Origin of the sequence: Bradyrhizobium manausense, from assembly GCF_018131105.1 — a bacterium.
Classification (GTDB): Bacteria; Pseudomonadota; Alphaproteobacteria; order Rhizobiales; family Xanthobacteraceae; genus Bradyrhizobium; species Bradyrhizobium manausense_B.
On sequence record NZ_JAFCJI010000001.1, the window covers coordinates 1474479 to 1584679 of the forward strand.

Genomic DNA, 110201 nt, shown 5'->3' on the forward strand with positions numbered 1-110201 from the left:
TCTCGGCGCTGCATAAGTCTGTGCGCGGCTCCGATCCGGACGCTGCGCTGTATTATCTCGCGCGCATGCTCGATGCCGGCGAGGACCCGCTGTTCCTGGCGCGTCGCGTCGTGCGCATGGCGGTGGAGGACATCGGCCTTGCGGACCCGCAGGCGCTCGTCATTGCCAATGCCGCGAAAGACGCGTTTGATTTCCTCGGCCACCCCGAAGGCGAGCTCGCCATCGCGCAGGCCGTGGTCTATCTCGCCACCGCACCGAAATCGAACGCGGTCTACACGGCGTTCAAGGCCGCGATGCAGACGGCAAAGCATGCCGGCTCGCTGCTCCCGCCAAAGCACATCCTGAATTCGCCGACCCAACTGATGAAGTCGGAAGGCTACGGTGCCGCCTACGAATACGACCACGACACGCCCGATGCCTTCTCGGGCCAGGACTACTTCCCGGAAGCCTTGGGCCGCCAGACGTTCTACGACCCGCCCGAGCGGGGTTTCGAGCGCGAGATCCGCAAGCGGCTGGATTACTGGGCCAAGCTGCGCAAGGAGCGGGGTGGCTCACGCTAAATCGGCCATTTCGTCGTGACGAAAGGCCGCTTTTAGGGTAGGCAGGCAAGCATGAGCCGCCGCATCAAAAGAACCAACCAAGAGCCCCGTTCGCGCGATGAGCGCAAGGAATCGCGTCCGTTCAAGGCGAGCAGCGCGAAGAAGGCTGGACCGCGTCCGGGAGGCAAGCCCGGCAGCAAGCCACCGCGCTTTGCGGCCGAACGCGCCGAGCGGCGTCCGCCCAGGGTTGCGCTAAAAAAGCCTGAGCCTGAAAGGGCCGCGCCGGCAAAGCCGGTCGAGGCGCTGCTGCCGACCAAGGTGCAGACCGTCAAGGTGACGGCCGACGAGAACAACATGCGCGTCGATCGCTTTCTCGAGGCGCGCTTTCCCGGCCTGTCATTCTCCCACATCCAGCGTGTCGTCCGCAAAGGCGAGTTGCGCGTCGACGGCAAGCGCGTCGACAGCAAGGATCGTCTCGAGGAGGGGCAGAGCGTCCGGATTCCGCCGCTGAAGCTCGACACGCCGAAGGCCGTGGGCGAACTCTCGGAGGGCGCGCAAAAGACGCTTGCCGCGCTGAAGGAGATGACGATCTACGAGGATGACGACGTCCTCGTGCTGAACAAGCCCGCCGGCCTCGCCGTGCAGGGCGGCTCGGGCATGACGCGGCACGTCGACCAGATGCTGGAGGTGATGCGCGATTCCAAGGGCCAGAAGCCGCGCCTCGTCCACCGCATCGACAGGGAGACGTCGGGCTGTCTCCTGATCGCGAAGACGCGCTTCGCCGCCTCGCATCTGACCGGCGCGTTCCGTTCACGTTCCGCGCGAAAGACCTATTGGGCGCTGGTGCCGGGCTTGCCGAAGCCGAAGCAGGGCCGCATCTCGACCTTCCTTGCAAAGGAGGAGAGCGAGGACGACACCATCATGCGCATCGCCCAGCATGGCGACGAGGGCGCGAGCCACGCGGTGACCTATTACGCGGTGGTCGAGACGGCCGGCAACAAGCTGACCTGGGTGTCGCTGAAGCCGGTGACGGGACGCACCCATCAGCTGCGCGCGCACATGGAGCATATCGGCCATCCCATCGTCGGCGATCCCAAATATTTCAACATCGAGAACTGGCAGTTGCCGGGCGGCTTGCAGAACCGGCTGCATCTGCTGGCGCGCCGCATCGTCATCCCCCATCCACGCGGCGGCTTTATCGACGCCACCGCGCCGCTGCCGCAACATATGCAGCAGTCGTGGAATCTGCTCGGGCTGGATGCGAGCCGATTTGACCCGATCGAGAACGCGCCGGAGGAGTAGTCGCCGAATGGGGCAGGCGATGTTTGCCCCGTTCACGACATTCGTCGAGTTCCCCCACGCCCGTCGCTCGATTTATCGGCTGCCGATCTTATCTTAAAGCGTAGCACTCAGTGACCGGGACCGAAAACTCACATGCGCGAATTGTTCGAAGAAGCGGCCAGCCAGCCCCCGCAGGATCCCACGGAGTCGGCGCGCGCGTCCGCACGCACCCCGCTGCGCAAGCGCTTCTACAAGGAGGCCGGCGTCGCCGACGCCGAAGGCGGCTTTGCCATTACCCTCGACGGCAAGCCGATCCGGACGCCGTCCGGCCGTCAGGTGGTGATCCCGGCACGCGCGCTCGCCGATGCCGTGGCCGCGGAATGGGCCGCCCAAAGCGAGGCGATCGATCCCGTGACGATGCCGCTGACGCGGATCGCCAACAGCGTGGTCGAGGGCGTGATCGACCGCATCGAACTCGTCAGTGACGACCTCGCCAAATACTTCGAGACCGACCTGCTGTTCTATCGCGCCGGCCACCCCGAGGGGCTGGTCGCCCGCGAGGCCGCGCATTGGGACCCTGTGCTGTTCTGGGCCGCGGAGGCGCTGGGGGCGCATTTCATCCTCTCCGAGGGCATCATGCACGTGAAGCAGCCGGACGAGGCGCTGCGGGCGGCCCGTGACGCGCTGCCGGGTGATGCCTGGTCAGTCGCGGCGCTCCATGTGGTGACGACCCTGACCGGCTCGGCGCTGCTGGCGCTGGCGCTCGCCCATGGCGTGCGGGATGCCGATCAGGTCTGGGCTGCCGCCCATGTCGATGAGGACTGGAACATCGACCAATGGGGCGTGGACGAGGAGGCGGCCGCCCGCCGGGCCACGCGTCTGCGGGACTTCCAGGCCGCCGTGGCGGTGTTGATGGCCGTGAACTCGCCCGCGGCCCAAGGTCCTTAACGAGAGGTTTACGAGGGGGCCTTAGGGTGGGGCCAGCGTTCCACGGGCCCTTGAGATGCCGACGCCGATAAGCTCGATCATTCCCGTCAGTGCCGCCAGCCCCGTGGCTGATGCGGCGACACCTGATCTTGTGCTTCAGGCCGGCAGCGTGGTCGATGCAAGGGTCGTCAGCGTGCTCGCCGACAACCTGGTGCGGATCGCGATCGCCAATCTCTCGATGGACGTGATGTCCGAGGTGTCGCTGACCCCAGGGCAAAATCTCCAGCTCGCGGTCTCGCAGAACGACGGCACTATCAGGCTTGCTGTCGTCAATGGTGCAGGCGAGGCGAGTGCCGATCAGGTCACACTGACGCCGACGGCAGCCTCGCTGATCGACAGCCCGTCGCTTGCACCATCCGCAACCGCGGCCCGCAATCCGCTGACGCCGGCCGAGCAGGTCGCGGTCACTCTCGCATCGGCCGAGGCCGTGACCAAACAAGGCAGCCAGGCGCCGCTGTTCGCCAATCTGGCATCGCTCGTCACCGGCAGCGATCTTCCCGAGGGACTGAAGCAGGCCGTGCTGGATGTGCTGGCGCAACAGACGCCGCTCAACTCCGCGCTCGATGGCGGCGATATCGAATCCGCCTTCCAGAAGTCGGGCCTGTTTCTCGAGGCCTCGCTGGCGGCGGGCGCGACGCCGACGTCAGGCGCTGTGCCGGACCTGAAGGCAGCGCTGCTGGTGCTGCGCCAGACGCTCGCGGCGACCTCGGGCACGCTCGAGCCCGCCGCGCCACAGATAGCAGTGCCAAGCGCCGCGCTTCCGCCGAACGCCGCGGCTCCGCAGATCGCAGCTTCGGCGTTGCGAGTGGCGGGCGAGGCCGCGCAAACGGTGCTGCCAACGCCCGACGCTGAGGTTGCCCAACCGGTCCAATTGCCGCGCGACGCTGCGCTTGCGACTGCCGTGCTGAAAGACATGGCCGGCGAAACGCAGCAGGCGGGTCTGCCACGGACCATCTCTGCAGGTCTTGCCGCGACCCTGCTGCAAGAGGTCACGCAAAACCTGCCGCGCATGACCGGCAATGTGCCGGGCACGAACAAGGCCATGCCCGATAGCCATGTCTTCGAAGCGGCCGCGCGGACGTCGACGCCACCGCCATTTCGCGGCGCGCTGCCGTCGCCGCAGGCCGTTGCCGCACCGTCGCTCGCGCCCAACACTCCGCTAGCGGCGACCGTGCATCGCCTGCTCGACGACACGGATGCCGCGATCGCACGCCAGACGCTGTTGCAGGTGGCCTCGCTCCCGGATCGTACCGATGCCGGCGGCCACCGCATCGATCCGACCGTGCCGCAGTGGAATTTCGAGATTCCGTTTGTGACCCCGCAGGGCACCGCGATGGCGCAGTTCGAGATCTCGCGCGATGGCGGCAACGAAACGCCCGATCCCGCCAAGCGCGCCTGGCGCGCGCGCTTCACGCTCAATGTCGAACCGGCCGGTCCCGTGCATGCGCTGGTCACGCTCAACGGCGACAAAACCTTTGTGCGGATGTGGGCCGAGCGGCCTGCGACTGCGCAGCAACTCCGTGCCGGCATCGGCGAACTCAATCAGGCGCTGACCAGGGCCGAGCTCACGCCCGGTGACATCGTGGTGCGTGACGGCACGCCGCCGCAGCCGGCACCCGCGCGCGCCGGGCATTTTCTGGACCGCGCCACATGAGCGAGGAATCCAAGCTCGCGATTGCGCTGCATTACGAGAAGGGCAGCGGCGCGCCTGTCGTCGTCGCCAAGGGCAAGGGCACGATCGGCGCCAAGATCGTCGAGATCGCCAAGGCCAACGACATCCCGATCGAAGAAAACGAGATTCTGGCCGGTGCGCTCTCCAAGGTCGAGCTCGGCGAGGAAATCCCGCCTGATCTCTACAAGGCCGTCGCCGAGGTCCTCGTGTTCGTGCTGCGCCTCTCCGGCCGTGCGCGCTAGCGCACAGCGCTGATCGGACTCGGCAACGACGGAGCATGCGGCGCCGACGTTGGCTCCCAGATACTCCTCATGGTGAGGAGCCGGCGTCTCACGCCTTGTCGGCGGGCTTCTTGACCGTCAGCGCCTGGTCGATGGCGAAGCCGCCGATTTCGCTCATCGCCTGTGAAATCACATCGCCCTTCCGCGCAAAGCCGCTGGAGAGATGGTCGAACTGCGTCCGCGCCAGCCGCAGCACCTCGATCGGTACCGAGATGACGGTCTCATTGAAAGCGTCGACTGAGGTCCGCAACGTCTCAAGTTCGGTGGTGAGCTTGCCGATGTGGCTTTCCGCGTCCCGCATCAGGCCGAGCAGCCTGCCGCGCTCGGTGTCGAATGCGGTCCGCTCGGCAGCCGCCGCCGCGGTCACCTCGGCCAACTGAGTCCGCAGCGCGGCGATCTGGCTGACCATCGCGTCGGACGCGAGTGCAGTGACCTTGCGCAGCTCCTCCAGGCGCTTGTTCTCTTCCTGCTGTTCGTGAAACAGCCGTTCGGCCGACATTGCCCGCTGTGTGAGCGATCCAATCAGCGCGGCCGCGCGCAGCAGCATCTCGCCGTTCCGCCCCGACACCATGCTGGCCATCCGCCGCAGGAAATCGGTCGTCTCGGACGCGCTGTTCGGAGGCAGGGGAACGACCGTGGCGGACATGGGGTGATGCTTGCAGCCGGACGTGATGACCGCCGCCGTACCGACTGAGCTCACGCAACATTCGGCGCCTGATCGTAAGCCCCGAGCAAGCCTGAATCGCCGGGCCGGGTCAACCGATCAGCGCGGGCAAATCGCGCTCATCCCGCCGCGCGTGCAGTGGGGGTCAAGCGCTTTTCTGCCGGCCGATCCGCCCCAGATGGGTGAAGCCAAACCCGGCTGAATATTTCAGGCCGTAGCCCAGCGCCCGGTCGATGCCGATATGGGCGAGCCAGATCAAGGCGATGGACAGGGTGAGGGGCGAGGCGAGCCCGAAACCCAGCGTCATCAGCGTCACCGGCGCCAGGTAGCTGTGGGCAGCGTTGTAGACCAGTGCGCCGAATTTGGCGTCCGACAGATAGGCCAGAAAGCTCAGATCGGGCACAAAGAAGAGCAGGGCGAACACCAGCCAGGAGCCGCCCCAGGCGGCGTAGAGCATCACCATGCCTGCGAACAGGGTCAGTCCCTCGAGCCGTAGCAGGATGTTGACGCCGCCGGTTGCAGCCCCGGTCTCGGCAGATCTCTCGTCCATCGTCCCCTCCAGGCAAAACTTTGTAATTCCTTGCGCTTTCACGCTGCGGCAAGGCAGCCTTGCGGCACCGAAAGCCGCTTCCCGGCCCGCAAAATGCCGTGTTAGAACCCCCGGCAATCGCATTTAGGCTAAGAACTGGCGGGAGCAAATGAAACATATCCTGGACGCCCTTGAAGACCGTCGTGCCGGCGCAAAGCTCGGCGGCGGGGAGAAGCGGATCGAGGCGCAGCATGCCCGCGGCAAGCTGACCGCGCGCGAGCGCATCGAGCTGCTGCTCGACAAGGGATCGTTCGAGGAGTTCGACATGTTCGTCGAGCACCGCTCCACCGAGTTCGGCATGGAGAAGAACAAGGTGCCCGGCGACGGCGTCGTCACCGGCTGGGGTACCGTCAACGGCCGCAAGACGTTCGTGTTCGCCAAAGACTTCACCGTGTTCGGCGGCTCGCTCTCCGAAACGCATGCGCTGAAAATTACAAAACTTCAGGACATGGCGATGAAGGCGCGCGCGCCCATCATCGGCCTCTACGACGCGGGCGGCGCCCGCATCCAGGAGGGCGTCGCCGCGCTCGCCGGCTATTCCTACGTCTTCCGCCGCAACGTGCTCGCCTCGGGCGTGATCCCGCAGATCTCCGTCATCATGGGTCCCTGCGCCGGCGGCGACGTCTATTCGCCCGCGATGACTGACTTCATCTTCATGGTGAAGAACACCAGCTACATGTTCGTCACCGGTCCTGACGTGGTGAAGACGGTCACCAACGAGGTCGTGACCGCCGAAGAGCTCGGCGGCGCGTCGGTGCACGCCACGCGCTCCTCGATCGCCGACGGCGCCTTCGAGAACGATGTCGAGACGCTGCTGCAGATGCGTCGCCTGATCGACTTCCTGCCGTCGAACAACACTGACGGCGTGCCGGAATGGCCGAGCTTCGACGACACGGCTCGCATCGACATGTCCCTGGACACGCTGATCCCCGACAATCCGAACAAGCCCTACGACATGAAGGAGCTGATCCTGAAGGTCGTGGACGAGGGCGACTTCTTCGAGATCGCCGACATGTTCGCCAAGAACATCGTCACCGGTTTCGGCCGCATCGCCGGCCGCACCGTCGGCTTCGTCGCCAACCAGCCGATGGTGCTGGCCGGCGTGCTCGACAGCGACGCCTCACGCAAGGCCGCGCGCTTCGTCCGTTTTTGCGATGCCTTCAACATCCCGATCGTCACCTTCGTCGACGTGCCGGGCTTCCTGCCGGGCACCGCGCAGGAATATGGCGGCCTCATCAAGCACGGCGCGAAACTCCTGTTCGCCTACTCGCAGTGCACCGTGCCGCTGGTGACCATCATCACCCGCAAGGCCTATGGCGGCGCCTTCGACGTCATGGCGTCGAAGGAAATCGGCGCCGACATGAACTACGCCTGGCCGACCGCCCAGATCGCCGTGATGGGCGCCAAGGGCGCGGTCGAGATCATCTTCCGCAGCGACATCGGTGATCCCGACAAGATCGCCGCCCGCACCAAGGAATACGAAGACCGCTTCCTGTCACCGTTCATCGCCGCCGAGCGCGGCTACATCGACGACGTCATCATGCCGCACTCGACGAGAAGGCGGATCGCGCGGGCGCTGTCGATGCTGAAGGACAAGAAGGTGGAAACGCCGGCGAAGAAGCACGACAATTTGCCGTTGTGAGGGAAGTGTAGGCGGGTGGCGAAAGCGTAACCCGCCAACTCATCTGAATGCGGCGGATTACGGCTGCGCCTAATCCGCCCTACAATCGGGATCCGGCAGCCGCAATCCCATGACCGAAGACGATCCGACCGACGAAATCTCCGACATCGAGGATCGGATCGAGCGGCTCGCCGAGATCGCGGAGCGTTGCCGGAAGTACATCCTGGCGTCCAAGATCGCGATCGGCAGCGGTGCTGCGCTGCTTCTGGTCACGATCCTCGGGCTGTTCGGATTTGGTCAGACCGCCGCGCTCGGCTCGATCGCGCTGGTGCTCGGCGGCATCGTCTCGCTCGGCTCGAACATCAGCACGTTGCGGCAGACGGACGATGCGATCGGGGCTGCGGAGGCGCGCCGCTCGGCGTTGATCGGCAGCATCGATCTGCGCGTGGTCGCTGATACGCCGATGAAGCTAGTGTGAGACGTTGCCTCACGCGGCAGTCTCGACGGCCAGCGTCCGCATCTCCGCACGACATTCCGCGGCGAACGCCTGAAGCCGTTCCGCGGTTTGCTGGTCGAGGATCGCCTTAGCCAGACGCTCGGCGCGGGCTACTTGCTCTCTGAGATAGTCGATACGGGCCATGTGTCACCTTCCGCCGGGACAATTTGAAGCAAATTGCTTCGTTCCTGTGGCCGTGAACCTATGGCTAACCGCGGGTTAATGATGTGCGGTGGGTCTCACCCCGCGCGCCTTGTCCCCCGCAGCGAAATGCGCCATCTGGTCGTCCCGCGCTTTGGCAAATGCAGGGCGGCCCGTGGCGCGCGCGACGTAGGCGCGGCAGGCAGAGCTGTCGGCGAGACCGCCAAAACGTTCGGCGACGCGCAGCACGTCCGCCATCAGGATATCGGCGACGGAGAACGCACCAGCCAGCCATTCGCGGTCGGCCAGCACCATCTCCATGTGCTTGAGGCGAAGCGTGAGGAAGTCGTCGAAGAATTTCGATCCCGGCTGCCCCATGAACTTCAGCATCGTCCACGGCAGGCTCGCCATCTCCACCGAATTGAGCGCGCCGAACACCCATTCCGTCACGTCGCTGCGGCTGCGCGGATCCGACGGCATGAGCTTGGTGCTGAGCCCGCCGAGATGCAGCAGGATGGCGCCGGTCTCGAAGATCGAGAGATCGCCGTCGGTCAGCCACGGCGCCTGGGCGAACGGCTGGTGCGCCAGATGCGCGGGGCCGCGGTCAGCGAACGGCGTGCTGGCGACGCGATAGGGCAAGCCAGCCTCTTCGAGTGCCCAGCGCACCCTGAGGTCGCGGACATACCCGCGCGGCGGCGGGGGAACCCAGTCGTAGGTGTACAGGGTGAGGTCGGCCATGGGGTGTCTCCGTGCTGTCTCGGGCAAAGGACGGACGAGGGGCGCCCGTTCCGACATGGGGCGTGAAATTTTGTACGTTCGTGGGGTGGATTAGCCGAAGGCGTAATCCACCAGCGCCTGTCCCGTCGAATAGAAAGGCGGCGGATTACGCTTTGCTAATCCGCCCGGCGAAGCGCTGCTGATTGGCATCACTGCCCGAGCTTCGCCAGCTTGCCTTGCTTCGCGGCTTCCACCGCGCGCTCCGCATCTTCCGGCAGGAGCGTCCGCTCCGCGACCTGCCGCGTCGCCTCGCGCTTCACCGCGGCGACATAGGCGCCGTCGTCGGCATAGCGCTCCGCAATCGACAGCCTGGGATCGTGTACTTCCTTGCGCGCCGCTTCCGTCGGTGCGAACGGCACGACCGCGCCCTGCAGCGGATAGAGCGCCGTCGGCCCAAATCCCTGCGCACGCGGGTTCCAGGCGGTATAGGTCGCGCGTGGTACGGCCAGCGCAAGCTGGCGAATGCCCGCGATGGCCATGCCGTCATCGTCGGCCTTCGGCACGAACACGGGATAGCGGCCGATTTCCCTGGGCGGCAGCACGCTCTGGTCGGAGAAGGCAGCGAGCGTGTGGATGCCGGCATAGGGCAGGCCGGGAATGTCGGTCGGCACCGCGCCTTGCGCTGCCACCAGCGTGCCATGGGCGCGCATGGGGATGCGGCTTGCGGGCGGCCTCGTGCCGTCGCTGATCCAGGCGTTGAGGTCGGTGAGCAGAGCGCGCATCGGCATGCCAGCATGCATCGGGTTCTGCGGCAGCGACATCGCCGGCACGCCCTTCTTCATCACGTCGGTCGGCTCCGCGAAATGCGGTGTGCCCGCGATCATGTAGGCGCGGACGTTGTCGGGCAGGTCGAGATGATTGCCGGCCAGGTCAGTGACGAGCAGCGAGGCGTGCGAGGCCCACCATTCGTGCTCGCTGTCGGTCTGCATCACCTTCGGGCACGTCGCCGAGAGCGAGCAGCGGCGGAGCAGGCCATCGGTCTTGCCTGAATAGGGATCGCTGAGGCTCGCATAGGTGAAGGGGAACAGATCGGCCTGCCATGCCGGATCCTGCATGTGGCGCGGGTTGCGGCCGGGCAGGCCGAAGCGGACATTGGTCGCCATGCGCCGCGTGCCCGCAACATGCGGCATCAAGCCGTCGAATACTGTGCGGCCCCGGAGATCCTCGTTGAAGCCGAGATAGAGGAAGTCGCGCAGGAAGCGGCCGGATTGCGAGACGCCGAAACCGATGGCGCGGCTGACCGAAGGATGCAGGCCGTCGAGCAATGGGTTCGCCTGCGTCTCGTCGTGGCGGAGGAAGCTGACGACATCGCGCACGGCCGCAAACCCCATGCCGAGCGGCACCGGATCGCGCGCAGTGTAGGTGATCTCGTAGAGCGCACCGGCGTCAAAGCCGTCGGGCCGGGTGATCTCCACGGTGTTGGGATCGATCAGCTTTGCCGAGAGGCCGGGTGGTGTTTGCCGCGCATCGGCCCAGGCCGCGCGTACGGTGACGTTGAGATTGGCGGGATCGGTGGCGGGCCAGGTCAGCGTCGCGCGCGCCGGATTGGTGGTGTTGTCGAACACGACCTCTTCGCGCGCGGGCCCGGTGATGTTTTTGATCGCCGGCGCAGCCATCGCGAGTTGTCCCGGCTTCGAGGGAATGTCGCCCTGCCAGCCGACCCAGACCATCGTAAAGCCCTGGCGATGCAGGAAGCCGATGCCGGCATCCTCGGCCTTGTCGGCATTGTTGGCGCCGGGCTGGGCAGAATCGTCGAACAATTGCGGTGCGAGCTTGCGGCCACGATTGGGCACGTCCAGCAGCAGCGTGCCGTTGCCGTGGGTGGGATCGGAGGGCCTGAGGATCACGACATCGGCGGTGGCCTCGACCTTGCCGTCGGCGTTGCGCGGCGCCAGCGCGAGATCGGTGATAACGGCGTTGCGCTCGTCGGCCGGATTGAGCGCGAAGGTCGCACGCGCGGTGATGCGCTCATAGGGGCCGACATTGCCGAAGTTGCGCCCGGCAAAGGCCGGCACGCGCTCCGTGATGTCGAAGCGCACGATCTCGGCGCGCAAGGTGACGGGCCACAGCGAAGCGATCGCAACGAGCCCCGTGATGATCCTGCGCATGGCCGGTTTCCTTCCCTGATGTCGCGCGATCGTCATGTTCCGTCGCGCGGGTTTTTGTTGCCGGCACCATATCAAGCTATGCTGCGGCCGAACAACAGGAGGAAATCCGATGCCAGCCGCCTACTTTGTCGTCCGCGCCATCGTCACCGATGCCAGCAAGCGCGCCGCTTTCGACAGATGGTACGAGACCGAGCACGTGCCGGACGCAGTGAAGGCCTTCGGCGTAGCCAAGGCCTGGCGGTTCTGGAGCCTGGACGATCCTTCGCTGCATCAGGCGATGTATCAATTCGATGACGAGGAGAAGCTGGCCGCGATGCTGAAGGGCGATGCGCTGAAGCAGCTGGTCGCCGATTTCAACCGCGACTGGCCCGAGGTGAAACGCTCGCGGGAGACGCTGGTGCTGGCCCAAGAGTTTGCGAAATAGCGAGTTTGCGAAATAGCGCGTCTTCCTGACATCCGTGCAATGAACCTGAACGCGCGATTCAGCGGCAGTTCATGTCGCCGCCGCGACACTTCCTCTGCATCACTTGATCGATGAAGCAGAGGATATCTCATGGAGCGCCGGAACTTTTTGAAACTCGCATTCGGTGTCGCGGCGGGAGCCGCCGCGTTCACGGCGGCCGCAGAGGCCGCGCCATTGGCGCCGCAGGTGCTCGGCAATGGCGGCATGCCATCAGAAAATCCGGACGCTCATCCCGCCGTCACCAGCAGCGAGGAAGCAGCCCAACTCAAGCCCGAGCAGGTGCATTGGCGCGGTCATGGCCACTGGCATCGCCGTCACTGGGGCTGGCGTCATCGCCACTGGCATCGTCGCTGGCGCCGCCGGCACTGGCGTCACTGGTAGCGGTCGGCCCGGACTGAAAAAGGGGATCGCGATTGCGATCCCCTTTTTGCTATGCGCGCACCGATAGAAAGGAAATGGCCGCGCAAACTGATTCGCGCGGCCATTTCGCAAACGCGAGAGATCAGTACGGGCGGCAGCGGCCGGCGTACCAGCGGAAGCCATAGGGGCACACGCGCGGACGCACCACGACGACCGGCGGGGCAACCACGACCGGAGCGGGGGCGACGACAACGGGACCACCACGCATCGGACGGCAGCCGCCATAGGCGCCGCGGTACCAGCCGGGCCCGCAACCATTGGCGGCGCTGGCCGCCTCGCTGAAGCCGACGACCGCGCTGGCGAGCATCACGGCGGCGAACAGATATTTCATTTGATCTTCCTTCTCGTCCTTGGGGCAAGTCTCTGGGGGGATAGAGTCTCGGGAGCTTGGCGCTTGCGGCGCACAATGAATCAAACCATACGATTCGACATGTTAATTTTTGCGACACGTCGGCACGTTGCGATCCAAATCTGCCAATCATGACCTGAATGCGGCATGAACATTCCTTGCGTACGGTCCTGCGCGACATGGATGACGCGAGAGCCCGTTCCGATGAATCGAAACGGAGCGCTCGAGTTTTGTTCTGACGCGTTCTCCTCGGTGCGAACCGATAACCCCCTTCGCTCGAATACGCTTCAGTGGCCGAGAAAGCCCAGCACCAATTCCTTGTACTTCTCCGGCGCCTCGAGGAAGACGAGGTGGCCGGTCTCCGGAATGACTTCAGCCCGTGCACTCGGCATCTTGCTCGCCAGCGCTTTTGCCAGTTCCGCGTTCTGGCCCATCTTGCCGCGCAGTGCCTCCGGTGCGTTCGGCCGGCCTGGCGCGTTGTGGTCGTCGGCGCCCATGATGAACAGCGTCGGCTCGGTGATCTCGGGAATCTCATGCGCGACCGGCTCGCGATAGATCATCTGGCCGGAAGAGACGAAGGCACGCAGCCAGCGTGGATAGTCAGCGCTGCCCTTGATGTTGAAGCGGGCGTCGATGAACGGCGTGATGGCCTCCGGCGGCAGCTTGATCGCGTAATTGGTCTGGAGCTGCTTGCGATAGCCGTCCGCGGTGAGCTTGTCCTCGGTCTCGATGATCTTCTCGGTCGGCGTCGGCGGCACATAGATGCGGTAGTCCTCAAGCCCGATCGGCGCAGTCAGCACGAGATGGTTGACGCGATCGGGATAGGCGCGGGCGATGCGGACGCCGAGCATGCCGCCGAGTGAATGCGCGACGACATCCGCCTTGTCGATCTTGAGGTGATCGAGCAGCGCAATGGTGTTGCGTGCCAGATTGTCGAAATGCAATTCGCCGATGGGCTTGGAGGATTTGCCGAATCCGATCTGGTCCGGCACCACGACGCGGTAACCGGCCTCGTTCAGAAACTTGATGACGGGGGCCCAATAGCTCGACGGAAAATTGCGCCCGTGCAGCAGCACCACGGTGCGGCCGTTCGGCTGCGCAGGTGCGACATCCATATAGGCCATGCGGAGCTGCTCGCCGTCATTGACGACAGGCAACAGGCGCACGGGATAGGGATAGGCAAAGCCTTCGAGCGCGATGCCGTAGGGCTCGCGTTGGGGCGTGTCGGCGGCGTGGGCGATGAGTGGGGAAGCGAGCAGGGCAGCAGCGAGGGCCGCGGGAAAGATGCGGATCATAGGGGTCTCCGTCATGCCCGGCGAAAGCGCGAAGCGTGTCTTCGCGCAGATGTCCCGGGCATCCACGTGCGAGCCGCAATAAAGGCGTGGATGGCCGGGTCAAGCCCGGCCATGACGAGAGGGAGAGTTCACACGTGATTGTGTGCCGTTATGCGGCTGGCGTGATCAGTCCTTGCCGTTCCCGAACAGCGCCGCGAACTGCTTCTCGCCGGTGCGGGTGAAATTCACCACGCGGCTGCCGGGCGTGGCGTCGCGTGCCGCCCATTTCAACTCGGCAAAGCGTTGCATCATCGCGGCGCCCAGCGTGCCGGCGAGATGGTGACGCCGCTCGCTCCAGTCGAGGCAGGCCTTGCAGACCGGCCGGCGCGGATGGCTGAGCATGTCCGACGAGATCTGCAAATGCCTGGCGAGGAAGCGCTCGCCCTCTGTCGTCAGTTCGATCTCCTGCTTCCTCTGCCTGATCAGATTTCGCGTGCGCAGCGAGTCAAGCATCTGCACGCCGAGATCGCCGGCGAGGTGGTCGTAGCAGATCCGCGCGCGGCGCAGCGCCGGATCCTTCGGCCCGGTGCGCACGCGCATGTGGCCGGTGCGTGCAGCAAGTCCGGCAAGGCCTTCGAGCACGCCGGCGACGTCGTCGTCGGTGAGCCGATAGTAACGGTGGCGACCCTGCTTCTCCGGCTCGACCAGCCCGCCGGCCTCGAGCTTGGCCAGATGCGAGCTCGCGGTCTGCGGGGTGATGCCGGCTTCCTGCGCGAGCTCGCTCGCGGTGAGCGCGCGTCCGTTCATCAGCGCCGTGAGCATGTTGGCGCGGGCGGGGTCGCCGACCAGCGCGGCGACCATGGCAATGTCGGGTCCTGATTTCATGCTTCGATGGTAGCCGAAGCATTGTGGTCGGGCAAGGGCGTAGCTTTCACCACGCCGTCATTGTGAGGCGCTTAATCCAGACTGTCCCCGCGGGGGATTCCTGGATTGCTTCGCTGCGCCCGCAATGACGGAAGAAACAGGAGAGCCCATCATGTCCGTCACCGTCTTCATCCGCTACCAGCTCGATCCCTTCAAGCGCGCCCAGTTCGAGGAATATTCGAAGCGCTGGCTCACCATCATTCCGAAATGCGGCGGCGACCTGATCGGTTACTTCATGCCGCACGAGGGCACCAACAATATCGCCTTCGCGCTGGTCACCTTCGAGAGCCTGGCCGCCTATGAGGCCTATCGCGCGCGGCTGCGGCAGGACGCGGACAGCATGGCGAATTTCCATTTCGCCGAGGACAACAAATTCATCCTCGCGGAAGAGCGCACGTTTTTGCGCAAGGTGGTAGTGTAGGCCATCAACGATGAGGAGACGCCCATGATCGCCGTAATTTTCGAGGTCTGGCCCAAGCCGGAACACAGCCAGACTTACTTCGAGCTCGCGGCCGACCTGAAGCCGATCCTGCAGACCATCGACGGCTTCATCTCGGTCGAGCGCTTCGAGAGCCTGACCGAGAAAGGCAAGATCCTGTCGCTGTCGTTCTGGCGCGATGAGGCCGCGGTGCAAGCCTGGCGCAACACGATGGAGCACCGGCGCACCCAGGCCAAGGGCAGGACGAAGATCTTTGCCGACTATCATCTGCGCATCGCCAGCGTCGTCCGGGACTACGGCATGACCGATCGCGAGCAGGCGCCAAAGGACAGCCGCGCGGTTCACGACGCGCACTAGCGCTTAGATTTGCGCGTGCCTATGTCTCCGCGGCCAACAAGGGAGAGAAACATGCATGTGACAACTGCTGACAAGCGCGCGACCTTCAGGAAGATGCACGAGAGCGGCTGCTTCATCCTGCCCAATCCGGTCGATGTCGGCAGCGCCAAGGCGTTGCAGCATCTCGGTTTCAAGGCGATCGCGTCATCGAGCGCAGGCTTCGCCTGGACCATCGGCAAGGCTGACAACCGCGTCACCGTGGAGGACGTCTGTCAGCACCTGGCAGCATTGAGCTCGTCCGTCGACATTCCCGTGAATGCGGATTTCGAGGGCGGCTTTGCGGTCGAGCCGGACAAGGTCGCGGAAAATGTCGAGCGTGGCGTGCGCACCGGCGTCGCGGGCCTGTCGATCGAGGATTCCACCGGCGACAAGGACAAGCCGATCTACGAGCGTGCGCTCGCGGTCGAGCGCATCAAGGCCTCTCGCAAGGCGATCGGCGACAGCGGCACGCTGCTGGTCGGCCGCTGCGAGGCATATCTGTGGGGCGTGACTGATCTCAAGCTCGTCATCGACCGGCTTGCGGCCTATGCGGACGCCGGCGCGGATTGTCTCTACGCGCCGGGCCTGAAGACGCGCGAGGACATCGCCGCGGTGGTGAAGGCGGTTGCGCCAAAACCCTTCAATCTCCTGATCGGTGCATCCGGCCTGTCGTTGAGGGAGGCCGAAGATCTCGGCGTGCGCCGCATCAGCGTCGGCGGCTCGCTCGCCCGCGCCGCCTGGGGCGGTTTCATGCGCGCCGCGAAGGAGATGGCGGAGAAGGGGACTTTTGGCGAACTCGCGAGCGGTTATCCCGGCGGCGAGCTCAACAAGATGTTCAGCTAGATCCAGGCAACAGCGGCGGGACCTTTCGATCCCGCCGCTGTTGCATAGTGTTGCAAATCGTTACTTCGCGCCGTCAGACGGGGTCTGCGTATCCGGCGCCGGCTTGGCCGCAGGCGTATCGGCCGGCTTGCTCGGCGCGGCGCCCGTGGTCACGCCCGGCGCGGTGTTGTTGCGCGGCGTCACGTCACGCATGCCGGGAGGTGCGGCCGGATTGGCCGGAGCCGTCTGCTGCGCAGTCTGCGTTGCAGGCGTGGTGCTGGCCTGGTTGCTCGTGCTGGTGTTGTTCAAACCATAGAACACGGCGCCCAGAACCAGGGCTATTGCCACAGCGAACAGTGCGACCTTGCCGCTGGAGGCGGGGCCTTCACCCAGCTCGGGATCGGCCTGAAGGTCGGCATCCCGGCGCGCCGCGCGAAGGTACTCATCGTCGGCGAGGTTCGGGCGATACGGATCGTTGGGAAAACGGTCGTCAGCCATCGATTTGGTCTCCTCGTTGATTGCGCCTTGACAACCCTTAGCTGCGAGATTCTGTTCCGCGCTCCCTTATGCTTTCGTCGCATGTTGCCCTCGCGCGAGGAATCGGGAACCTGTTCATCTGGAACCTGCATGACGGTTCCATCGAGGAGCAAGGGAACACGGCGATGTGGAGCCTGCCGCCAAGCGATAGCGTGCTGCATTTCCTCTCCTTGGTTGCGGTGGCCGCGCAGGGCATGACGGCCGCGCTCGCCGCGGGGCGCCGCAGCATGGATTGGCTGGGCGTCTGCTTCCTCGGCTGCATCACCGCGCTCGGTGGCGGCACGCTGCGCGATCTCTTCCTCGGACACTATCCCTTGGCCTGGGTGCAAAACCCTGTGTATCTCGCGCTCGCCGGCGGCGCCGCCTTCCTTACCATCGTGTTCGCGCGGCTCGTGCACCGGCTGAAGGTCGCCTTCATCGTGCTCGATGCGATCGGGCTCGTGGTCTTCACCATGACCGGCTGCGATGTCGCGTGGCAGATGGATGCCTCGCTGCCGATCGTGATCGTCTCCGGCATGGTGACAGGCTGCGCGGGCGGCGTGCTTCGCGACGTGCTCTGCAACGACGTGCCGCTCCTGTTTCGCTCCGAGCTCTACGCCAGCGTCTCCGTGGTGACGGGGTTGTTCTACGCCACCGCGTTCGGCTTGAAGCTGAATGCCGAACTCTGGACCGTCCTGACCTTCGCCCTCGGCATCAGCCTCCGCCTGCTCGCGGTGCGCTACAAATGGGAGATGCCGAAGTTCGTATTCACCGGGGATGAGGAGAAGTAGAGCTGACTTCGCCTCGCTCTATCGACGTCGTCATTGTTTCGCTGCGCTCGCAATGACGGAAAGAGGGCCCGCTACGGCTCTTGCCCACGCGCCTTCACGACTTGTGCCGGCGTCACCAGCGGGCCGGCATTGCCCCAGGAATTGCGGATGTAGTTCGTCACCGCGGCGATTTGTTCGTCGGACAGTTGCTTGGCATAGGCCGGCATCTCCCCGGTGTTCGGAGCGCGCGGCGTCGTCACGGTGTGGGCGCCATCGAGGATGATGCGCAAGGTCGAGGACGGGTTGATCGATTGCAGCAGCGCATTGGCCGGCAGCGGCGGGTAGATGCGCGGCGCGCCGGAGCCGTCGGCCTCATGGCAGGCGATGCAGAACTTTGCGTAGACCGCCTGGCCCGCTTTCATCTCGGTCTCCTCGGGCGGCGTCGGGATGGTCTCGCGGCGCACTGGCGGCAGGCTCTTGAGGTAAACCGCCATCGCGCGCACATCCGCATCGCTCATTTTCGAGGTCGAATTGACGATCACCTCGGCCATGGGACCGCCGGCATGGCTTTTGGTGTTGCGGCCGCTCTGCAGATATTCGGTGATGTCGTCCGCGCTCCACGACTGCAATCCGGTGCGCGCGGCGCCATCAAGTCGCGGCGCATACCAACCGCCGAGTTCGCTGCCGGTCAGCGCCTGCGCGCCCTTGTCTGCGCCAAAATAGTTCTTGGGCGTGTGGCAAGCGCCGCAATGGCCTGGTCCGGTGACGAGATAGCCACCCCTGTTCCACGCACTGCTCTTGGTCTGGTCGGGCTCGAACAGGCCGGGCTTGAAAAACAGCAAGTTCCAGGCCCGCATCAGGCCGCGATAGCCGAACGGCCAGCGCAGCTCGGGTTGCTTGTTGCGGCTCGTGACCGGTGCGAGCGTGCCGAGATAGGCGCGGATCGCCAGCGTGTCGTCCTTGGTCATCCGGGTGAAGTAGGGATAAGGAAAAGCCGGGTAGTAAAGCGAGCCGTCCGGCGCGGTGCCATACCGCAGCGCGCGCGTGAAATCGGCGTCGTTCCAGGCGCCGATCCCGGTGTCACGATCCGGCGTCAGGTTCGGCGCATAGATCGCACCGAACGGCGTGTCGATACGCTTGCCGCCGGCGAACGGCTTTGCCGGGTCGGCGGTGTGGCAGCCCGCGCAGTCGCCGGCCTCGACCAGCGTCTTGCCGTAGGCGATCAGCTCGGGCGACGGCTCGGCGGCGATTGCCGCACGCGCAATCGCACTGCACAAGACCAGGCCCGCCAGAATCCCCCGCATCCTCGACCCTTCTTGCTGCGACTCAACAGCCCGTTCGCATGATACGGGCCTCACGTCATTTCGCGACGCCGGGCTATGGTGACACAAATTGAAAATCGCCCATGCCTTTCCGGCCACGAAATTGCGTTTTTTTGCCGTCGTCCCGGAAGGTCCAGATTTGTGATGCGCCGCGTTAAATATCCGACATAGAGTGGCGAAGGTGGTCGGCGCGCCCTAGCTAAAAACGACGGGCAGGCAACGGCTTAAGCAGACGCAAAGCGGCAAAGACCTGAACAGGGCGGTAAGAGGACAGCATGGGCATCAACCAGGGTCCGATCAGTCTCGATCAAAAATACACCCAGGACACCGGCCATATTTTCACGACGGGCATCCAGGCGCTGGTCCGTCTGCCTATGGCCCAGATTCGCCGCGACCGCGCCGCTGGCCTGAACACCGCGGGCTTCATCTCTGGGTATCGCGGCTCGCCGCTCGGCGGTTATGACCAGCAGCTCTTCGCCGCGCGAAAACATCTCGAACAGTACAACATCAAATTCCAGCCCGGCGTGAACGAGGATCTGGCGGCGACCGCGGTCTGGGGCTCGCAGCAGCTCAACCTCTCGCCCGGCGCCAAATATGACGGCGTGGTCGGCATCTGGTACGGCAAGGGGCCGGGCGTTGATCGCTGCGGCGACGTATTCCGCCACGGCAATGCCGCCGGCTCGGCCAAGAACGGCGGCGTCTTGTGCCTCGCCGGTGACGACCACGGCGCAAAATCCTCCACCGTGCCGCATCAGTCCGACCACGCCTTCATGTCGGCTCTGATGCCTTATCTCTATCCGTCGAGCGTCCACGAGATGATCGAGATGGGCCTGCTCGGCATCGCGATGTCGCGCTATTCGGGCTGCTGGGTCGGCATGAAAGTGATCACGGAGACGGTGGAGACCACCGCCGAGATCGACCTGACCGACGAGATGACGCCGTTCGTGATCCCCACCGATTTCGAGATGCCCGAAGGTGGCCTCAACCTGCGCTGGCCCGACGACCGCTTTGCCCAGGACCGCCGCCTCCAGGACTACAAGGGCTTTGCCGCGATCGCCTTTGCGCGCGCCAACAAGGTCAACCGCATCACCATGGATTCGCCGAATGCCCGCTACGGCATCATGGCGTCCGGCAAGAGCTACGAGGATATCCGGCAGGCGTTGCGCGAACTCGGCATCACCCCCGAGGTCGCCGCCAAGATCGGCCTGCGACTTTACAAGATCGGCATGCCCTGGCCGCTGGAACCGGAAGGCGTGCGGCAGTTCGCCGTAGGCCTCGAGGAGATCTTCATCATCGAAGAGCGCCGCGAGATCGTCGAGAACCAGGTCAAGCAGGAGCTGTTCAACTGGCGCGACGATGTCCGTCCCCGCATCATCGGCAAGATGGACGATCACGACAAGCGCTTCCTCCCGTTTGCCGAAGAGCTCAGCGTCGCCTCACTGGCCAGCTCTCTGACCGAGCGCCTGCTTCGACTCGATCTCAATCCCGAAATTGCCAGCATGCTGCGCGCCAAGGCCGACTGGTTCAACGGTCGTCAGGCCACGCAAATGCAGGCGACTGCGCCTGTCTCCCGCACGCCGTATTTCTGCTCGGGCTGCCCGCACAATACCTCGACCAAGGTGCCCGAGGGCAGCCGCGCCTTTGCCGGCATCGGCTGCCACTTCATGGCGCTGTGGATGGATCGCTCCACCGAGACCTTCACCCATATGGGCGGCGAGGGCGTGCCCTGGGTCGGCGTTGCTCCCTTCACCAAGGAAGAGCACGTGTTCGCCAATCTCGGCGATGGCACCTATTTCCACTCCGGCAGCCTCGCGATCCGCCAGGCGGTCGCCTCCGGCGCCAACATCACCTACAAGATCCTCTATAACGACGCGACCGCGATGACCGGCGGCCAGCATGTCGATGGCGAATTGTCGCCGCAGCAGATCACCTTCCAGCTCCACAGCGAAGGCATCCGCGAGATTTATCTCGTTTCCGAAAACCCCGACGCCTATCCGGCCAGCGAGATCGCACCCGGCGTCAAGACCGCGCATCGCGATGAACTCGATACGGTCCAGAAAACGCTTCGTCAGGTCAAGGGTGCGTCCGCAATCGTGTTCGTGCAGACCTGTGCGGCTGAAAAGCGCCGCCGCCGCAAGCGCGGCACGCTGGAGGATCCGGCGCGCCGGGTGCTCATCAATCCCGCGGTGTGCGAAGGCTGCGGTGATTGCTCGGTGCAATCGAACTGCATTTCCGTCGAGCCGCTGGAAACGGCGATGGGGCGCAAGCGTGCCATCAACCAGTCGACCTGCAACAAGGACTATTCCTGCGTGAAGGGCTTTTGCCCGTCCTTCGTCACCATCGATGGCGGCAAAATGCGCAAGCGTGCGCCGGCGGGCGTTGGCGATATCGGCGATCTGCCCGAGCCCGCCTCGCGTCCGACGCTGGACAAGCCTTACAACATCGCGGTCGGCGGCGTCGGCGGCACCGGTGTACTGACCATCGGCGCGCTGCTCGGCATGGCTGCGCACATCGAGGGCAAGGCCTCGATGATTCTCGACATGTCCGGCCTGGCGCAAAAGGGCGGCGCGGTGCTGAGCCACGTCCGCCTGTCGGATCATCCGGCCGAGGTGACGTGCTCGCGCATTGTCACCGGTACGGCGGATGTCGTGCTCGCCGCCGACGAGGTGGTCGCGGTTGCCAAGGACACGATCTCGCTTTGCGAGAGCAGCCGCACTCACGGCATCATCAACAGCCACGTCATTCCCACCGCCGACTTCGTCCTCAACCGCGACTTCAACTTCCAGACCCGCAAGCTGAGCGGGTTGCTGGAGACGGCGCTGCACAAGGACTCCGTGTTCTTCGATTTCACCAAGCCGGCCGAGCAGCTGCTCGGCGACAGCATCGCCACCAACATGATGATGATGGGTTACGCCTATCAGAAGGGCTTGCTGCCCTTGTCGGCGGAATCGATCGAGCAGGCGATCGAGGTCAACGGTGTCTCGATCAAGATGAACAAGGAAGCCTTCCGTCTCGGCCGCCTCGCGGTCGCGGACCCTGCGCGCCTTGCGGAGATGCTGAAGGGGACGGACGAGGTAGCCGCGCCGAAGACGCTCGACGCCATGACGCTCGACGAAGTCATCGAGCATCGCAGCAAGCATCTCACCGCCTATCAGAACGGCCGCCTCGCCAAGCGTTACCGCAAGCTTGTCGACCAGGTCCGCGAGGCCGCGGTCAAGGGCAACTATGGTGATACGCTGCCGCGCGCGGTCGCGATCAACTACGCAAAACTGCTCGCCTACAAGGACGAGTACGAAGTCGCGCGCCTCTTCACCGACGGTGCCTTTGCGCAGCAGCTGCGTGACCAGTTCGAGGGCGATTTCAAGTTCAGCTTCAACCTGGCACCGCCGATCCTGGCATCCGGCGTCGATGCGCTCGGCCGCCCGAAGAAGCGCGCCTTTGGCCCGTGGATGCTGAAGGTGTTCGGTGTCCTCGCAAAGCTCAAATTCCTGCGCGGCACCCCGCTTGACATCTTCGGCCGCAGCGCCGACCGCAAGCTCGAACGCGACCTGATCGTCGGCTACGAGAAGGACGTCGCCACCGTGCTCGGCCTGCTGTCGCCGGTCACCGTCGACATCGCGGTGGAGATCTTGTCGCTGCCCGACCGCATCCGGGGCTACGGCCCGGTCAAGGAGAAGGCCGTCGCCGACGCCAAGGCCCGCTACGCCCAGCTCGCCGCCGATCTGGCCAACCCGCCGCCCGCGCCAAGGCAGATCGCAGCCGAGTAGGGCAGTCTTGCAGGGTGGGCAAAGGCGTAAAGCGCCTTGCCCACCATCTCGCCGGGACGCCCGCATTTTCTGTTTGAAATCAACCACCGCACTACTGTGCATGGGGTTGTTTTCGACCAAGTGGGCCTCTTCCGATAAACAGAAAAACTGCTTGCGCCGTCGGGCAAAACACCTTTAGGATTTTGGCTGTGGTGTCCGTCATTGCAACGACGGTGAGGAGGCGGAAGGCGCTCCGCATCGTCGCACTTGCGCCAACCCGCTACGCTCTCGCCCGACGGAATATTTCCGCGCTTGCCAATCAGGCCAGTGCGGTTCAGAAAAACGGGGCAATAAGAAACGCGAGCGGAGACCTCTGTTTTGACCATCAAGGGCAAAGCCTACATTGCCGGGATCTACGAACACCCCACCCGGCATGCGCCGGACAAATCCACCGCCCAGCTTCACGCCGAGGTCGCCAAGGGCGCTATCGAGGATGCCGGGATCAGCAAGGACGATGTCGACGGCTATTTCTGCGCGGGCGATGCGCCCGGCGGGGCCTGGCCGATGGTCGACTATCTCGGCCTGAACACCAAGAAGCTCCGCCATGTCGATTCCACCGAGACCGGCGGTTGTTCGTACATCATCCATCTCGGCCATGCCGCGGAGGCGATCGCGGCGGGCAAGTGCTCGATTGCTCTGATCACGCTCGCCGGCAAGCCGCGCACAGGTGTGATGCCGCCGCGTGCCGCCGGCGCGGAGCTCGATTTCGAATCCGCTTACGGTGCGACCACGCACAATGCCTATGGCATGTGTGCCATGCGCCATATGCACGACTATGGTACCACGAGCGAACAGCTCGCCTGGATCAAGGTCGCGGCCTCGCATCATGCGCAATACAACCCGCATGCGATGCTCAAGGACGTCGTCACCGTCGAGGACGTGTTGAATTCGCCGATGATCTCCGATCCCCTGCATCGCATGGATTGCTGCGTCGTCTCCGACGGCGGCGGCGCGCTGATCGTGACGACGCCCGAGATCGCCAAGAGCCTGAAGAAGCCGCTGGTCAAGCTGATCGGCCACGGCGAGGCGATGAAGGGTCCGCGCGGCGGCAAGGATCTCGATCTCACGTATTCCGCCGGCATCTGGTCCGGCCCGCGTGCGTTCGCGGAAGCCGGCATCACGCCGAAGGACATCAAATACGCCTCGATCTATGACAGCTTCACCATCACCGTGCTGATGCAGCTCGAGGACCTCGGCTTCTGCAAGAAGGGCGAGGGCGGCAAGTTCGTGGCCGACGGCAATCTGATCTCGGGTGTCGGCAAGCTGCCGTTCAACACCGACGGCGGCGGTCTCTGCAGCAACCATCCCGTCAACCGCGGCGGCATGACCAAGATCATCGAGGCCGTCAGGCAGTTGCGCGGCGAGGCGCATCCGAAGGTGCAGGTGAAGAATTGCGATCTCGCCATCGCCCACGGCACCGGCGGCCTTCTGGGTGTTCGCCACGCCGCCTCGACGGCCATTCTGGAGCGCGTGTGATGAGCGAAGCAAAGAAGTATCCGGCCCCGGTCACCAATCCGGAGACCGCAGCGTTCTGGGATGCCGCCAAGCAGGGCAAGTTCATGATCAAGCGCTGCACAGCTTGCGGCGAGGCGCATTACTTCCCGCGCTCGATCTGCCCGTTCTGCTACTCCGACAAGACGGTGTGGGAAGAGGCTTCGGGCGAGGGCACGATCTACACGTACAGCCTGATGCGGAAGTCGCCGACCGGTCCTTACGCCATCGGCTACGTCACGTTGAAGGAGGGGCCGTCGGTGCAGACCAACTTCGTCGACTGCGATCTGGAGAAGCTGAAGATCGGCCAGAAGGTAAAGGTGGTGTTCAAGCCAACCGATGGCGCGCCATTGCCGTTCTTCACGCCGGCCTGACGTTTCCCTTCTCCCCCTGTGGGAGAAGGTGGCGCGAGGCGCCGGATGAGGGGTAACTCTCCGCGGAGAGATTGTTCGATGCGGAGGCAACCCCTCACCCAAACGAGTTTGCCGCACGGCCATCGCGGCCCTCTCCCACAAGGGGAGAGGGCACATTAATGAGCGCCGCTGCTCGCTGAGAGAAATGCCGGGAGGAAATCAGAAAATGTCCGCCAGATACGAAGAACTCAAAGGCCTGAAAAACCTCGGCCAGAAATATGCCTACAGCGATCGCGAAGTCATGCTGTACGCCTACGGCATCGGCCTCGGCGCCGATCCCATGGATGAGAAAGAGCTCGCGTTCGTCAACGAAGGCACGTTTACGCCGCGGCCGCTGAAGGTGGTGCCGACGTTTGCATCCGTCGCAGCCTGGGGCTCGGGCCCTGGCGAGATGAACCTCAACCGCGTGATGGTGGTCGATGGCGAGCGCGACATCACCTTCCATCAGCCGTTGCCGGTGGCTGCGAACATTACGGCCGATTCCTCCGTCGTCGAGGTCTACGACAAGGGCAAGGACAAGGGCGTCGTCATCGCGCATCAGACGGTGCTGAAGAACGAGAAGGGCGAGAAGCTCGCAACGCTGGTTGCTTCGCGCTTCGCCCGCGGCGACGGCGGCTTTGGCGGGCCGAACCTGACCCAGCCCGATCCGCACAAGATTCCTTCGCGCGCGCCCGACAAGACCATCGACATCGTCACGCGCCCGGATCAGGCGCTGGTCTATCGCCTCTGCGGCGATCGCAACCCGCTGCACTCCGATCCCGAGTTCGCCAAGAAGGCCGGCTTCCCGCGTCCGATCCTGCACGGCATGTGCACCTACGGCATCACCTGCCGTGGCGTGCTCCAGACCTTTGCCGACTACGACGCGTCAGCCTTCCGCCAGCACGTCGCGCGGTTCTCCTCGCCTGTTTATCCCGGCGAGACCATGACCATGGACCTCTGGAAGGACGGCAACACGATCTCGTTTGAAGCCAAGGTGAACTCACGTGGCGTCACCGTGATCAAGAACGGCAAGACGGTGCTGGGTTAGGCGGGCATCGGCGAATGTAGAAACAAAAAGCAGGGAGAAGCCACCATGGGACTACTCGACGGCAAGGTTGCGCTGATCACCGGCGCGGGCGGGGGGCTCGGTGAAGCCTACGCCAAGCTGTTCGCGCGGGAAGGGGCCTCGGTCGTGGTCAACGACCTCGGCGGCCCCCGCGACGGCTCCGGCGCGGACAAGTCGATGGCGCAGCTTGTGGTGGACGCGATCAAGGCGGAGGGCGGCAAGGCGGTCGCCAACGGCGCCGACATCTCGACCATGGAAGGCGGCCAGTCGGTGTTCGACGACGCCATCAAGCATTTCGGCCGCGCCGACATCCTGGTCAACAACGCCGGCATCCTGCGCGACCAGACCTTCTCGAAGGCCTCCGAATCCGACTGGGACAAGGTGATCAAGGTGCATCTGAAGGGCACCTTTTGTTGCACCATGCCGGTCTTTCGCTGGATGCGGGAAAACGGCGGCGGCGTCATCGTCAACACCTCCTCGACCTCGGGGCTCATCGGCAATTTCGGCCAGACCAATTACGGCGCGGCCAAGGGCGGCATCTGGGGCCTGTCGAACGTGCTGGCGATCGAGGGCCGCAAGTACAACATCCGGATCTGGACGCTCGCGCCGGGGGCGCTGACCCGCATGACCGCAGACCTGCCCCGCTATAAGGAGAACCCAGGTGCGGCGCTGGGGCCGGACGGCATCGCGCCGGCCGTGCTATACATGGTCAGCGATTTGTCGGGCGACCAGACCGGCAAGGTGCTGGGCGTGTCCGGGCCCCGCGGCGTGCGCGAAATGCGGATGATGGAGATGGAAGGCTGGAAACCGCCGCACACGGGCTGGAACGCCCGGGACATCGCGGATCATGCCAAGGAGATCTTTTTCTCCGAGGAGCAGATCAAGATGGGCGCGCGACGGTTTTAGTCAAAACTGTCATTCCGGGGCGTGACGAGGTCGCGTGCCCGGAATGATGATAGAAAGAGACGAGGACGAGATGAAGCTCACCGCCGACGCCAAGGGCACCTTCGCAATCGCGCCGACGCCGTTCCACGATGACGGAAGGATCGACGAGCGCTCGATCGACCGCCTGACCGATTTCTACGAGGAGGTCGGCTGCGACGGCGTCACGGTGCTGGGTATCCTCGGTGAGGCTCCGAAGCTCGATGCCGCCGAGGCCGAGCAGGTCGCGGTGCGTTACGTCAAGCGCGCCAAGAAGATGCAGGTGATCGTCGGCGTCTCCGCACCGGGCTTTGCCACCATGCGCTCGCTGGCGAAGGCCTCGATGGACGCAGGCGCTGCCGGCGTCATGATCGCGCCGCCGCCCTCGCTCCGCACCGACGACCAGATCACTGGTTATTTCAAGCAGGCCGCCGAGGCGATCGGCCCTGATGTGCCCTGGGTGCTGCAGGATTATCCGCTGACGCTCTCGGTGATCTTCACCCCCGCGGTGATCCGCAAGATCGTCATGGACAATCCGAACTGCGTGATGCTCAAGCACGAGGATTGGCCGGGCCTGGAGAAGATCACGACGTTGCGCGGCTTCCAGAAGGACGGCTCACTCCGTCCGCTCTCGATCCTTTGCGGCAATGGCGGCACGTTCCTCGATTTCGAGATGGAGCGCGGCGCCGACGGCGCCATGACCGGCTATGCGTTCCCCGAACTTCTGATCGACGTTGTGAACCTGTCCAAGGCCGGCAAGCGCGATGCCGCGCATGACCTGTTCGACGCGCATCTGCCGCTGATCCGCTACGAGCAGCAGCCCGGCGTCGGCCTGACCGTGCGCAAATACGTGCTGCAGAAGCGCGGCATCATCGCCTCCAGCGCTCAGCGCAAGCCCGGTGCGATCATCACGCCGGCGGCGAAGGCGGAGGTCGATTACCTGCTGTCGCGCGTCGCCCGCGTCGACAAGCGCGCCCATCTCGGGCCGCAATCGAGCGCGGCGGGTTAGTTGAATGCCCGAGACATCAGCATCGCGTCCCGCCTCGACGATCCTCCTGCTCCGTGACGGAGCAAAGGCCGACGGCAAGAGCCGCGGCGAGGTCGAGATCTTCATGATGGTTCGCCATCATCAGATCGAGTTCAACTCGGGCGCGCTGGTATTTCCCGGCGGCAGTGTCGATGCCGGTGATCAGGAGATCGTCAAGCGGTCCGATCTGTATTCGGGTGGCGAGGGCCTTAGTGAAGCGGACCGCGGTTTTCGGATCGCCGCGATCCGTGAAACTTTTGAGGAGAGCGGCATCCTGCTGGCGCGTTCGAGAGGATCGAACACACCTGTCGATGCCAAACGCGCCGGGGAGATCGCCGACGCGCACCGCGTCGCGCTCAACGAGCACAAGGTCAGCTTCCTGAACATTCTGGCTGACAACAATCTCCAGCTCGCGCTCGACACCCTCGTGCCCTACGCGCACTGGATCACGCCCGAGGGCATGCCCAAGCGCTTCGACACCTGGTTCTTCCTCGCGGCCGCGCCGCCCGACCAGCTCGGCGCGCATGACGGTCGCGAGTCCACCGACTCGATCTGGCTCTCGGCGCGCGAAGCGGTGGAGGGCGGTGAGAGCGGTCGCTTCAAGCTGCCGTTCCCGACCACGCGCAATCTGATCCGGCTGGCGAAGCAGCCAAGCGTGAGCGCCGCGCTCGACCACGCCAAGGGGATGTCGATCGTCACGGTGATGCCGGTCATGACCAAGACCGAGAGTGGTCGCCAGCTCCGCATTCCCCGCGAAGCCGGCTACGACGGCGAGGTGTTCGAGGTCGGTGCGGTCGGCTAGGATACTTCGATACCCAGCGAAGTATTAGCGATCGCGCATGCGCTAGGTTCCGTCCCTGACAACGGGACGGGACGGAACACGCGCCATGGACCACAGGCAGGACACCAGCATCGCCGCCGAACTGGCGCTGCTGGTCGCGCTCGCCACGCTCTGGGGCGGCTCCTACACCTTCATCAAGCTCGGCGTCGCCACCATCCCGCCGGTGACGCTGATCGCCGCACGTACGACGGTCGCGGGCCTGTTGCTGCTGTGGGTCATGTGGGTGAGGGGCATCAAGATGCCCACGGACGCCACGACCTGGCAGCGCTTCGCGTTCCAGGCCGTGCTCAACAGCGTGATCCCCTGGACCTTGATCGCCTGGGGCGAACGCTATGTCGATGCCGCGCTTGCCACCATCCTCAATTCGGCCGGGCCGATATTCACCTTCCTGCTGACGGCATTGGTCACCCGCCACGAGACGACCAGCCCTCGAAAACTGTTCGGCGTGGTAGCCGGCATGGCCGGCATTCTGCTCATCGTCGGCGTCGACGCCTTCCACGACAGCGGCCTCGTTGCGGAAGCCGCCATCGTCGCCGCCACCATCTGCTACGCCTGCGCCGCGATCTTCGGCCGGAGCTTCAGGGGCCTCGATCCCATGGCGCCTGCCGCGGGCTCGCTGCTGGCCGGCGCGGCCGTGCTGATCCCTGTCGCGCTCGCGCTCGAGCAACCCTGGATGCTGTCGCCGTCGCTGAACTCGGTCCTGGCGCTGCTGGCGCTCGCGGTGTTCTCGACCGCAGCGGCCTTCGCGATCTATTTCCGCCTGATCCAGACCCTGGGGTCGGTCGGCACCACCGCCCAGGCTTACTTGCGTGTCCCCATCGGGGTCGCCATCAGCGTCGCCTTCCTCGGTGAAACGCTGAGCCGGACGGCCTGGATCGGGCTAGCCTGCGTCGTCCTCGGCGTCGCCGCCATGACCATCCCGGCCCGAAACCCGGTCGTCGCTAAACCATCATGAAAAACAGCCCCTTCCGCCCCTCGGAGGCATGTTCCCCCGGAGGGGCGATACAGCGTATATTGGGAGCGTATGGAGTCCGGTCCCGCCCCAATGCTCGTCGAAACGCCACCGAATCCGCCGCCGAAGCGATCGTTTTCGCTGTCGATCGGCCAGATGACGTTCGGCAGCTTCATCCTGGTTCTGGCGGTGATCATCGTCACATCGACCGCCAGCGTGATTGCGATCCGGCATATCGACGCCACCTTCGCAGAGCTCCAGCGACTGCAAAGCGTCGGCGACCTGGCTGAAGACATCGATCGCCGCATGAACGATTTGCGGCTCGCCGCGCGTGACTTCGTCACCGACCCCGGCGCGGGCATCCAGTTCAAGCAGGTCGGCGAGGCCGCCTCGACCCTGAGCGACATCCTCAAGAAGACCCGCATCGAGCTTGCCCCCGAGCAGCAGGACATGATCGACGGCGTCTCCGAGCGGCTTGCGACGTACCGCAGCGGGCTGGATCGGATCTCGACCCTGATCGATCGCCGCGCGCAATTGCTTGCCGGGCTGCCGCCGCTGCGCGACCAGTTCGACGCCGCGGTCTCCGAAAGCGGGGACCGCGATCTCGCCGCGCGCCTGTCGGAAGCCCAGAGCCGGATCGCGCTCGGGCTGCTCGCGCGCAATCCCTCGGCTGCCGAGCAGGCCGCGCGGGGCATGCGGACGATGGACATCGCCGATGGCAAATTGAAGTCGGCGGTCAACAACTACGCCGATGCCATCATCGCGGTCGCCGTCCGTGAACGGCAGATCGCGGATATCGACCGCGAGGTGCTGGGAACCGAGGGCCGGCTGATCGGCCGTGTCACCGAACTGCTCCGTGACGTCAGCGACCGCCGCGGCCATGTGCTGTCGCGCGACTTCGCCCGGACGCTTGCGGAGGCGCGCTGGCAGAGCATCGTGCTCGGCAGCATGGGTGTGCTGATCGGCATCCTCGCCGCCGGCTTCGTGGTGCGGCGGACGGTGCGGCCGCTGGCCCAGATCGCACGCTCCATTCGCGCCCTCGCGGCAGGCGAGAAGAGGACCTCGATCCCCTCGGCCGACCTGAACAACGAGATCGGCGACATCGCGCGCGCCGCAGAAGTGTTCCGCCGCGCGCTGGAGGAGGCCGACACGGCGCGCGAGGCCGCGGTGCGCGCGCTCACCGAGCAGCGGTTGGCGGAGGAGAGCTATCGCAAGCTGTTCGAGGGCTCGGTTGACGGCATCTACGTGACGACGCCATCAGGCGATCTGCTCAACGCCAATCCGGCGCTGGCGCGGATGATGGGCTATGACAGCCCGCAGCACCTGATCGACAGCATCAACGACATCGCCCACACCATCTACGTCCATCCCGAGGCGCGTGAGGAGTACCAGCGGCTGATGCACCGTGACGGCATGGTGCGCGAGTTCGAGTATCAGGTACGCCAGCGCAGCGGCAACGTCCTCTGGCTCTCCGACAGCGCCACAGGGGTGCGGGACGAGCAGGGCACGATTGTCCGGTACGAGGGCACGCTTCGCGACATTACCGACCAGAAGCGCGCGGAAGATGCCATCGCCGAAGGCCGGCGCCTGCTCCAGCAGGTCATCGACACGGTGCCAGCCGTCATCAACGTCAAGGACCGTGACCTCCGCTACGTGCTGATGAACCGCTACATGGCCGGCATCTTCGGCATTGAGCCCGGCGACGCGCTCGGCCGTACCACCGCGGACCTGATGTCGCGCTATGGCGCGGCCAAGACCGACGAGAACGACAAGCGCGTGCTCAGCCTGCGCAAGGGGCTCGGCTTCTACGAGGAGGAGTACAAGGACTCCTCAGGCAATATGCGCCAATGGCTCGTCAACAAGCTGCCGCTGCTCGACGTCGAGGGCGAGATCGAGCGGATCGTCACCGTGGCGCTCGATATCGGCGAGCGCAAGCGCGGCGAACAGGAGATGCGGAAGGCCAAGGATTCCGCGGAAACCGCGCTGCGCAATCTGCGCGAGACCCAGGCCTCGCTGATCGAGGCGGAGAAGCTCGCGGCGCTCGGGCGCCTGGTCGCCGGTGTCGCTCACGAGGTCAACAATCCCGTCGGCATCAGTCTCACGGTCGCCTCGGCCCTCGAACGCAAGACGGCGATGTTCAGCGCCGAGGTCGAGCGCGGCGAACTGCGCCGCTCGACGCTCAACGACTATCTCAACACCAGCCGCGATGCGTCCTCGCAGCTCGTCTCCAATCTCAATCGCGCAGCCGAGCTGATCCAGTCGTTCAAGCAGGTCGCGGCCGACCGCAACTATTCGGACCAGCGCAGCTTCGACCTCGCTGATCTCACCGAGCAGGTGGTGATGAGCCTGCGTCCGGGCCTGCGCAAACAGAATCTGACGCTCAACGTCGAGTGCCAGCCCAATCTGACCATGAACAGCTATCCCGGCCCGTACGGCCAGGTGCTGACCAATCTGTTCCTGAATGCGGTGGCCCATGCCTTCCCGGACGGCCGGCCTGGCATCATCGACATCCAGGTGCGCGAGTCCGGCAAGGACAATGTCGAGATCATCGTCGCCGACAACGGCTGCGGCATGTCGCTCGACGTGCGCCGCCGTGCCTTCGATCCGTTTTTCACGACGCGCCGCGACCAGGGTGGTACCGGCCTCGGACTGCACATCGTCTACAGCATCGTCACCAACCGGCTCGGTGGGCGGCTCGACCTCGATTCCGAGCCGGGTGGCGGCACGCGCATCCAGATGATTCTGCCGCGCACGGCGCCGCTGGAGCAGGCCGCCGAATAGCTTCTAGTGCTTGAGCACGATCTTTTCGGAAGACCGCTGCACACTTTTCCGGATGATGCTCTAGTCGGCCTCTGCGAGCTTGTGCAGGGTGGCGCCGAAAATCAGGCTGGCTTTGCCGACCAGCGCCGTGCCGGTCATTTCCGCGCGGGTGTCGGTGTAGGTGCCGCTGACGCCGATACCGACGGGGGCAGGGCCGCCGAACAGCGGATTGTCATCGCCGCGCGGCGAGGTGTGCCGTTGCACCAGCACCTCGCCTTTGAAGGTGTGGTCGTCCTTCACCACGTAGCTGCCGGTGTAATAGAGGTAGGCATCGCCGCCAAGGATCCTGCCGTCGCGAAACAAAATCACGCCGCTGCCCTTGCCGGCTCGACCATCGAGCAGGTTCACGTGGATCGAATAGAGGCCGTTCTTCATTACGTCCCGTCGGCCGGCCGCCATCGCCCAATGGCGTAACCGGTGAAGCTTTTATGCCAAAGCAGAACCTCTCGCGCAACGCGGCAGTTTTGCCGGCGGGCGCTGCCGACCAAAAGTGTCTGTGACACTGAGATGACGGGCGAGACCTTCGGCCAAGAAGGCCAAGAAGATCAGGTGTACTTCTTGTCGCGCTCCAGCAACTCGATGGAGATACCTTCGGGGCCGCGGAGGAAGCAAATGCGGACGCCGGGCCGGATCGTGGTCGGCTCGCGCGTGAACGTCACGCCCTTGGCCTTGAGCTCGGCGGCGACGGCGTCGATGTCCTTCACCGTGAGCCCGAAATGGTCGAGGCCCTGATGGGGGTGCGGGGGCGGCGGGCTGACGGCATTGTCGCCCTCCAGCGGCGCAATGAAGATCTTTGCGCCGCCGAGATTCACGTCGATCCGTCCCGGTGCGTGCACGATCTCGCCGCCGAGGATATCGCGCAGCCAGGCCGCGGTCGCTTCCGGATCGGGGCTGCGCAGATGGACATGATCCCAGGTGACGACAACCGGCATTTCAATTCCTCCCGATAGGGTCTTGGCGATATTGCAGCGCATGTTAGCGATCCCCATCGACGATCGCTACCATGGCTCCTATTCGAGATTCGGACGGTTGGGGAACTTTAGTTCGTCTCACGGATTGAAGGAGAAGCGAGTAGCGCACGCATGAAATCAGGGTTTGGCCGGATCGGACTGGGAGGCATCGTCGGAAACGGCGAGGAGCCGCCGCGGTCCCAGCCGGCCACACGCGTTTGGCTCAAGCGAGGCGTGTTGTGGCTGCTGGCTGCTGGCGTGGCCGGCAGTGCCGTCTGGTTGTCGATGCCGCCTTCGGAAGTCAATGCCGCGCAAGCCGAGCCGGTGCAATTGGCGGCGGCAAGCGTCGATCCCGCTTCCCCAACGTCGGCCTCAGATACCTCCGCTGCAGAGGCGGCCGGGCTCGAGCGGATGAGGATCTCGTCGCAGACTTGGCATCGCGGCGGCCTCGGCTCGAAAGCGCTCGTGACCTTCACCGTGCGAAATGACAATGATTATGCCGTAAAGGATGTCGAGATCGTCTGCGCCTTTACGCGGCGCGACGGCAGCCATCTGACCGACCGCAGCCGCGTGCTGGCCGACGTCGTCGGCATGAAGAGCCGCAAGACTTTTGCGCGCGTCTCCGTCGGATTCGTCAACGTGAACGCCGACCAGGCAAAGTGCTCGCTTGTGACGGCCCGGCGCGTCTAAACGGCCGCCTACCGGGCTAGCGGAAAAGTTACCGTGCGTGCCCTTGGCCGGAAATCTTGACGTTGCCATTTGAACCAAAGGCTGGGCGCAGGAACCAATTAAAGGATCGCCGGTTAAGGCGAAGAGCCCACGCGGGGATGCGGGGGGCGGAGCGCGATCAATGCCCATCTTTCGGTATTTCTTGTTCGTCGGTGGAGCGTTGCTCGCACTGTTGTTCGCAGCTGATTTCGCTTGGCCGACGTCGCCGGCTGTGCAGAGCGTTGCAGCTGCAAGTTACGACCAGCCGCTGATCCGGATTAGATCCGACCGTCATCTGCCTGAACGCGTCGTGCTCGACACCAACCAGCCGACCATTGCCGCGCCGGCCGTGCAGACGGCGGCTGTTTCAGCGCCGCAGCCGAGCGCGCAGGCTGATCCATTGGCCGACCTGTCGGCGAAGGTGCGGGTGCGCGAGACATTCGCCCAACTCACCCCGAAGGCCGATGCCAAGCCGCAGGCTCCTGTTCAACCCAGGCGCAAGGTCGCGCGGGCCCATCCGGCACCGCAACGCGGTCAGCCGATGATGCTCGTGGCACAGCAGCCCCGCTTCGGCCTGTTCAACACGACCTGGTAACAGCGCCTCTGCCTCGCGGCGTTCGAGGCAGGAAGGGCTTTTTATTGTCTGACCTCTCTGCTAATTCGAACCGATCCGAACGTTTTAGGTCAGCTGGCCTGCCAGCAGATGACCTCGGCGCTTCGGTCGTGGCCCAATGTCCGGGGGCCAGTGCGCTCGTAGCTCAGCTGGATAGAGCATCGGATTTCGATTCCGAGGGTCGGAGGTTCGAATCCTTCCGAGCGCGCCATTTGTCAGCCCAACGCTTTCAAGGCTGTTATCAATTCGCCGAAAGACCGGTTTGCCGCGCCCGCGCCAGCGTGTCCGAGGGCGCTTCGTGGAAGGTCGCGATGATCCGGCAGGCCGGCAGGTTCACGATCGCTCGCGACGCGGCGAAATTGGCGACATCGAAATGAAATCGGCCGTCGGCACAGAATGACGGCCCAGCAAGTTTCAGCTTTTGATCTAAATCAGTTTGGCCCCAGGCTGACGGATGGCGGTGGCTCGCTATCTCGCAGAAGCGAAGGGGCCCCGAGGGCCCCTTCAAGATCTCACCAGCGGCGATAGCCATAATAGCGCGGGCGATAATATCGCGGGGCGTAATAGCGTGGCGGTCCATAATATCGGCCCCCATAACCGTAGCCGTAATAGACGTTCGGCTGCCACCAGCAGCGTCCCCAGGCGTCGCAGACCGTGCGGACCTGCTCGACGTTTGAGACCTGCGGCGTCGCAGGTGCCGGCGCAACGGGCATGGCCGACGCCGTCGACGATGCCGCGAGGGCACCAAACAGTGACGCGGCGACAAGGCCGATCCTAAGCTTCATGATGTCTTCCTCCGCTGACGCGATACAGATATCGAAGTTGTTCTGATCAAATTGTGGCGGGCCCAAAATGTAATGCTGATGAACGAGTCTTCAGTCAGCCCACCGTAGTCCCGATCAAGCATCGTCACGCTATCCTAGCTCAGCGCCGCCGAGACCTCGGCAAGGACTTCGCCAAGCTGCCGACTGCGAGATTAGGAAGCAGTTGCAGGGCTTCCAGCCGGGAGAGGGATGCCGCGACGCCTTCAGTAGCAGGGGTGCCGCCGGCGGTCCTGGCCAACATAAGCGGCCGCGCTCTGGTAGCAATGGTTGGTCGACGGGCCGTCGTAGAACGCGAAGGTACCGGGGGTGATGCCCGGCCCGTAATTGTGCAGATAGCTGATCTGGTAGGGCAGCGGATTGGCGTAGTAGCGGTGATGCCGGTAATGCACCCGCGCCTCCGCCAGGCCAGGGGCTAGGATTGCCGCCGACAGGGCAGCAACCGCGGCTACAAGCGTCAACTTGCTCATCTCGATTCTCCGGAACCCGCGCAAATAGGTTTGCCATCTATAGCCATTTCGGGCCGCCGGGGCACCCATCTGAAGCCCCAAAATGGGGGCAAATCCCGCAGATTCCCGGGTGAGTGTGACAGAATTGCCGGGACCGGGTCAAAGCCTGCCCATTTTTGGCCTTTTCGGGATGCTTAACGAATTCCCCACACAAGTGTGGCCAAAGAGAATCCGGTCAAAGATTCCTCCTGCCGGCTCCTTTGGGGATTTTCATCGGGGTGCTCTTCGGGGCCGGTACATTCCTGCAAGGTTTTCGCCGTCAAGCTGCCATGCGCATCACGCTCCTCAGCCTGCTGTTGCTCCTCGTCGCTGCCGCTGCACCCGCGCGGGCGCAGCTGCACATCACCCGCGACCACGGCGGCTATGTCGAGGAGTACAAGGCCAAGTACAAGCGTGTCCGCGACAAGGGCGAGCGCGTGATCATCGACGGGATCTGCAATTCGGCCTGCACGCTGGTGCTCGGCATCGTGCCGCTGAACAAGATCTGCGTGACGCCCAAGGCGAGCCTCGGCTTCCACCAGGCCTATTACGACAAGGCCTTCACCTTTGGCATCAAGGTCACCAGCGCCGAGGGGACATCCGACCTGATGTCCTATTATCCCGATACGGTGAAAGACTGGATCCGCCGCAATGGCGGGCTCACCACCGACATGAAGAAGATCAAGAACGGGGTCGAGCTCTGGAAGATCATCGATCCCTGTCCGGAAGAATGGTGATCGGCTGATCGGGGCCGCCGCGTTCGTCGCAGCGCAGCATCGGAAATTCGCATTGCCGCACCGCCCTCGCTCGGGCAATGAGGGCGGCAATGAATCCTGATCGAGATCAACTTGCCGCGCGGGCGGCGCCGGTGCTGTTCGTGCTGCTCTGGAGCACCGGCTTCATCGGCACCAAATACGTCATCAACAATGCCGAGCCCTTGACCTATCTCGCCATCCGCATGGCGGTGGTGGTTGGCCTGATGACGATCATCGCGGCGATCGCGCGGCCGAAATGGCCGGACCGCATCGGCATCGCGCACAGCGCGGTCGCCGGCATTCTCGTCCACGGTTTCTATCTCGGCGGCACCGCGATTGCGATCGCGCACTCCATCCCGGCGGGACTTTCCGCACTCATTCCGGGCCTGCAGCCGATCCTGACCTCGACGATTGCCAACCGCTGGCTCGGCGAGAAGGTGACGCCGGTGCAATGGGGCGGCTTGCTGCTGGGACTCGGCGGCGTGGCGCTGATCCTGCATAATCGCCCAATGACGGGCGAGGCCGGGATTGGCTGGCTCGCCTCGGTGGTCTCGCTGATCAGCATCACGCTGGGCACGCTGTATCAGCGGCGCTATTGCAACCACATCGACTGGCGCGCCGGTAATCTCGTGCAATATGTCGCGGTCACCATCTTCTTCACCCTCGGCGCCTTTCTGTTCGAGGACCGGGTCGTGCACTGGACGCGCGAGTTCGTGCTTGCACTCGGCTGGCTGGCGGTCGCGCTCTCGATCGGTTCGATCGGGCTGTTGTATTGGTTGATTCGCCATGCAGCGGCGACGTCGGTCGCGAGCCTGTTCTACCTGGTGCCTGCGGTGACCGCGCTGATGGCCTATCTGCTGTTCGGGGAAAAGCTCGATGCGCTCGCGATTGGCGGCATGACGATGTGCGCGGCCGCGGTGTTCGTGGTCAACAGGCGCTTCGGGACGTAGTTGGGGCTCGCCGGAATACATCCCTGACGTGCGGAGGACACCGTGATAGGCTGACGGTATTTCTGCGGCCCTTTCACACGGTGATTTGCATGAAGAAGGCGAAGCGCGCACTGCTCGGCAGGTCCATGAAGCCGGTCCGGATCGCCTGCATCAACTACGCCAGGCAATCGATCAGCGACCGCGACATGAGCCGGCTCACTGCGGCGCTCCAGAAGTGTTACGACAGGCACTTCCTGCCGGTGTGGGGCTATCCGGTCGACCTCTATGTCACGCGCAAGCCGAAGGCCACCGATTGGCAATTGGTCTATTTCGACGATGCTTTGCAGAAGAACCTGCTCGGGCGCCACGAACTGACCCGTCGGGGCCAGCCGATTTCGAAGGTTTTCGTCAAGGCGCTGGGTGAGGAGCCGATCAGCGTGGCGGCCTCGCACGAGCTGTTCGAGATGGTGCTCGACCCGATGGCCAATCTGTGGGCCGACAAGAATCCCAACACCCAATACGCCTATGAGGTCTGCGACGCCGTCGAAGAGGACTCCTTCGACGTCGACGGCCTGCCGATGTCGAACTTCGTCTATCCGTCCTGGTTCGAGCCGTTCAAGCATCGCCGTGGTACCAAATTCGACCACAAGGGAACGCTGAAGGCGCCGTTCTCGATGACCGAGGGCGGCTACGTCATCAAGAAGGTCAACGGCAGGAAGGTGATCAAGGCGTTCGGCTCACCGGCGAAGCGGCGGCGTTTCAACGCCGAAGACCGGCGCGGGCATCGCAGCGAGTTTCGCGATCCAAAGGGACAGCACCATCCGGGTCGGCGCGCGGCGAAGTGGCGCGGGTAGGGAGAGAAGTCTTCGGGCGCGCTGGCACCCGAAGACATGTCTCGAGCTGCGATCAGCGCTTGGCCTTCCTGGTCTTCTTTTTCGACTTGGCAGCCTTCTTCGCCGTTTTCTTGGCGGCTTTCTTCCCGGACTTCTTCGCAGCTTTCTTCGCTGACTTCTTCGCGGCCTTCTTGGCCTTCTTCTTGGAAGCCTTCTTTGCCTTCTTCGGCGCGACTTTCTTCGCGACCTTCTTGGCCGCCTTCTTTACCTTCTTCACGGCTGCGACAGCGGCGTCCTTGGTCGCTTCCACGGCGGTGGTGATCGTCTCCATCGCCTGCTCGGTGATCGGCTTGTCGTCGTCCATATCGTGTCCCCCACGGTTTGCATGGAGCGACGACGATAGCGGGTTTCATAATTGTGTCAAAGCAACGCTCAACCTTTGCGGAGCTTTGCGTAAGCGGCGAGCGCGCGCTCGCGTCCCTTGGCGTGATCGACGATCGGATGCGGATAGGTCTTGCCGAGCGTCACGCCCGCACTTGCAAGCTCGATCGGCGTCGCCTGCCATGGCTGGTGGATCAGTTTCGCCGGCATGTCTTTCAGCTCAGGCACCCAGCGCCGGACGTAGATTCCATCGGGGTCGAACTTCTCGCCCTGGAGAGTTGGGTTGAACACGCGGAAGTAGGGTGCGGCGTCGGCGCCGCAGCCGGCGACCCATTGCCAGTTGGCCGGGTTGCTGCCGGCGTCCGCATCGACCAGCGTGTCCCAGAACCAGGCTTCGCCATCGCGCCAGTCGATCAGCACGTGCTTGACCAGGAACGAAGCGACCACCATCCGGACGCGGTTGTGCATCACACCGGTGTGCCAGAGCTCGCGCATGCCGGCATCGACGATGGGATATCCGGTGCGGCCGCGCTGCCAGGCGGCGAGGGCCTTCTTGTCCGACTTCCAGGGAAAGTCGTCGAAGCTGGTTTGCAGGTTCTCGGTGGCCAGCTTCGGGTGATCATGGAGCAGGTGGCGGCAGAACTCGCGCCAGCCCAGTTCGCTCAGGAACTTGTCGACGCCGAAGCTGATCGCCGGATTTTCGGCCGCAGCGAAGCGTGCGGCGTAAAAGACCTGACGTGGGCTGAGTTCGCCGAACCGCAAATGTGGCGACAAGCCAGAGGTACCCTCGCGATCGGGGCGGTCGCGGTCGCCGACATAGCCGCGCGCGGTCTGCTTGAGAAAGTCGCGCAGGCGGGCGCGAGCGGAGGCTTCGCCCGGCGTCCAGCTCTCGCGCAGGCCGCCGGCCCAGTCGGGCTTGCTCGGCTCGAGCATCCAGCTCTCGAGCGGGTCGCTGGCGAGCTTCGACGCCGGGCGAAGCTCCTTTGGTGCGGCCAGCGGCTTTGGCGGATCGCCGAGCAACAGCACGCGCCGCCAGAACGGCGTGAAGACACGCAAGCCGCGGCCTTCCTTGTTGCGGATCGCCGAGGGCGGGACCAGCAGATCGCCGGGAAAACTTTGCGAGTCGACGCCGAGCTTTGCCAAGTCCGCTTCGAGCTGTTTCTCGACCGCCTGATGCGGGGCTTGAGCGATCCCGTTCCAGTAGACCGCATCGGCACCGCTCTCGCGCGCCGCCTGAGGGATCACTTTGCTCGCCGGCCCCTTGCGCAGGATGAGCGAGCCGCCACGCGCGGCGATATCGGCGCCGAGCGCGCGGAGCGACTGTGCCAGCCACCAGCGCGCCGCACCGCCGGGCGCCCGTCCGGCGGTATCGTCCAGCACGTAAAGGCAGATCACCGGCGCGCCGGTCTTGGCGGCGGCATGCAGGGCCGGGTGATCGGACAGGCGGAGATCGTCGCGAAACCAGACGATCACAGGCGGGGGGCTTGGCGGGGGCAGGGTGTCCTCGTTTACGATTTGGAAAGCATGCCGTGCGCGGTGCTGTGAACCATCGTTAATGGGGTCGTAAGCGGATTGCATGAATATGCAGAAATTCCGGGGGTAGTTCCATTCATGACCAATCTATTAACGTCGAAGTTCTTGCCGCAGTTCAAGCTGGGCACCAAGGCGGTCCTGTGTGCGGTCCTGCTGATCGCGATGAACACGGCACTGGTGGTCGGCGCCGGCTATTGGTCGCTCACCTCCGCCTTCAACGATCGTGCGCTGCGCGACATTGAGGTCAGTCTGCGTACGCTGGCGCTGGCCTTCGCCGAGGTCGTTCCTGACGCGAAGATCACGATGCGGGATGGCACGGTGGTGCGCGCCGAGATCCCCAAGATGCCGGACTTCAAGGATCACGCCATCGTCGATCGCGCGATATCCTATGTCGGCGGCAATGCGACCCTGTTCGTGTTTGACGATGCGAGCGGGCAGTTCGTCCGCCGCTCGACCAATGTGAAGAAGGAGAACGGCGACCGCGCCGTCGGCACCCAGCTCGCCGCCGACCATCCTGGACAGGCCGCACTGCGCCGCGGCGAGGCCTACAAGGGCCAGGCGACCCTGTTCGGCAAATCCTTCATGACGGCCTATTTCCCGGTGCTGGATGCGGCCGGGAAGGTCGTCGGCATTCTCTATGTCGGCCTTCCCATGGCGCAGTTCGAGAACATGCTGAGCCAGGCGATTTCGAGCATGGCCGCCGCCGCAGGTCTGGCCGCACTGCTGGTTCTGGTCCTGACCTTGCTGGTCGTCCGCCGCATCACCCGACCGCTCACCTCGGTCACCCGCTCGCTGACGGCGCTCGCCAACGGCGAGAGCAACGTCGCGATCGATTGCGAGGACCGGGCCGACGAGATCGGCGAGATCGCCCGGACGGTCGCGGTGTTCAAGAGCAATTCGCTGGAGCGGGCGCGGCTGCGCAGCGAGCAGGCGGAAACTGCGGCTGCCGCCGTCGAACAGCGCAAGGCCGACCTTCGCAACTTCGTTGCCGAATTCCGCAGCGGCGTCGGCGGCATCCTCGACAAGGTCCTGAACTCCTCCGGCGAGTTCGAGCGCGTGGCGCGGCAATTGACCGATACCGCGCGTTCCACCGCGGACCTGTCGGCGAAATCCGCCGGTGCGTCCGAGCAGGCTTCCGATCATGTCCGCGCGGCGGCGTCAGCCTCCGACGAACTGTCGCAGTCGATCTCCGAGATCACTCGAAAGGTGCAGGAATCCAACGCAATCTCCGCCGAGGCCGTGCAGCAGGCCGAAGCCACCGACCAGCGTATCGCGCAGCTCTCGGAAGCCGGCGCGCGCATCGGCGACGTCGTCAAGTTGATCACCTCGATCGCCGAGCAGACCAATTTGCTGGCGCTGAATGCCACCATCGAAGCCGCGCGCGCGGGCGATGCGGGCCGCGGTTTTGCGGTGGTGGCCCAGGAGGTCAAGACGCTCGCCGGGCAGACCGCCAAGGCGACCGACGAGATTTCGACCCAGATCGCAAGCATGCAGCTTGCAACCCAGGAGTCGGTGGCCGCGATCAAGGCAATCACGGAGACCATCGAACGCATCAGCGGCATCGCGGGCTCGATCTCGGCTGCGGTCGAGCAGCAACGCAGCGCGACCCACAACATCGCCGCCAGCGTTCGCGCCGCGGCCTCGGGCACCGCCGACGTCGCCGTCAACGTCCGCCACGCGGCCGAAGGCGCCAGCGAAACCGGCGAAACCTCGAGCCGGATGTTCGCCTCGGCCCAGGCGCTGTCAGGCGAGAGCCTGCATCTGAAGGCCGAGGTCGACGGTTTCCTCGATCGTGTTCAAGCGGCTTGATCCCGGATATGCGGACTGAAACCATCTGATAGCCGTGGCGTAACTGACGGCATGATGACTGCCCGCCACACCTGCGGGCAGGGAGGCCGCCAGTGAACCGCATCGCCGTGCTTTATGTCGCAACCCTCGTTGTCTTGACCGGGCTGGACTTCCTGTTCCTCGGGCTGATCGCCAAAGGCTTCTTCACCGCGGAAGTTGGCGACATGCTGGGCGAGTTGAAGCCCTTTCCGGCAATCCTGTTCTATCTGCTCTATGTCGCCGGCGTTCTGACCTTCGTCAGCGGCACGACGGATGCGACCTGGCAGTCGACGCTGCTCTATGGCGCGCTGTTCGGGCTGTTTTGTTATGCGACGTTCGATCTCACCGCGCTCGCGCTCTTGAAGCACTGGAGCTGGTCCGTCGCATTTCTCGACGTCGGCTGGGGCGCGGTCGTGACCGCGGTCTCGTCGACCGCGGGTCTGTTGGTGGCGGAACGTGCGACCGGATAGTGCGCCTTATTTGGGCTGCGGCACGATGCGGATATAGGGCTTCGGCTCTTTCCAGCCCTGCGGGTAGATGGTCTTGGCCTCGTCGTTCGACACCGAGCCCGAGATGATGACGTCCTCGCCCTGCTTCCAGTCGGCCGGGGTCGCGACACGATGCTTGGCGGTGAGCTGGAGCGAGTCGATCACGCGCAGGATCTCGTGGAAGTTCCGGCCCGTGGTCATCGGATAGACCAGCACCAGCTTGATCTTCTTGTCCGGCCCGATGATGAAGACGTTGCGGACGGTCTGGTTGTCGGCGGCGGTGCGGGTGAGGGGATCGCCCGAGATCGCGGCCGGCAGCATGCCGTACAGCTTCGAGACGTTGTAATCGGTGTCGCCGATCATCGGGTAGTTCGGGGCGGCGCCTTGCGTCTCCTTGATGTCCTCCGACCATTTCGAATGGCGGTCGACCGGGTCGACCGAGAGGCCCATCAGCTTGACGCCGCGCTTGTCGAATTCCGGCTTCAACTTGGCGAGAGCGCCGAGCTCGGTCGTGCAGACCGGTGTGAAATCCTTGGGGTGCGAGAACAGCAGCGCCCAGCTATTGCCGATCCAATCGTGGAACTTGATCTTCCCTTCGGTGGTCTCGGCTTCGAAGTCGGGGGCGGTGGCGCCGATCGGAAGTGTCATGGTTTGACCTCATCGCGTTGAAATGGCTAGGGAAATGCTGGCTGGCCGTCATGCCCAGTATAGGGGCTTGGCTGCCTCATGTGAACGGCAACTGAACTGCTTGAAGTAAAATGTGAATTCCTCCTCCGAAGGGCCGATTTCCGAGCACGTTTTTGTTACGGCGGCGCCTGCGGCGAAACATCTCCACCGGGGCTTCACGGGTATCGATTGCCCCGATAATGCCTTTTATGACCCCCATCACGCCCCCCGACGCTCTCCAGAACCGAAACGGTCCTCATAGCGACTAATCGGCAACCATTGAGAAAAGTCGCGATCCCCATATCGAATCATTAACCACCCCTTTACGCCAGCATGAAAATGCTGGCCGATCAGAAGAAATCTGGAAGTGAACTATGTCCGCCGCACTGCCGAAGTCCGTTGAGTCGTCGTCGCCCCTCGAACCGTCCTGCCGCGATACCGCAGCCCATGCCCTTACCGTCGTGCGCGACGGCGTGATCACGGGCGAAGGCCCGACCACCAAGGGCCGGGTGCACTTTTCCCGCTCCATCGATGCCGATGACACCGCCTGGTGCGCGCGCATCCTGACCGCCGCAGCGGTCAACGACCAGCCGGTCAGCCGCGCCGAAGCCGAGACGCTGTTCGAGATCAACGAGGCCGCAACCGAGCGCGCCGATGGCGGCCGGTTCGACGATTTGCTCGCCAAGGCTGTCGCCCATTACGCCGCGAGCGCTTCGGGCCTGAAGGTTCCCTCGCGCAGCGTTGCGCTGGCGCAGGACACCGACATCGAGAGCTGGGCGCCGTCCTATGCCTCGAAGGTCAAGAGCGAAATGCTGGAGTGGATTGCCGGCCAGATGCGCGGCAAGCGCCAGAACAATCGTCGCCTGATGGCGTTGGTGGCGACTTTCCTCGGCGCCACCGCGCTGCCTCTGGCGGGCCAATTGCCGAACGTGTTCGATATTGGAATGTAGGCGTTCGACGAGATCAGTCGCGCCCCTTGCGGGGCGCGAGAGAGCGGCGGGGTTATTTCCCCGCCGTTTTTTGTTTGCCGGCTTCCGGCTCGAGGCCCAGCGTGCGGCCGGGGAAGCCGGCGGCGTCGAAATAGCGCTGGCTGCCGACGCGCTGGACATTGAGCACGGTCTCGAGACCGTTCTCCGATTTCTTCTTCGACTTCTCCACGGTCTTGAACGCCTTCGGCACGACGCCGTTGGGCAGGGCTTCTGACATCACCCGGCCGACCAAGCCGCCATTCTGCGAACCGCGCAGGCCAAGAAGCTGAGCCGCGGTCATGCCGACGTCGGCATTGCTGACGGGGAGTTCATCGACGAACCCGGCTTTGAAGTCCGGACCGATCGCAGCCATGAAGTTGTAGGTGTCGCCGCGGCTGAAGCTGCCGTGCATACCCTGACCCTGGCGCAGCACGGTGTCAGCTACCTGCACCGAGCAATTGGTCGGTGCCTCGCCGCACGCGCTGGCATAGGAACGGAAGTTGACCACGATCGCCGGCGTCGGCGTTGCCGCCTTGCCCCGCAGATTGATGCTCGACAGCGGCAGCGTGCCGGGGAAATGGCCCAGCGAGTCGTCCACGAACAGGCCGGAGATGTAGTCCTGCTCCATCAGCGCCTTGATGGTCCTGGCCGCCAGCTTCTTGTTTTTGTTCGGCAGGTAGATCAGGTCCGAGCCGCCATTGGTGGCGACGACGAGATCGGGCTTGGTCGGGTCCTTGCCGAGCACGCCGTTGCCGGCCTTCGGATGGGCGTTGCCGGTGACGACCGCGTTCTTGTCGTTGGGGTCGAACAGCGGCAGGTCGAGTGCCTTGGCAAGGTCGATCGCCAGGAAGCCCATCGGCAAGAAGTCCTTCGGCGTGTCGTCATAGCTGATCTTGGCCGAGGGGCTGGTCTTGCTCTCCTTCGAGATGGTCGAGAAGCCGTGGTCGGCCTGGATCATGATGTTGGTGTTGGCGGCGAGCCCGAGATCGTCCAGTGCCTTGCGGATCTGGGCAAGGTTGTTGTCGACGTTCCTGATGCTCGCCATCGTGCTCGGGCCGTTGATGCCCGGCAGGATCTGGTTGAGGCTGTCGCCCTGGTTATGCTGGGTGCCGTCAGGATCGCGCGACCAGAACACCAGCACGAACGGCTTGTTGCGCGCCTTGAACATCGGCAGCACGACCTTCGCTGCAACGTCGGCGAAATAGGCCTGCTGCGCAACATTGGCCGTCGTGGTGCCGGGCGTCTTGGCATCGCCCGCCTTGCCGTTGTCGCCGCGGCCGGGGGTGGTGAGGGGGAGGCCGGCCTTGGTCAGCGCGTTCTTCATCTCGTCCGACAGTGCGACGCCGGCCTTGCCGCCAGTTGCATCGTCAACGATGATCGAGTGCGTGCCCGTCTTCTCGGGATGATCGGTGTGGTCCCACTGATAGGTGGGGCCGACCTTGCCGATCGCCGCGGTGCTCAGGCCCTTGTCGCGGGCCATCTTCAACACGGTGTCTTCGTTGAGATAGTCGCCCTTGAAATGTTCGTCGATGTCGCCGAGCACGGCGTCGTTCTCGATGAAGGGGACCACGGTGTCGCCGGCGGGGACCGAGGTGTAATTGGTCCAGATCGTGTTGGAGAACACACCGGTGTCGCCGAGGTAGTGACCGGTCGACATCGCCGAGCCGTTGGCCATCGTGAAGGTCGGGAACAGCGAATGCGAGTTCTTGAAGTTGACACCCTTGTCGCGGACCTCGGCCATCGCAGGCGCGGTCTCGGGAGTGATCTTCAGCGCGCGCATCCCGTCGGGAATAAACAGGATCAGGTTGCGGGGCGTGTTGTTCTCGGCGGATGCAAATCCCGTGGACAGCACTGTCAGTCCGGCTGACAGCAACACCAGTGAACGGCGCATCAAAATCTCCTAAGCGATGAGGCGGCTTGGCCGCCGAACCGCGGCCCCCGGCCATCGTTTAGTTTTGCTGCATGACGGTTTTGTTACAGGAGCGGATCGGCATGCAGAAGTGACGGGGCGGCGAGCCGGACATCCACGGATTCGTCATTGCGAGGTGGCGACTCCCGTGTCCCGGGCGCGCTGCAACGTTCTAGCGCCGCTCCGCGCCGCGCTGTGTCCGAGGTACAAGAAAGAATTACGGCGCACGGTTGCATCAATGTCGTCATTGCGAGCGGAGCGAAGCAACACCGACGCAGGCTCCATTGCTTCGTCGCATGAGCTTCCCGTAATGACGAAGCGTGGGTGGGGCTCTCTTGAGTGGACGCAGCGGTCCGGGATTTCGCTGCCCTTCATCCGGGCTGCGGAGACCGAAGATTCCGGGCGTTCTGCCGCATCCGGTTCCCTGTTAATCCCGTGCTTTAACCAACAATTAATTATACGTTTGCGGGCGGGCGACAGAGCGGCCTAGCGTGCGGTGGGGAGCCGTTATTCGCGAAGCCAAACGAGTTGGTGCGTATCATGATGTCCAGATCATTTGGGGCGTTGCTCGCCTCGCTTAGCGCAGCCGCGCTGCTCCTTAGCGTCAGTGACAGTTCTGCGCGACCGGGCGGCGCTGCCCCGCATGGCGTGGTGACCGCTGCCGCGGCACGTCCGCCGATCGCGCCGGGCGCGCGATTCCGCGGCCGCGGCAATCGCTTCAATAATCCCTGGGTCTACTGGCCCGGTGGCGGCGGGTTCTTCTATGACGGCGCGAGCCACAGCGAGCCTTTCGTTGACGCCGGTCAGCCTGTCACCAACGACATTCGCTATACCTACACCTACGACGTTCCCTGGGACTGGACGCATCGCTTCCCGCCGAACGTCGTGCCGTCCGACAGGCCCTATGTGTCGAGCTGCCCGACGGAGCAGGTGACGGTGCCCGGCCGTGGTGGCGCAGAGCACACCGTCAACATCACGCGCTGCTACTAGCAGCGCACGGCGTTTCACGGCTCGCTACAGCATGCCTGCCGCGGCCGCCTGGTCGCGGTCGGACTGTTTGCGCCTGACATTCGCAAGCTCGCGGCTGCAAGCCACGAACGCGTTCGTTCCCGGGCGCAGCCCGAGTTGACCGCAGACGTCCCGATCCTCATCGGCAATGACGCGCACGAGCTCCGCCTGTGCAGCCTCCCGGGTCGCTGGCGCCGAGACAAGCGTGTGAAGCCCAAGGGCCGTCACGACGGCGAGCACCAGCGCAGCTCCGATCCCGAGGCGCTGTGTTTCGTCGGCCGTGGGCTGAGAGGGGCGGGCCTTGGATCTCGCTTCGGTCATGAAATCCTCGCGACTGAAATTTCGATGATCGGAAAATGACGTTCGAGGCGGCCGGCAATTTCGGCGGATCGAACACCAATACACGCTGCGTCGCAGCGGGCACGTGAAACAGATTACAAATTTCGAGCAGTGCAGGCCGAATTCAAAATCGGGACTAGCCTAGTTCAAAACTGGTTACGCCGAACACGCGGTCGAGCCGCAGTGACGCGATCGGTCCAGTGTACATTCGAGCCGTTTCAAACGTCGGCTTCAGGCTAAGGCATTCCGCAATCGCTATAGCATCGCGGTTCATAGCGGGGATGTCGAGCACAATCTCGTTGCTTCCGGGACTCGCCAGCAAGGCCTCGAGCACGGCCTCGGCGGCGGCGCGGTCATCGGCTACCAGCGGGCCGATCTTGCGGCCCGTCCGGCAGGGGCGGATCACGCCCCACGCGGCAAGCTTGCCGTTGCGCAGCAGTGCGCGGCCAACGTGTCCCGGTGAGTTGATCCAGGCACGCAAGAAGGCCTCGCGCGGCGCAGGGAAGACCGTGGCGTCGTCGGCCTGCACAAGCGCAAATGGGATCGTGCCGAGCGCAACAACTTCGGCGGGCGGCTTCAGCGGCGGGGCAACAATGCCGCTGTAGCGGATATTGGCGTAAGCCAGCTGGAAGCCGGACTGCTTGTAATTGTCCTGCTGCGCCACGACGCCGTCGAGCCCGATCACGCGCGCGCCTGCATGCGCGATCGCGGCATTCCAGATGCGCAGGCCGTGGCCTCTACCGCGAAAGCCAGGGCGCACGATGTAGAAGCCGAGGAAGGCGAAGTGCTCGCCGTAGGTGACGCAGGAGACGGTTGCGACCGGTTCGCCGTCGATCTCGCCGACGAAGAAGCCGCGGGTATCTGGGATCGCGAAGCAGGCGGCATCGGCAAGTCCGGGATTCCAGCCCTCCGTCGCGGCCCAGTCGATCGCGATCGAGATCTCGTCGGGCCGCAAGTTGCGGATCTGCAAATCGCTCATGTCGCGTCGCCTCGTGGCAATGGACCTGTTCGCAAGTCTGGTTTGCGGGCAAGTCTGGCGGTAGAAGGCCTGATGACAGGTCGAGCCATCGCAGACTGAACCTTCGGCTCGCCTCAACGCTATCACAGGGATATCTGGTCATGGCAGCAGAGAAAGTCGCACTCGTCACTGCAGGCGGCAGCGGCATGGGGGCAGGGGCAGCGCGCCGGCTCGCAGCCGATGGCTTTCGCGTCGCGATCCTGTCGTCCTCCGGCAAGGGCGAGGCGCTCGCAACAGAGCTCGGCGGAATCGGCGTGACCGGCTCGAACAAGTCGAATGAGGATTTGAAGCGCCTCGTCGACGGGGCGCTGGCGAAGTGGGGACGCATCGACGTGCTCGTCAACAGCGCCGGCCATGGCCCGCGCGCGGCGATCACCGAGATTACGGACGAGCAATGGCATCTCGGCCTCGATACGTATTTGCTCAACGTGATCCGTCCGACCCGGCTGGTAACGCCGGTGATGCAGGCACAGAGGGGCGGCGCCATCATCAATATTTCGACCGCCTGGGCGTTCGAGCCGAGTTCTATGTTTCCGACCTCGGCGGTGTTCCGCGCGGGCCTTGCGGCCTTCACAAAAATCTTCACCGACACCCATGCAGCCGAGAACATCCGCATGAACAACGTGCTGCCCGGCTGGATCGACAGCCTGCCGCAGACGGATGCGCGTCGCGACAGCGTGCCGCTGAAGCGCTACGGCAAGGTGGAGGAGATCGCGGCGACGGTCGCGTTCCTCGCCTCCGACGGCGCCGCCTACATCACCGGGCAGAATATCCGCGTCGACGGCGGGCTGACGCGCTCGGTCTAGGGCGCACCAAGTCGAGCGGCCTTCTGGCGTCCTTGTTGTGATGCGACACAGTCCTGCATCGTGCGTCGCCGATGCGCGATGATGCGTGGCCTCTCAGTCACACTCATCATCCGTTCGCACGATGACGTGCGCACACTACGTCACAGTCCCTGCGAACTTCGCCGCAGCCCAAGACGCTGAGCGATGCGCCGCCTATGCCTAGCCCGTGCCGGATACACCCGGTCGATGAATGTGAGACGCGCGTTTCGATCGCGTGGGGCAAGGAGACTGCAATGAGAAGGTTTTTGCTGGCGGCTGCCATCGCGGCGTTGGGCACCGCGTCCGTGCAGGCCGCGGACCTCGCGGCGCACTACGCCAAGGCGCCGATGATGGCGACGGCCTATAGCTGGACCGGCTTTTACGTCGGCGGCAACGTTGGCGGGCAGTGGGGCAGTGCCAATGCCGCCACCACCACCCTGGACCCACCGCTGACGTATTTCGCAACGTCGAGCGTGCCTGTCATTGCGGCGGTCGGCGCGCAGCGCATCAACTCCTCCAGCGTGACCGGAGGCTTCACTGCCGGCTACAATTGGCAGGTCAGCAACGCAGTGTTCGGTCTCGAAGGCGACATCAATTATTTCGGCTTCAAGGGCGGTGCGTCGGGCTCGGCGATTTATCCGTGCTGCGCGCCGACCAGTTTCACCATCAACTCGCAGGTCTCGGCCGACTGGCTCGCCACGATCCGCGGCCGCATCGGCTTCCTCGCAACGCCCAGCTGGCTGATTTATGCCACTGGCGGTGTGGCGATCGCCGACGTGAAGGGCAATTTCAACTTCACCGACACGTTCGCGGCCGCGACCGAATCCGGCGCGATCCGCGACACGCGGGTCGGATGGACCGCGGGTGTCGGCGGCGAATACGCTGTCGGCAACGGCTGGTCGCTGAAGGCCGAATATCTCTATGTCGATCTCGGCCGGGTCGGCATGACCAGCAACAATCTCTTTGCAGGAATTGCGCGTCCGACCCAGACCTTCAACCACTCGTTCGACATCACGTCCAACATCGTGCGTGTCGGCGTGAACTACAAGTTCGGCGGACCTGTTGTCGCCAGATACTGAGCGATATCCCGTTCCGATGTGGCGAAGAAAGCCCCGGCCTGGCCGGAGCTTTCTGTTTTGCTCAGCCGTGCGCGGTCAGCAGCCGGGCCAGCGCCGGCAAAATCTTGTAGCGAGCGATCTCGTGCGGATAGTCGCCACGATTGGCGAGCATCACGATGCCGATCCGTCGTGCGGGCACCAGGCCGATATAGCCGGAGGCGTTGTTGAGACCACCCGGCTTGTCGACGATAGTGACGTCGGGCAGGTGCACGGTCTCCCAGGCCATCGCTTGCCCGAAGGTAGCTTGGCCGAACTTTTGGTCGACGTGGAAGGCTTCGCGCTGTGTCATCCGCAGCGCCTCGCGCAGATGCGGATCGATCGAGCGGCCATCGGCACAGGCTGCGACGAATGTCGCAAGATCGCGCGCGGATGAAAACATCTGGCCGGTGCCGGGGAAGTCGAAATAGCTCTGCTGGTTGCCAACCGGACCGATCGCGCTGCCTTGGTCGGAATAGCCCTGGACAACGCGCCGTCGCGTGGCCTCGTCCATGATCGCGCGGTCATCGGGTCCACGCTCGGGAATGGACGTGGCGTGCATGCCGAGCGGCGCGAGGATACGGCTCTCGACCAGCCTTGAGATCGGTGTGCGATAGCGGCGCTCCAGCACGAGCTGAAGCAGCACGTATCCGGCATGACTGTAGATGCGCTGCTTGCCGGGCGCGACGCCCGCCGGCGGTGTCCAGGCATTGAGCATGGCGACGAATTGCGCCTGCGTGTAGGAGTCGTTCGGCCAGGGCGGGTGATCGGTCGGCAGCAACAGCCCCGAAGTGTGCGTCGCGAGCTGGCCGACGGTGACCTTGCGGATATAGTCACCGTTCAGCGCCGGCAGATATTTCGGCAGGGGATCGTCGAGCCGCAACTCGCCGCGGAGCGTGCCTGATGCCACCAGCGTGGCCTCGAACGGCTTCCGCAAGGAGGCGAGGTTGAACAGCGTGTCCGGCGTCACCGGCCGCCTGGTGGCGTCGTCGGCGAAGCCGTAGCTGAAGAATTCGACATGATTGCCGGCATGGAGCGCGACGGCGAGGCCGCCCGGATGATCCGGCGTTACGGTGGGAGCGAGCTCGGCGGCAACGATATCGCGCATTTGCGCGATCATGTCCGAATCCGCCGAAGCGCGGCGCGACCCGGCCAGCGCAAGCGCAAGCGGAGCAAGCGCGGCGCGGGCGAGGGATCGCCTTGTGATTTGTGGTGGGATGACAACAGGCGGCACGTGCTTCTGACTGATGATGCGGTGCGCCCCCATTCACTGTTTAGCGGGGCGGGGACGGCCTCCCAATTCACGATTGCGCGTTTGGGTTCCTCATCGACGGTCGCAAAAAATAGTTAGCCCAAGAGCTAACAATCATTGACGGCGGGGCGTGGCAGGCCTATAGTTAGCTTCATGGCTAACCAATTGACCCAGCTTGACCAGGTTTTCGCAGCGCTCGCCGATCCCACGCGGCGGGCCATCGTGATGCGGCTCTGCGCCGGCGAGGCTTCGGTCGGCGAGCTCGCCGGGCCCTTCGAGATGGCGCTGCCGAGTTTCATGAAACACATCCACGTGCTCGAGCTGAGCGGGCTCGTGGAGTCCGAGAAATCCGGCCGGGTGCGCACATGTCGTCTCAGTCCCGAGGCGCTCGTCGGCGCGGAAGACTGGTTCCAGCACCAGCGGGCGATCTGGGAGGCGCGGCTCGACCGCTTCGAGGCCTATGTGATGAAGCTCAAGAAGGAGAGGGCGGCCGCAAGGCAGCCGTCCAAGACGACCGAGAAGACAACCAACAAGCCTAGCAAACGGAAAGGTACTGAGTCATGACGAACGCTGCCCTGTCGCAATGGTCGATCGACCGCGAGATCGTGATGTCGCGCGTGATCGACGCGCCGCGTGATCTGGTGTTCGAGGCGTGGTCCGATCCGAAGCATCTGCCACAATGGTTCGGGCCGAAGGGTTTCAAGATCGAGACCTTCGAGATCGACGTGCGCGTCGGCGGCGTCTGGCGTTTCAACATGACCGGTCCCGACGGCACGGTCTATCCGAATCGCATGCGCTTCCTCCGCATCGAGCGGCCGTCCTTCATGGAGATGGATCACGGCGGCGACCAGGACGATGATCCCGGCATGTTCCGCTTCACGATCACCTTCGCCGAGCAGGCCAACGGCAAGACCGTGTTGATGATGCGGCAGCTTGCAGCAAGCACCGAGCAGCGCGACGGCATGATCGGTTTCGGCGCCGTCGAATACGGGTACCAGACGCTGGACAAGCTCGCGGCCTATGTGGGCGGGCTGAAGAAATAAGCTCCCCGCACGATCCCGGGGGCCTCGAAGAGTGCCCCCGGAATCAACTTTGAAACGGGCGGTGAGAACTGTCGCGATCGCGATTATGACAGCGCGCAGGCGAATTATGACAGTGTCGTCACGCAGATTTTTGTCGCGTCGAACGACGGATATATGACAGAATTACTACCGTTGGATGTCGAGATGACTACAGCGGAGTGATTCATGTTGCAGTGGCAGGACCGGTCAAATCCCCTCGCGTGGTGGTGGGGGTCTCTGACGCTTGTCAGTGCGGCGAACATCTTCGTCTGGTTGATGCTGTATCGCGAGTTCTATCCGACCGTGGCCGGCAGTGTCGGCGGCGGCTCGGATATCGGGCTGATGTTCCTGTTGTGCGCGGGCTATGTGTTCGGCTGCGCCTTCCGCTCCGTGCTGCCGCGCGCCGATGTGCAGCGCATCTGCCTGTTCGATACCTGGCTCTCCAGCGTGTTCATCGGCCGCACGGTCGCGACCGTGGCCGAGCTCTGCTTCGCCGCGCAATGGGCGATCATCCTACATCAGCTCGGCAAGATGACCGGCGCGGAGACCGCGGTGAACATCGCGCTGGTGATCGTGCCTGTTATCATCATCGCGGAGTGTTTCTCCTGGTACGCGGTCGTCACCACCAACTTCCTCTTCAACGCGATCGAGAACTCGCTGTGGGCGGTGACCTTCTTCCTCGCCGGCATCGCGCTGTGTCGCTTGATGCCGGAATTCCAGGGCGTGGTGCGCTGGGCGCTGATGTCAGGCATCATCGGCATCGCCTGCTTCCTTGCCTTCCTCGTCACCGTCGACGTGCCGATGTATCTCGGCCGCTGGCGGGCAGGGCATGCGGAGGGCGGCAGGTTCCTCGGCTTCCTCGAGGGCCTGCACGACGTCTCGACGCGATGGGTGGTGACCCACGACATCGGACATTGGAAGGGCGAGCTGACCTGGATGTTCCTGTATTTCAGCGCCGCCGTCTGGTCGAGCCTCGCGCTCTGCGCGCTCTACGCCATGGAAGGGTATCTCACGCGCTATCTGGCCTGAGCTTTTTTGACGCGTTTTCTTGACGCGAACCGGTATCCACTTCGCTTGAAAACGCTTTGTTATTTGCCGACCAGGCTGCACTTGCTGCGGTCGAGCGGGCGGAAGGCCTGGTCGGGCGGGATGGTCGCGACCAGCTTGACGAAGTCCCACGGTCCCTTCGACTCCTCGGGCGTCTTGACCTGCACGAGATAGAGATCGTGCACCATCCGCTGATCCTCGCGGATGTGGCCGTTGGGCGTGTAGGCATCAGACACCGGCGTCGCCTTCATCCTGGCCATCACGGTGGCGCTGTCGTCGGAGTCGGTGTCCTTCACGGCTTGCAGGTAGTGACGCACGGCGGAATAGACGCCGGCCTGGATCTGTGAAGGCATCGCCTTGCGACGCGCATAGAACGCATCCGAGAATTTTCGGGCGGCCGGCGAGACGTCTTCGAAAAACGAGGTGACGATGAGATCGCCGCGCGTGGCCTTGAGGCCAACGGCTTCGATATCGACGTTCTGGAACGACATCGGCACGATCTTCATGCCCTGTTCGGCGAGGCCGAATTCCTCGGCCTGCTTGATCACGGTGGCGTTGTCGCCGGCGACGTTGATCGCCAGGATCTTCGCGCCCGAGGACTGCGCCTGGAGCAGGAAGGACGAGTAATCGGGCGTGCCGAGCTGCGCCTTGACGCTGCCGGCGACCTTGCCGCCGAGCGCTGTGATGCGATCCCGCGCAGTCGTCTCGATCGAATGGCCGAAGGCATAGTCGCCGGTGATGAAGAACCAAGGCTCCTTGCTGGCCTGCATGACGCCGGAGACGACTGCGGTGGCGGTCGAATAGGCGTCCTGGGTCCACTGCACGCTGCTGGGCGCGCAGGCGTCATCGGTGAGCTGGTTGGCGCCGGCGCCGGACACCAGGAATATCTTTCCGTTGCTGCGCACCAGCTCCTGCACCGCAAGTGCCGCGCCGGAGCTGCCGCCATCCGCGATCGCCTGCACGCCGTCGCTGAACCATTTTCGGGCGAGCGAGGCGGCGAGGTCCGGCTTGTTCTGGTGATCGGCCTGCAGGATCTCGATCTGCTTGCCGTTGACCTTGCCGCCGAACTCCTCCGCCGCCATCCGCGCCGCCTCGACTGAGCCCGGGCCCATCGCGGTTGCAAAAATGCCGTTCATGTCGGTGAGGACGCCGATGCGGATGGCGTCGCCCTTGATCTCGGCGCGCGCAGAGCCAGCGAGCGCCAGCGTGACCAGCAGGATGGCAGATGTCGTGCGGAGGGTGGGCATGGCGCGTTTCCTTACTTTTCGTTGATCGGTTGGCTCTGACGGGTCAGGCCGCCTCGGCGATGACCTTGTTTCGGAGCGTTCCGATGCCGGAGATTTCGACCTCGACGGTATCGCCGGGGCGCATCCACAAGGGTGGCGTGCGCTTGGCGCCGACGCCGCCCGGCGTGCCCGTGACGATGACGTCGCCGGGAACGAGCGGGCAGATCGTTGAGATGTAGGCGATGAGTTCGGGGATGCCTGTGATCAGCAGATCGGTGGTGGTGTCCTGCACGACGGTGCCGTTGAGGCGCGTCTGCAGGGTCAGCTTCGACGGATCAGGGATCTCGTCTGCGGTCACCAGCCACGGACCGAAGCTGCCGCTCTCGGCAAACGTCTTACCGGAGAGGAACTGGCTGGTGTGGCGTTGCCAGTCGCGGATGCTGCCCTCGTTGTAGCAGGCATAGCCGGCGATATGGTCGAGCGCGCGGCTGGCTCGAATGTGGCGGCCCTGCTTGCCGATGACCAGAGCGAGCTCGCCCTCATAGTCGAAATCGTCGCTCACCATGGGCTTCACGATCGGCTGGAGATGGCCGACCTGGCTGCAGGGAAAACGGACAAACAGGGCCGGCTTCTCGGTGACGGTGCGGCCGGTCTCGGCGACGTGGTCACGGTAGTTGAGGCCGACGCAGATGATCTTGCCGGGATCGGGGATCACAGGCGCGAAGCTGATGCTGTCGAGCGGATGATCGGGCGCCGTGGATGCGACCAGCCTTGTCGCCTCGGCCCCGCGACCCGTTTCGAGCAACTGCCGCAGCGTGGTGCAGGGCGCCATGCGCGTGCCGAGATCGACGACGCCATTGTCCTTGACGGCCCCGAAGGAGGCGCGGCCGTCGGCGATAAAAGAGAGCAGCTTCATGAGATTTCCTTGGACGATGGTCGGTCAGGCCGCGGACGGCACGTGGGTGGGAGGCGCAATGACGGCGATGAGCCGGTCGAGCTCGGCATCGTTACGGGCGATGCCGCGGATGTAGCGGTCGGGGCGGATGAGCGCGGCGGTCAGGCCGTGCTCGCGCAGCCACGGTCCGACGCCGTCGGCATCGTCGCTGGTCAGGATACTGATGCCCGTTTGCGAGAGAGCGGGGTGGACCGCGTTCTCGACGAGCAGCACATGGCTGTAGCCGATCCGGTCGTCGCCCCGGCTGCCGTCCTTCAGCATGAATTGCGGAGCAAGATGTCCCGCGAGGGTCGGGTCGCCGAGCACCAGCCCGGAGCCGAGCAGGGGCTTCTTCACCTCGAGCTTGACCGGCGCGTTCTCGCGCGCTTCTCCGGTCGCGAGACCCGCCTCGATCGCCTTGGTGTTGATGAGGCCGCCGAGACGAATGGCGAGCTCGATGAATTCTCGAACATGCGGCTGTCGCTCGCTCTGATAGGTATCGAGCAGATCGGGCGCGGCGCCGTCGCGGATGACGCTCGCGAGCTTCCAGGCAAGGTTGGCGGCATCACGGATGCCGGCGCACATGCCCTGGCCGAGGAAAGGCGGGGTCTGATGCGCGGAATCGCCCGCGAGCAGCAGCCGGCGGCTCCGCCATTGCTGCGCGATGACGGAATGAAAGGTATAGACTGCCGCGCGCTCGAGTTCGGCATCCTCAGGCGTGATCCAGCGCGACAGCAGCTCCCAGACTCTGGCCGGCTGCGCGATGTCGTTCGAATCCTCGTCGGGGAGGATCGTGATCTCCCAGCGCCGTCGCGTGCCGGTGCCGCGCACATAGGTGGCCGGCCGCCTGACATCGCAATGCTGGAGGCTGTAGTCGCCGAGATCGTCGCGCGCGCGCTTGAGCAGCACGTCGACCACCAGCCAGCGCTCGTGGAAGCCGAGATCGTCCATGCCGGAACCGATGAAGCGGCGAACGATGGACCGCGCGCCGTCGCAACCGATCACATAGCCGGCGCGGACTTCGGTGAGTTTGCCGTTGGAGAGGTCTTCGTAGCGGACGCGCACGCCGCTCTCGTCCTGATCGAGCGCGAACACGTCGCAGCGGTTGCGCAAGGTGACGTGCGGCCAGCGCGCGAGGCCGCCGATCAGCACGTCTTCCAGGTTGGGCTGGTGGAAGCGGTAGCTGAGATTCCAGCCCATTGGCGTCAGCGTCAGCGGCCGCGACCAGTCCAGCAGCATCTTGCCGTCGGCGTCGAGGAACAGCATGCCGGGGCTGAGGATGACGTGCGGCAGGATCGCCTCGGCAAGGCCGATGGTCTGGAACACGCGCATGCATTCGTCGTCGAAATGCAGAGCGCGCGGCAAATGATAGGTCCGCGCCTCACGCTCCAGCACCAGCGTCCGTACGCCGCACAGGCCGAGCAGATTGGCAAGCGTCGCGCCGACCGGGCCGCGGCCGACGATCACGACGTCGAAATCTTCGGGGACGGATTGATCTTGCATGGGGCTATCTCTTCCCCATCAGGTGCCACCGCTTCAACGGCGCTGCGCCAAGTGTCCACCCAGCGGACGGCCCTACACCTCGACTGGAATGGCCGCGGCCGTCTCCTGAAGCTGGCTGACGAACTGCGCCATCGCTTCCTCGATCCCGAGCGCCGAGCGAATCCAGATGATGGAGATGCAGCCGTAGACGGCACCGTTGCGGACGATCGGCACGGCAATCGATGCCGTCTTGGGATTGTATTCGCCCTCGCTGCGGGTCGCGTAACCCCGCGCAGCGGTCTCGGCGATCATGCGGTCGAGGCGGCCCTGGTCGAGAAAGGGGCGGTCGTCGGCCTCATCGATGCGGCGCAGATGACTGACGATGAGATCGCGCTCGCGCGCGGGACAGGCGGCGAGATAGGCGCGGCCCGCGGACGTCCGCAGCATCGGCAAGCGCTTGCCGATCATGCCGCGGTCGATCGAGAGCGGGCTGCGTGAATGCGTGGTCTCCTGCACCACCATCGCGGCGTTCTCGTAAGTGGAGAGATCGACAGGCCAGACCAGGGCTTTGCTCAGCTCGGCGAGATAAGGCGCGGCCGCCTGGCAGATCACCACGCCGGGGTCGTAACCATCGCCAAGGCTGAGTGCGAGCCGGGTGACGCGAAAACGGTCGTCGCTGGCGCTGCGGGCGACATAGCCGAGTTCCTCCAGCGTTTCGAGCAGGCGGTAGACGGTCGGGCGGGGCAAGTCGAGCGCGCGGGCGACGTCGCCGGCGCGGATGCCGCCGGAGCGGTTGATCTCCTGCAGCACGTCCAGCCCGCGCTTGAAGGCGCGGACGCCCTCGGACTGCCGCGGCTGGCCGCTCCGCGTCCGCTCCTTGGACACTTCGTATTTCCTCCCTTGTGGTCGCCAGTCTCGCGTTTATCGTCCTTACGAACGCAAAGCGACCACCGGGCGCCACCGTAGGAGCGCGCGCGGCAGGTATCAAGTTCGCCGCACTGCGGCGAATGCGATGCTCTCGGGAGAACGTCAAATGGAAATCACCGCGCTCGGCTATATCGGGATCAACTCGTCGCAGCTCGACCAATGGGGGCAGATGGCGACCGGCCTGCTCGGCATGCAGCAGGTCGATCGCGGTGGCAAGATGCGCGCGTTTCGCATGGACGATCGCAAGCAGCGCCTGATCGTCGACGGCAGCAGCGATGCCGGCCTTGCAGTGATGGGATGGGAAGTTCCCTCGACCGTTGAGCTAGACCAGCTTGCAGCGCGGCTGGAGAGCCACGGTGTCAAGGTCACACGTGGCTCCCGCACGTTGGCTGACGAGCGGCATGTCGGCGAGCTGATCGCGTTCGCCGATCCCGCCGGAAACCGGCTGGAGGCCTTTTGCAAGCCGGAGATTGCGAGCGAGCCCTTCAAGCCGAGCCGCCCGATCTCGGGCTTTCGCACCGGCGCACTGGGCATGGGGCATGTCGTGCTCAATGTCGAGGATGTCGAGCCGCTGGTGCCGTTCTATCGCGATGTGCTCGGCTTTCACGTCTCCGATTTCGGGCTGAAGCCTTACGGACTCTATTTCTTCCACGTCAACGGCCGCCACCACTCCTTCGCGATGGTCGGTTCGGGGCGCAAGGCGCTGCATCATTTCATGGTCGAGCTCGGCAGCCTCGACGATGTCGGGCAGGGCTACGATCTCGCGCAGCTCGAAGATGGCCGCGTCGTCTACACGCTGGGCCGGCACACCAACGATCACATGACCTCGTTCTATGTGAACACGCCGTCCGGCTTCTTCATCGAATACGGCTGGGGCGGACGCATCATCGATCCCGAGACGTGGCAGCCGCACGAGACCTTTGACGGTCCGTCGCTGTGGGGCCACGAGCGGCTCTACATGCCGGACGAGCAGCGCAAGCGCCTGCGCGACATGCGGCTTGATGCAGCGGCGCGCGGAGTCCGCGTTCCCGATCCGCGCGTGCCTGCGCTGAACTGTGCGTGGCTGGATCAGGTGGTCGCGCGAGAATGAGCGGCGGCCCAGGCGATCAGGCATCGCCGAGATCGAGCTGCGTCAAGATTCCCTGGCGCAGCGCCAACCGGACCAGCTCGATGTCGGAGCCGACGCCGAGCTTGTCCTTGATCAGCGAGTGCAAATTCGCCACCGTCTTCGGGCTGACATGCAGCGTCTCGGCGATCTCTTCCGTCGTGTTCTCGGCGAGCAGCAGGCGCATCACCTCGAATTCGCGCGGCGTGAGCACGTCGGCGGCCGAGCTTTCGCCGCTGATCCGGCTCAGCGCCAGCTCGTGGTCGATGTCGGGGCTGATGGCGATCTTGCCGGCGAGCACGTCCATCACCGCGCGCACCAGCGTTTCGGGCGGGCTGGTCTTGGTGACGTAGCCTCTCGCGCCGGCGCGGATCGCCTGCACGGCGAAGCCGGCATTCTCGTGCATGGTGAAGACGAGGATCTTTGCGGCCTTGTCCCATTGCCTGATCCGCCTGACAGCCTCGACGCCGCCGATGCCGGGCATGCTGAGATCCATGATGACGAGATCGGGTGTCTCCGACTTGAACAGGCGATAGGCCTCCGCGCCGTCGCCGGCTTCGGCGACAACGCGCAAGCCCGGTTGCTTCTCGAGCACGGAGCGATACCCTTCGCGAACGACCGAATGGTCGTCGACCAGCAGGATCGTTGCGGTCATGCCGCGTGCTCCAGCGCCTGCGGACCTGCGGACGCGAGCGGAATGACGACGCGCAGCGCGGAGCCGCCGGTGGCGCCGGCCTCAAAGCTCAGTCGGCCGCGCAGCGCCGCAACGCGCTCGCGCATGCCGAGCAGGCCCATGCCGGATTTCGACGCGGGGTCGGTCGAGCGGCCGTCATCGTCGATGGCGAGCGTGATCTCGTCGGCTTGCATCGACAGTTCGAGGCTGACCTTGGTGGCGCCGGCGTGCTTGGCGGCGTTGGTCAGCGCTTCCTGCACGATACGGTAGAGATTGGCGCTGATCGTGGCCGGCAGGGTCTCGAACGTGCCGTCGAAGCGGATCGCAAAGCGCGTCTCGCCGCGGCTGCGTCCGTTCCAGCCGGCAACGAGACCCTCGAGGCTGGCGACGAGCCCGAGCTCCTCGACATCGGGCGGACGCAGGCGGAACAGCTGCCCGCGCAAGGTCTCCATCATGCCTGACGCAGTTCGCGCGATGCCGTCGCACTCGCCGAGCAAGGCGGGGCAATCCTGCGCGGCGGTCTGGCGGGCGGAGGAGGCGAGCGCGCGGATCGCAGCCAGCGATTGGCCGAATTCGTCATGCAGCTCCCGGGCGAGATGCCGGCGTTCCTCGTCCTGGAGGGCGATCAGTTTCCGGGTCAGCTCGGCGCGTTCGGCCAGCGCCGTGTCGAGGCTTTCAGCGAGATGATTGAAGACGTCGCGGACTGCGGAGAGCTCGGCGAGATCGAACGGCGGCAGCCGCGTGGTGAGGTCGTTGGCCGCGATCCGCTCGAGGCCGGCGCGGATCATGCGGGTAGGGCTCAGGGCGCGGGCCAGCGCCGCGTAGACCAGCACGCATAACAGCGGCAGTGCAATCGCGAGCGCCAGCATCAGGCGGCCGGCCTCGTGCCAGGCCTCCGCCGTCTGCACGGCTGGATCGACCGAGACCACTGCGTCGCCGAGCTTCGTTCCGCGCAGGATCACGGGCCGCGCCGCCTCGCGGCCGGGGTCGAATAGGCTGTGATAGAACGCCGTGAAGATCTGCGGCGGCGGATCCTCGGGGATCGGCGCGCCGCTACAGAAGCGCTGGAGCATTTCGCCGCTGGTGCCACGGAAGGCAAGGCACAAGCCGGGCGTCATGACATAGGCCGAGACGGGATCGAGGTTGGGGAAGTCCGAGCGCGGGTTCGCTGCCCACAGCACCTTGCCCTGTTGCAGCTCCAGCGTCTTCGCGACGATGGCGGCGATGCCGTCGATGCGGGCATGAGCGGTGCGATCGGCCGTGATCAGGAAATAGGCCGATATCGCGGCGAAACAGGCGGCCGATATGGCGGCCACGCGCAAGGTCAGGCGGACCTTGAGATCGAATCTCGGGCGGTTCCACATCGGCGGGCACCTGGCGCGAACGGAATTGTCGCCTCCGCATTAAACGGCAGAAACGTTGGCCGCGCAAAGCGGCACCCTTACCGCGGTGCAACGCCGTGAAATTTTCCCGGAACTGGTCGGGACGGCCACGGCTGCAGTGCGTGAAAAGCCCGCCTAGCTTGCGGCCTTTCCATCCTGCGAGGCCCGCGATGCGCCATATCCTGTCGTTGCTGTCTTTCCTTGTTCTGTTCGTTGTCGGGCTGGATGGCCGGGCCGTCGCCGCGGAGGCTACGATCGCGCTCGACGATTTCAGCTACACCGATACCTCGGCCGAGCCTGTCGACCAGAGCGCCGCCCACGAGCGGCGGCTCCAGGCGTTCATGGTCGCGCTCCGGCGCGACATCGCCGCCGACCCGCGCTACCGGCTGGCACCGTCGGCGCAGGAGGGGGCGGCGTTCAAGGTGATCGGCGGCATCCAGAAGACGAGCACCCTGGTGCAATGGGCCAAGGTCGCGGTAATCGACGTCGGCGCCAGGAAGGTCGTCATGGACAAGCTCTACACCTTCCGCGGCGACAACGACGAGTCCTGGGAGCGTGCCGAGATCTTCGTATCCCGCGAGGTCATGGCCGCGCTCGCCACACCCGCGCCGATCGCGCTGGCCGTGTTCGATTTCGAGCTCGAAGATACGACCGCCGCCTCCGCAGGGGCGTCCGCCGCGTCGGATGCGTCGTACCTCGCAGAAGTCACCGCCAGCGTGCGCGAGGCTCTGGGGCAATCCGGCCGCTACCGGATCGTCGAGGTTGGCGGCGAGGCGGCAAAGGTGCGGGCCTTGCACGACTGCGATGGCTGCGAAGCGGCGATCGCGCAAAGAATCGGCGCGGACCAGTCGCTGATCGGTGTGGTGCGGCGGGTCAGCCGCACGGAATACACGCTCGGCTTCCAGGTCCGCGATGCCAAGACCGGCGCGGTGCTGGCGCGTGGCGACAGCGGCCTGCGTATGGGCGCGGACTATTCGTGGAAGCGCGGCGCCGTTCGCCTTGTGAGCGAACGGCTGGTCGAGAACCACTAGATCAGAACGTCAGCTGCACCTTCATCGACTGCGAGCGGTCGCTGGCGAGCTCGAACGCGGCGACCGCGTTCTCGAACGGCATGGTCGCGGTGATCAGCGGCTTGACGTCGATCAGGCCTTCGCCCATCAGCCGCACCGCCAGCTCGAACTCGGGATCGAAGCGGAAGGTGCCGCGGAGCTGCAATTCCTTGGCGACGATGGAATTGATCGGCAGCGTCATCTCGCCGCCGAGGCCGAGCTGCACCAGCGTGGCGCCCGGCCTGAGCACGTCGAGCGCGGCGCGCAGTGCAGCCTGGTTGCCGGAGGCTTCGAACAGCGTATCGAACACGCCCTTGCCGGCGCGCCAGGGATCGAGCGCGGTGGCGTTGGTCGCGACATTGATCGCATTCGTGGCACCGAGCTTTTTGGCGACCCCGAGTGGCGCATCAGCCACGTCGGTCACCACGATCTCGGACGCGCCGCCGAAGCGCGAGACCAGAATCATCAGCGCGCCGATCGGGCCGCAACCGGTGATCAGCACACGCTTGCCGAGGAGGGGGCCGGCCTGCTTGCCGGCATGCAGGCACACCGCGAGCGGTTCGGCCACGGCAGCTTCTGCCAGCGACAGCTTGTCGGAAATCGGCACCGCCTGCGTGGCATCGACCGTGATGAACTCGCGAAATCCGCCCTGTACGTGAGGAAAGCGCATCGCGCTGCCGAGGAAGCGCATGTCGAGGCACTGGTTGCGCATGCCTTCCTGGCAATGCAGGCACTGGCCGCAGGGCTTGCTTGGGTTGACCGCCACGCGTGTGCCTGATTTCACGCTGGTCACGCCGTCGCCGACGGCTGCGACCACGCCCGCGATCTCATGCCCGAGCGCCATCGGTTGCTGGATGCGAACGACGCCGAAGCCGCCATGGTGGTAATAGTGCAGGTCGGAGCCGCAGATGCCGCCATTGGCGATCTTGACACGGACCTCGCCGGGGCCGGGCTCCGTGTCAGGGTAGCTGTCGATCCGCAGGTCCTTCGGGGCGTGAATGACGACGGCGCGCATGGTCTCGTTCCTTGTTTTCGCGATTACATCGCGGCGATCATGCCGCCATCGACATAGATGATCTGGCCGTTGACGTAAGTGGAGGCATCGGACGCGAGGAAGATCGCGGCGCCCACCAGCTCGTCGGGCTTGCCCCAGCGCTTGGAGGGGATGCGGCCCATCAGCCAGGTGTTGAAGTCGGTGTTGTTGACCAACGCCTCGTTCATGTCGGTGAGCATGTAGCCGGGGCCGATCGCATTGGCCTGGATGCCGTGCTGGGCCCATTCCACCGCCATAGAGCGGGTCAAATTCTTGATGCCGCCCTTCGCGGCGGTATAGGGCGCAATGGTCGGGCGCGCCAACTCGCTGCCGAGCGAGCCGATGTTGATGATCTTGCCGTGCTTGCGCGGGATCATGCGCTTGGCGGCCTCGCGGCCGATCACGAAGGCGCTGGTGAGGTTGGTCTCGATCACCTTGCGCCATTCGTCGGTGGTGAACTCCACCAGCGGCTTGCGGTGCTGGATGCCGGCATTGTTGACGACGATGTCGACCGCAATTCCCTTTCTGTCGAAATCGTTGAAAGCCGCAACGATCGCGGGCTCGTCGGTGACGTTGAACGCGGCGCCCTCGGCCTGGTGGCCGGCGGCACGAAATTCGGCGACGGCCTGCTCGACGCGCTTGGGATCGACGCCGTTGACGATGATCCTTGCGCCGGCCCTGGCCATGCCTTCGGCAATCGCCCGACCGAGGCCCCGAGAGGAGCCGGTCACGAGCGCGGTGCGGCCGGAAAGATCGAAGAGGGCGGTGCTCATCTCAAAAAATCCTCAGACGTTGGAACGGCGCACGATCAGATCAGAGCGATCGAATACGGCGGGCAGAAGGTCGACGCCAAGGCCGGGGCCTTCCATCGGGAAGACATAGCCGTCCTTGATCACAGGCATCGTGGTGACGAGCTCATTGTACCAGCCCTTGTAGAAGGCGCGTACCGATTCCTGGATCAGCGTGTTGGGCTGGCTGAAGGACATGTGGATGGCGGCGATGAAGCCGATCGGGCCGATGCAGTCGTGCGGGGCGAAGGGACGGTGATAGGTCTCGGCCATGGCCGCGATCTTGCGGCCCTCGGTGAGGCCGCCGGTCCAGCACAGATCCGCCATCACCACGTGCATGGCGTCGCGGTCGAGCATGTCCTTGTAGGGAAAGCGCGAGCCCAGCGTCTCGCTGGCGCAAACCCAGACGTCGGTCGAGCGCGCATATTCGGCGAGCGCCTGCGGTGAGTTCATGCGGATCGGATCTTCGTACCAGGTCGGCTTGTAGGGCTCGAGCGCGCGCGCGATCTGCTTCGCGGTCGGCAGATTCCACAGCGAGTGCAGCTCGACCATGATCTCCATCTTGTCGCCGACGGCTTTGCGGATCTTCTCGAACGGCTCGATCGCCTGTTTCATCTGGGCGGCCGTAATATAGAGGCCCTTGTTCTCCTGCGCGGCAGGATCGAACGGCCAGATCTTCATCGCGGAGATGCCGCTTTCCAAAAGGTTTTCGGCGAGCGCATCGGCGCGGTTCATGAAGCCGTCGAGATCTTCGTAGGGACCCTTGTTGGCTCCGAGATTCCAGTTCGCGACCGGGCTGATATTGGTGGAGCGTACATATTGCGTGCCGGCGCAGGTGTTGTAGATCCGCTGCTTGTCGCGGCAGAGGCCGCCGAGCATCTGGTGCACCGGCTGATTGCAGACTTTGCCGAAGAGATCCCAAAGCGCGATGTCGATCGCCGAAGCCGCGCGGTATTCGACGCCGGTCGAGGACTGCGCCATCGGCAGGTTCAGCATGTCGCGATGGATCGCCTCGATGCGCAGGGGATTACGGCCGAGCAGGCGTCCAGCAAAGGTGTCGTGGATCTGCGCTTCGACGGCGCCCGCACCGTAAAAGGTTTCGCCGAGACCGATCACGCCCGTGTCGGTGTGGACGCGCACCCAGATGACGTTGGAGAATTCCTCGGTGCGCAGCGTTTCGATCGACGTGATCTTCACGGCCATTGTCCTCCCGTCACAGGCGCCTCGCGCCGGTCTTGTTCATTTCGCACCGCAGCACGCCGCGGGCTGGCGAGTCTTACGCCGGCTTGTAATATATCACAACATGTTTTAAGGGTGCCACAAACAAGGCGTCGCCTGCGACAGCGCAGGCGGACGGGGAGGGAGACATGGCAAGGCGCAAGCGCGCGCTCGAGGTGGTGAGATCAGGGGACGACGGCGAGGGCAGGCCCTCACGTCGCAACCGTCTGAATTTCTTCGAGCTGGCCTATCAGAAGATCGAAGAGCTGCTCGTTCATTGCGAGCTCAAGCCGGGCCAGTTCATGACCATGCTGGAATTGCAGCAGATCACCGGCTTCGGGCGCACGCCGGTTCATCACGCAGTCAACCGTCTCTCCGCCGACACGCTCATCATCATCCGTCCACGCCACGGCCTGCACATCGCGCCGATCGATCTTGCGCGCGAGCGCATGCTGCTGGCCCTGCGCCGCGACATGGAGCGTTTTGTGATCCGCCTCGCGGCCGATCGCGCCAGTCTCTCGCACCGCAATCAGGCGCTGCACATCGAGCGCGTGCTGCGCGAGCGCCGCGCCACCCTGACACTGGACGAGTTCAACAGCATCGACCGCCGCATCGACGCGCTGGTGCTGGAAGCCGCGGGCGAGCCTTTCCTGGTGCATACGCTGCGGCCGCTGCACACGCTGTATCGCCGCATCGGCTACATCCACCACCGCTTCATGCCGGGACAGGCCGATCTATCGGGAACGATCGACCATCATCTCGGCATTCTCCATGCAGTTGCGAACCGCCGCGTCGAGGATGCGGTGAAGGCGAGCGATGCCCTGATCGACTACATGGGCCAGATGTTCACGGGCATGGAGACGGGGATCGATCCGCGCCTGCTCGATTGCAGCATCGAGCCGCTGCTGGGTGCTTGAAAAGCACTTGGCGTAAGAAAGTTTTGAAGAGAGGACCAAACATGTCGACGATGGCTGCGCCACAGCCGACCGCGAGCGAAGCCGCGGTCCGCTACCTCATCACCAACTACAGTCCCAAGGGCAACAAGGTCGGCTGGCTGATGATGGCCTCGATCCTGGTCGAGGCCTGGGATCTCTATTCGATCGCCTTCGTGCTGATCTTCATCAAGGAGCAGTACAATCCCGATCCGTTGATGCTTGGTCTCGCCGCAGCCGGCACGCAAGGCGGCGCGCTGATCGGCGCGCTGCTCGGCGGCTGGCTGTCCGACAAGATCGGCCGGCGCGTGATGTTCCTGGTGACGATGGTGATGTTCATCGTGCTGGCACTGGCGCAGGCCTTCGTGCCCGACGTCTTCTGGCTCGTTGTCATCCGGTTCTTTCTCGGCATCCCGCTCGGCTCGGATATCTCGACCGGCTACACCTACATCATGGAATCCATGGCCAAGGGCGAGCGCGAGGTGATGGGCAACCGCTGGCAGTTCATGTTCGCCGTCGGCGAGGTGCTGACCATCGGCGTCATCGTGATCTTCCTGTTGTTCGACATCCATCACGAGACGTTGTGGCGCGTGACGCTCGGGCTCGGTGCGGTGCCGGCGCTGATCATCCTGCTGTTGCGCCACGACGTGCCGGAGACGGCGGTGTGGCTGGTGCAGAAGGGACGTTATCGCGAGGCCAAGCAGGTCGCGCGCGAGATGTTCAACGACGACCTCTCCATGCTGCCGGATCGGGACGTGCCGGTGCCGAAGGTGAGCACCCGCGCTTTCCTCGCCGACCTCAAGCAGGACCCGATCCGCTGGCGCGCGACGATCTACGGCTGGATCGCCTGCTTCGCGCAAGGCAGCGAGTTCTCGACCTTCGCGTTCTATCTGCCGGTGCTGTTCGTGATGGTCGGCGTGTCGAGCGTGCTCGGCATCAATCTGGTGACGATGGCGCTGTTCTGCTTTGCCGCTCTGTCCGGCTGGGTCGGGCCGCTGCTGACGCCGAAGATCGGCCATCGCGGCATCGCGATCGCGGGGTTCTCGATCGTGCTGGCTTCACTCCTGGTCGCTGCCTTCGCGCTCTATACCGACAACAAGATCCTGCTGCCGTTTGCGGCCGCGGCGATGTTGTGGGGTCACTATTGGGACGCGTCGAACTGCATGACGATCCCGACCATGGTCGCCAAGCCGAAGTACCGCGGCACGGCCAGCGGCTTCGCCTACATGTTCGTGAAGCTGCCGTCGTTCCTGGCGATCTTCCTGTTCCCGACGGTATTCGCCGCGGTCGGGCAGGCCAACGCCACGCTGATGGTCGCGATCTTCCCGCTGATCGGATTGCTCGCTGCAATCTTCATCCTGCCGGAAGTGTACGGCTACGAGAACGATTGACGTCCAGGCGTTACCTGATCGCGGCGGCCAACGCCGCGATCAGGGCCGGCGGCGTCACCAGCAGTCCGAGCTTGAGGAACGGCCAGGCGCCGACCTCGATCTTCTCCCGCCGCAACGCGACCAGCCAGAGGATGGTGGCAAGCGAGCCCGTCACGGACAGATTGGGCCCGAGATCGACGCCGATCAGGATGGCGCTGACGACGGGCGCGGGCAGATGATCGCTGGCGGCGACAGAGCCCGCGACGAGGCCGACAGGCAGATTGTTGGCGATGTTGTCGGCGATGGCGGTGGCGATGCCGACGCTCCAGGCCGCTTTGGTCACGGATTGCTCAACAGCCTGGTGCAAGAGCGCGCTGAGCTGACCGATCACGCCGGTCTTCACCAGCGCCTCCACCATCACGAAGAGACCGCCGACCAGCGGCAGCACGCTCCAGGAGACGCCGCGCAAGACCGGTAGCGGCGATTGCCGGCTGATCAGCAGCACGATGGTGGCCGTCACCACGCCGCAGATGAAGGTCGGCAGGCCGAGCTGCTTGTCCAGCGCGGAGGCCGTGACCAGCACGACGCCAATGGCGACGATGCCGGCGGCCGTGAGCTTGCCGCCGCGGCCAAGTATTGGGTGTGGCACGCTGCGCGCGATCGTCTCGTCCTTCAGCGCCCGGTGCTGGGTCAGGCGCAGCACGATGTAGGTCAGCAGGATCGAGGCCGCCGAGGGCAGGGCGAACAGGCGCAGCCATTCGGTCAGTTGCGGCATGCGCGCGCCGAACACGACGAGATTGGCGGGGTTTGAGATCGGCAGCACGAAGCTCGCGGCATTGGCAATGAAGGCGCAGACGAACAGATAGGGCAGTGGTTTTGCGCCGGCCGCCCGCGTCGCGGCATAAACGGCCGGCGTCAGCACGATCGCGGTGGCGTCGTTCGAGAGCAGCACGGTCACGATCGTGCCGACGATGTAGATCAGCAGGAACAGCCGCTGCGGCGAGCCGGCGGCATATTCCACCGCGAGCGCGGCGAGATAATCGAACAGGCCTTCGAGCCGGGCGAGCTCGGCAATCAGCATCATGCCGATCAGGAAGAGATAGACGTCGACACCCTTCTCGATGCCGAAAAGCGCATCCTGCCACGGCAGCAAGCCGAGCAGCACCAGTGCGCCGGCGCCGAGTACGGCCCAGATCGCCTCGGGCAGGCTAAAAGGGCGGATGATGACGCAAGCAGTCGCGACGACCACGATGCTCCAGGCCCAGATGGCGTCAGACGGCACGTTCAATCCTTGTGGCGTGAGTTCATTTGGCAGCGATAGCGGAAGCCGGCCCTGATGTCTTCGCCTTCGGCGGACACCTCAGAACTTCACAGCCAGCAGAACCGCGCCGGCGCCGATCATGGTGATCCCGATCCAGCCTTGCGGGGTCGGCCGCTCGCCGAGAAAGGCGAAGGCGAACAGCGCAACCAGCACGACGCTGAGCTTGTCGATCGGCGCCACCAGCGTGGCGGGGCCGAGCTTCAGGGCGCGGAAGTAACAGAGCCATGACGCGCCGGTCGCGAGCCCCGACAGCACCAGGAACAGCCACGTCTTCGACGACACCGCGGACGGCACCGCGAACTGGCCGGTGAAGAACAGCAGCACCGAGAATGCCAGCAGCACCACGATGGTGCGGATGAAGGTGGCGAGGTCAGGATTGATGTTCTCGACGCCGACCTTGGCGAAGATCGCGGTCAGCGCCGCAAAGCAGGCGGAGAGCAGCGCCCAGGTCTGCCAGGCGGAGAAGAGGGCGGGTTTCATGGGGTAGGTATCGCTTCGTTGAATTTCATGTCGGCAGGTGCATCCTAACACTCCGCCGTCGTCGCGGCGAAGGCCGGGACCCATACCCACAGGGAGAAGCTTGACACGAGATGGTCATTGGCAACCTTCGCCAAACACGTTTTCGTGGCTATGGGTCCCGGCCTTCGCCGGAACGACACTGTCCGGCTTGGCTAACAATTACCTTGCCACCGACAGCTTCTCCGTGATCGCCTTGCGCAAAATGCGCGAAAGCGACTCCACCGAATACGGCTTCTGGATCAATTCAAATCCGCGATGGGCGTTTTCGGCGAGCACGTTGCTGTAGCCGGAGGTGAGCACGACGGGCAGGCCCGGATAACGCTCGCGGATGATGCCGGCGAGCTCGACGCCGTTCATGCCGGGCATGATGACGTCGGAGAACACGAGATCGACCGCGAATTCGTTCTCACCGAGGATGGCGAGCGCCGCATTGGCGTTCGAAGCGCGACGGGTGACATAGCCGAGGTCTTCCAAGAGCTCGGTCGAGAACCGGCCGACATCGTCATTGTCCTCGACCACGAGCACGCGATAGCCGCGCCCGGTGGTTGCGCTTTCGCTGGTGAGCGAAGCGGCTTCCTTTTCGCCGGCAGGGCTCTGTGCCTGCGGCAGGTAGATGGTAAAGGTCGCGCCCTGGCCCGCCGTGCTCGTCACGGCGATATCGCCCTCGGACTGCTTTGCAAAACCAAAGGCCTGGCTGAGGCCGAGACCGGTGCCCTTGCCGACTTCCTTGGTGGTGAAGAACGGCTCGAAGATCGCGTCGATGTTTTCGGGTGCGATGCCGCTGCCGGTATCGGCGACCGAGATCGCGACATAGTCGCCGCCGCGCGCCGATTGTGCCCGCAGGTGCGGGATGCCCTGAACCTTGCGCACTGAAATGGTGAGGCAGCCTTCGCCCTCCATGGCGTCGCGTGCGTTGATGGCGAGGTTGATCAGCGCGGTCTCGAACTGCGCGATGTCGGCCACCGTGAAGCAATCGGCATCGTCGATCTCGACCACGATCTCGATGCGGCCGCCGACCAGCGGACGCACCAGCTGCGCGACGCCTTCGACCTGACTGCCGACGTTGAAGATCTGCGGCTTCAGCGGCTGCCTTCGTGCGAACGCCAAAAGCTGCGCGGTTAGCTTGGAGGCTCGCTCGACCGTGTCGGAGATGGCATCGACATAGCGGCGGCGGCGTTCCTCCGGAAGCTCGCGCCGGCGCAGGAAGTCGGTCGCCGAGCGGATGATGGTGAGGAGGTTGTTGAAGTCATGCGCGACGCCGCCGGTGAGCTGGCCGATCGCCTCCATCTTCTGCGACTGCCGCAGCGCTTCCTCGCCGCGTCGGCGCTCGGTGATGTCGACGGCCTCAGGCACGGCGCCGGTGATGTTGCCCTGGCGGTCGAGCACCGGACGCATGCCGAATTCGAAATCGCGCTCGCCGATCGGCAGGCGGAGCCGCATCTCCAGCCGCACGGCCTCGCCCTTCAGCACGCTATCGAATGCTTCGCGCACGGCGGCGCTCATGCCGTGCGTGCCGGTGAACCAGGGCGTTTCCCAGAACGGCTTGCCGATCACATCCTCGCTGCGCGCCTTGATGCCGTCGAGCGCAGTGTTGTTGGCGTAAAGCAACTCGCCCTCGAGATTGACCAGGCCCTGATACTGGTTGCTGGTGGCGAGGATCGCGCGCAGCCGGGACTCGTTGGACTCGAGCTCTGTGGTGCGCTCGGCGATGCGTTCTTCCAGGGTCTCGTTGAGCTTCCGCAGCTCGATCTCGGCCCGCTTGGCGACGGTGATGTCGTGGGCGACGCCGATGAAGCCGATATGCTTGCCGGTCGGGTCCCAGCGCGGCTGCGATTCCGAGCGCAGCCAGCGCCATTCGCCTGATGCATCCTTGTAGCGTGCCTCCAGAACGAACGGTTTCAGCGAGGCTTCGCCTTGCACGGATTGCTGCAGGACATGCGGCAGGTCGTCGGGATGCAGCACCTTGCGCCAGTCGAAGGCGATGGCCTGCTCGTAGGGCAGGCCGACGAAGTCGACATAGGCCTGGTTGGCGAAGGAGCGCGTGCGGTCGAGTTTCGTCACCCAGATCGGCACCGGCGCGCTGTCCGCAATCAGCCTAAATCGTTCCTCGCTCTCGCGAAGCGTTTCGCGCACCAGCATCTGGTCGGTGACGTCGATATGGGCGCCGACGAGGCGGACGGCGCGGCCGTCGCTGTCGCGCTCGATCTTGGCGACGACGCGGATCCAGCGCGTCTCCCCGTCGTTCGGGCGGATGATGCGGTATTCGGCGGTGTAGTCCTCGACGGTCCCGGCCAGCGCATCGAAGAAGTGTTTGACCGTGGCGTCGCGGTCGTCAGGGTGGATACGGCTGACCCAGTCCTCATGCGTCTCGTCGGCGGCCTCGGGCGGCAGCCCGTGAATCATCAGATATTCCGGCGAGCGGCGGTTCTTGAAGCCTTCGCGGAAGTCGACCTCGAGCCCGCCGACCTTGCCGATGCGCTGAATGCGCGCCAACTCCGCCTCGCGCTCCTGGAGCGCACGATAGGCATTGTCGCGTTCGCGCGCGATCTCTTCGAGGTGCTGGCGCAGCCTCTCGGCGGCTGTGGTTTCGGACGTAGGATCGTTCAAGGCGTCGGCCGTTGTGATGCTGGAGCGCGCGTGCCGGGCCGATATTCACATAGACAAAGCGTGATAGCCATTGCTCAAAAGGGAATATGCAGGGTGGTGGGAATGAACGAACGTCGGGTCTGGTCATTTGTTCCGAACGTCGGAACGACGAGCGGTCGGCGCGCGTATCTGCGGGGCGCCGCAACGTTCCTATGCCGAAGGCCTCGCGCCGGACTGGCAGCAGAATTCCGTCTTGGCCTGCGCCACCGTGCATCCCCGGGAAGATCTCGCTGAGACCGCGCCGCACTATCTTCACATCGTGGGCTTTATCCGCCCGGTCCTGGACCTGACCAAGGCCGGGAAGCCGTGGGCTGTCCCGGGGGGCTTGCCAGGTCCGCGACGGTCTTGCGCTGGTACGCCAGAGCGGAGTGGATTTAGACCGTTGCCTCCGGCCGATTTTGCTGTACCACGACAGGATACGGCCCCGTCCGCTCGGCCCACCAACGGCCCGGAAGGGGTCCCGCCCAAGGGACGAAGCTCAAGAAAAACATGTTCAAACGCATCCTGATCGCCAACCGCGGCGAAATCGCCTGCCGGGTCATCAAGACCGCCCGCAAGATGGGCATTCTGACGGTTGCCGTCTATTCCGAGGCCGACCGCGACGCCCTCCATGTCGAGATGGCCGACGAGGCCGTCCTGATCGGCCCGCCGGCCGCGGCCGAGAGCTATCTGGTGATCGAGAAGATCGTCGAAGCCTGCCGCAAGACCGGCGCGCAAGCCGTGCATCCCGGCTACGGCTTCCTGTCCGAACGCGAGGCATTTCCGCGCGCGCTCGAAGCTGCCGGCATCGTCTTCATCGGCCCGAACCCCGGCGCGATCGCCGCGATGGGCGACAAGATCGAATCCAAGAAGGCCGCCGCGAAAGCCAAGGTCTCGACCGTGCCCGGCTATCTCGGCGTCATCGAGGACGACAAGCACGCCGTGAAGATCGCCGACGAGATCGGTTACCCCGTGATGATCAAGGCTTCCGCCGGCGGCGGCGGCAAGGGCATGCGCATCGCGCATTCGACGGCCGAGGTTGCCGAAGGCTTCAATCTCGCCAAGGCCGAGGCCAAGGCCTCGTTCGGCGACGACCGCGTCTTCGTCGAAAAATTCATCGTCGATCCCCGTCACATCGAGATCCAGGTACTGGGCGACAAGCATGGCAACGTGATCTATCTCGGCGAGCGCGAATGCTCGATCCAGCGCCGCAACCAGAAGGTCATCGAGGAGGCGCCGTCGCCGCTGCTTGACGAAGCCACCCGCCGCAAGATGGGCGAGCAGGCGGTCGCGCTGGCCAAGGCGGTGAATTACGATTCCGCCGGCACCGTCGAGTTCGTCGCCGGCCAGGACAAGAGCTTCTACTTCCTGGAGATGAACACGCGCCTTCAGGTCGAGCATCCCGTCACCGAGCTCGTCACCGGCGTCGATCTGGTCGAGCAGATGATCCGCGTGGCTGCGGGCGAAAAGCTCACGCTTACGCAGAAGGACGTCACGCTGACCGGCTGGGCGGTGGAATCGCGCCTCTATGCCGAAGACCCGTTCCGCAATTTCCTGCCTTCGATCGGGCGGCTGGTGAAATACCGCCCGCCTGCAGAAGTGAGCAAGGACGGCATCACCGTGCGCAACGACACCGGCGTGCAGGAGGGCGGCGAGATCTCGATCCACTACGATCCGATGATCGCAAAACTCGTCACGCACGCGCCGTCGCGCGCGGCCGCAATCGAGGCGCAGGCGACCGCACTGGATTCGTTCTATGTCGACGGCATCAGGCACAACATCCCGTTCCTGTCAGCGCTGATGCATCATCCGCGCTGGCGCGAGGGCAATCTGTCGACCGGCTTCATCGCGGAAGAATTCCCCAAGGGCTTTGCGGTGCGCGTGCCCGAGGGTGAGGTCGCGCGGCGGATCGCTGCTGTGGGTGCTGCCATCGATCACGTGCTCGGCGAGCGCAAGCGCCAGATCTCCGGCCAGATGGGCGGTCGCGTCGTGCAGCGCGAGCGCCGCCGCGCGGTGTGGCTCGATCGGAAGGAGATTCTCCTCGAAATCGCGCGTGAAGGCGACGCGATCGCGATCCGCTTCATCGATGCCGAGGGCAAGACCGGCAATGCGCATCTGTTGCAGTCCGCGTGGAAGCCGGGTGATCCGGTCTGGCAGGGTACCATCGACGGCCACTTCGTCGCGGTGCAGACGCGCCCGATCGCCAACGGAATTCGCCTTGCTCATCAGGGCGTCGAGGTGCCGGTCTATGTCTGGACCGAAGCGGAAGCGGCTTCGGCGAAGCTGATGCCGGTGACGACGGCCTCCGACACCGGCAAGAAGCTGCTCTGTCCGATGCCCGGCCTCATCGTCTCGATCGCGGTGAACGAAGGGCAGGAGGTCAAGGCCGGCGAGACGCTGGCCGTGGTCGAGGCCATGAAGATGCAGAACGTGCTGCGCGCCGAGCAGGACGGCACCGTGAAAAAGATCCACGCCAGCGCGGGGGCGACGCTCGCGGTGGACGCGCTGATCCTGGAGTTTGCGTAAGGGTGTGAGTGGGGCCCCGGTGGGCCACAAACGCTGTCGTTGCGAGCGCAGCGAAGCAATCCAGAAATGCATCCGTGGAGGCAGTCTGGATTGCTTCGTCGCTACGCTCCTCGCAATGACGGAGTATGATGCGGCGTCCGTGACCTGACCGAGATATCACCATGGCCTTTCGTTCCCGCCGCGAAAAATTGCGTACAATCATCTCGGGCTCGGCCTGTGTCCATCCCGGCTCGGTCTATGACGCGATCTCGATCCGTATCGCCGAGGACCTCGGCTTTCCGCTCGGCATGTTCGGCGGCTCGGTCGCCTCACTCGCGGTGCTTGGCGACCCCGACGTCACCCTGATCACACTCACTGAGCTTGCCGAGCAGATGCGGCGGATGTCGCGTGCCTCCTCGCTGCCGGTGCTGGTCGATGCCGACCACGGTTACGGCAATGCGCTCAACGTGCGCCGCACCGTACAGGAGTTGGAGACGGCGGGCGCCGCCGGCCTGACGATCGAGGACACGCTGCTGCCGGGGGCCTTCGGCGAGGCTAAGGCGCAGTTGATCTCGCTGGAGGAGGGCGTCGGCAAGATGAAGGCCGCGCTCGATGGCCGTAGCGATCCCTCGCTGGTCGTCATGGGCCGGACCGGCGCGGCCGCGATCACCTCGATCGAGGATGCAATTCGCCGCGCCAGAGCCTATGAAGCTGCCGGTGTGGACGCGCTCTTCTTCACTGGCATCAAGTCGCGCGCGGAGCTCGAAGCCATCGTGGCCGCCACGCGCCTGCCGATCGTGCTCGGTGGCGCGCCGGACGAATTGAACGCGATCGACTATCTCGCCGGCCAGCGCGTGCGCATCGCACTTCAGGGCCATGCCCCGATCGCAGCCGCCACGCAGGCCGTCTACGATGTTCAGAAAGCGCTGCGTGAAGGCACTGCGCCGAAAGCGTTGAAGGGATTGCCGTCTGCGGAGCTGACAAATCGCGTCATGCGCGAGGCCGATGTCAAAGCGCGCAGCGCCGATCTCCTCGGATTGAAAAAATGAGCCGCGCGATTCTCCAGGTCATGATCCGAGGGCGCGTGCAGGGCGTCGGCTATCGGGCCTGGGTCGAGTCCCAGGCGGCCGCCTGTGGGCTCGAAGGCTGGGTCCGCAACCGCCGCGACGGCAGTGTCGAGGCGCTGTTCGCGGGCACGCCGAAACTCGTCGCCGACATGGTCGCACTGTGCCGCCACGGGCCGCCGTCTTCGCATGTCGATAGTGTGACCAGCGAAACCGCCAGTGTCGATGAGTTGAACCTGCGCGGGGCCGGCGAGAAGTTCTCGGTATTGCCGACGATTTAGCCTCAGAAAGGATCGTCATGCCGAGGCTTGTCCCGCCTGCGCGGCCGAAGTCGCCTCGGCGAGGCGAAAGCCCGGGCATCCACGTTGTTCCTGCTGCGTGGCTAGGCGTGGATGGCCGGGTCAAGCCCGGCCATGACGACGTAGGCGGGGCGAGACGAATAGCTCACCGCGGCAGCTTCGAGATCGCTTCGCTCAGCTCGTGGATCTCATACGGCTTGCGCAGGATCGGGAAGTCGCCGCGCACGCCGGCGGCGGCTTCACTATAGCCGCTGGCGAGCAGGATCGGCAGGTCGGGGCGGATCTGGCGGAGGCGGTGGGCGAGGCCGAGTCCGTCCATCTTGCCGGGCATGACGATGTCGGAGAAGACGAAGTCGACGCCATTGTGCTCAAGCTCGCGTAGCGCGGACTCCGCATCCGCAACCCGGCGCACGTGATAGCCGAGCTGTTCCAGGAGACCGATGCTGACGAGGGCGACGTCAGGATTGTCTTCAACCAGCAGCACCGTGCCGCTGCCGCGCGCCGGTGTCGCCTCGACGGTCTCGCTCGGCGCGATCGCGGTCGAGCGCGGCAGCAGAATGGTGAAGATGGTGCCCTTGCCGAGCTCACTGGCAACCTTGATCGTGCCGCCGGCCTGGTGGGCAAAGCCGTGCACCTGGGACAGGCCGAGACCGGTGCCTTTTCCGACTGGCTTGGTCGTGAAGAACGGCTCGAAGATCTTGTCGACGACGTCGGGGGGGATGCCGAGCCCGGTATCGGCGACGGTGACCGCGACGAATTCGCCGCTGTGGAACGGATCGTCCAGGACGATGTTGTGCGCGCCGATCGTGACCGTGCCACCGTCGGGCATGGCATCGCGCGCGTTGATGACGAGATTGAGCAGGCCCGTCTCGAGCTCGGAGACATCGGCCCTGACCGGCCAGACGTCGCGCTCGATCTCGAAGGCGAGGCGAACAGCGCTGCCGACGCCGGCGTGAAGCACCTCGCGGATTGCCTCGATGCGATCGCCGAAACGGATCGCCTGCGGATTGACGCTCTGCCGCCGCGCGAAGGTCAATAGCTGTCCCGTCAGCGCGGCGCCGCGCTTGGCGGCGGTTTCGATCGCCAGGACCGCGCGCTGGAACTTGGAATCGTCGGGGTCGGCCTTCTTCAGGATGTGAAGGCTGCCGGTGATGATCATCAGCAAATTGTTGAAGTCGTGCGCGACGCCGCCGGTGAGCTGGCCGAGCGCATCGAACTTCTGCGACTCCGCAAGCTGGGTCTGCATCGCCTCGAGCTTCACTTGCGTGTTGCGGCGCTCGGTGATGTCGCGTGTGATCTTGGCAAAGCCGACCAGCGCCCCGTCCTCGTAGATCGGGTCGATCACCACGCTCGCCCAGAAGAAGGTGCCGTCCTTGCGGACGCGCCAGCCTTCCTCCTCGTAGCGGCCTTGATCGCGCGCGATGCCGAGCGCGCGGGCAGGCTTGCCATTGGCCCGGTCGGTCTCGGTATAGAAGCGCGAGAAATGCTGGCCGAGGATCTCCTCGGGCGAATAGCCCTTGATCCGCTCGCCGCCGATGTTCCAGCTCGTGATGATCCCGCTGGGATCGAGCATATAAAGCGCGTAGTCCGCGACTCCTTCAACCAACAGCCGGAAACTCCGCTCGCTTTCGAACAAGTCTCTCTGTTGACTGGACTTTTTGACCATTCCGGACCCCGCCTCAACGGGGGCAAACGCCCTGAAAGGCGTTTGGTTCCCGATCTCTGGGACGTTTTTAGGCAAATTGAGCGGACGGTATGCAAGAGGCAAGGCGATTACGGCACTTGACACGCCATCGTAAGCGTCAGATATTTCTGTCATGACAGAAATAACCGGAAAGAAGAAACTCCCCGCTGCCGTCGAGCGCTTCATCCTGCATTGGGGAGACATGGGGGATCAGTGGGGCGTCAACCGCTCGGTCAGCCAGATCCACGGGCTGCTCTATCTGGCCGAGGCGCCGATGACGGCGGAGGACATCGCCGACACGCTCGGTATGGCGCGCTCCAATGTCTCGAACTCTCTCAAGGAGCTGCTCGCATGGAACCTGATCCGGCGGGTGCCGATCCTCGGCGACCGTCGTGATCATTACGAGGCGGAAACCGACATCTGGGAGGTCGCAGCCCGGATCGCGGCACGGCGCAAGGAGCGGGAACTCGATCCGGCGATCACGGCGCTCAGGGCCTGCGTCACCGATGCCGCCGACGATCCGACCATCAATCCGGTCGCCAGCAAACGGCTGAAGGAGATGCTCGCCTTCACCGAGCTCGCCGATCACTGGTTCATGCAGATGCTGAAAGTGCCGCGGCCGCGGCTGGTCGCCTTGATGCGGCTTGGCGAGAAGATCGCCAACCTGCTGCCGCTGGGCAAGGCCAAATAGCGTTGAGGAGGGTGTGATGACGTCGGCGAGATTATCAGGCTCCAACGCACCGACCTCCGCCCACATCAGACTGCTCGACGACCGCCGTTTCCGCGCACTGCTGTCGGACGAGGATTGGGGCCGCCTGCCGCTCGCGACCTGGCGGCGCTTTTCCAAGCGCGTCGCCGACGGTGACAGCGTGGTTTATGTCGGCGTCGTCGACGAGGTCTCCTTCAGCGACATCGGCTGGTGGTTCGCGCAAGCCGCGCGCCTGATTGGCGGGCCGCTGCCCGCGGGGCGCGACATCGGCGTGCCCATGATCGTGACCGTCACCGAGGACGCCGCGACCGGCGGCCAGACCTGGACCCGCATCTGCGCGCGCAAGCGCGGCTTTCCGCAAGTGATCCATTCGGCAAAGCGTTTCGCCGGCCCGACCGGGCTCGAAGAGTATGTCGGCTTCGGCGTCTGCATGGCGCTGCGTATCTCGGTCGAGGACCAGGCGCTGACGTTTCGCAGCGCCGGTTACGGTCTGCAACTCGGCGGCTTCTGGATCCCGTTGCCGCAATGGCTCACACCCGGCGATCTCACCGTGACGCATCGCGATCTCGGCGAGGGCGCCTTCCGCTTCACCCTCGATGTCACTCACCCGCGTTTCGGTGTGCTGATCCACCAGTCCGCCGTGTTCAGGGAGGCCGTATCATGACGCCGCTGTTGTGGACCCTCATCGCCATCCAGATCGTGATGGGCGTGTTCGACACTTTCTATCACCACGAATTCACCGAGCGGCTGGCCTGGCGGCCATCGCAGCGCTTCGAGCTGAAACTGCACGGCATCCGCAACATGCTCTATGCGCTGCTGTTCCTGCTCCTCGGCTGGCTCGAGGTCTACGGCGTGCTGGCGCTCGCGATCGTTGCGGTGCTGGTTGCGGAGATCGTCATTACCCTGATGGATTTCGTCGAGGAGGATCTGAGCCGGAAACTGCCGCCGAGCGAGCGGATCAATCACACGCTGCTCGCGATCAATTACGGCGCCATCCTGGTGCTGTTGCTTCCGGTGCTGATCGATTGGGCGATGCAGCCATTTGGTGTGACGGTCGTGCGTCAGGGCCTGCTCAGCATCACCGCAACGGCCTGCGCCGTTGGCGCTGCGCTCTGCGGCATCAGGGATTTTGCCGCGATGCGTCGGCTGGGCCGCATGAAGAGCGTTCCTGCACACGGGCTGGTCGAGAAAATCCCCGGCCGCAAGACCGTGCTGATCACGGGCGCGACCGGTTTTATCGGCAGCCGCCTTGCGGCGAGCCTGGGCGGGGCAGGGCACAACGTCATCGCGCTGATACGCAATCCAGCGAAGTCCGAGATGCTGCCGCCGCCGGTGACGCTGATCACCAGCCTCGATCAGCTCGCCCCGGATACGCCAATCGACGCCATCGTCAATCTCGCGGGCGAGCCGATCGGTAACGGCCTGTGGACCGAGGCGAAGCGGGCGAAGATCATCGGCTCCCGCGTCGACATGACCGGTGAGATCGTCAAATTGATCGCGCGGCTCGAGCGCAAGCCCGAGGTGCTCGTCAGCGGCTCCGCGATCGGCTGGTACGGTCTGTGGGCCGACCAGGTGCTGACCGAGTCGGCCAAGTCTCACGCCTGCTTCAGCCACGAGCTCTGCGCGGCCTGGGAGAAGGCGGCGCGGCCGGCGGAAGAGCTTGGCGTCCGCGTGGTCAACCTGCGCATCGGCCTCGTGCTCGGGACCGAAGGCGGCTTCGTCACACGCTTGCTGACGCCGTTCGAGTTCGGGCTCGGCGGTCCCATCGGCACCGGCCGGCAGTGGATGTCCTGGATCGAGCGCGACGATCTGATCCGGCTGATCGCCTATGTGATGGCGACGCCCGATCTTGCCGGACCCGTCAACGCGACCGCGCCGATCCCCGTCACCAACGCAAAGTTCACCGAGGAGCTTGGCCGCTGCCTGCACCGTCCCGCGGTGTTACGCATTCCCGGCGGCCTGTTGCGCCGGATCGGTGGCGGCTTTGCCGATGAGCTCCTGCTCGGCGGCCAGCGCGTGCTGCCGAACAAGGCGCTGAGCCGCGGATTTGTGTTCCGGCACGAGACGCTGCGCAGTGCGTTCGAGGCGATCCTGTGAGACGTCAGGTGGTGGCGACACTTCGAAATGTTGCCGCCACCGCACGCAGCGCCGCGAGTTTTGCGGGATCGCTGACCTTCGAATGCAGCATCACTTTCGAGCTGCCGAGTTTGGGTAGCTTGAGCGAGGGTCCGATGTCGACCAGACCGGGAGGTGCGATCCGTCGCGCCAGCGGCGCAATCGCAAGTCCGGCAAGTGCGGCTGCCACCACGGCGGTGACACCACCGCCGACAAAGCGCTCGCGCCAGGCGATGCCGGCCCTGTCGAGCGCGCGCACGGCGACGGCGCGGACGCCGCAGGGCGGGGCGAGAGTTGCGAGCGACAAACGCTCGCCCTTCGGCAGCGTGAAGCGCCGCGCTGCGAACCAGCCGAACTCGTCCTCGGTCAGCTTCTCGCCGCCGCGGCGGCTGCCTTCCTGGCGGACGATCACCGCGTCGAACTCGCCGGCGTCATAAGCATCCTGCATCTCGCGCGAAAAACCGATGGTGACGGCAAGCGTCAGGCTTGACGACGTCGCGTGCAGCCGTTCGAGCAGCGGCACCAGTTCAGGGCCCGCCGCGTGATCAGAGATCCCGAGCGAGAGCGATTGCGCCGCCGGCGCTTCGCCCGACAGCGCGCGGTCATGCGCCGCCATCAGCGCGCGGGCGCGATCGAGGAAGCTGGCGCCCTCGGCCGTGAGGCGGACCGCGCGCGGCGAGCGTTCGACGAGGCGTTTGCCCAGCAATGTCTCCAGCCGCTGCAACTTGAGGCTGACGGCTGCCTGCGTCGTGCCGAGCGCTTCGGCGGCGCGGGTAAAACTCTGGAGGTCGGCAACCAGGAGGAAAGCCTGGATCGTGGCGATGTCGAGGGTGGCTGTCATTTTAAATGGTTATCACTGGTATCATCAGAGATAAGATACCAAAATGATGAAGCAAGGTCTAGTTTCTCACCAACGCCGCGCAAACAGCGCGACATCTTGAGGAGAACGACAATGCCCCTGATCACCGTGTCCTACACCTCGTCCCGCCAGTCGCCCTCGCTGAAGGCCGACATCGCGAGCGCGGTGTCCGAGCTCACAGCAAAGATCCTGCACAAGGATCCCAAGGTCACCGCCATCATCGTGAAGTCGGTCGATGCGAGCGACTGGTTCGCCGGCGGCAAGTCACTCGCCGACGAGAGGCTCGCCAGCTACTGGATCGACATCCACATCACCGAAGGCACCAACACCAAGGACGAGAAGGCCGCCTATCTCGCCGCGATGTTCAAGCGCATGGCCGAGGTTTTGGGCCCGCTGCATCCCGAGACCTACCTGCACGTCGACGAGGTCAAGGGCGACGCCTACGGCTTTGGCGGCCTGACCCAGGAGCGCCGCTACATCGCCGGCAAGCTCGAGGTGCCGCTGAAGGCCGCGTGAGGCTTTTGAGCCGCGGGCGAGCCGTCTCGCCCGCGGCTCGTTCGTCAGCTCGCGGCCCGGAACTGGACTTCGGAATTGTTCAGGAAGCAGGTCTTGTCGAACAGCCTGAGGTCCAGCGGGTTCGGCAGCCTGACGTCGCTGAGATCAGGGCAGGGCTTGATGGCGGGATCATAGGACCGGTCGATCTGCGAGATGAAAACGACGATCAGTCCCTTGTCGCGCGCGAAAGATTTCAACGCCCGCACCTGGACCGTGAGATCAGGGCTTTCCCGCCGCTGGTCGAGCAGTTGCAGATAGTCGATCACGACGACGGTGCCGCGCGGCGCAGCAGCCATCTGCTTGACGATGTAATCGGCGCTGATCGCGTCGGAGCAGTCGATCTCGAACAGCCTGTCGAACTGCGCCGGCTCCGCGCCGATCGCGCGCAAGCGGTCCAGCACGTCTTTCTCGGTGTATTCGAGTGAGAAGAACGCCGCGCGACGACCTGATTTCATGGCCTCCACGGCGAGCTCGAGGCTCATCAGCGTCTTGCCCTGGCCGGGACGGGCGCCGACCAGCACCAGATCGCCAGGCTGGAATTGCGGGAACAGCTTATTCGCCGGCGTGAGCGCTGCGGCCTTCGCCGCGAGCATGCTCCAGGCGGAAAACCCTTCCGTCGCGGCGATGCAGTCGAGCGCATCGTGGAGCGGAATGCCTTGCTCGCGGGACAGTCGCTTTGCTCTTCGCTTGAGATGATAGATCGGGGCCGACAGTTTCATGGTCAGAACCTCCTGATGCGAGCAGAAAGCGCATTCCCTCCTTATGCCCAATGCTCGAACAGTCGGTCCGATGGTCTCATCGCCCGACATGATTTCTGCTTTCCCGGCGGAGGGGGGAGGCGTGGGCGACACCTGACGCAAGCGTAACCGATTCCACGCTCGCCAGGAACGCGATCAGATGTCTCCAACAGGATTTGAATCAGGCGGCAGCTTCCGGCAGCAGTGCGCGGGTCGGCCCGAACAGCTCTTCAAAGGCCTGCCGAAGCGCGACGTCGACGTCTTCCATGGTTACGAGCTGGCCGAGATCGACCAGCGAGGTGACGCCATAGCGGGGATCGGCAACGCCGCAAGGAACGATCCCGGCGAAATGCTCGAGCTCCGGCTCGACATTGATGGCGATGCCGTGGAACGAGACCCAGCGCTTCAGCCGCACGCCGATCGCGGCGATCTTGTCCTCGTGCTCGGGCCCTTTATCGGCGCGCTTCACCCAGACTCCGACCCGGTCCTCGCGCCGCTCGCCGCGGACGTTGAAGGCGGCGAGCGTCTTCAGGATCAGTTCCTCGAGGCTTGCGACATAGGCGCGGACATCGGGCCGGCGGCGCTTGAGGTCGAGCATGATGTAGGCCACGCGCTGGCCGGGGCCGTGATAGGTGAGCTGCCCGCCGCGCCCCGTCGCGAACGTCGGGAATCGGGGATCGAGCAGATCGGTCTCCTTGCCCGATGTCCCGGAGGTGTAGAGCGGGGGGTGCTCGAGCAGCCAGACCAGCTCCGGCGCATGGCCCGCCGCGATCGCGGCGACCCGCGCTTCCATTTCGGCGACGGCCTCCGGATAGGGCACCGGCGCGTCCGAGATTCGCCACTCGACGGGCTCGCCGCCGGCGACGGAAAACGACGTCAAATCGAGCTCTTGACGCTGGTTTTGGCGGGGGTTTTGAGGCGGATTAACCATTGGCTAACCATAACGTGGTGATGATCGGAGGCGCAAATGCCAAGTCCCTTGGTTTAGTCTCCAGTTGCGGCGGTGCTGACAGTGCCTACTCTCGATAAAGTCACCGTGGATCTCATGGTCGTCCTCGGGACGACCACCATGCCGATCCATCAAGTATTACGTCTTTCCCGCGGCGCCATCATCGAGCTGGACGCAACCGAGGCCGACGAGGTCAAGGTCCTCGCCAACAATCTGCCGGTGGCTTCCGGCGTCGTGCTGGTCGATCGCAACCGGATCGCGGTCGAGGTCAAGCAGATGCTGCCGCGGACGCCGGGCACGCGGTAGCGGCCGGGGCACGCGGTAGCGGCCCGGGCACGCAGTAGTGGTCGGCCCGTCCGATAGGGCCGATCCGGGCAGGGACGCGACTTTCCTGCCAGGCTTGTGGAATTCAGAGCCTTTGCAGGCTTGTATCCCCCTGATGGATTTGTTAGATCGGCGACCGCTGATCCGGCCAGCCAACGACCTCAGGCCGGTATCTTCTTGCGCTCGTGGCGGAATTGGTAGACGCGCTGCCTTGAGGTGGCAGTGGGTAACACCGTGGGGGTTCGAGTCCCTCCGAGCGCACCACCTCTCAAATTTCATCGCTGGAAGCTGACGGTCCGCACGGGTCCCTCAGCCATATTCCTCGCCGATCCCGTATTCCCGGTAGATCTCGAGCGGATCGAGGTCGGGGAACAGGCGGCATTTGGCCTGGGCGAGGTGCAAGCTCACCGCGTTCGGCTCCTTGCCGTGCGACAGCATCTTGCGGATGTCGTCCATATGCGCGCTGGGCTGGTGCTTCGCCTCGAGTTGCTCCAGTGCGACCAGGGCGGTCGCAAGCGCCTCGGTCAGAACCCAGTCGTCGTGCCCCGTGATTCCCTTCTTCGGCATCGGCAGACCCCAATCCGCAGACTTCGCCCGTGGCGGCGGCAGCAGTCTACCGTAGCTTGTCTCGAATCTCCATCGAGCCGCGGTGCGTGGAACAAGGCGAGGCGCCGCGCGCTCGCTTGCATTATGGCGGCGCGTGGCTAAAAGGCGGCGGCGCGCGGGGGCGACGGTATCCTTCTTGAAACAAAGTTGGCGTAGACGGACCTCGCGCGACCTCTCTCGGCTGGAGCCAGCATGGTCTTTCTAAGCTTCGTCTATCGCTTCCTGACCAACTTCGCATTCATGGCGCTGGTCTATTTCAGCCTGAACTTCATGGAGAAGTATCAGAACCGGGCGATCCTCGCGATCCTGGTGCTGATCTATAGCGGCATGCGCGCGGCCTCGACATTGCGTGCGTTCTACTTCTTCCAGAAGATCGAGAAGCTCGAGGCCGAGACCAAGCGGCTCCAGGCGCCGATCAATGACGGCTCGGGCGGAACCAGCGCGCGCAAGCAGGTCGTGGCCGACGTGGCGCGGATGCGCCGTGACGGCGAGCTCAAGTCCTATATGGATCTGTTCTTCCTGGCGCTGATCGTGCTGCTCTGCGTCGCCAACATCATGCGGCAGTAACGGCGCTTAACTCACGCGCGCTTCTTGACGCTGGTGGCGAGACGGGTCGGGCGGGACGCTGTGCTCTTCGCTTGAGCCGAGTGCTTCGGCCCTGTGTGCGCAGCCGTTCGCCGGGCGTTGATCTTCCCAGCCTTGCCCTTGCCGCGATGCGGCCCTTCGGTTGCCATCGCGATCCGCGTCGCGGCGCGCCGCGACAAGGTCGTCGAGAGCAGCACCTCGATCGACCCCTCGGGGATCGCGAAGAGATCGCGGTCGGGCGCGGCCAAGGTGGATGCGATATCCGCCTGCGCCATGGTCTTGCGCGGCAGCAGCTGCGGTTGGTGCGCGGTCTGCGTGTTGAGATCGGCGAGGCCGGGAGCCGGCAGCGTTTTGGTCTGCGTGAACACGAAATTCGGCACAGTCGGCCAGCGCGCGATCCGCGTCGTTTCCGTCGGCGGATGCAACAGCCACTCCACCGGCGTGGTCGGCGTCGCCGGACGGTCGGCGGTCGCGGGCACCACATGCACGATGCGATAGCCGCGCGCCTTCAGGTCGCGAATGATCTTCGGCAGCGCCGCCACCGTGCGGGCCTGGATGTCGTGCAGCAGCAGGATGCCCTTGCCCTTGGCCTCCAGCCGCTGGATCGCCAGCTGATAGACGCGGTCCGACGAGATGTGGCGCCAGTCGTCGGCCGGGAAGTCGGCGCTCCACACCTGGATGCCGCGCGAGATCAGATAATTCTCAACGGCGTCGGCGCGCATCAGCCCGGGGATGCGGAAGAACGGCGCGAGCTTGGACGGATCGGTCATTGCCGCCGACGTCCACTCGATGCCGCCGTTGATCTCGGCCTCGGCCTTCTCCATCGGCATCCTGTTCATCGTCAGGGGATGGGTCATGCTATGCGTGCCGACGGTGTGGCCCGCCGCGATCAGCTTGCGCACGCCTTCCGGGTTCGCCTTGGCCTGGTCGCCGATCTCGAAGAACGTCGCCTTGATGCACTCGTTGGCGAGAATCTGAAGCACCTGGTTGGAGTATTTCGGCAGCGGACCGTCGTCGAAGGTGAGGACGACCTCGTGGTCCTTCAGCGGCAGCGTCTCGCGGTACTGCATGGTGCCGATGCGCGGATGCTCGCGCGGGTCGACGACGAGTGTGCGGGAGGTGCCGAGCGCGTCGGGATGTCCCGGGCATTCTGCGGCAAGGGCCGCCGGCGGCGCCGCGGTCAGCAACCCCGGGAGCAGGACAGCCAGCAAGACGGCCCACGATCGCGTCCGGACAACAACGCTAGTACCGATCATGAACCCTGTAAGCCTTCATCTGCGACTGTCGCCATAGTAGGTCGGAGACATCAGCAAACGGTTCAGGCGCAAAGGCCGTTCCCGCCGATGATCCCCCCGGATCATTGCATGGCGTAGCATGAACAGAGTGTTAATAGGGCGCAAATCACCCCATTTTGGTCAGCCGTGACTTTCCGGCATCAATGCGCGTCGGCGTTCTTCCGTGATGCGTCCGCCGGCACGATGTGGACCACGTGAAAGCCGTTCTCCCGCAAAAATCGCAGGAAGGCGGGCATCATGGCCGCCGTACGCGCCTGGGCATCGTGGAACAGGATGATACCCTTGCCGGCGGCGGTGATACGCTCGGTGATGAGCTTCAATTCCTGATCCGGCGTGATGTCGTTCCAGTCGCTGGCCCAGAGATCGGCGCCGAACACGACGATGCCGCGCTGCTCGAGCACGTCGAGCTGGGCCGGCGTGGATTCGAAATAGGGGAAGCGGAAGAACGGCGTCGACGGCGTCGTCGTCGCGACCCCGTGCAGCGCCTTCTCGTCGGCGGCGATGCCGTGGTCGATCTCGTATTTCGCCGCGCCGGCCGGGATCCGTGCCATGTAGGGATGTGACCAGGTGTGGTGGCCGATGGTGTGACCCTCGCGGGCGATGCGCTTGACCATGTCTGGAAATTCGGCGGCGCTCCGGCCGACCAGGAAGAACGTTGCGCGCACGCATTCCTGCGCCAGCGCCGCCAGCACCTTGGACGTCGACTGCGGACGCGGGCCGTCGTCGAAGGTCAGCACCACCTCATGATCGGCAAGCGGCAGCGTCTGCGGAAAGCTCTTCAACCCGACACGCGGCGTGGTCTCGGCATCGACGCGCATGACCCGCGAGGTGCCGAGCGCATCGCTCCGCGGGCAATCCGCGGCCTTCACTGAGCCGATCGCGGTGAGGGTGGCGAGAGCCAGGCCCATCGTGATCGAGGTCCATTTCGGCCGCTGCATCTTTGCCATTGCGCTCCCGATTGCCTTGTGGGTATTGCCTGCCCGTCAGCCCAAATTATCAACCTGTGAAACGGCGAGGCGTACCATGGATGAACATATGGATAGCGCTGCCTCCGCCGAGGCATTGGTACTCGACCACGTCCCGATGCGCAACGAAGACGGCGAAATCAGGCAGGAATTCGTCGAGGAAATCGCCCATGCGATCGAGGCCGCCGACAGTGCCGCGCTGCGCGCCTGCGTTGCCGACCTGCACGAGGCCGACCTCGGCGATCTCATCGCGGCGCTCGCGCCCGACGACCGCGTCCGCCTGGTCGAGCTGACCGGCGCCGACTTCGACTTCTCCGCGCTGAACGAGGTCGACGAGAGCGTCCGCGAGGAGATCCTCGACGAGCTGCTGCCCGAAACGGTCGCCGAGGGCGTCCGGGAACTGGAATCCGACGACGCGGTCGAGCTGCTCGAAACGCTCGACGAGGAGGAACAGGAAGAGATCCTCGAAAAGCTGCCGCTCCAGGAGCGCGTCGCGCTCGAGCGCAGCCTGTTGTATCCGGAAAACTCGGCCGGCCGGCGGATGCAGACCGAGTTCATCGCCGTGCCGCAGGATTTCACGGTCGGTCAGGCGATCGACTACATGCGCGATACGCCCGATCTGCCTGACCGCTTCTACGAGATCTACGTCATCGACAAGGACCAGCACTGGCTGGGTGCGGTTCCGCTCGACGTGCTGTTGCGCGCGCGCCGTCCGGTGCCGCTCACCGAGCTGACCGACGAGGATCGCCGCCGCGTCTCCGTCCTGGAGGACCAGGAGGAGGTGGCGCGCATGTTCGGCAAGTACAACCTCGTCGCCGCACCCGTGCTCGACACCCAGGACCGGCTCGTCGGCGTCATCACGGTGGACGATGTGGTCGACGTCATCGAGGAAGAGGCGGACGAGGACCTCAAGGCGCTCGGCGGCGTCACCAGCGACGAAGAGCTGTCGGACACGTTTCTCACCATTGCGCGCGGCCGCTTCAACTGGCTGCTGATCAATCTCGCCACCGCCTTCCTGGCGTCATCGGTGCTCGGCCTGTTCGAAGGTCAGCTCGAACAGATGGTGGCGCTCGCCGTGCTGGCGCCGATCGTCGCGAGCCAGGGCGGCAACGCCGCGACCCAGACCATGACGGTTGCGGTGCGCGCGCTCGCGACCCGCGAGCTCGGCTCTTCCAACGCCTGGCGCGTGGTCGTCCGCGAGGCGCTGGTCGGCCTCATCAACGGCGTTGCCTTTGCCGTGATCACAGGCATCGCCGCGGTCGCCTGGTTCAAGATCCCGGGCCTCGGCATCGTCATCGGGCTTGCGATGATCTGCAACCTCATCGCCGGCGCGCTCGGCGGCATCCTGATCCCGATGGCGCTCGAACGCGTCAGGGCCGACCCGGCAGTGGCCTCGGGCACGTTCGTGACGACGGTGACCGATGTCGTCGGCTTCTTCTCCTTCCTCGGCATCGCGACGCTGTGGTTCGGGTTGAAGTAGGGTGCGCGGCAACTACACACTGGTGTCCCGGCGCGCTGCAACGCCCTTCGCGTTGCTGCGCAGAACCGAGACCCAGGAGGCGGCATACTCTGTGGCTAGATGGGCCACGGCTCAGCGGCGCACCGCGAAGGCGCGCCGCGCCGCGTCCGGGGCACGAGACCGCGTACGTGCGGCGTTATCTTTAATCCGACCTTAAGCGACCTCCCGCATGATCGCTCCGCTTGGGGGAATGAGCATGCGGTTGCGGCTGAAGGCGGACGGACGGGTCGTTGAGTTGCGGGACGGGCAAGAGTGTCCTGTCCAGCCGGTTCAGCCTGCAGTCGAAGCTTCGCCGGCCGAGGCCGGCTCGCTCGCGGTGCGCGATTTGCGCCGGCGCGCCTGTCTCACCCAGATGGAGTTCGCCGCCAAGCTTGGCGTGCCCGTCGAGACCATCCGCAACTGGGAACAGGGCAAGCGCGCTCCGCGCGGACCCGCCCGCGCGCTGCTGGCCGTGATCGCGCATGCGCCCGACATGGTCTTCCAGGCGCTCGCCAAAGCCTGACGTCAAGGCCTGACCTGCGAACCTCCCGTTAGCTTTGCGGCTGAAGATCCGCATCCGCGGCCGGCGTCGTCCGTTGCACTCTTGCAGACCGGGTCCATAATGACATGAGGGGCCGCAACGGAGAGGATTCCTCATGCTGTTCGTCGAGGCCAATGGCGCCAAAATCCCGGCGATCGGACTCGGGACCTGGGAGCTGAGCGGCCGCACCTGCGCCCGTGTGGTCGAGCAGGCGCTGCGGCTCGGCTACCGTCACATCGATACCGCCCAGGTCTATGAGAATGAGCGTGAGGTCGGCGACGGATTGCGCGCCTCCGGCGTCCGCCGCGACGATGTCTTCGTCACCACGAAGGTCTGGACCAACCATTTCGCGCCTCACGATCTCGAACGCTCGGTCAAGGAGAGCCTGGTGCAACTGCGGCTTCCCGCCGTCGACCTGGTGTTGCTGCACTGGCCCAATCCACACGTGCCGCTTGAGGAGACGCTGGGCGCGCTGGCGCATGCCAGGCGCATGGGGCTGACGCGCCACATCGGCGTCTCCAATTTCACGGTGGCGCTGATGGAGCAGGCGGTCTCGCTGTCGGGCGAGCCGCTGGTCTGCAATCAGGTCGAATATCATCCCTATCTCGACCAGGAGAAGGTGAGGGCGGCTTGCGACCAGCACGGGATGGCGCTCGTTGCCTACAGCCCGATCGCCAAGGGCCGCATCAAGGCCGACCAGACGCTCGCGGCCATCGGTCGCGCCCATCACAAGACGGCGGCGCAGGTTGGGCTGCGCTGGCTGGTGCAGCAGAATGTATCTGCAATTCCCAGAACGTCGCGCGTCGAGCGCCTGTCGGAAAACATCGAGATCTTCGATTTCGAGCTCTCGGATGACGAGATGGGGCAGATCGCTGCGCTGGCCAGCCCCAAGGGTCGCCTGACCGATTTCGGCTTCGCGCCGAAATGGGATTGAGGGGGAACTTGGGTATGCTAGGAGCAGGACGGCAACCCAAGATCGGGCGATGGAACCGCGGAAGCTCATACGGACGGACATTGCGGCGTCAGCGATCGCGCATCTGACGCTGGTGGCGCTGATCATCGTGATCAGCGAGGTCCATCCATTTCATGCCGCGCCGCCCGAGACCGTTGCGGTCGATATCGTCACGCCGGAGCAGGTGAAGCAGGAAGAGGCGAAGGCGGAGGAGAAAGCCCAGGAGGAGAAGCCGCCCGAGCCGCTCCCCGACTTCAAGCTGCCGAAGCTCGACGTCGCCGACAATGACAAGCCGGACCCATCACCCAAGTCTGCGGCCAAAGAGAAGCCGGCGCCGCAACAGAAGCAGGCCCAGCCGTCACAGGCGGCGAAGCAGCAAGAGGTCAACGCGCAGCCGCAACCCCAGCAAACTCAAGCGCAACAGCCGCCTGCGATGCCGCAGCCGCAGGCCACGCCTCCGGCCTACCGGGTGCCGGAGCCTGATATCACCATGAAATACGGCGTGATGCTGGGCCTGCCTCCCGAAATGCCGCCCCCGCCGAAAGACGCGCCCAAGGATGACGGCGGCGATGCCAAGGATTCCATCGCCGCCAAGCTGCCGCCCGAGGTGATTGCCGAGCTTCGCCGTCACCTGAGGAGCTGCTCGAAACTGCCCGCGGGGGTCGCGGCGAGCGATGCCGTGCGCATCCGGCTGCGTGCGGTGATGGCCACCGACGGCACGCTGGCGCGCGCGCCGATCCTGATCGAGGCGCCACCGTCCGCGAAAGGCGTTGCCATCGTGAAATCAGCGATGAGCGCGCTCCAGGCCTGCCAGCCCTACAAGATGCTGCCCGCGGACAAATACGCGGAATGGAGCGTGATGGATCTTTCCTTCACGCCCCAGGATTTCGGATCGTAGAGGGGGCCACGGTGCCACAATCCTCTGTGTTGCCCGACGGGCAAAACACCGCGAACGCTGTCAATCTGTCTCCGTAAAAATATTCCACTTTACCGAAATTCGGAAATGGCGTAGATATCGCTCATCCCGGCTCATCCTTGAGGGGCGATCGTACGTCGTCACGATTTGCGAGCCGGGCTTGCGGTGGACGCGGCAGCGTCGGCACGAGGGGTGCGGGCAGGGCGGGTAGTCCCTGTGAGTCCGAGACCGCGTGCGGACGAACGGCGCTGTGAAGTTCGTCGCGCCAACATGTTTCCCGTAACGTCGACAGCGCGGGATGACCCTGTGGCGCCAACGAACGCGCGTACGGCAAAACCGTGTGGTCCCGGCCGTCGTCGCTACGGTCAAGCTTTCGTGGAGGTGTGGAGCGTCCAACCGGATCAACCACATCGTCAATTCGCGGGGCGAGGGAGGCCAGAAGGAATTCGGCTCCCGGGAGAGCACGGCATAAGCCGTCAACCCATCGCGCAGGGAAGGCCGTGTGTTGGGCTTCACCTGTATGCTGCTGTGCGGTCTTTCACTGCGCTACATCTCGCGCGGCGGACCGCGGGTGCCAGCCGGCACCCGGCCTTCCCTGCGCCCTCTTGGACAAAGAGGGTGAAGAGATCAAGCAAAGCTCGGGCGAATTGCGTCGCGAGAGCGCGAAAGCGTGGCCGTGACCGCAGGATGGGTAGAGCGAAGCGAAACCATCCTGCAAGATGACGATGCGGAAAGAGCCAACCTCAACGCCCGCGCTTCAACCCCTCGTCGCCCGCCATCACCTCCGGCGCCATCGCGGACCAGGCACTCGACGCGAATTGCCGCCGCCAGGTCACGACCACCACGGCCGCGGTGGTCACGAACAGCACCCACGGGCTGACGAACCAGCCGAGATAGCCGAGCGCGAAGAAGAAGGCGCGCTGACCGCGGTTGAAGTGACGGCCGGCGGATTCGAACACGCGCGAGGTGCGGAGGACATGGGCCTCAGCTTCGGGCGTGTCGCGCATCGAGGACGGCGGCATGCCGCCGAACAGGATCGCGACATAGTTGAACAGGCGATAGGCCCAGGCGAATTTGAAGAAGGCGTAGACGCAGATCAGCACGAGGCCGACGCATTTCAGCTCCCACAGCGCGGGCGAAGGGCTGAGGTCGATCGGCAGCTTGCCGAGAATGGCGATGGCGTCGTTGGTCGCATGCAGCAGCGCCAGCGCGCCGCCGAGCGCGAACAGGCTGGTGGAGGCAAAGAAGGCGGTGCCGTTCTGGAGCGAGGCCATGATCTGCATATCGACCATGCGCGCATCGCGATCGAGCAGTCGGCGCACCCAGACTTCGCGGTAGCGGTTCATCCGCGCCGACAGGCTGTCGCGGCCATAGGCGGAGTGCTCGAGCGTGGCGGCATAGACCAGCCATTCGATGATGAAGAAGCCGACGGCAGTGATGTCGACCCAATGCCTGCCCATGTCTTTGTCTCTCCTCGCGAGGCATCACGATTGCCATGCGTGGTCGGGTGCGGCAACGATTGATTGGCGGCAGGCGATGGCGTTAAAAGCAGCCGCACAGACGGACTTACGGAAGGACCAGTGACATGGCAGCGCTCAAGCTCGCGATCGGCAACAAGAACTACTCGTCATGGTCGATGCGGCCCTGGCTCGCGCTCCGCGCCAACGACATCCCGTTCGTTGAGACCGTGATTCCGCTCTACACCGACAATCCCGCCGACAAGGAGCAGATCCTGTCCTTCAGCCGCGCCGGCAAGGTGCCGGTGCTGGTCGACGGCGACATCACGGTGTGGGATTCGCTTGCCATCATCGAGTACATCGCCGAGCGCTTTCCCGAGAAGAAGCTGTGGCCCGACGACGTCGCGGCCCGCGCCCTTGCCCGTTCGGTGTGCGCCGAGATGCATTCCGGATTCATGGCCTTGCGCAATGAATGCGGCATGAACCTGCACCGTCCGGTGCGGCCCGTGACGCTGTCGGCGGACGCCAAGGCCAACATCGCGCGCGTGCAGGAGATCTGGCACATATGCCGGACCCGCTACGGAGCCGGCGGACCGTTCCTGTTCGGCCGCTTCGGTGCGGCGGACGCGATGTACGCGCCGGTCGTGCATCGCTTCCGCACTTATGCCATCGAGGTCACGCCCGAGACCAACGCCTATATGGATACGATGATGGCGATGCCGGCGTTCGACGAATGGACCCGCGACGGCCTCGCCGAAACGCTTGTCATCGAAAAGTTCGAGAACGTGTGAGCGAGCATGATCCGGCAAAATGGACACTGGTTCTCCGATGGGACCGTGCTCACTTGAAAATGTAATGAGCGCCGCTTGACGGCATGCTGGCTCGCGGCGCTCAATCAGGGGAAGTGACGGCTCAGGAGAGGGGACGGCAATGGGAATTCTGGACTCGCTGGAGAACAATCCCGCACTGCGTAGCGCGCTCGGTCAGCTCGGCGCCGCCGTTCTGCCGGCCGTGCTGGGCGAGGTGATGGGCAACAACAACCAGGGCGGCCTCGGTGCGATCGTCGCAAAGCTCCAGCAGGCGGGCTTCGGCGACCAGGTGAAGTCCTGGCTTGGCAACGGCCACAATCTGCCGATCTCGGCCGACCAGCTCCGTGCGGTGCTTGGCAGCGACACCGTCCGCCAGCTTGCCGCGCGCTACAACATCCCGGTCGACCAGCTCGGCGAGATCCTGGCCCAGGAGCTGCCCAAGGCGGTGGACCAGGCGAGTCCGGAGGGCCACCTCCCGCAGGGCGCCTGAGGCCTCCGGTTCCGGCGGTATTGCAGGCCGCCTGGTTCCCCAGTTATCACCCTGAAAACGTTGCGGGATTGGCGCGGCTGCCATGGCTGTATACTGCTGGCCAAAACGCCGCAGCGCGTGCTATAGGTCACACCGGGTTTTCAGCCGGTCCGTCGCAGTGGGACCCTGGGCACGGCCGGCGCTGTTTGAGTGATGGAGATGGGCGTTGAAGCATAAATTCCCCGTGGGGACGCGCGTATTGTTCACTGCCAGCAACGTCGCGCGCCCGGCTGCGAGTGGGGCGTACGAGATCATTCGTCTGCTGCCGACGGAAGGCGATGACTGTCAGTATCGGATCAAGAGCTCGACCGAAGCCTTTGAACGGGTTGCCAAGGAAAGCCAGCTCGCGCAGTCCTGACGGCGCGTGACATCGACGACGCGGACGAACTCGCTTCGCCCGCCGTCAAAAGGCCCGCTTCGCCTCGGCAAGGTGGGCCGGGGGCAGTTGCCGACTCGCGGTGCTCGCTTGACCATCAGCTCTTTGCTCGCGTGAGGGGACATCGCGCATGAACTGGGCTTGGGCCTCGTCGCTCGACCAAATCTGGCGCTCACCGGCCTTCCCGATGTGGATGACGCTGGCTGCTGCCGGCTTCTTCGGATTGATCCTGCTGATCACGCTCGTGCGTGCCGAGAAATCGGTCGCCAACGGCGCCCTGACCGTCATCACGCTGCTCTCGATCGGCATCGCGGTGGCCGCCACCATGCGCATCTATGGGCCGGTGGGGCACGAAACCTCGACTGCGGAAGCCCGCACGCAAGCCACGGTGACCGCGACCCTGCCGGCGCTGGCCTGCCTCGACGATCTCGCCGGTGATGCCGTGGCCATCGGGTGCGAGAAGGCGCTGTTCGGTACACCCGATGCCGCTGCAGCCGCCGTTGCCTATACGGCGGCCCGGATCGACCGGCTGACCGCGCTCGGCGATGCCGCGACTGCGGATCAGAGCCTGACGCTCGACACGAAGGTGCTGCGCAAGGCGCTGGAGCACGATCGCTACGGCCTCGTGGCTCAGGTGCTGGTCGCGCGCGATGGCTGCACCCAGTTCGATTGCGCCGCGTTCCGCTCGCTGACGGATCAGCAGCAGGTCGCTGCCAACATGGATTCTCATCTCTATGATCAGCTGGTCGCGCGCTACGCGCCGACCTGGAATACGCCCGCAGCGGCGCCGGGAGGGTTGCCGCCGAACGCGATTGCCGTGTTGCCGCCATCGATGCCGACGGGCAAGCCGACCAATGCCGAGTTCCCGAGTGCCTCGTCGACCCCGCCGGTGAGCATCATGACTCCGGAGCCGCCGACGGCAGCCACGCGCCAGGCGCCGTCCGCCAACGCGGCGGCAGCACCGGCGCCACGCGCGCCGGCCTCGGCTCAGGCCACAGCACCGGCGGCAAAGAGGCCACCCGCGCCGAAGGCTGCCCGCGCACCGGTCGCTCCGCCGGTTCCGCTGACGCCGCCGCCGGGCTCGGCTCCCGCGGCTGCGGATAACAACTAGTTCGGCTTTGAAAAGCTGCGCATGGCCCGCTAATGCTGGGCCATGCCACTCCATCTGATCAAGCTTGCCGTCGGCTGCGACTCCGTCAAGGAATTGAAGGGGTGGATCGCCGAACGGATGCAGACGGCCAAGAAAAAGGGCCTGCCGCAACACCACATCCACGTCACCCGCATGGTGCCGAAGCGCGACGCCGAGATCCTGGCGGGCGGATCGCTCTACTGGGTCATCAAGGGTGAGGTCGCCGCACGTGAAAAGATCATCGGCATCGAGCCGTTCCGCGACAAGGACGGTATCGGTCGCTGCCGGATCGTGATGCAGCCAAAGGTGATCTCGGTGTCGCCGCGGCCGATGCGCCCGTTCCAGGGCTGGCGCTATCTCACCGACGATTCCGTGCCGATCGATCTCGGCAAGTCCGCTGCCGGCTCCATCGCGGCGATGCCGGAGCCGATGCGGCGCGAGCTGCGCGATCTCGGGCTGCTCTAGACCGCGATATCGTCGATCAGCCGCGCAGCCGGCTAACCTTAATAAGCGCCGGTCGTGGACGCCGTGCATCGACATCGGGCACAGCATCCTGTGCTGCGAGGTTGTCGCATCATCGTCTGTTGAGTCACCGACGCGACACCACGACGCGATTCATGATGACCATCAGCCCACCCGCGATTTCGTCATCCTGACACGCATTTCACTTGACCGCAGACGCGGCCAATTCGAAGATATTGCTTAAGGGGTGTTGAGGATCGCCATGCTTGTGCAGGCCAGCCAAAGCCAATCCGGCTCGGCGCATGTCGTCGTGCTCGGCAATGAAAAGGGCGGCTCCGGCAAATCGACCACCGCCTTGCACATTGCAGTTGCGCTCCTGAAGGCCGGTCAGCGCGTCGCCACCATCGACCTCGACTGCCGCCAGCAAAGCTTCACGCGCTACATCACCAACCGCTCCGCCTGGGCGCGCCGCACCAGGCTCGATCTCGAGTTGCCGACGCATCGCTGCATCAAGCTCGGCGAGACCATGCAGGTCGCAGAGAACGAGAATTCCGAGTTCCTTCAGTTCATGGAGGCGGTCTCGGCGGTGGAGAGCAGCTTCGACTTCATCGTCATCGATACGCCCGGCACCGACAGCTACCTGATGCGGCTGGCCCATTCGATGGCCGACACGCTGGTCACGCCGATCAACGACAGCTTTCTCGACTTCGACGTGCTCGGCACCGTCGATCCGGCCAATTACGCGGTAACAGGTGAAAGCCACTACGCCGAGATGGTGCGCGACGTCAGGCGCAAGCGCCGTCAACTCGACGGCTCGACCACCGACTGGATCGTGGTGCGCAACCGCCTGTCGATGCTCGGTTCGCGCAACAAGCAGCTCGTCGCCGAAGGGCTCAAGGATCTGTCGCTGCGGCTCGGCTTCCGATACGTCGACGGCTTCGCCGAGCGCGTCGTCTATCGCGAGTTCTTCCCGCGCGGCCTGACGGCGCTCGACGAGATCGACGAGACCACGCTGGGGATGCGGCCCAATCTGGGCCATCTCACTGCGCGGGAAGAGGTGACGAGCCTGCTGCGCCAGCTCAAGCTGCCGCTCGATGAGCGCGGCCGGCGCCGTGCGGCAAATCGCGCCGAATGGTTCAGCCAGGTCGACAAGCCGCTCGAGGTTCACGACATCCTCGGGGCTTAGGCGGTACGCGGCTACTTCCGGTCGATCATGACATCCCGGCTCCGGTGGGAACCCGGCGTACCTGAAGTCGTTTTCACCTGGCATTCACCGTAAAATTGAACCCGTTCGTGACGGGTTGCGTCAGATGGTCATCTGCACCCGGACGTAGCGGTATCAGAACAGGGTGCCCACCAAACGTGTGCGTCGCACAACGAAAGGGCTGCCGGTTCACAATATTTAGCCTTTCTGTCACGCCCCTGTGACATATATTAGGGAATAGGCGCGAAGGGGCCGAAGAGCTCCTCGAACAACACGATTTTCAACAGGGATCAGGTCGCAAGACCTGAGGCTGAGGACGAAAATGAAGCGTGGAATTGCCGTTCTGGTTTCGGTCGGTGCGCTCTGCGGTGTCGCCTATTTCACGGCGAGCAAGTGGGCCATCAGGCACGAGACCATCACCTTCTACGATGCTTCGCGCGACAATCGTCCCGTGCCTGTCGACATCGCCGTCCGCCGTGACAAGGAAATGCAGGCCGACGCCGGCATGATCACGCTTCCGGTTGCGGTGATCAATCACGGCAACACCGTCAAGAACACCGAGTACGGCTTCCTCGCCAACATCTTCGCTGCGCGCGGCTATTTGGTCGTGAGTCCGCAGCATGATCTGCCGACCGATCCGCCGATGGTGACCAAGCCCGGCGAGCTCTATGTCGGCCGTCTCCCGCAGATCCTGCGCGGTGTCGCCAACATTCATCTTGCGATGCAAGAGATGAAGAAGGTTCAGCCCAACGCCGACTACTCCAAGGTGACGATGGTCGGTCATTCCATGGGCGGCGACATCACCATGTATTTCGCCAAGCAGTATCCGGACGAGGTCAAGAAGGTCGTCACGCTGGACAATCTTCGCGTGCCTTTCGTCACTGCAGGCAAGTTCAAGATCCTGTCGTTCCGTTCTCATGATCCGCAGTTCAAGACCGATCCGGGCGTGATCCCGACGGACGAGGAATGCGAGAAGGCCGGAATTCAGGTCGTGAAGACCGATTTCCAGCACAACGACATGCGTGACACCGGTCCGGATGACGCCAAGAACTCGATCCAGGGCATGCTGGATAAATTCCTGAGCGATACCGACAGCGCGATCGCGCCGGTCGATACCCGTTCGGCTCCGCCCAAAATCCTGGAGCCTGGTCCGGTCGCTCTGATGTCGCCGGCCAAGAGCTGATCCGCTCCGCGGTAACCGGAAACAAGTCTTAAAGCCTCCGCTGGCTCCCGCCCGCGGAGGCTTTGCACATTGACCGGGCAGGCCGCGCTATCCACATTGGTGACAGACACCAAATGTGAGCCCAGATGCCCGGCGATTCCATCAAACCGCGCGATAGCGATGCCGTCTCGGCGAAAGCCGACAGTGACGGCGCGTTGCCACGGGCAACGACCTCGACTTCGGAGGACGTCGCCGCCTTCGTCGCCAAGGCGCATGCGCTGTCGCCGCATGCGCCCGGTGCGAAGGGCCGCATGATCTTCGCGCTGGATGCGACAATGAGCCGGCAGCCGACATGGGACATGGCCTGCGCACTTCAGGCCGACATGTTTCGCGAAGCCGCGTCCCTTGGCAGCCTCGACATCCGGCTCGTCTACTACCGCGGCTACAACGAATGTCGCGCCACGGGATGGATTTCGGACAGCGGCAAGCTTGCGACGTTGATGAGCAAGATCGATTGCCGCGGCGGCGACACCCAGATCGGCCGGGTGCTGACCGACGCGCGCCGCGAGGCGGTTGCATCAGGCGTGCGTGCCGTGGTCTTCGTCGGCGACGCCATGGAAGAGAAGGTCGATGCGCTCTGCGCCAAGGCTGGCGAACTCGGGATGCTGAAGGTGCCGGTGTTCCTGTTTCAGGAAGGCCATGATGCGGTCGCCGAACAGGCGTTTCGCGAGATCGCGCGTCTGACCGGCGGTGCCTGGTGCCGGTTCGATCCGGGCGCGGCGGCGCAACTGCGTGACCTGCTCCGAGCCGCCGCAGCCTATGCCGCTGGCGGCCGCGAGGCGCTGCTGAGATTGGCGAAGACGGCGAGCGGCGCGGCGCAACTCATTGGGCAGATGAAATAGTGCGTCAAGCCGGCGCGGCTTGCGCCGGAGACGGAGCCGCAACTGGCTGCGGCAGCAGGCGTCGCTGTACTATCAGGCGCAGCGTGCCGAGCGCGATTAGCCCGACCACGATATTGGCCGCCGCGAACAGGTAGGGCGCAAGCATCGCAATCGCGCCGGTGTCGCCGTGGCCAACCATGCGGATCGGAGCGATCGCGAGCGCGGTGGCACCGAAGGTGAAGCCCCAATAGGACACCGAGAATGGCTGCTCCATGATCCAGGGCAAGAGACGAAGCAGCAGAAGCGCCATCATCAACCCGTATCCGATGAGGATATGCGCGAACATGTCGGGGATGCCGCCATTGATTGCGAGATAGGCGACCGTGCCGACCACGGGCGGTGCGAGCTGAATGCCGAGCGTCGGCCGCAGCGCGACGGGCAGGGTCTCGACCGTATAGAGACGGTGCAGCAGCACGGACTCGATGGCGAGCCAGGAGAACAGCGCAACGCCGAACGCGAGCTGCCCCCAATCGGGGTAGCCGAGCGCCCCCGAGACGCCGGCCGCAACGAAGCCGCCTGCAACGGTCGGCAAATAGAGGACTGGTGTTGTTGCGGTGTGATCGCGGTTGCCGCGCCACAACAGCCCCGTTCGCCATAGCGCGAAACCGAGCGTGAACGCCAAGCCGACCCCGAACAGGCTGATGCCGGCACGGTGCGAATAGGGCTCTACGGCGAGCGCGATCAGCATTGTAGCGACGCCGGCGAGGCCAATGAAGCAGCACTGTACGGGATGATGGGCTTCAGCGAGCGACTCGGCACGCGCGAAAATCCAGCGCAGCGCAAAGAGTACGATCAGCGCAGCCCAGACGACGCAGGCGAGACCGAGAATGATTTCGCCGATGATCGCTGGAAAATGCCAGACTTGGTGCGCGGCACGCCAGGCATTGCCGAGACCTGCGAGGCCAAGGACGATACCGAAGAAAGCGGCCGGTACGATCGGTGGCTTGAATCCGTTGCTCATCGTTCCCCCAAAAACCTCACCGGCACTCCCTACGATAGTGAGGTCCGTCGTTACCGCCGAGAGTGCCGGAGTTGAACCTCTCGTGTCACCTTCCGATCGTGGACGGAGGGAAGGACACCATGCTTTTTGACAAGAGGCCGACTATATTCCCGCCATGACCCTGATCGCTGGCCTCGTCGCCGTTATCACACTTTATCTGTTGCTCCAGATGTTCCGCGCCGCCAATCCGGCGGTGTTGGCGCGTGCCATCAAGGTGGGCGGCGGCGTGGTCGCGCTCGCGGTGGCCGCCTTCACGGGCTTGAAGGGCGAATTGGCAGTCGCGATCCCGCTCGGTTTGTTCGGCGCCGGATTGCTGGGCTGGGCACCGTTGGCGAACGCGGGGTTCGGCAATATCGGAGGCATGTTCGGCGGCGGCGCGGCACGCTCTCCCGGCCAGAGCTCGCGCGTGCGCTCGCAATTCCTGGACATGCGGCTCGATCATGAGACAGGCCAGCTCTCTGGGCAGATCGTTGCCGGGCCTTACGCGGGGCGTAGCCTCGACGAGTTCGATCTAGCGAGCCTGCTGGCGATGGTCCCGGCGTTCGACGCCGAGAGCGTGGCCTTACTTGAAAGCTATCTGGACCGCCGGTTTCCCGCCTGGCGTCAGGACGCGCAGGGCAACGCGACAGGGGGGCAGCGCCGCACGGCGGCGAGCGGCAAAATGACGACGGAGGAGGCCTATCAGATCCTTGGCTTGCAGCCGGGGGCGGGGCGCGACGACATCAGCCGGGCGCACAAATCCCTCATGAAGAAACTGCATCCCGACCAGGGGGGCTCGACGTATCTCGCTGCCCGGGTAAACGAGGCCAAGGATACTCTGCTTCGTACGCATAACGGCTAACTCCGGCACCACGCTACAAACGCCCGTACCGCGTGAGCTCCGCTTGCTCTGTCTGACGTCGCCCCGATGCCCGCCGTTGTCGGCGTGGTCGATCCCTTGAGTAAAGTTTTAACCGTAAATCCTTGACGAGAGGTTGTCGTGGAACAGCCTCCAGCGCCACAGCATCCCCGAAAACAAAAATGCCCGCGCAACCGCGCGGGCATTTCGATTTGGAAGGCTAGGAGAGGTCAGTTGCGGACGGTCATGCAGGAAATGTCGGCGCGCTTCAGCGTCCGGCACACCGCCTCGGCCTGGTCCCGCTCGAGCCCGGCGAAGCGGGCGCGGTAGAGCTTGCGATTGTCCCTGGCGACGACAGGCTCGGTGAACGGATCGGCCCTGCTGAGCAGGCCGCGGGCCGAGCTGCGGGCCGCTTCGATGCGCTGCTGGGCTTCACTCTCGCTCTCGAGTGCGCCGACCTGGACGATCCAGCCGCTATGGGTGACCGCGGGCTTGGTGGTGGCGCTCATCTGGATCGGCTGCGGGGCCGGATCGGCGGAGGCAAGCCTGGCGACCGGGGCGGGGGGCGCAGCGGCGGTGGCCGCCGGCAGCACGCCGAGGATGCCGTTGCCGGTGCCGAAGCCCGCCGGCTGTTGCGGCATTTCGGTCCGGGCGACCTCGGCCCTGGCGGGCTCCGGCTTGTTGATGATGTCGGCCCGGGCGACAACGGCGCCGGAGGTCTCGGCGACATCGTTGCGTGACGAAATCGTGTTGGTAACCTGCGGGGCGACCTGTGTCGGGGCGGCGGATGCAACCTTCACAGCGCCGGCCTTGACCTGAACCGTCTTGACCCGGACCGGCTTCATCGGCTCGGACGAGCCCGGAATGAGGGAGAGCGGCTGGCTCGCGATCACGCCATTGGTCAGCGGAGCGGGCTCGATCTTGGACTCCATGGGCCTGACTTCAGGCTTGGGCTGAGCCGGCGGCATTGCGGCGGTCGCAGCTGCAAGGGCCGACAGACGCGAGGCGAGACGCGACGCGGCTGGCTCGGGGGTAGGAGCGACCTGAGCCTGCGGAACGGGGCGGGCCGGGGTATCCGACGCGTCGGCGACCTCGGCGGCGGCGTCAGCGCCGTTGCGCTCGGTCACGGCAGCAACGGTATGGGTGGTCGCGCCCTTTTCGAGATTCTCCGCGAGCAGGTTGCGCATGATGGCGTCGCGCGAGCCGCCGCTGCGGCCGCCCATCACCACGCCGATCAGATGGCGGTTGCCGCGGCGCATCGAAGTCACGAGATTGAAGCCGGAGGAGCGGGTATAGCCGGTCTTGATGCCGTCCACGCCCTCGACGCTGCCGAGGAGGTGATTGTGGTTGCGGATCTGCTCACCGCGCCACGTGAACGAGGTGGTCGAGAAGTAGCGATAATAGCGCGGGAAGCGCTCCTGGATGGCGCGGCCGAGCGTGGCCTGGTCGCGCGCGGTGGTGACCTGCTCGTCGTTCGGCAGGCCGTTGGCATTGCGGTAGATCGTCCTGGACATGCCGAGCGCGCGCGCCTTGCGCGTCATCATCGCGGCGAAGTCGTCCTCGTCGCCGCCGATCGCTTCCGCGATCACGACAGCGGCGTCATTGGCGGAGCGGGTGACGAGACCCTTGATCGCGTCTTCGACGCGGATGGTCTGGCCGGCATGCAAATTGAGCTTGGTCGGATCCTGGTCGGCGGCGTGCTGAGACACCGGCATCTCGGTGTCGAGCTTGATCTTGCCGGATTCGAGACGCTCGAACAGCAGATAGAGCGTCATGATCTTGGTCAGCGAAGCGGGGTGACGCAGTCCGTCAGGGCTTGTTGACTGGAGCACCGCGCCGGAATTGGCGTCGACGATGATCGACGCGAATTTCGGGCTGGAGCTCTCGGACGCTTCGCGCTGGACCCGATGGTGCGCGTAGTGGCGCCGGGAGCGCCGCGCATCGGCAGCATCGGTCGTGAAGATGACGGCTGTGGTGACCGTGAGAAGCCCGAAAACGCCAACCCGCGCCAAGCGCGAGGAAGACCAGTTGTTACGAAGCATGGAACCCCGTCCCCGTTTGTGACTTGATCACCGGCTCGTGAGGCGAAATTGTGCCCTGCGGACCCGGGATCATTACCTGCTCAGGCTGTCCCTCCGCTGGTGCTCGCCGCGGGGGACGTTGGGCCTGAACCGCTGTTCTGGCTAAGGTGATGTTCTCAAACGGCTTTTGACCGCTTGCGGAAGGTGAACACGTCCAGGGAATCAGGGTAGGGCGCTGCGGTTTCCAAAAGCTTAAGGAACCCTTGCGGGAAACCCCGGGAATCTCCGCAACATGCATCTATTTTTGTGCGTCGCACAAGATTCTTGACTTTTTTGTGCATTGCACTATTCTTGGGCAGAGTCAGGGAGCCGGGGCTTCCGGACAAGAGCCAGGGAAAAGGATTCCAAGATGTTCAAGGTTGAAGACTTCCAGAACTACGGGAAAGAGCATTTCGAGACGTGCGTTGCTTCCGCGACCTCGGTGCAGCACGGCCTCCAGGCGATCGCCAGCGCTTATGGCGACTACACCAAGAAGTCCTTTGAAGACACCAAGTCCTTCGTCGAGAAGCTGTCCGGCGTGAAGTCGCTGGACAAGGCGGTGGAAGCTCAGACCGATTTCGCACGGTCCGCCTACGAGACCTTCGTTGCGGAATCGCAGAAGATCGCCGGTCTCTACAGCGACCTCGCCAAGCAGGCGTTCAAGCCGGTCGAGACGGTCGTGTCGAAGTTCACCCCGGCGGCCCAGTAATTCTCTAGGCTCCTGGAATCGAAAAGCCCGGCTGAACCAGCCGGGCTTTTTTTTGTTTGTTGGGATGGCGTCGTTAGCGTGCCACGCGCAGCTTCGACAGCGACGTTCCGATGTCCTTGAACACCGACACGGTCTGGCTTGCTGACGTTACCAGATAGAACTTGTCGGTACCGCTCGCGCAATATTGCAGCACGGTCGACGTCGGGTCGCTGCCCGTGTTCACCTGCACCGTATAGATCGTGATGTTGGCTGCCTTTGCGTTGTCACACAGCTTCTTCTGCCGCGCGTCGATCTGGGAGGCGCTGGTGTACCAGCGGTTCTGCGTGTTCAGACCGTCGGACAGCAACACGATCGCGTCTTTGTTGGTGTAGTTGGTATCCTTGGCCGGCGCGTTCATGGGATCGCCAGTCGACAGCGTCTGCCAGCCCCATGCGAGGCCGATGCTCTGGTTGGTGTTGCCCGTCGGGGTCAACTTGCCGATGAGTGTCTTCAGAGACGCCCAGTCGTAGCTCAGCGGCATGATCGGTTGGATGTAGGCCGAACTGGCGGAATTGCAGTACGAGTATTGTTCGGCCGGGAACAGCGTCGACGAATTGCTGGCCGTGGGGGTCGTGTTCTTGGTGTCGTAGTCCTGGTCGCGGTCCGTTGCGCAGCCGTTCCAGGTGTTGTGGTTCTTGGGTGTCCACGTCTTGCCAGCGTTCACACAGCTCGACTGCTTGGAATAGCTGGTGTTGCTGCATGAGCCGTTCACAGCATCCCAGTCGGCCCAGTCGATCCAATACTTGCTGTAGTTGGTACTTCCGGCGTTGACGTCCTTGGAGAAGGGGACGATCGAGATGTAGACGTCGCCGTCGTTCTTGGCGAGCGCGCTCAGTTGATCGACGAGGTTCTTGGCGGCGGTCTGCATCGCCGGCATCTTGCCGTCGTCGGCCATCGATCCCGTGACGTCGAGCACCATGGCCACGCGCATGCGCACGAGACCCCAGGCGCTGGTCGACGTCGTGTTGACGTCGAGCGTCGGGAAGCCGGCGATTTTCATGAAAGTGGTTGTGAAGTTGCCGTCACCGGTGAGCTGGATGGTCGAGCCCATTGACGTGCTCGCCGTGTAGCTCGCGGTGACCGTCACGTTCGGCAGTGCGCTGGTGTCGGTGAACAGCCCATTGAAATAGGCGGTTGCCTTCGTGCTGAGCTGCGACGTGGTGATGGCGCCGGAGGACAGGTCCTTCGACAGCATCAGCGCTGCGGAGTCGAGGGCGGCCTGCATTGAGGAGCGCGCCTGGACGGCACGGCTGTAATCCACCGCCGCACCGACGAAGCTCAGGATCGGGACGAGGGCGATGGCGAAGATCACGGCAATATTGCCTTGCTCGGCCCGGGCGAAACGGGCGAGTTGTCGTCCAATTCGATTGACAACGGGTAGGCAAGACATGGCGATCCCCGGGATCTGTGGTTTTGCCGGATTTCACGCCACATCCTTCAACGGCGGGTAAATTGGACCCTACAAAAACGGAGGAATCCCGGGGCAAACCGACGCGGCTGTGTCCAAGTCAGGTTCCTGGTCAACACGTTCTGAACAGGTTGATGGGAAATTTTGTCAAATCGGCCCGGATTGATTAACCTTGTCCAGGATCGCCCGGACCGGGAATCGGGACCGCCGCGGCCGCATCGGCTGGACCGTTGCAAGCTTGCGGCGGGCCTGGGGCGGGCCCATATTCCATGCAGTCGATCCGGGTTTGACCGGACCGGTGGGAAGCGGCGATCCAACAAGGCGGTGCGCCAGTGCGAGGTCCCGGGATTGGGGCCGCGTGGTGGACCGTCATACGCTTCCGTGGGGAATTTGAACGCCTGAGCCATGCCGCAACTGACTTCCAGACTCGACCTGTCCGCCACCGCCAACGCTCCCCGGATGAGCAATGACGAGAACCGTTCCGGAAGCCCGGCGGGTCCGAACACGTCTGTCATCACCAAGGTCAAACCGAAAACCAAGCGGCCGAACCTCTACCGTGTGCTGATCCTGAACGACGACTACACGCCGATGGAATTCGTCGTCCATGTGCTGGAGAAGTTCTTCCAGAAGGACGTCGAAGCAGCGACCAAGATCATGCTGCATGTCCACCATCACGGTATTGGCGAGTGCGGCGTGTTCACCTACGAGATTGCCGAGACCAAAGTGACGCAGGTGATGGATTTCGCCCGCAAGCATCAGCACCCGTTACAATGTGTGATGGAAAAGAAGTAGGGCGCGTTCGAATCCCGAGTTCTTTAGAGTCGTTCTGTTCGCGCGATGTGTGATGTCAGCGCTATATCGCTGCATGCTCCGGCGAAAATCAGTGTTGACGTCAATCCTGCCCAAATGGGTAGTTTTGCCCAAATCGGAACGGGTTTTGCATCGAGAGTGCGATGGGCGCGTATTGCCCATCGAGTCGCGGAACCGGTCTTTTGCCGCGGTCTTGTATAACTATATGTGACAAAGGTTGTTGTTGCCTGACCGGGCGATGGCGATCATGATGGTGGGGGCCATAGAGGACGCGAATGCCGACTTTTTCTCAAAGCCTTGAACAATCCCTGCATCGTGCGCTGGCGATCGCCAACGAGCGTCATCACCAATACGCGACGCTCGAGCATCTCCTGCTTTCCTTGATCGATGACTCCGACGCAGCAGCCGTTATGCGTGCCTGTAGCGTCGATCTCGACAAGCTCCGCACGAGCCTTGTCAACTATCTTGAAACCGAATTCGAAAACCTGGTGACGGATGGCGCCGACGACGCCAAGCCGACCGCCGGTTTCCAGCGCGTGATCCAGCGCGCAGTGATTCACGTGCAGTCCTCCGGTCGGGAAGAGGTGACCGGTGCGAACGTACTGATCGCGATTTTCGCCGAACGCGAGAGCCATGCCGCCTACTTCCTGCAAGAGCAGGACATGACGCGCTACGACGCCGTCAACTACATCAGCCACGGCATCGCCAAGCGACCGGGCGTCTCCGAGGCGCGGCCGGTGCGCGGCGTCGACGAGGAGACCGAGGCCAAGGGTAACGAGGACGCCAAGAAGAAGGGCGAGGCGCTCGAGACCTATTGCGTCAACCTCAACAAGAAGGCGCGCGACGGCAAGATCGATCCGGTGATCGGACGCAATTCCGAGATCAACCGCGCGATCCAGGTGCTGTGCCGCCGCCAGAAGAACAATCCGCTGTTCGTGGGCGAAGCCGGCGTCGGCAAGACCGCGATCGCAGAGGGCCTGGCCAAGCGCATCGTCGACAGCGAGGTGCCGGAAGTTCTGGCGGCTGCGACCGTGTTCTCCCTCGACATGGGCACGCTGCTCGCGGGCACGCGCTATCGCGGCGACTTCGAGGAGCGCCTGAAGCAGGTGCTGAAGGAGCTCGAGGCGCATCCCAATGCCATCCTGTTCATCGACGAGATCCACACCGTGATAGGCGCGGGCGCGACGTCGGGCGGGGCGATGGATGCCTCGAACCTGCTCAAGCCGGCGCTCGCCTCGGGCACGATCCGCTGCATGGGCTCGACCACCTACAAGGAATACCGCCAGCACTTCGAGAAGGACCGTGCGCTGGTGCGGCGCTTCCAGAAGATCGACATCAACGAGCCGACCGTCGAGGACGCGATCGCGATCCTCAAGGGCCTCAAGCCCTACTTCGAGGACTACCACCGGCTGAAGTACACCAATGAGGCGATCGAGGCTGCGGTGCAGCTCTCGTCGCGCTACATCCACGACCGCAAGCTGCCCGACAAGGCGATCGACGTGATCGACGAGTCCGGCGCAGCGCAGATGCTGGTCGCCGAGAACAAGCGCAAGAAGACGATCGGCATCAAGGAGATCGAGACCACGATCGCCTCGATGGCGCGGATCCCGCCGAAGAGCGTGTCGAAGGACGATGCCGAGGTGCTCAAGCATCTCGAGCAGACCCTGAAGCGCACAGTGTTCGGCCAGGACAAGGCGATCGAGTCGCTTGCCGCTTCGATCAAGCTCGCCCGTGCAGGCCTGCGCGAACCGGAGAAGCCGATCGGCTGCTATCTGTTCTCGGGTCCGACCGGTGTCGGCAAGACCGAAGTTGCAAAGCAGCTCGCGGCGTCGCTCGGCGTCGAGCTGCTGCGCTTCGACATGTCCGAATACATGGAGCGGCACACCGTGTCGCGCCTGATCGGCGCGCCGCCCGGCTATGTCGGCTTCGACCAGGGTGGCCTGCTCACCGACGGTGTCGACCAGCATCCGCATTGCGTGGTGCTGCTCGACGAAATCGAGAAGGCCCATCCTGACCTCTACAACGTGCTGCTCCAGATCATGGACCACGGCCGGCTCACCGACCACAACGGCAAGCAGGTCAACTTCCGCAACGTGATCCTGATCATGACCACGAATGCGGGCGCTTCGGATCTCGCCAAGCAGGCGTTCGGCTTCACGCGTTCCAAGCGGGAAGGCGACGATCACGAGGCGATCAACCGGCAGTTCGCTCCGGAATTCCGCAACCGTCTCGATGCCATCGTCTCGTTCGGCCATCTCAGCGTCGAGGTGATCGGCACAGTGGTCGAGAAGTTCGTGCTTCAGCTCGAGGCGCAGCTCGGCGACCGCGACGTCACCATCGAGCTGTCCGAGCCCGCCAAGACCTGGCTGGTCCAGCACGGTTATGACGAACAGATGGGCGCGCGGCCGATGGCCCGTGTGATCCAGGAGCACATCAAGAAGCCACTGGCTGACGAGGTGCTGTTCGGCAAGCTCAAGGGTGGCGGTCATGTCCGCGTCGTCCTGGTCAAGGACGAGGCAGATGAGACCAAGGACAAGATCGGTTTCGAGTTCGTCGAGGGCCCGGTCACGCCGAAGCAGGAAAAGCTGCCCGGCACCCGCAAGCGCCCGCCGGGCAAGCCCAACAAGCCGGGCGGTCCCGGCGGCTCCAAGGGGCCGACCTCGAAGGGCCCGCTGGTCAAGGCTTGATCGCCGCGTCATGAATCGAAAAGGCCGGCTGAAAAGCCGGCCTTTTTGTTGGCCCGCATCGCAAATTGTCTGACGTTATTCGCCGCGCAGGCGCTGGTCGTCCTGCACACGGACCTGTTCGGCGCCACGCGCGCCCGCGGGGGACAGTCGCAGCATGCTCAGCATGGCGCCGCAGAGGGCAAATCCGACGCCGGTGAGAAGCGCGATCCGCGTTCCCTCAATCGGATAGCGTCCGAGGAACAGCGCGACCAGCGCAGCCCCCGTGGTCTGGCCGAGCAGGCGCGCCGTGCCCAGCATGCCGCTGGCACCGCCGGCGCGCTCGCGCGGTGCGGCCGCGATCATGGTGCGGTTGTTGGGGGTCTGGAACAGGCCGAAGCCGACACCCGCCAGCGCCATCCGCCAGACGATGTCGAGCGGCGTGGGGTTCGAGGGCAGGAAAGCGAGCGAGGCAAGGCCACAGGCGAACAGCGTCAGCCCGATACCGCCGAGCAGGCCGGCCGGATAATGCTCGACCAGGCGACCTGCCAGGGGGGCTGCGAACGCCACTGCGATCGGCCATGGGGTGATCAGGAGGCCCATATGCACGGCCGAATAGCCGAAGCGGCTCTGCAGGTAGAAGGGGATCGCAACGAAGGCCAGCATCTGCCCGCAGAACGAGGCGATCGAGGTCGCGATCGACAGTCCGAACACCGGGATGCGCAACAGGTCGACTGGCAGCAGCGGCGACTTCATGTGGGTTTCGCGATAAATCAGCAACGCGCCAGCGGCGATCGCGACGGCGAACTGGATGAGGCAGGTCATTGTCGCCTCGCCGTGACCGACGCTGTCGATTGCAGCGATACCGACGCCGAAGGTGATCGCCGAGAGCCCCGCGCTTTGCCAGTCGAAGGAATGGCTCGCCTGAATCGTATGCGGCAGACTGCGCAGGCCGAGGACGAGGGTAATTGCGCCGAGCGGGACGTTGATGGCGAAGAGCCAGGGCCAGCTCCCAAACGCCAGGATGCCGGCGGCGAGCGTCGGTCCTACCGCAGCGGAAAAGGCGACGACGAGGGCGTTGAGCCCGATGCCGCGGCCGAGCAGGCTGCGCGGATAGGTGAAGCGGACCAGCGCCGAGTTGACGCTCATGATGCCAGCCGCGCCGAAGCCCTGGATGATCCGCGCGATCGTCAGCAGCGGCAGCG

At 64.5% G+C, this 110201-nt stretch carries 111 protein-coding genes and 2 tRNA genes (2 of these 113 cut by a window edge); 68 read left to right on the forward strand and 45 right to left on the reverse strand.

Features of this window, described 5'->3' with window-relative positions; translation table 11 throughout:
• The 5 genes from JQ631_RS06785 to JQ631_RS06805 all read left to right on the forward strand — a co-directional run.
• A protein-coding gene (locus JQ631_RS06785; protein WP_212324951.1) for a replication-associated recombination protein A crosses the window boundary here: on the forward strand, positions 1–560 show its final stretch. 778 nt of this gene lie to the left of the window's left edge; 560 of the gene's 1338 nt are visible here — the last part of the coding sequence; its start codon lies beyond the left edge, outside the window; it ends in the stop codon at positions 558–560.
• Positions 561–611: 51 nt separating this feature from the next.
• A complete protein-coding gene (locus tag JQ631_RS06790; protein ID WP_212324953.1) occupies positions 612–1841 on the forward strand; it encodes an RluA family pseudouridine synthase in 1230 nt (409 codons plus the stop codon).
• A gap of 132 nt (positions 1842–1973) precedes the next feature.
• Positions 1974–2768 carry an ATP12 family chaperone protein gene (locus JQ631_RS06795; protein ID WP_212324955.1) on the forward strand — a complete coding sequence of 265 codons (795 nt, stop codon included), beginning with the start codon at positions 1974–1976 and terminating at the stop codon, positions 2766–2768.
• A 55-nt stretch (positions 2769–2823) separates the two neighbouring features.
• Entirely contained in the window at positions 2824–4461 is a 1638-nt protein-coding gene (fliK, locus tag JQ631_RS06800; RefSeq protein ID WP_212324957.1) for a flagellar hook-length control protein FliK, read from the forward strand.
• Positions 4458–4721, forward strand: coding sequence for an EscU/YscU/HrcU family type III secretion system export apparatus switch protein (locus JQ631_RS06805; protein ID WP_092228441.1), 264 nt, complete (start codon positions 4458–4460; stop codon positions 4719–4721). Before fliK ends, JQ631_RS06805 begins: the two co-directional genes overlap by 4 nt.
• Positions 4722–4809: 88 nt before the next feature.
• Here JQ631_RS06805 and JQ631_RS06810 read toward each other — a convergent pair whose 3' ends face one another.
• Together JQ631_RS06810 and JQ631_RS06815 are read right to left on the reverse strand one after the other, a co-directional pair.
• On the reverse strand, positions 4810–5406 hold the full coding sequence (locus JQ631_RS06810; protein WP_212328519.1) for a hypothetical protein: 597 nt from the start codon (positions 5404–5406) through the stop codon (positions 4810–4812).
• A gap of 163 nt (positions 5407–5569) precedes the next feature.
• The gene (locus JQ631_RS06815) at positions 5570–5974 is read right to left on the reverse strand and encodes a DUF4260 domain-containing protein (protein ID WP_212324959.1); all 405 of its coding nucleotides are present in this window, start codon (positions 5972–5974) and stop codon (positions 5570–5572) included.
• A gap of 148 nt (positions 5975–6122) precedes the next feature.
• On the opposite strand from JQ631_RS06815, the gene JQ631_RS06820 reads away from it, so the two are divergent.
• Complete coding sequence (locus JQ631_RS06820; RefSeq protein ID WP_212324961.1) at positions 6123–7655, forward strand: acyl-CoA carboxylase subunit beta; 1533 nt, start codon at positions 6123–6125, stop codon at positions 7653–7655.
• Positions 7656–7764: 109 nt separating this feature from the next.
• On the forward strand, positions 7765–8112 hold the full coding sequence (locus tag JQ631_RS06825) for a hypothetical protein (protein WP_212324963.1): 348 nt from the start codon (positions 7765–7767) through the stop codon (positions 8110–8112).
• A gap of 9 nt (positions 8113–8121) precedes the next feature.
• On the opposite strand, the gene JQ631_RS06830 is transcribed toward JQ631_RS06825, so the two are convergent.
• The 3 genes from JQ631_RS06830 to JQ631_RS06840 all read right to left on the reverse strand — a co-directional run bounded on the left by JQ631_RS06830 (position 8122) and on the right by JQ631_RS06840 (position 11156).
• Positions 8122–8274, reverse strand: a complete 153-nt coding sequence (locus JQ631_RS06830; RefSeq protein ID WP_212324965.1) for a hypothetical protein — start codon at positions 8272–8274, stop codon at positions 8122–8124.
• Positions 8275–8349: 75 nt separating this feature from the next.
• Positions 8350–9009 carry a glutathione S-transferase family protein gene (locus tag JQ631_RS06835; RefSeq protein ID WP_212324967.1) on the reverse strand — a complete coding sequence of 220 codons (660 nt, stop codon included), beginning with the start codon at positions 9007–9009 and terminating at the stop codon, positions 8350–8352.
• A gap of 188 nt (positions 9010–9197) precedes the next feature.
• Positions 9198–11156, reverse strand: coding sequence for an alpha/beta hydrolase domain-containing protein (locus JQ631_RS06840; protein ID WP_212324969.1), 1959 nt, complete (start codon positions 11154–11156; stop codon positions 9198–9200).
• Positions 11157–11265: 109 nt separating this feature from the next.
• On the opposite strand from JQ631_RS06840, the gene JQ631_RS06845 reads away from it, so the two are divergent.
• Both JQ631_RS06845 and JQ631_RS06850 read left to right on the forward strand, forming a co-directional pair.
• Complete coding sequence (locus JQ631_RS06845; protein ID WP_212324971.1) at positions 11266–11580, forward strand: hypothetical protein; 315 nt, start codon at positions 11266–11268, stop codon at positions 11578–11580.
• A gap of 129 nt (positions 11581–11709) precedes the next feature.
• Complete coding sequence (locus tag JQ631_RS06850) at positions 11710–12000, forward strand: twin-arginine translocation signal domain-containing protein (RefSeq protein WP_212324973.1); 291 nt, start codon at positions 11710–11712, stop codon at positions 11998–12000.
• A gap of 121 nt (positions 12001–12121) precedes the next feature.
• Here JQ631_RS06850 and JQ631_RS06855 read toward each other — a convergent pair whose 3' ends face one another.
• The 3 genes from JQ631_RS06855 to JQ631_RS06865 form a co-directional block, all read right to left on the reverse strand.
• On the reverse strand, positions 12122–12370 hold the full coding sequence (locus JQ631_RS06855) for a GCG_CRPN prefix-to-repeats domain-containing protein (RefSeq protein ID WP_212324974.1): 249 nt from the start codon (positions 12368–12370) through the stop codon (positions 12122–12124).
• A 305-nt stretch (positions 12371–12675) separates the two neighbouring features.
• Positions 12676–13683: an alpha/beta fold hydrolase gene (locus tag JQ631_RS06860; RefSeq protein ID WP_212324975.1), complete on the reverse strand. Its 1008-nt coding sequence runs from the start codon at positions 13681–13683 to the stop codon at positions 12676–12678.
• Between the two features lie 165 nt (positions 13684–13848).
• Positions 13849–14547, reverse strand: a complete 699-nt coding sequence (locus tag JQ631_RS06865; RefSeq protein WP_212324976.1) for an ArsR/SmtB family transcription factor — start codon at positions 14545–14547, stop codon at positions 13849–13851.
• A 151-nt stretch (positions 14548–14698) separates the two neighbouring features.
• Between JQ631_RS06865 and JQ631_RS06870 the strand changes: the two genes are divergently transcribed.
• From JQ631_RS06870 to JQ631_RS06880, 3 genes are read left to right on the forward strand one after another with little or no spacing between them, the layout of a single operon-like run.
• Positions 14699–15007 carry an NIPSNAP family protein gene (locus JQ631_RS06870; protein ID WP_212324977.1) on the forward strand — a complete coding sequence of 103 codons (309 nt, stop codon included), beginning with the start codon at positions 14699–14701 and terminating at the stop codon, positions 15005–15007.
• Between the two features lie 24 nt (positions 15008–15031).
• Positions 15032–15382, forward strand: coding sequence for an antibiotic biosynthesis monooxygenase family protein (locus JQ631_RS06875; RefSeq protein ID WP_212324978.1), 351 nt, complete (start codon positions 15032–15034; stop codon positions 15380–15382).
• 51 nt (positions 15383–15433) lie between these two features.
• Entirely contained in the window at positions 15434–16243 is an 810-nt protein-coding gene (locus JQ631_RS06880) for an isocitrate lyase/PEP mutase family protein (RefSeq protein ID WP_212324979.1), read from the forward strand.
• Between the two features lie 60 nt (positions 16244–16303).
• Here JQ631_RS06880 and JQ631_RS06885 read toward each other — a convergent pair whose 3' ends face one another.
• Positions 16304–16720: a hypothetical protein gene (locus JQ631_RS06885; protein ID WP_212324980.1), complete on the reverse strand. Its 417-nt coding sequence runs from the start codon at positions 16718–16720 to the stop codon at positions 16304–16306.
• Between the two features lie 164 nt (positions 16721–16884).
• On the opposite strand from JQ631_RS06885, the gene JQ631_RS06890 reads away from it, so the two are divergent.
• Positions 16885–17529, forward strand: a complete 645-nt coding sequence (locus tag JQ631_RS06890; protein WP_212324982.1) for a trimeric intracellular cation channel family protein — start codon at positions 16885–16887, stop codon at positions 17527–17529.
• Between the two features lie 71 nt (positions 17530–17600).
• Here JQ631_RS06890 and JQ631_RS06895 read toward each other — a convergent pair whose 3' ends face one another.
• Entirely contained in the window at positions 17601–18812 is a 1212-nt protein-coding gene (locus JQ631_RS06895; RefSeq protein WP_212324984.1) for a cytochrome c, read from the reverse strand.
• Between the two features lie 293 nt (positions 18813–19105).
• On the opposite strand from JQ631_RS06895, the gene JQ631_RS06900 reads away from it, so the two are divergent.
• From JQ631_RS06900 to JQ631_RS06940, 9 genes are all read left to right on the forward strand, one after another.
• Positions 19106–22597 (forward strand): indolepyruvate ferredoxin oxidoreductase family protein, encoded by a 3492-nt coding sequence (locus JQ631_RS06900; protein ID WP_212324986.1) that lies wholly within the window; start codon positions 19106–19108, stop codon positions 22595–22597.
• Positions 22598–22954: 357 nt separating this feature from the next.
• Positions 22955–24112 (forward strand): thiolase family protein, encoded by a 1158-nt coding sequence (locus JQ631_RS06905; protein WP_212324987.1) that lies wholly within the window; start codon positions 22955–22957, stop codon positions 24110–24112.
• A complete protein-coding gene (locus JQ631_RS06910) occupies positions 24112–24501 on the forward strand; it encodes a Zn-ribbon domain-containing OB-fold protein (RefSeq protein WP_057198968.1) in 390 nt (129 codons plus the stop codon). The genes JQ631_RS06905 and JQ631_RS06910 overlap by 1 nt, the downstream gene beginning before the upstream one ends.
• A gap of 205 nt (positions 24502–24706) precedes the next feature.
• Positions 24707–25567, forward strand: a complete 861-nt coding sequence (locus tag JQ631_RS06915; protein WP_212324988.1) for a MaoC family dehydratase — start codon at positions 24707–24709, stop codon at positions 25565–25567.
• A 45-nt stretch (positions 25568–25612) separates the two neighbouring features.
• Positions 25613–26491, forward strand: a complete 879-nt coding sequence (locus JQ631_RS06920) for an SDR family oxidoreductase (RefSeq protein ID WP_212324990.1) — start codon at positions 25613–25615, stop codon at positions 26489–26491.
• A 70-nt stretch (positions 26492–26561) separates the two neighbouring features.
• Positions 26562–27515 carry a dihydrodipicolinate synthase family protein gene (locus JQ631_RS06925; protein ID WP_212324991.1) on the forward strand — a complete coding sequence of 318 codons (954 nt, stop codon included), beginning with the start codon at positions 26562–26564 and terminating at the stop codon, positions 27513–27515.
• Between the two features lie 4 nt (positions 27516–27519).
• Positions 27520–28335 (forward strand): NUDIX hydrolase, encoded by an 816-nt coding sequence (locus JQ631_RS06930; protein WP_212324992.1) that lies wholly within the window; start codon positions 27520–27522, stop codon positions 28333–28335.
• Positions 28336–28420: 85 nt separating this feature from the next.
• Entirely contained in the window at positions 28421–29329 is a 909-nt protein-coding gene (locus tag JQ631_RS06935; protein ID WP_212324993.1) for a DMT family transporter, read from the forward strand.
• Positions 29330–29419: 90 nt separating this feature from the next.
• Positions 29420–32107, forward strand: coding sequence for a PAS domain S-box protein (locus JQ631_RS06940; RefSeq protein ID WP_212324994.1), 2688 nt, complete (start codon positions 29420–29422; stop codon positions 32105–32107).
• A gap of 60 nt (positions 32108–32167) precedes the next feature.
• Here JQ631_RS06940 and JQ631_RS06945 read toward each other — a convergent pair whose 3' ends face one another.
• Positions 32168–32521 (reverse strand): GrlR family regulatory protein, encoded by a 354-nt coding sequence (locus JQ631_RS06945; protein WP_249160179.1) that lies wholly within the window; start codon positions 32519–32521, stop codon positions 32168–32170.
• A 170-nt stretch (positions 32522–32691) separates the two neighbouring features.
• On the reverse strand, positions 32692–33078 hold the full coding sequence (locus JQ631_RS06950) for a VOC family protein (protein ID WP_212324996.1): 387 nt from the start codon (positions 33076–33078) through the stop codon (positions 32692–32694).
• A 150-nt stretch (positions 33079–33228) separates the two neighbouring features.
• Between JQ631_RS06950 and JQ631_RS06955 the strand changes: the two genes are divergently transcribed.
• From JQ631_RS06955 to JQ631_RS06965, 3 genes are all read left to right on the forward strand, one after another.
• Positions 33229–33786 (forward strand): hypothetical protein, encoded by a 558-nt coding sequence (locus JQ631_RS06955; RefSeq protein ID WP_212324998.1) that lies wholly within the window; start codon positions 33229–33231, stop codon positions 33784–33786.
• A gap of 160 nt (positions 33787–33946) precedes the next feature.
• Positions 33947–34399 carry a hypothetical protein gene (locus JQ631_RS06960; RefSeq protein WP_212325000.1) on the forward strand — a complete coding sequence of 151 codons (453 nt, stop codon included), beginning with the start codon at positions 33947–33949 and terminating at the stop codon, positions 34397–34399.
• 152 nt (positions 34400–34551) lie between these two features.
• Positions 34552–34628: transfer RNA gene (locus tag JQ631_RS06965), tRNA-Arg, on the forward strand.
• Between the two features lie 301 nt (positions 34629–34929).
• On the opposite strand, the gene JQ631_RS06970 is transcribed toward JQ631_RS06965, so the two are convergent.
• Both JQ631_RS06970 and JQ631_RS06975 read right to left on the reverse strand, forming a co-directional pair.
• Positions 34930–35202, reverse strand: coding sequence for a hypothetical protein (locus JQ631_RS06970; RefSeq protein WP_212325002.1), 273 nt, complete (start codon positions 35200–35202; stop codon positions 34930–34932).
• Positions 35203–35444: 242 nt separating this feature from the next.
• Entirely contained in the window at positions 35445–35708 is a 264-nt protein-coding gene (locus tag JQ631_RS06975) for a hypothetical protein (RefSeq protein WP_212325004.1), read from the reverse strand.
• A gap of 308 nt (positions 35709–36016) precedes the next feature.
• Here JQ631_RS06975 and JQ631_RS06980 point away from each other — a divergent pair, with 308 nt between their 5' ends.
• From JQ631_RS06980 to JQ631_RS06990, 3 genes are all read left to right on the forward strand, one after another.
• On the forward strand, positions 36017–36463 hold the full coding sequence (locus tag JQ631_RS06980; RefSeq protein WP_212325007.1) for a hypothetical protein: 447 nt from the start codon (positions 36017–36019) through the stop codon (positions 36461–36463).
• Between the two features lie 89 nt (positions 36464–36552).
• On the forward strand, positions 36553–37431 hold the full coding sequence (locus JQ631_RS06985; RefSeq protein ID WP_212325009.1) for a DMT family transporter: 879 nt from the start codon (positions 36553–36555) through the stop codon (positions 37429–37431).
• 89 nt (positions 37432–37520) lie between these two features.
• On the forward strand, positions 37521–38264 hold the full coding sequence (locus JQ631_RS06990) for a hypothetical protein (protein WP_212325011.1): 744 nt from the start codon (positions 37521–37523) through the stop codon (positions 38262–38264).
• A 52-nt stretch (positions 38265–38316) separates the two neighbouring features.
• Here the strand turns inward: JQ631_RS06990 and JQ631_RS06995 are convergent, their stop codons facing one another.
• Complete coding sequence (locus tag JQ631_RS06995; protein ID WP_212325012.1) at positions 38317–38607, reverse strand: histone; 291 nt, start codon at positions 38605–38607, stop codon at positions 38317–38319.
• 68 nt (positions 38608–38675) lie between these two features.
• On the reverse strand, positions 38676–40202 hold the full coding sequence (locus JQ631_RS07000) for a cryptochrome/photolyase family protein (RefSeq protein ID WP_433995501.1): 1527 nt from the start codon (positions 40200–40202) through the stop codon (positions 38676–38678).
• Positions 40203–40235: 33 nt separating this feature from the next.
• Between JQ631_RS07000 and JQ631_RS07005 the strand changes: the two genes are divergently transcribed.
• Together JQ631_RS07005 and JQ631_RS07010 are read left to right on the forward strand one after the other, a co-directional pair.
• On the forward strand, positions 40236–41966 hold the full coding sequence (locus JQ631_RS07005; RefSeq protein WP_212325013.1) for a methyl-accepting chemotaxis protein: 1731 nt from the start codon (positions 40236–40238) through the stop codon (positions 41964–41966).
• Positions 41967–42058: 92 nt separating this feature from the next.
• Positions 42059–42454 carry a DUF2177 family protein gene (locus JQ631_RS07010; protein ID WP_212325014.1) on the forward strand — a complete coding sequence of 132 codons (396 nt, stop codon included), beginning with the start codon at positions 42059–42061 and terminating at the stop codon, positions 42452–42454.
• Positions 42455–42460: 6 nt separating this feature from the next.
• On the opposite strand, the gene JQ631_RS07015 is transcribed toward JQ631_RS07010, so the two are convergent.
• Positions 42461–43120, reverse strand: coding sequence for a peroxiredoxin (locus tag JQ631_RS07015; RefSeq protein WP_212325015.1), 660 nt, complete (start codon positions 43118–43120; stop codon positions 42461–42463).
• A gap of 392 nt (positions 43121–43512) precedes the next feature.
• Here JQ631_RS07015 and JQ631_RS07020 point away from each other — a divergent pair, with 392 nt between their 5' ends.
• The gene (locus JQ631_RS07020; RefSeq protein WP_212325016.1) at positions 43513–44088 is read left to right on the forward strand and encodes a hypothetical protein; all 576 of its coding nucleotides are present in this window, start codon (positions 43513–43515) and stop codon (positions 44086–44088) included.
• A 52-nt stretch (positions 44089–44140) separates the two neighbouring features.
• On the opposite strand, the gene JQ631_RS07025 is transcribed toward JQ631_RS07020, so the two are convergent.
• On the reverse strand, positions 44141–45997 hold the full coding sequence (locus JQ631_RS07025) for an alkaline phosphatase family protein (protein WP_212325017.1): 1857 nt from the start codon (positions 45995–45997) through the stop codon (positions 44141–44143).
• Between the two features lie 558 nt (positions 45998–46555).
• On the opposite strand from JQ631_RS07025, the gene JQ631_RS07030 reads away from it, so the two are divergent.
• The gene (locus tag JQ631_RS07030) at positions 46556–47005 is read left to right on the forward strand and encodes a hypothetical protein (protein ID WP_212325018.1); all 450 of its coding nucleotides are present in this window, start codon (positions 46556–46558) and stop codon (positions 47003–47005) included.
• Between the two features lie 24 nt (positions 47006–47029).
• Here JQ631_RS07030 and JQ631_RS07035 read toward each other — a convergent pair whose 3' ends face one another.
• Positions 47030–47344, reverse strand: coding sequence for a hypothetical protein (locus JQ631_RS07035; protein WP_212325019.1), 315 nt, complete (start codon positions 47342–47344; stop codon positions 47030–47032).
• 154 nt (positions 47345–47498) lie between these two features.
• Positions 47499–48341 (reverse strand): GNAT family N-acetyltransferase, encoded by an 843-nt coding sequence (locus JQ631_RS07040; protein ID WP_212325020.1) that lies wholly within the window; start codon positions 48339–48341, stop codon positions 47499–47501.
• 140 nt (positions 48342–48481) lie between these two features.
• Between JQ631_RS07040 and JQ631_RS07045 the strand changes: the two genes are divergently transcribed.
• Together JQ631_RS07045 and JQ631_RS07050 are read left to right on the forward strand one after the other, a co-directional pair.
• Positions 48482–49186, forward strand: coding sequence for an SDR family oxidoreductase (locus JQ631_RS07045; RefSeq protein WP_212325021.1), 705 nt, complete (start codon positions 48482–48484; stop codon positions 49184–49186).
• Positions 49187–49458: 272 nt separating this feature from the next.
• Positions 49459–50283, forward strand: coding sequence for an outer membrane protein (locus JQ631_RS07050; RefSeq protein ID WP_212325022.1), 825 nt, complete (start codon positions 49459–49461; stop codon positions 50281–50283).
• 61 nt (positions 50284–50344) lie between these two features.
• Here JQ631_RS07050 and JQ631_RS07055 read toward each other — a convergent pair whose 3' ends face one another.
• Positions 50345–51418 carry a serine hydrolase gene (locus tag JQ631_RS07055; RefSeq protein WP_212325024.1) on the reverse strand — a complete coding sequence of 358 codons (1074 nt, stop codon included), beginning with the start codon at positions 51416–51418 and terminating at the stop codon, positions 50345–50347.
• A 285-nt stretch (positions 51419–51703) separates the two neighbouring features.
• On the opposite strand from JQ631_RS07055, the gene JQ631_RS07060 reads away from it, so the two are divergent.
• From JQ631_RS07060 to JQ631_RS07070, 3 genes are all read left to right on the forward strand, one after another.
• Entirely contained in the window at positions 51704–52114 is a 411-nt protein-coding gene (locus JQ631_RS07060) for an ArsR/SmtB family transcription factor (RefSeq protein WP_212325026.1), read from the forward strand.
• Positions 52111–52593, forward strand: coding sequence for an SRPBCC family protein (locus JQ631_RS07065; RefSeq protein ID WP_212325028.1), 483 nt, complete (start codon positions 52111–52113; stop codon positions 52591–52593). The genes JQ631_RS07060 and JQ631_RS07065 overlap by 4 nt, the downstream gene beginning before the upstream one ends.
• Positions 52594–52797: 204 nt before the next feature.
• On the forward strand, positions 52798–53640 hold the full coding sequence (locus JQ631_RS07070; RefSeq protein ID WP_212325030.1) for a hypothetical protein: 843 nt from the start codon (positions 52798–52800) through the stop codon (positions 53638–53640).
• A 59-nt stretch (positions 53641–53699) separates the two neighbouring features.
• Here the strand turns inward: JQ631_RS07070 and JQ631_RS07075 are convergent, their stop codons facing one another.
• The 4 genes from JQ631_RS07075 to JQ631_RS07090 all read right to left on the reverse strand — a co-directional run bounded on the left by JQ631_RS07075 (position 53700) and on the right by JQ631_RS07090 (position 58185).
• A complete protein-coding gene (locus tag JQ631_RS07075) occupies positions 53700–54905 on the reverse strand; it encodes an ABC transporter substrate-binding protein (RefSeq protein WP_212325032.1) in 1206 nt (401 codons plus the stop codon).
• 43 nt (positions 54906–54948) lie between these two features.
• Complete coding sequence (locus JQ631_RS07080; RefSeq protein ID WP_212325033.1) at positions 54949–55800, reverse strand: fumarylacetoacetate hydrolase family protein; 852 nt, start codon at positions 55798–55800, stop codon at positions 54949–54951.
• Between the two features lie 24 nt (positions 55801–55824).
• On the reverse strand, positions 55825–57321 hold the full coding sequence (mhpA, locus tag JQ631_RS07085) for a bifunctional 3-(3-hydroxy-phenyl)propionate/3-hydroxycinnamic acid hydroxylase MhpA (RefSeq protein ID WP_212325034.1): 1497 nt from the start codon (positions 57319–57321) through the stop codon (positions 55825–55827).
• Between the two features lie 72 nt (positions 57322–57393).
• A complete protein-coding gene (locus JQ631_RS07090) occupies positions 57394–58185 on the reverse strand; it encodes a DNA-binding transcriptional regulator (protein WP_212325035.1) in 792 nt (263 codons plus the stop codon).
• A 148-nt stretch (positions 58186–58333) separates the two neighbouring features.
• Here JQ631_RS07090 and JQ631_RS07095 point away from each other — a divergent pair, with 148 nt between their 5' ends.
• A complete protein-coding gene (locus tag JQ631_RS07095; RefSeq protein WP_212325036.1) occupies positions 58334–59317 on the forward strand; it encodes a VOC family protein in 984 nt (327 codons plus the stop codon).
• Positions 59318–59333: 16 nt separating this feature from the next.
• Here the strand turns inward: JQ631_RS07095 and JQ631_RS07100 are convergent, their stop codons facing one another.
• Entirely contained in the window at positions 59334–59987 is a 654-nt protein-coding gene (locus JQ631_RS07100; RefSeq protein ID WP_212325037.1) for a response regulator, read from the reverse strand.
• A complete protein-coding gene (locus JQ631_RS07105; RefSeq protein WP_212325038.1) occupies positions 59984–61369 on the reverse strand; it encodes a HAMP domain-containing sensor histidine kinase in 1386 nt (461 codons plus the stop codon). Before JQ631_RS07105 ends, JQ631_RS07100 begins: the two co-directional genes overlap by 4 nt.
• Positions 61370–61557: 188 nt before the next feature.
• On the opposite strand from JQ631_RS07105, the gene JQ631_RS07110 reads away from it, so the two are divergent.
• Positions 61558–62418, forward strand: coding sequence for a DUF3280 domain-containing protein (locus tag JQ631_RS07110; RefSeq protein ID WP_212325039.1), 861 nt, complete (start codon positions 61558–61560; stop codon positions 62416–62418).
• Between the two features lies 1 nt (position 62419).
• Here the strand turns inward: JQ631_RS07110 and JQ631_RS07115 are convergent, their stop codons facing one another.
• From JQ631_RS07115 to JQ631_RS07125, 3 genes are read right to left on the reverse strand one after another with little or no spacing between them, the layout of a single operon-like run.
• Positions 62420–63451, reverse strand: a complete 1032-nt coding sequence (locus tag JQ631_RS07115; RefSeq protein WP_212325040.1) for an L-idonate 5-dehydrogenase — start codon at positions 63449–63451, stop codon at positions 62420–62422.
• 23 nt (positions 63452–63474) lie between these two features.
• Positions 63475–64242 carry an SDR family oxidoreductase gene (locus JQ631_RS07120; RefSeq protein WP_212325041.1) on the reverse strand — a complete coding sequence of 256 codons (768 nt, stop codon included), beginning with the start codon at positions 64240–64242 and terminating at the stop codon, positions 63475–63477.
• 12 nt (positions 64243–64254) lie between these two features.
• Positions 64255–65454 (reverse strand): mandelate racemase/muconate lactonizing enzyme family protein, encoded by a 1200-nt coding sequence (locus tag JQ631_RS07125; RefSeq protein ID WP_212328521.1) that lies wholly within the window; start codon positions 65452–65454, stop codon positions 64255–64257.
• Between the two features lie 170 nt (positions 65455–65624).
• On the opposite strand from JQ631_RS07125, the gene JQ631_RS07130 reads away from it, so the two are divergent.
• The gene (locus JQ631_RS07130) at positions 65625–66392 is read left to right on the forward strand and encodes a GntR family transcriptional regulator (protein WP_212325043.1); all 768 of its coding nucleotides are present in this window, start codon (positions 65625–65627) and stop codon (positions 66390–66392) included.
• 41 nt (positions 66393–66433) lie between these two features.
• Positions 66434–67798 carry an MFS transporter gene (locus tag JQ631_RS07135; protein ID WP_212325045.1) on the forward strand — a complete coding sequence of 455 codons (1365 nt, stop codon included), beginning with the start codon at positions 66434–66436 and terminating at the stop codon, positions 67796–67798.
• A 10-nt stretch (positions 67799–67808) separates the two neighbouring features.
• Here the strand turns inward: JQ631_RS07135 and JQ631_RS07140 are convergent, their stop codons facing one another.
• The 3 genes from JQ631_RS07140 to JQ631_RS07150 all read right to left on the reverse strand — a co-directional run bounded on the left by JQ631_RS07140 (position 67809) and on the right by JQ631_RS07150 (position 72242).
• Complete coding sequence (locus JQ631_RS07140; protein WP_212325047.1) at positions 67809–69059, reverse strand: arsenic transporter; 1251 nt, start codon at positions 69057–69059, stop codon at positions 67809–67811.
• 78 nt (positions 69060–69137) lie between these two features.
• Positions 69138–69578, reverse strand: a complete 441-nt coding sequence (locus JQ631_RS07145) for an EamA family transporter (RefSeq protein WP_212325049.1) — start codon at positions 69576–69578, stop codon at positions 69138–69140.
• A 198-nt stretch (positions 69579–69776) separates the two neighbouring features.
• A complete protein-coding gene (locus JQ631_RS07150; protein WP_212328522.1) occupies positions 69777–72242 on the reverse strand; it encodes a PAS domain-containing hybrid sensor histidine kinase/response regulator in 2466 nt (821 codons plus the stop codon).
• A gap of 109 nt (positions 72243–72351) precedes the next feature.
• On the opposite strand from JQ631_RS07150, the gene JQ631_RS32625 reads away from it, so the two are divergent.
• From JQ631_RS32625 to JQ631_RS07170, 4 genes are all read left to right on the forward strand, one after another.
• Positions 72352–72771, forward strand: a complete 420-nt coding sequence (locus tag JQ631_RS32625; protein WP_212325051.1) for a putative zinc-binding metallopeptidase — start codon at positions 72352–72354, stop codon at positions 72769–72771.
• Positions 72753–74768, forward strand: a complete 2016-nt coding sequence (locus JQ631_RS07160) for an acetyl-CoA carboxylase biotin carboxylase subunit (protein WP_212325053.1) — start codon at positions 72753–72755, stop codon at positions 74766–74768. The genes JQ631_RS32625 and JQ631_RS07160 overlap by 19 nt, the downstream gene beginning before the upstream one ends.
• Positions 74769–74929: 161 nt before the next feature.
• Positions 74930–75796, forward strand: a complete 867-nt coding sequence (locus JQ631_RS07165) for an isocitrate lyase/PEP mutase family protein (protein ID WP_212325055.1) — start codon at positions 74930–74932, stop codon at positions 75794–75796.
• The gene (locus JQ631_RS07170; RefSeq protein ID WP_212325057.1) at positions 75793–76092 is read left to right on the forward strand and encodes an acylphosphatase; all 300 of its coding nucleotides are present in this window, start codon (positions 75793–75795) and stop codon (positions 76090–76092) included. Before JQ631_RS07165 ends, JQ631_RS07170 begins: the two co-directional genes overlap by 4 nt.
• Before the next feature lie 163 nt (positions 76093–76255).
• Here the strand turns inward: JQ631_RS07170 and JQ631_RS07175 are convergent, their stop codons facing one another.
• Positions 76256–77776 (reverse strand): PAS domain-containing sensor histidine kinase, encoded by a 1521-nt coding sequence (locus JQ631_RS07175; RefSeq protein WP_212325059.1) that lies wholly within the window; start codon positions 77774–77776, stop codon positions 76256–76258.
• A 151-nt stretch (positions 77777–77927) separates the two neighbouring features.
• Between JQ631_RS07175 and JQ631_RS07180 the strand changes: the two genes are divergently transcribed.
• From JQ631_RS07180 to JQ631_RS07190, 3 genes are read left to right on the forward strand one after another with little or no spacing between them, the layout of a single operon-like run.
• A complete protein-coding gene (locus JQ631_RS07180; RefSeq protein WP_212325060.1) occupies positions 77928–78485 on the forward strand; it encodes a GbsR/MarR family transcriptional regulator in 558 nt (185 codons plus the stop codon).
• A 16-nt stretch (positions 78486–78501) separates the two neighbouring features.
• Positions 78502–79167: a DUF4166 domain-containing protein gene (locus tag JQ631_RS07185; protein ID WP_212325061.1), complete on the forward strand. Its 666-nt coding sequence runs from the start codon at positions 78502–78504 to the stop codon at positions 79165–79167.
• Positions 79164–80600 carry a TIGR01777 family oxidoreductase gene (locus JQ631_RS07190; protein ID WP_212325062.1) on the forward strand — a complete coding sequence of 479 codons (1437 nt, stop codon included), beginning with the start codon at positions 79164–79166 and terminating at the stop codon, positions 80598–80600. Before JQ631_RS07185 ends, JQ631_RS07190 begins: the two co-directional genes overlap by 4 nt.
• A gap of 4 nt (positions 80601–80604) precedes the next feature.
• Here JQ631_RS07190 and JQ631_RS07195 read toward each other — a convergent pair whose 3' ends face one another.
• Positions 80605–81459 carry a LysR family transcriptional regulator gene (locus JQ631_RS07195; protein ID WP_212325063.1) on the reverse strand — a complete coding sequence of 285 codons (855 nt, stop codon included), beginning with the start codon at positions 81457–81459 and terminating at the stop codon, positions 80605–80607.
• Positions 81460–81570: 111 nt separating this feature from the next.
• Between JQ631_RS07195 and JQ631_RS07200 the strand changes: the two genes are divergently transcribed.
• The gene (locus JQ631_RS07200) at positions 81571–81993 is read left to right on the forward strand and encodes a tautomerase family protein (RefSeq protein ID WP_212325064.1); all 423 of its coding nucleotides are present in this window, start codon (positions 81571–81573) and stop codon (positions 81991–81993) included.
• Between the two features lie 44 nt (positions 81994–82037).
• Here the strand turns inward: JQ631_RS07200 and JQ631_RS07205 are convergent, their stop codons facing one another.
• On the reverse strand, positions 82038–82751 hold the full coding sequence (locus tag JQ631_RS07205) for a DNA helicase (protein ID WP_212325065.1): 714 nt from the start codon (positions 82749–82751) through the stop codon (positions 82038–82040).
• A gap of 199 nt (positions 82752–82950) precedes the next feature.
• Positions 82951–83700 carry a lipoyl(octanoyl) transferase LipB gene (gene lipB, locus JQ631_RS07210; RefSeq protein ID WP_212325067.1) on the reverse strand — a complete coding sequence of 250 codons (750 nt, stop codon included), beginning with the start codon at positions 83698–83700 and terminating at the stop codon, positions 82951–82953.
• 81 nt (positions 83701–83781) lie between these two features.
• Here lipB and JQ631_RS07215 point away from each other — a divergent pair, with 81 nt between their 5' ends.
• Positions 83782–84024, forward strand: coding sequence for a FliM/FliN family flagellar motor switch protein (locus tag JQ631_RS07215; protein WP_011088012.1), 243 nt, complete (start codon positions 83782–83784; stop codon positions 84022–84024).
• A gap of 197 nt (positions 84025–84221) precedes the next feature.
• A tRNA-Leu gene (locus JQ631_RS07220) sits at positions 84222–84306 on the forward strand.
• A 45-nt stretch (positions 84307–84351) separates the two neighbouring features.
• Here the strand turns inward: JQ631_RS07220 and JQ631_RS07225 are convergent.
• Positions 84352–84609: a hypothetical protein gene (locus JQ631_RS07225; RefSeq protein WP_212325069.1), complete on the reverse strand. Its 258-nt coding sequence runs from the start codon at positions 84607–84609 to the stop codon at positions 84352–84354.
• Positions 84610–84840: 231 nt separating this feature from the next.
• Between JQ631_RS07225 and JQ631_RS07230 the strand changes: the two genes are divergently transcribed.
• Positions 84841–85215: a hypothetical protein gene (locus JQ631_RS07230; RefSeq protein WP_212325071.1), complete on the forward strand. Its 375-nt coding sequence runs from the start codon at positions 84841–84843 to the stop codon at positions 85213–85215.
• 11 nt (positions 85216–85226) lie between these two features.
• On the opposite strand, the gene JQ631_RS07235 is transcribed toward JQ631_RS07230, so the two are convergent.
• Positions 85227–86489 carry a polysaccharide deacetylase family protein gene (locus JQ631_RS07235; protein ID WP_212325073.1) on the reverse strand — a complete coding sequence of 421 codons (1263 nt, stop codon included), beginning with the start codon at positions 86487–86489 and terminating at the stop codon, positions 85227–85229.
• Between the two features lie 179 nt (positions 86490–86668).
• Positions 86669–87475, reverse strand: coding sequence for a polysaccharide deacetylase family protein (locus JQ631_RS07240; RefSeq protein ID WP_212325074.1), 807 nt, complete (start codon positions 87473–87475; stop codon positions 86669–86671).
• 76 nt (positions 87476–87551) lie between these two features.
• Here JQ631_RS07240 and mgtE point away from each other — a divergent pair, with 76 nt between their 5' ends.
• The 4 genes from mgtE to JQ631_RS07260 all read left to right on the forward strand — a co-directional run bounded on the left by mgtE (position 87552) and on the right by JQ631_RS07260 (position 91382).
• The gene (mgtE, locus tag JQ631_RS07245) at positions 87552–88973 is read left to right on the forward strand and encodes a magnesium transporter (protein ID WP_212325075.1); all 1422 of its coding nucleotides are present in this window, start codon (positions 87552–87554) and stop codon (positions 88971–88973) included.
• A gap of 229 nt (positions 88974–89202) precedes the next feature.
• Positions 89203–89514 (forward strand): helix-turn-helix domain-containing protein, encoded by a 312-nt coding sequence (locus JQ631_RS07250; protein WP_212328523.1) that lies wholly within the window; start codon positions 89203–89205, stop codon positions 89512–89514.
• A gap of 133 nt (positions 89515–89647) precedes the next feature.
• On the forward strand, positions 89648–90466 hold the full coding sequence (locus tag JQ631_RS07255) for an aldo/keto reductase (RefSeq protein WP_212325076.1): 819 nt from the start codon (positions 89648–89650) through the stop codon (positions 90464–90466).
• A 49-nt stretch (positions 90467–90515) separates the two neighbouring features.
• Entirely contained in the window at positions 90516–91382 is an 867-nt protein-coding gene (locus JQ631_RS07260) for a hypothetical protein (protein WP_212325077.1), read from the forward strand.
• Between the two features lie 761 nt (positions 91383–92143).
• On the opposite strand, the gene JQ631_RS07265 is transcribed toward JQ631_RS07260, so the two are convergent.
• Complete coding sequence (locus JQ631_RS07265; RefSeq protein ID WP_212325078.1) at positions 92144–92860, reverse strand: DUF599 domain-containing protein; 717 nt, start codon at positions 92858–92860, stop codon at positions 92144–92146.
• 125 nt (positions 92861–92985) lie between these two features.
• Here JQ631_RS07265 and JQ631_RS07270 point away from each other — a divergent pair, with 125 nt between their 5' ends.
• From JQ631_RS07270 to JQ631_RS07305, 8 genes are all read left to right on the forward strand, one after another.
• A complete protein-coding gene (locus JQ631_RS07270) occupies positions 92986–93648 on the forward strand; it encodes a glutathione S-transferase family protein (RefSeq protein WP_212325079.1) in 663 nt (220 codons plus the stop codon).
• Positions 93649–93787: 139 nt separating this feature from the next.
• Positions 93788–94156: a YidB family protein gene (locus JQ631_RS07275; RefSeq protein WP_212325080.1), complete on the forward strand. Its 369-nt coding sequence runs from the start codon at positions 93788–93790 to the stop codon at positions 94154–94156.
• 205 nt (positions 94157–94361) lie between these two features.
• Positions 94362–94553, forward strand: coding sequence for a hypothetical protein (locus tag JQ631_RS07280; protein WP_212325081.1), 192 nt, complete (start codon positions 94362–94364; stop codon positions 94551–94553).
• 148 nt (positions 94554–94701) lie between these two features.
• Positions 94702–95682 (forward strand): hypothetical protein, encoded by a 981-nt coding sequence (locus tag JQ631_RS07285; protein WP_212325083.1) that lies wholly within the window; start codon positions 94702–94704, stop codon positions 95680–95682.
• A gap of 42 nt (positions 95683–95724) precedes the next feature.
• Positions 95725–96165, forward strand: a complete 441-nt coding sequence (locus JQ631_RS07290; RefSeq protein WP_212325085.1) for a DUF1489 family protein — start codon at positions 95725–95727, stop codon at positions 96163–96165.
• Between the two features lie 259 nt (positions 96166–96424).
• Positions 96425–97348 carry a division plane positioning ATPase MipZ gene (locus tag JQ631_RS07295; protein ID WP_212325088.1) on the forward strand — a complete coding sequence of 308 codons (924 nt, stop codon included), beginning with the start codon at positions 96425–96427 and terminating at the stop codon, positions 97346–97348.
• Positions 97349–97688: 340 nt separating this feature from the next.
• Entirely contained in the window at positions 97689–98549 is an 861-nt protein-coding gene (locus JQ631_RS07300; RefSeq protein ID WP_212325090.1) for an alpha/beta fold hydrolase, read from the forward strand.
• Between the two features lie 125 nt (positions 98550–98674).
• Positions 98675–99430, forward strand: coding sequence for a VWA domain-containing protein (locus JQ631_RS07305; protein ID WP_212325092.1), 756 nt, complete (start codon positions 98675–98677; stop codon positions 99428–99430).
• Between the two features lie 4 nt (positions 99431–99434).
• Here the strand turns inward: JQ631_RS07305 and tehA are convergent, their stop codons facing one another.
• Complete coding sequence (gene tehA / locus JQ631_RS07310) at positions 99435–100430, reverse strand: dicarboxylate transporter/tellurite-resistance protein TehA (RefSeq protein WP_212325094.1); 996 nt, start codon at positions 100428–100430, stop codon at positions 99435–99437.
• A 154-nt stretch (positions 100431–100584) separates the two neighbouring features.
• Here tehA and JQ631_RS07315 point away from each other — a divergent pair, with 154 nt between their 5' ends.
• Positions 100585–101310: a DnaJ domain-containing protein gene (locus JQ631_RS07315; protein WP_212325096.1), complete on the forward strand. Its 726-nt coding sequence runs from the start codon at positions 100585–100587 to the stop codon at positions 101308–101310.
• Between the two features lie 227 nt (positions 101311–101537).
• Here the strand turns inward: JQ631_RS07315 and JQ631_RS07320 are convergent, their stop codons facing one another.
• Positions 101538–103349 carry a serine hydrolase gene (locus tag JQ631_RS07320; RefSeq protein ID WP_212325098.1) on the reverse strand — a complete coding sequence of 604 codons (1812 nt, stop codon included), beginning with the start codon at positions 103347–103349 and terminating at the stop codon, positions 101538–101540.
• 388 nt (positions 103350–103737) lie between these two features.
• On the opposite strand from JQ631_RS07320, the gene JQ631_RS07325 reads away from it, so the two are divergent.
• Positions 103738–104076, forward strand: a complete 339-nt coding sequence (locus JQ631_RS07325; RefSeq protein ID WP_092236046.1) for a phasin family protein — start codon at positions 103738–103740, stop codon at positions 104074–104076.
• Between the two features lie 73 nt (positions 104077–104149).
• Here the strand turns inward: JQ631_RS07325 and JQ631_RS07330 are convergent, their stop codons facing one another.
• Positions 104150–105505, reverse strand: a complete 1356-nt coding sequence (locus tag JQ631_RS07330; RefSeq protein WP_212325100.1) for a TadE/TadG family type IV pilus assembly protein — start codon at positions 105503–105505, stop codon at positions 104150–104152.
• 477 nt (positions 105506–105982) lie between these two features.
• Here JQ631_RS07330 and clpS point away from each other — a divergent pair, with 477 nt between their 5' ends.
• Complete coding sequence (gene clpS / locus JQ631_RS07335) at positions 105983–106315, forward strand: ATP-dependent Clp protease adapter ClpS (RefSeq protein ID WP_212328524.1); 333 nt, start codon at positions 105983–105985, stop codon at positions 106313–106315.
• A 293-nt stretch (positions 106316–106608) separates the two neighbouring features.
• Positions 106609–109020 (forward strand): ATP-dependent Clp protease ATP-binding subunit ClpA, encoded by a 2412-nt coding sequence (gene clpA / locus JQ631_RS07340; RefSeq protein WP_212325102.1) that lies wholly within the window; start codon positions 106609–106611, stop codon positions 109018–109020.
• A gap of 75 nt (positions 109021–109095) precedes the next feature.
• Here clpA and JQ631_RS07345 read toward each other — a convergent pair whose 3' ends face one another.
• On the reverse strand, positions 109096–110201 hold the 3' portion of the coding sequence (locus JQ631_RS07345; RefSeq protein WP_212325104.1) for an MFS transporter. Its footprint extends 316 nt past the window's final position; only the last 1106 of its 1422 coding nucleotides appear in the window; its start codon lies off the right edge, out of view; it ends in the stop codon at positions 109096–109098.

Excerpts from the sequence above, each read along its gene's own strand:
- JQ631_RS06790 (WP_212324953.1), top strand. The coding sequence starts at position 612 with ATGAGCCGCCGCATCAAAAGAACCAACCAAGAGCCCCGTTCGCGCGAT.
- JQ631_RS06795 (WP_212324955.1), top strand. The coding sequence starts at position 1,974 with ATGCGCGAATTGTTCGAAGAAGCGGCCAGCCAGCCCCCGCAGGATCCC.
- fliK (WP_212324957.1), top strand. The coding sequence starts at position 2,824 with ATGCCGACGCCGATAAGCTCGATCATTCCCGTCAGTGCCGCCAGCCCC.
- JQ631_RS06805 (WP_092228441.1), top strand. The coding sequence starts at position 4,458 with ATGAGCGAGGAATCCAAGCTCGCGATTGCGCTGCATTACGAGAAGGGC.
- JQ631_RS06810 (WP_212328519.1), bottom strand. The coding sequence starts at position 5,406 with ATGTCCGCCACGGTCGTTCCCCTGCCTCCGAACAGCGCGTCCGAGACG.
- JQ631_RS06815 (WP_212324959.1), bottom strand. The coding sequence starts at position 5,974 with ATGGACGAGAGATCTGCCGAGACCGGGGCTGCAACCGGCGGCGTCAAC.
- JQ631_RS06820 (WP_212324961.1), top strand. The coding sequence starts at position 6,123 with ATGAAACATATCCTGGACGCCCTTGAAGACCGTCGTGCCGGCGCAAAG.
- JQ631_RS06825 (WP_212324963.1), top strand. The coding sequence starts at position 7,765 with ATGACCGAAGACGATCCGACCGACGAAATCTCCGACATCGAGGATCGG.
- JQ631_RS06830 (WP_212324965.1), bottom strand. The coding sequence starts at position 8,274 with ATGGCCCGTATCGACTATCTCAGAGAGCAAGTAGCCCGCGCCGAGCGT.
- JQ631_RS06835 (WP_212324967.1), bottom strand. The coding sequence starts at position 9,009 with ATGGCCGACCTCACCCTGTACACCTACGACTGGGTTCCCCCGCCGCCG.
- JQ631_RS06840 (WP_212324969.1), bottom strand. The coding sequence starts at position 11,156 with ATGCGCAGGATCATCACGGGGCTCGTTGCGATCGCTTCGCTGTGGCCC.
- JQ631_RS06845 (WP_212324971.1), top strand. The coding sequence starts at position 11,266 with ATGCCAGCCGCCTACTTTGTCGTCCGCGCCATCGTCACCGATGCCAGC.
- JQ631_RS06850 (WP_212324973.1), top strand. The coding sequence starts at position 11,710 with ATGGAGCGCCGGAACTTTTTGAAACTCGCATTCGGTGTCGCGGCGGGA.
- JQ631_RS06855 (WP_212324974.1), bottom strand. The coding sequence starts at position 12,370 with ATGAAATATCTGTTCGCCGCCGTGATGCTCGCCAGCGCGGTCGTCGGC.
- JQ631_RS06860 (WP_212324975.1), bottom strand. The coding sequence starts at position 13,683 with ATGATCCGCATCTTTCCCGCGGCCCTCGCTGCTGCCCTGCTCGCTTCC.
- JQ631_RS06865 (WP_212324976.1), bottom strand. The coding sequence starts at position 14,547 with ATGAAATCAGGACCCGACATTGCCATGGTCGCCGCGCTGGTCGGCGAC.
- JQ631_RS06870 (WP_212324977.1), top strand. The coding sequence starts at position 14,699 with ATGTCCGTCACCGTCTTCATCCGCTACCAGCTCGATCCCTTCAAGCGC.
- JQ631_RS06875 (WP_212324978.1), top strand. The coding sequence starts at position 15,032 with ATGATCGCCGTAATTTTCGAGGTCTGGCCCAAGCCGGAACACAGCCAG.
- JQ631_RS06880 (WP_212324979.1), top strand. The coding sequence starts at position 15,434 with ATGCATGTGACAACTGCTGACAAGCGCGCGACCTTCAGGAAGATGCAC.
- JQ631_RS06885 (WP_212324980.1), bottom strand. The coding sequence starts at position 16,720 with ATGGCTGACGACCGTTTTCCCAACGATCCGTATCGCCCGAACCTCGCC.
- JQ631_RS06890 (WP_212324982.1), top strand. The coding sequence starts at position 16,885 with ATGTGGAGCCTGCCGCCAAGCGATAGCGTGCTGCATTTCCTCTCCTTG.
- JQ631_RS06895 (WP_212324984.1), bottom strand. The coding sequence starts at position 18,812 with ATGCGGGGGATTCTGGCGGGCCTGGTCTTGTGCAGTGCGATTGCGCGT.
- JQ631_RS06900 (WP_212324986.1), top strand. The coding sequence starts at position 19,106 with ATGGGCATCAACCAGGGTCCGATCAGTCTCGATCAAAAATACACCCAG.
- JQ631_RS06910 (WP_057198968.1), top strand. The coding sequence starts at position 24,112 with ATGAGCGAAGCAAAGAAGTATCCGGCCCCGGTCACCAATCCGGAGACC.
- JQ631_RS06915 (WP_212324988.1), top strand. The coding sequence starts at position 24,707 with ATGTCCGCCAGATACGAAGAACTCAAAGGCCTGAAAAACCTCGGCCAG.
- JQ631_RS06920 (WP_212324990.1), top strand. The coding sequence starts at position 25,613 with ATGGGACTACTCGACGGCAAGGTTGCGCTGATCACCGGCGCGGGCGGG.
- JQ631_RS06925 (WP_212324991.1), top strand. The coding sequence starts at position 26,562 with ATGAAGCTCACCGCCGACGCCAAGGGCACCTTCGCAATCGCGCCGACG.
- JQ631_RS06930 (WP_212324992.1), top strand. The coding sequence starts at position 27,520 with ATGCCCGAGACATCAGCATCGCGTCCCGCCTCGACGATCCTCCTGCTC.
- JQ631_RS06935 (WP_212324993.1), top strand. The coding sequence starts at position 28,421 with ATGGACCACAGGCAGGACACCAGCATCGCCGCCGAACTGGCGCTGCTG.
- JQ631_RS06940 (WP_212324994.1), top strand. The coding sequence starts at position 29,420 with ATGCTCGTCGAAACGCCACCGAATCCGCCGCCGAAGCGATCGTTTTCG.
- JQ631_RS06945 (WP_249160179.1), bottom strand. The coding sequence starts at position 32,521 with ATGAAGAACGGCCTCTATTCGATCCACGTGAACCTGCTCGATGGTCGA.
- JQ631_RS06950 (WP_212324996.1), bottom strand. The coding sequence starts at position 33,078 with ATGCCGGTTGTCGTCACCTGGGATCATGTCCATCTGCGCAGCCCCGAT.
- JQ631_RS06955 (WP_212324998.1), top strand. The coding sequence starts at position 33,229 with ATGAAATCAGGGTTTGGCCGGATCGGACTGGGAGGCATCGTCGGAAAC.
- JQ631_RS06960 (WP_212325000.1), top strand. The coding sequence starts at position 33,947 with ATGCCCATCTTTCGGTATTTCTTGTTCGTCGGTGGAGCGTTGCTCGCA.
- JQ631_RS06970 (WP_212325002.1), bottom strand. The coding sequence starts at position 35,202 with ATGAAGCTTAGGATCGGCCTTGTCGCCGCGTCACTGTTTGGTGCCCTC.
- JQ631_RS06975 (WP_212325004.1), bottom strand. The coding sequence starts at position 35,708 with ATGAGCAAGTTGACGCTTGTAGCCGCGGTTGCTGCCCTGTCGGCGGCA.
- JQ631_RS06980 (WP_212325007.1), top strand. The coding sequence starts at position 36,017 with ATGCGCATCACGCTCCTCAGCCTGCTGTTGCTCCTCGTCGCTGCCGCT.
- JQ631_RS06985 (WP_212325009.1), top strand. The coding sequence starts at position 36,553 with ATGAATCCTGATCGAGATCAACTTGCCGCGCGGGCGGCGCCGGTGCTG.
- JQ631_RS06990 (WP_212325011.1), top strand. The coding sequence starts at position 37,521 with ATGAAGAAGGCGAAGCGCGCACTGCTCGGCAGGTCCATGAAGCCGGTC.
- JQ631_RS06995 (WP_212325012.1), bottom strand. The coding sequence starts at position 38,607 with ATGGACGACGACAAGCCGATCACCGAGCAGGCGATGGAGACGATCACC.
- JQ631_RS07000 (WP_433995501.1), bottom strand. The coding sequence starts at position 40,202 with ATGCAATCCGCTTACGACCCCATTAACGATGGTTCACAGCACCGCGCA.
- JQ631_RS07005 (WP_212325013.1), top strand. The coding sequence starts at position 40,236 with ATGACCAATCTATTAACGTCGAAGTTCTTGCCGCAGTTCAAGCTGGGC.
- JQ631_RS07015 (WP_212325015.1), bottom strand. The coding sequence starts at position 43,120 with ATGACACTTCCGATCGGCGCCACCGCCCCCGACTTCGAAGCCGAGACC.
- JQ631_RS07020 (WP_212325016.1), top strand. The coding sequence starts at position 43,513 with ATGTCCGCCGCACTGCCGAAGTCCGTTGAGTCGTCGTCGCCCCTCGAA.
- JQ631_RS07025 (WP_212325017.1), bottom strand. The coding sequence starts at position 45,997 with ATGCGCCGTTCACTGGTGTTGCTGTCAGCCGGACTGACAGTGCTGTCC.
- JQ631_RS07030 (WP_212325018.1), top strand. The coding sequence starts at position 46,556 with ATGATGTCCAGATCATTTGGGGCGTTGCTCGCCTCGCTTAGCGCAGCC.
- JQ631_RS07035 (WP_212325019.1), bottom strand. The coding sequence starts at position 47,344 with ATGACCGAAGCGAGATCCAAGGCCCGCCCCTCTCAGCCCACGGCCGAC.
- JQ631_RS07040 (WP_212325020.1), bottom strand. The coding sequence starts at position 48,341 with ATGAGCGATTTGCAGATCCGCAACTTGCGGCCCGACGAGATCTCGATC.
- JQ631_RS07045 (WP_212325021.1), top strand. The coding sequence starts at position 48,482 with ATGGCAGCAGAGAAAGTCGCACTCGTCACTGCAGGCGGCAGCGGCATG.
- JQ631_RS07050 (WP_212325022.1), top strand. The coding sequence starts at position 49,459 with ATGAGAAGGTTTTTGCTGGCGGCTGCCATCGCGGCGTTGGGCACCGCG.
- JQ631_RS07055 (WP_212325024.1), bottom strand. The coding sequence starts at position 51,418 with ATGATCGCGCAAATGCGCGATATCGTTGCCGCCGAGCTCGCTCCCACC.
- JQ631_RS07060 (WP_212325026.1), top strand. The coding sequence starts at position 51,704 with ATGGCTAACCAATTGACCCAGCTTGACCAGGTTTTCGCAGCGCTCGCC.
- JQ631_RS07065 (WP_212325028.1), top strand. The coding sequence starts at position 52,111 with ATGACGAACGCTGCCCTGTCGCAATGGTCGATCGACCGCGAGATCGTG.
- JQ631_RS07070 (WP_212325030.1), top strand. The coding sequence starts at position 52,798 with ATGTTGCAGTGGCAGGACCGGTCAAATCCCCTCGCGTGGTGGTGGGGG.
- JQ631_RS07075 (WP_212325032.1), bottom strand. The coding sequence starts at position 54,905 with ATGCCCACCCTCCGCACGACATCTGCCATCCTGCTGGTCACGCTGGCG.
- JQ631_RS07080 (WP_212325033.1), bottom strand. The coding sequence starts at position 55,800 with ATGAAGCTGCTCTCTTTTATCGCCGACGGCCGCGCCTCCTTCGGGGCC.
- mhpA (WP_212325034.1), bottom strand. The coding sequence starts at position 57,321 with ATGCAAGATCAATCCGTCCCCGAAGATTTCGACGTCGTGATCGTCGGC.
- JQ631_RS07095 (WP_212325036.1), top strand. The coding sequence starts at position 58,334 with ATGGAAATCACCGCGCTCGGCTATATCGGGATCAACTCGTCGCAGCTC.
- JQ631_RS07100 (WP_212325037.1), bottom strand. The coding sequence starts at position 59,987 with ATGACCGCAACGATCCTGCTGGTCGACGACCATTCGGTCGTTCGCGAA.
- JQ631_RS07105 (WP_212325038.1), bottom strand. The coding sequence starts at position 61,369 with ATGTGGAACCGCCCGAGATTCGATCTCAAGGTCCGCCTGACCTTGCGC.
- JQ631_RS07110 (WP_212325039.1), top strand. The coding sequence starts at position 61,558 with ATGCGCCATATCCTGTCGTTGCTGTCTTTCCTTGTTCTGTTCGTTGTC.
- JQ631_RS07115 (WP_212325040.1), bottom strand. The coding sequence starts at position 63,451 with ATGCGCGCCGTCGTCATTCACGCCCCGAAGGACCTGCGGATCGACAGC.
- JQ631_RS07120 (WP_212325041.1), bottom strand. The coding sequence starts at position 64,242 with ATGAGCACCGCCCTCTTCGATCTTTCCGGCCGCACCGCGCTCGTGACC.
- JQ631_RS07130 (WP_212325043.1), top strand. The coding sequence starts at position 65,625 with ATGGCAAGGCGCAAGCGCGCGCTCGAGGTGGTGAGATCAGGGGACGAC.
- JQ631_RS07135 (WP_212325045.1), top strand. The coding sequence starts at position 66,434 with ATGTCGACGATGGCTGCGCCACAGCCGACCGCGAGCGAAGCCGCGGTC.
- JQ631_RS07145 (WP_212325049.1), bottom strand. The coding sequence starts at position 69,578 with ATGAAACCCGCCCTCTTCTCCGCCTGGCAGACCTGGGCGCTGCTCTCC.
- JQ631_RS07160 (WP_212325053.1), top strand. The coding sequence starts at position 72,753 with ATGTTCAAACGCATCCTGATCGCCAACCGCGGCGAAATCGCCTGCCGG.
- JQ631_RS07165 (WP_212325055.1), top strand. The coding sequence starts at position 74,930 with ATGGCCTTTCGTTCCCGCCGCGAAAAATTGCGTACAATCATCTCGGGC.
- JQ631_RS07170 (WP_212325057.1), top strand. The coding sequence starts at position 75,793 with ATGAGCCGCGCGATTCTCCAGGTCATGATCCGAGGGCGCGTGCAGGGC.
- JQ631_RS07175 (WP_212325059.1), bottom strand. The coding sequence starts at position 77,776 with ATGGTCAAAAAGTCCAGTCAACAGAGAGACTTGTTCGAAAGCGAGCGG.
- JQ631_RS07180 (WP_212325060.1), top strand. The coding sequence starts at position 77,928 with ATGACAGAAATAACCGGAAAGAAGAAACTCCCCGCTGCCGTCGAGCGC.
- JQ631_RS07185 (WP_212325061.1), top strand. The coding sequence starts at position 78,502 with ATGACGTCGGCGAGATTATCAGGCTCCAACGCACCGACCTCCGCCCAC.
- JQ631_RS07190 (WP_212325062.1), top strand. The coding sequence starts at position 79,164 with ATGACGCCGCTGTTGTGGACCCTCATCGCCATCCAGATCGTGATGGGC.
- JQ631_RS07195 (WP_212325063.1), bottom strand. The coding sequence starts at position 81,459 with ATGACAGCCACCCTCGACATCGCCACGATCCAGGCTTTCCTCCTGGTT.
- JQ631_RS07200 (WP_212325064.1), top strand. The coding sequence starts at position 81,571 with ATGCCCCTGATCACCGTGTCCTACACCTCGTCCCGCCAGTCGCCCTCG.
- JQ631_RS07205 (WP_212325065.1), bottom strand. The coding sequence starts at position 82,751 with ATGAAACTGTCGGCCCCGATCTATCATCTCAAGCGAAGAGCAAAGCGA.
- lipB (WP_212325067.1), bottom strand. The coding sequence starts at position 83,700 with ATGGTTAATCCGCCTCAAAACCCCCGCCAAAACCAGCGTCAAGAGCTC.
- JQ631_RS07225 (WP_212325069.1), bottom strand. The coding sequence starts at position 84,609 with ATGCCGAAGAAGGGAATCACGGGGCACGACGACTGGGTTCTGACCGAG.
- JQ631_RS07230 (WP_212325071.1), top strand. The coding sequence starts at position 84,841 with ATGGTCTTTCTAAGCTTCGTCTATCGCTTCCTGACCAACTTCGCATTC.
- JQ631_RS07235 (WP_212325073.1), bottom strand. The coding sequence starts at position 86,489 with ATGATCGGTACTAGCGTTGTTGTCCGGACGCGATCGTGGGCCGTCTTG.
- JQ631_RS07240 (WP_212325074.1), bottom strand. The coding sequence starts at position 87,475 with ATGGCAAAGATGCAGCGGCCGAAATGGACCTCGATCACGATGGGCCTG.
- mgtE (WP_212325075.1), top strand. The coding sequence starts at position 87,552 with ATGGATGAACATATGGATAGCGCTGCCTCCGCCGAGGCATTGGTACTC.
- JQ631_RS07250 (WP_212328523.1), top strand. The coding sequence starts at position 89,203 with ATGAGCATGCGGTTGCGGCTGAAGGCGGACGGACGGGTCGTTGAGTTG.
- JQ631_RS07255 (WP_212325076.1), top strand. The coding sequence starts at position 89,648 with ATGCTGTTCGTCGAGGCCAATGGCGCCAAAATCCCGGCGATCGGACTC.
- JQ631_RS07260 (WP_212325077.1), top strand. The coding sequence starts at position 90,516 with ATGGAACCGCGGAAGCTCATACGGACGGACATTGCGGCGTCAGCGATC.
- JQ631_RS07265 (WP_212325078.1), bottom strand. The coding sequence starts at position 92,860 with ATGGGCAGGCATTGGGTCGACATCACTGCCGTCGGCTTCTTCATCATC.
- JQ631_RS07270 (WP_212325079.1), top strand. The coding sequence starts at position 92,986 with ATGGCAGCGCTCAAGCTCGCGATCGGCAACAAGAACTACTCGTCATGG.
- JQ631_RS07275 (WP_212325080.1), top strand. The coding sequence starts at position 93,788 with ATGGGAATTCTGGACTCGCTGGAGAACAATCCCGCACTGCGTAGCGCG.
- JQ631_RS07285 (WP_212325083.1), top strand. The coding sequence starts at position 94,702 with ATGAACTGGGCTTGGGCCTCGTCGCTCGACCAAATCTGGCGCTCACCG.
- JQ631_RS07290 (WP_212325085.1), top strand. The coding sequence starts at position 95,725 with ATGCCACTCCATCTGATCAAGCTTGCCGTCGGCTGCGACTCCGTCAAG.
- JQ631_RS07295 (WP_212325088.1), top strand. The coding sequence starts at position 96,425 with ATGCTTGTGCAGGCCAGCCAAAGCCAATCCGGCTCGGCGCATGTCGTC.
- JQ631_RS07300 (WP_212325090.1), top strand. The coding sequence starts at position 97,689 with ATGAAGCGTGGAATTGCCGTTCTGGTTTCGGTCGGTGCGCTCTGCGGT.
- JQ631_RS07305 (WP_212325092.1), top strand. The coding sequence starts at position 98,675 with ATGCCCGGCGATTCCATCAAACCGCGCGATAGCGATGCCGTCTCGGCG.
- tehA (WP_212325094.1), bottom strand. The coding sequence starts at position 100,430 with ATGAGCAACGGATTCAAGCCACCGATCGTACCGGCCGCTTTCTTCGGT.
- JQ631_RS07315 (WP_212325096.1), top strand. The coding sequence starts at position 100,585 with ATGACCCTGATCGCTGGCCTCGTCGCCGTTATCACACTTTATCTGTTG.
- JQ631_RS07320 (WP_212325098.1), bottom strand. The coding sequence starts at position 103,349 with ATGCTTCGTAACAACTGGTCTTCCTCGCGCTTGGCGCGGGTTGGCGTT.
- JQ631_RS07325 (WP_092236046.1), top strand. The coding sequence starts at position 103,738 with ATGTTCAAGGTTGAAGACTTCCAGAACTACGGGAAAGAGCATTTCGAG.
- JQ631_RS07330 (WP_212325100.1), bottom strand. The coding sequence starts at position 105,505 with ATGTCTTGCCTACCCGTTGTCAATCGAATTGGACGACAACTCGCCCGT.
- clpS (WP_212328524.1), top strand. The coding sequence starts at position 105,983 with ATGAGCAATGACGAGAACCGTTCCGGAAGCCCGGCGGGTCCGAACACG.
- clpA (WP_212325102.1), top strand. The coding sequence starts at position 106,609 with ATGCCGACTTTTTCTCAAAGCCTTGAACAATCCCTGCATCGTGCGCTG.